This window comes from Deinococcus sp. QL22, from assembly GCF_023370075.1.
GTDB lineage: Bacteria > Deinococcota > Deinococci > Deinococcales > Deinococcaceae > Deinococcus.
Genome location: NZ_CP097149.1, coordinates 1,267,501 through 1,360,000, shown reverse-complemented (window position 1 = coordinate 1,360,000; position 92,500 = coordinate 1,267,501). Strand labels below are relative to the sequence as shown.

The window sequence follows — 92,500 nt, the reverse complement described above, 5'->3', positions numbered from 1 at the left end:
GACCAAGCCCTCAAGGCTTGGGCCTTGGCCAACCTAACTCAGGGCCAGCCTGCCATCCCTTTTATTCCCGGCCTGATCGATTGGGTGTTGACCTTTAATACCGGCGCGGCGTGGAGCCTGTTCAGCGGCTCGGCGCTTCCGCTGGCGATTGGGCGCTTGCTGATCGGCCTGGGCATTCTGGGCTACCTGACTTTCCGGCCCCAAACCCGCTTCGTGACTGTGGTACTGAGCCTGATTTCTGCCGGAGCTATTGGCAACGCCATAGACGGCATTCGTCAGGGCAAAGTGACGGATATGATTCACTCGCCTGCCCTGAGTGCCGTGACCCGCGCCGTGAATGCAGGCGATTTTCCTATTTTTAATATTGCCGATAGCTGCGTGGTCGGCGGTACTCTGCTGCTGCTGATCGCCAGCTTTGTGAATGACCGCAAACCGAAGTTGTAGTAAATAGGCTGTGGCAGATAGGGGATAGAAACAGACCAACAAAAGGCCGCTGCCCCCATCCAGAACGGACAGAGGCAGCGGTTGGTCTTGCTTAGCTTAGATCAGGCTGCGGCGGCACTTGGTGCAAACGCGCACGCGCAGGCTGATACCCGCACGGGTGACGGTGAGGGGTTGCAGGTTAGGCACCTGACGGGTTTTGGAAACACCGGTGACTTTACGGCCTACGCCGCCTGCCGCACGGGCCTTACCACGGCGCACCACAGAGTTGACGACAATCGGCCCTTTGCCGCACATTTCGCATACTTTTGACATGTTGGTCTCTCCCTTCTTGAGTCTGATTCCGCTGCACTGCCCGCAGGCCGCGCCCCATTTTGGAGCGTCTGCCACGCCGGGCGGGAACAGACAAGCCTTACGAATGTAGCACATTCAAAATGGGCAAGATAAGTCCCGCACAGACCCAGTGACGAATCTTAAAGGTGAGGCATTGAGACGCAGGCATGAAAAAACCGGACACCACTGGGATGCCCGGTTAGTAGAGAAGAAAGGTGTTAGCGCAGAACCTTGAGAGCCTTGAGAATGGCGATCAGCACGACGCTACCGACCACGCCCCAGATGATGCTCCAGATGGTAAAGCCACTGCCTGCAACCCCGGCTCCGCCAATGTTCAGCATGTTACCGAAGACGAACTGAGCGATGATGCTGCCCACGATACCGATCAAGATGTTTGCCACTGCGCCCTGCTGGGCATTGGTCTTCATGATGAGACTTGCGAGCCAACCGCAGAGGGCACCTACCAGAATAGTGATGATCCAACCCATGATTCTTACCTCCTGGACGTTGAGTTTCAACGATGCTTGCTTCTGAGGTGAAGCGCGTTGTGGGATGAGCATGAGACGCACGCCCCCCCATCAGTGTAGTGAAGCACACCTTCTCAAGACTGGCCCAACATGGGGTAAGCACCAGCGAAACCGCTGATCAAGCTGGGCTATGCAAAGGGCGACCAGCAAGCTCATCTCTGACTTCAAGCTGATGTTCCGGCGGGATAGAAGGCCGCCAATCAGGGGCAAGGCCCGTCTTGTCTTGCCCCCCCGACCACGCCGGGGCAACTGCACCGCTAGCATAGGCAGACTTGATTCGCCCGCCTACTGTGTTGCCCAACAGGGTTGCTACCAGGGGTGCGGCGGCGCGGAGGACACGATCCCTATGCCCGGACTACTAGAACGCTACCGAGACTTTTTGCCCATCACCGACAAGACGCCTGCCCTGAGCCTGCACGAGGGCAGCACGCCCCTGATTCACGCGCCCGCCCTGAGCAAACTGCTGGATATAGAGCTGTTCCTGAAATACGAGGGACTGAATCCCACCGGCAGCTTTAAAGACCGGGGCATGGTGATGGCGGTTGCCAAGGCGGTAGAGGACGGCGCGGACACTGTGATTTGCGCCAGCACGGGCAATACCAGCGCCGCCGCCGCCGCCTACGCCGCCCGCAGTGGCCTGCGCTGCATCGTGCTGATTCCCGACGGCAACATTGCACTGGGCAAACTGGCGCAGGCGGTAGCTTATGGGGCGCAGATCGTAGCGATCAACGGCAACTTCGACGCCGCCCTGAGTTTGGTGCAGCAGATCAGCCGGGAACACCCGATTGCCCTCGTGAACAGCGTGAACCCCTACCGCCTTCAGGGCCAGAAAACGGCTGCCTTTGAAATCGTGGACGAGCTGGGCGCGGCTCCCGATATTCTGGCCCTGCCTGTGGGCAACGCCGGAAACATCAGCGCGTACTGGATGGGCTTCCGCGAGTACCGCACACGGGGCATCACCGACACCTTGCCCAGAATGTGGGGCTTTCAGGCGGCGGGGGCGGCTCCTCTGGCGCGTGGGCTGGAACGGGTGGACAACCCCGAAACGCTGGCAACGGCCATCCGAATTGGTGCGCCTGCCAGCGCCCACCTTGCCAAAGCAGCAGTCAGCGAAAGCGGCGGCCTGTTCGACATGGCCACCGACGACGAAATCATGGACGCCTACTTTCAGATTGCCCGCGAAGGCGTGTTCTGCGAGCCTGCCAGCGCTACCCCCGTTGCAGGCCTGTTGAAGCTGCACACTGCCGGAAAACTGAAGCCGGGATCGCGTGTGGTAGCGGTGCTGACAGGCAACGGACTGAAAGACCCCAACAACGCGATGCGGAACATGGCCGCGCCTGTGGCGGTGGGAGCCGACATGCAGAGCGTGCTGGCGACTATTCTTTAGGGATGTGGGACGTGGAGTGTGGGATGTGGGAAAGCAGAAAGCTGGATCGTGGATCGTGGCTCATGGGCTGGAATGCTGAATATCTGGTAGTGCTCTTGTTGAGAGCTGGATGACGGCGTTTACCGTTCGTGCGCCGGCCAGCAGCGCCAATCTGGGGCCGGGCTTCGATAGCCTCGGCCTGAGCGTGCCGCTGTACACCACGTTGCGCGTGACGCCGCAGAGCGTGACCAAAGTGGTGCCGATGGGCGCGGGACTGGACGGCACGCCGCACGACGAGAGCAACTACGTGTACAAGGCCATGCTCCTGGCCGCCAAACGTGCGGGCCAGCCCTTGCCACACGCCCGCATAGAAATCGAGTCCGATGTGCCGCTGGCACGGGGCTTGGGCAGCAGCGCCGCCGCCTTGGTGGCCGGAATCGTGGCGGGCAACGAACTGCTGGGCACTCCTCTGACCCCAGAAGTTGTGCTGGATGTGGCCGCGCGGGAAGAAGGCCACCCCGACAACGTGGCTCCGGCGCTGTTTGGCGGCATCGTGGTGGCGACACTGGACAAGTTGGGCACGCATTATGTGCGCCTGGATCCGCCCGCACACTTGGCCGTTACGGTCTTAATTCCTGACTTTGAGCTGTCGACGAGCAAGGCCCGCGCCGTGTTGCCCAAGGAATACAGCCGCGCCGACGCTGTTCACGCGCTGTCTCATGCGGCGTTGCTGGCGGCGGCCCTGAGCGTGGGCCGACTGGATCTGCTGCGCCACGCCATGCAGGACTACATTCACCAGATCTGGCGAGCGCCCCTCGTGCCCGGCCTCAGCGATATTTTGGAAGAAGCGCACAAGCACGGCGCACTGGGAGCCGCCTTGAGTGGTGCGGGGCCAACCGTGCTGTGCTTCCACGACACCCGCGAGGACACGGCGCGGCTGCACACTTACCTGCATACGGTGATGGCTAAAAACGGCCTGACTGGAACGGTGCTTGATTTGCCGATTGACGCGGTGGGCACGGTGATCGAACGGCATTAGGAGCGTGGAGTGTGGGACGTGGATCGTGGGGCAAACGCCAAACCACGATCCACGTTCTACGATTTACCCATTGTTTAATGCTCTATCCGTACCTGCGGCAACAACCGGTCTAACCACGCGGGAAGCCACCAGTTCCACTTTCCGGCAATTTTGAGGAAGGCAGGAACCAACACCAGTCTGACCAACGTGGCGTCCAGCAGCACGGCCACCGCCAGCCCCAGGCCGATACTTTTATTGGCGACCACGCGCCCCACGATGAAAGCGCAGAACACGATAAACATGATGATGGCCGCACTGGTGATGATCCGGGCCGTGCGCCCCACCGCCAGCACCACCGCCTCGTCGTTGGAATGGCCGCGTAGCACTTCTTCCTGCACCCGTGAGAGCAAAAAGATTTCGTAATCCATGCTGAGGCCGAACAGCACGGCAAACAGCAGCAGCGGTAGGCTGGAATCCAGCACGCCCACATCCTGCGGAATGCCCAGATAAGAGGCCAGGAAGCCGTCCTGCACGATCAGCGTGACCACTCCATAGGCGGCGGCCACCGTGAGGGCGTTCATCAGGATGCTTTTGAGGGGAATGAGCAGGCTGCGGAAGGCTACCATCAGCAGCAAAAAGGTGGCGATAAATACCCCCGCGATGACGGTGGGCAGCGCCCCGGTGATGGCCTGACTGAATTCCCGCTCGCCCACAGGAGCGCCGCCCAGTGTGTAGCGGTAACCGCTGGCGTCCAGCGTGCGGCGAATCTGGGTTTCAAAGGCGTCTATGCGGTCTGCCCGCAGCGCCGTATCGGGAATGACCGTGACGCGCAACAGTTGGCGGTCAGTGCTGAACGAACGCCGGGTGAGCGCGGTCACGGCAGCGATAGCGTCTGTACCACCCGACGCGCTATTGGTCAGGTCAGCAGCGGTCAGGAAGGGACTCAGGACAGTTGCCACCCCCGGCAAGCCCCGCAAGTCGGCCACCACTGCCCGGAACTTGCCCCGGTCTTCGGAGTCGTAGCGCCCGCCATTTTCAAGAATGACCTCAAACTGGCTGAGCAGCCCACCCGCACCCAGCGTCCGAACATCCGAGAGCGCGTCGCGGCTTTCGACTCCCGGCGTCAGGCCCCATGCGCCCGCGTAGCCTGTTTTCATGTTCAGGGCAGGCAGCGCCAGCAGGAGCAGGAATGCGGTGCTGAGGATGACGCCGAGGAAGGGGCGGGCGGTGACGCGGCGGGCAAAGGCCGTCCAGGCTTCGGAGGCCGCGCTGCTCTGTGCCCACGGAAATTTGAGGATGCGGGGGCTATTCACCCGCTCGCCCAGTAAGGCCAGCATAGCGGGGAGGGCGGTGAGACTCGCCAGAACCGTGAGCAGCACGGCCAGCACCCCGCCGAGGCCCATGCTGCGAACGAAGGCCAGCGGCGGCAAGATCAGGCCCGCCATCGCAATTGCGACCGTGACGCCGCTGAAGGCCACACTGCGCCCCGCTGTCAGCACGGTGCGGGCCGCCGCCGCCCGCGAATCGCCGTCTAGGGCCAATTCTTCGCGGAAGCGGTTGACCATCAGCAGGGCGTAATCGATGCCCGCGCCCAGGCCGATCAGCGTGATGATGCTCTGGGCAAACGTGCTGACTTCCATGACCCGCGTGAGGCCGAACAGACAGGCCATAGCCACCGTGATACTCAGCACGCCCACCACCAACGGCAGCCCCGTCGCCACCAGCGCCCCGAACACCAGCAGCAGCACTAGAGCGGTCAGGGGCAGGGCGGCGAACTCGCTGCGTTTGGTATCGCTTTCGGCAAAGGCGGTGAAATCGTCGGCAATGGCTTGCCCACCCGTAATGCGGATGCTGAGGCCAGGGCCGGACGCTCCCACCTGAGATGCTTCCACCTTGGCCGCGTACTCGCGCACCCGCCCCAGCGTTTCGGTGGCTCCTTCTTCGAGCGGAATCTGCGCCACCGTGAGGGCCAATACGCCGTCTTCGGCCCGCGTGGGCAGCGTGGTCTGAGCATCCTGGCGCAGCACCCGCGTCACGCCCTGCACGCCCTCTAGCCCCCGCACGAATTGGTCGTAGGCGGCCTTGCCCTGCGGCGTATCCAGTGGCGGCGTGCTGCGCGTGACCAGCAACACCGTATTGGTGTCCAGCTCTCCAAACCGTTCGCGCAGAATGTTGATGACGCGGCGGCCATCGGAGTCTTGCAGGCTGCCGGGATTGGCCGAAAGTGCGCCGGGAGCGCGGGCCGCGAAGGGCACCGACAGCAGCGCCGCCAAACCCCAGAGGGCCAGCACCAGCCAGGGCCGCCGGGTGACAAACAGGGAGAAGGAACGCATGAAACCCGAGTAGAGCATGGGGGGCGAGTTTGGACGTGACGGAAGGGCTACAGGTAGGGCAGTCCAAGGGTCTAGGGTCGAAGGGTCTGAGAAAGGGCAATTGCTCAGCTCCGTTCGACTCCTCTCTAGAACAATTCGTCTAGCAGGCGGTAATAAGCCAGCTTCTCCGGGTCTACCCACTCGCGCCCGTAAGCCTCCAGAAAGGCTTCGGCGTGGGCGGCGTTCAGATTGTATTTGAGGCTGCGGTGGGCCAACGCCAAGTCAGCGTGTCGGTCGGCCAGCCCGGCGCGGCCCACGTCCACAAAACCTTCTACCCATTCGCCGTTCAGGATCAGGTTGGGCAAACACGGGTCGCCGTGCGTCACCACGATGTCTTCGGCGGCGGGGCGGGTGCGGGCTAACTCGTTGAAAATGCTGATGGCGCTGCGGCCTAGGCGTTCCTCGTCGAAGTCGGTTTCATCTACCGCGCCCGCTTCTACCTGTTCGCGGGCCAGCCGTAACGTGACTGGCAGAGTCATGGAAAAGGGGCAATCCCTGACGGGCAGGGCGTGAAGTTCGCGCAGGGCACGGGCCAGCAGATTCACCACGCGCTCGGGGTGCAGCAGGGCGTCGGGGTGGCTCATGGGGATTCCGGGCAGGCGCGACGTGGCCAGGAATTCGTGTGTGGCACTCACTTCAAAGCCGATCAGCGCAGGCACGGGCACACGCCCCGTCAGCCAGCGCAGCCGCTCGCGCTCCTGCTGCAAGGTACTGGCCGGGTGGCCGCCGCGCTCCTGTACCTTCAGCACATATTTTTGGGACTTCCACACGCCCGCGCCACTTTGGCCCTCGGTCACGGCTTCCCAGCGGCCAGCGGGCAGGACACGGCGCAGGGCGTCGGGCAGAGTGGGGAACGGGTCGGACATGGGGAAAGGATAGAGGGTGAGGGCGGGAGAGGGAATCAAGCTCGCGGTTGTGAACACTCCGGCCCTGTACACTGCGGGCGTGAAGGTTGGCTTATTGGAATCGCGTGCGGCGCGTCTGTCGGGGTACTGGGCGGCGTACCTTAAGGAACTCGGGGTCGAGAGAGCCGTCTCTGACCTGACCGACGCCGAAGCTTTGGCATTGGGGCAAGAAAGCTTGCCGGGAGAACCCGTGCAGGTGCAACTGGCATTGGGGCGCATTCTGGCGCTGGGACGGGTAGACGCGGTGCTGGTGCCGCAGAGTGCGCCCGTCGCCAACGACGCCTGGGGCGAGGCACTGACCGAACTGCTCTCGCGGCGCATCAGCAGTTTGCCTCCACTGATGCCCATTCCCGACGGCGGCCCCACGCTGGAAACCGTTGCCACTGAGATTGGCCTGAAACTGGCCCAGAATCCGGGCGGAATGCGGCTGGCCCTGGAGCGGGTCAAGCCCAAATCGCGCGGCGCACGCGAGGATATGCCGCCGCTGGCGATGGCGTCACGGGTCACAGTGGCCGTGATCGGGCCGCGCTCGCTGCTGGCCGAAGACATTCTGGCGGGCGGCTTGGCTCCGGCGCTGGATGACCTTGGCCTGCACGCCGTCTTTTCTTCCGAGTTGCCTGTGGCGCAGGTGCTGGCGCGGGCCGTGCGGATGGAAGACACCGGGCAGATTCCGGCGGGCGAGCGGGAACTGTTTGGCGCGGCGTCGCTGTTGTCGGGCAAAAGTGCCGTGCGGGGCGTGATTTTTGTGGCCCCGGCACGTGACGCTGCCCACCGCGCCGCCCTGACCCGCGCCGCCGCCCGGATGCACGCGCCCACGCTGCTGATCGATCTGGACGCCGGGCAAACCGAGTGGCCCGAACTGGAAGCCTTCAGGGACAGGATTACGCTGGGCGCGGCGGCACGGCCCGCGAATGGCATCTCAGAAATCAACACGGGAGACGAATCCGCATGAACATCTGGCGCTGGCTGACCACCCCTGACCCCGAACCCGGTTTTACTCGCGGCAAAATCGTTAAACTGACGGTGCGTGTGTTTCTGTTTGCCATCTTCGCCACGCTAGTAGGCGGACTGCTGCGGGCCGTGGGGCTGGGGCCGTATCTGGATACGTGGTGGGGAACGCTGATTTTCGTGCTGCTGCTGTATGTCCCGCTGGCCCGTTATCTGATGGTAGATACTTTTGCACCCAGCCGGGTTGGCGGGGGCCGATTGGGCGCGGGCAGCAAAGCGCCTGTAAACAAGGCAGGCCAAACCAGCGCCGAACGCCGCAAGGAACGCAACCGCTATGCCGGAGTACGCAAGAGTGCGCCAAAGGGTGGCCGCCGCTAAAGTCTGACAGTCCTTATTTACACTGACAGTTTCAGCCCCGCCGAGCATGAGCAATCATGCGGCAGGGTTGTCGTTTTGGTGAGGTTTTGATGCGGGCGGGCCGGGTTGGTGCAAACTATTGGACACCATGCCCGCTGCCTCCTCTCCCCCATCCGGCCCCCAGTTGGCTGACTCTGACTTAGCGGCCCCCACGCTAGAGCAGACGCGCAAGGCCCGCCCCGGTATCGAGTGGGCGTCCGAGCGGATATTCCGGCCTGTGGCACAGCGTTTAATCGGCCCGTTTGCCCGCCGGGGTGTGAATCCGGCCCATCTGGTGCTGTTTCATACGGCGTTGGGATTGTATGTGGCCCATTCCATTCGGCGTGGAGGACGGCTGACCCCTGCGCTCCTGCTTCAGGTCAAGACTGTGCTGGACAACTTGGACGGCCAACTGGCCCGCGCCACCGGACAGACCACCGAAACGGGGCGTTATCTGGACACCGAAATGGATCTGGTGGTGAACGTGGCGCTGAATGTGGCGCTGGTGGGCCGCTGGGGAATCCCGCTGACGCTGCTGCAAAGCCTGATTCTGACCGTGGATTACCTGTGGGAACGCGATTACCGCGCCGCACGGGGCGAAGAATTCCGGGCTTCTCCTGCCCAGAGTACAGACAACCCGCAGGTATTGGCCGCCCTGAAGGCCGTGTACGCCGCCTATTTCGTGCCGCAGGAGAAGCTGTTGGGAACGGTATTTGAGCGCCGCCTGACCTCCGTCACTGGCCCCGCTCCAACCCAAACCCAGCGGGTCGCCTACACGCCACAACTGATCACTGGAGTTGCCGCCAATTTGGGCCTGAGTACGCAATTGCTGGCGCTGGGAGCGTGCCTGTTGTTGGGCAAACCACGACTGTATGCCGCCAGTTTACCTGTTCAAGCGGCGGTGTTGTTGGGGGCGCAACTGTGGCGGGAAGGGCAGGTAGAAAGATCGGCAAAACCTAGATCGTAGAACGTGGAACACGCCAAACCACGAGCTCTAATCCTTACCCCTCTTCCAACGGATACGTTTGCGCCGCCCGCACCGCCAGCACGATCAGGTGGGTATAGAAGGCCGTGACTCCGGCAAAGACCAGCCAGCCAGGAAAGTTGCCGATGTCGGCCAGAGACAAGGCGTCGGGAAATTCCAGCGTCCAGCCTTTGGGTTGACTGAGGTCTAATTTGGCAAACCACGCGAACAGCACCGCCGTGTAAATCCACAGGTAATTGCGGTTCAGCCGCCAGCCCAGCGCGTCGGCACGGGTCATGGGACTGCGGGGTTTGCTCAGTTCGGCCAGAAGCAACTGATGCCAGCCCGTATCCACTTTGTCGCCCAACATGGCCGGATAAAAAAACCGTTCCATAATCCGCACCCGGTGGTGGGCAATCTCGAAACTGCGAAAGCGCCTCGCCTCCAAGCGCAGGAAGAAATAGTTCATAAACATGGCAAACAGGAAGGTAGCGTGGCTGTTGTTGGGATCACCCAGGGCAAACGAGGCGAGGCCCGCCGTAGTGACGACTGACCAATTGGTGGTCATATCGAGGCGCTGGCGGTAGGCCGTCATTTTGCCCACTTCGGCGCGGTACAGGTGAATCAGGGCGTTGGCGGTGTTGGTGCTGTAACTCGCTTCGGTCAGGGCGCTGCCCAGCATGGCCCCCGGCCCGCCGCCAGAGCCGGGCATCAGGCCGTGACCATAGGCGAGGAAAGGTTCATATGCTCAGGGTAGCGCAGTGGGATCAACAAATACCTCACCCACAGGCGCAAAACGGCGCGTTTCTGAGTGAGCTATTTGGGGTCACCTGAGTTCAGCGTTCCAGGGATTCTTGGCTGGGTTCACGTTCCATCAGTGGGAGTCTGTGCGGCCAGCATTAGAACTGCTGAACCACGCCCGCACACCCAGGACGACGTGAAACACGTGCAGAAATATCAATCCCAGAACCATCCAAGACAGGCTGACAGGCAAGAGGGGCAGCAACAACGCCGCGCCCGCCGTGACAATTCTCAGGGGCACAATGGTTCGCGCCGGGATTAAAGTTCCGCCTTCCAGCGTGTGTTCCAGGCCCGCGCAGGCCAGATAAAACAGGGCAAAGCCGCCCGCCAGCAACCAGCGCACGCCGATGTCGACGCTCTGGGCATCCGGCCCTTCTCCATGCGGGGCAATGGCGTGCTGAATCATTGCGCCCATCATGGTGATGCCGATCACCAGGGGAAGATGCAGATAAGACCAAGTGATGAACTTCCGGCGGTTGTGCGAATCGGGTTCCAGCCGCCCGATATAGTCGAAATAGACCCACCACAGCCCAAACCCCAGAATGAACCCGAGGACGAACCGCAGCAAAATGACGGCATTGAGCTGCTCGGCATCAGCCAGACCGTTGACGATTCCCACCAGATTTTCACCCAGGACGATAATGACGAACAGACCAAAACGTTCCGGCAACTTGCGGGCCGCCGCAGGAAAAGCCTTGTGCTGATCCTTGAGGGTCAGCATGGGCGTCACCAAGTCGATGAACAATCCGGCACCCTTGAGCGCCAGCGCCAGCGGCCCACCCACAAAGGCGGCGACGACCCATAGCACGATGCTGATGCTGAAATTTCTGACATATACGTCTGTGATGACGCGGGTTTGCGGATTGTGCCGCCCCGCCCGCCACCACATGAAGGTAATGATGGCCCGTGCAAAAGCGTAAGACAGGGCGAAACCGGTGGCCGTTTTGCTGAAGCCGTATTCTGCCGTAGCTGCAATCGCTGCCACCGACAGCATTTGCAGAAAGGTAAAGGCCCGGAAACTGAGGTCGAAGGTTTCAAAGCGTTCATTGTAATAAGCGATAGACAGCCACACCCACCACACCGGAATGAACAGCAATACAAATTCGGTAAATGTTTTCAGGTCGGGATGCTCGGCCAGATGGTGTGCCAGCCGCGCAATAACTACCACAAAAATCAGATCGTAAAACAGTTCGAGCCAGGTGACCCGCTTGGCGTCGCTGCTGGGGTCATGCAGTTGGGGCTTTTGCCACCAGAGTCTAAAATTGCTTTGCATAAATTCTCACATCATCAGAATCTCATCTGAACGTGTGGTTGTCTGGGTGCCAAGTAGGGTTTGGACTTGGGGGACGAATTACGGCTCCAGCACGAACTCCATCAGATCGCTGAGTTTGCAGGTGGCCAACCCCACCATGCGGTCTGCGCCGCCGTAATAGAGCCAGACTTCATCGCCGACCACCGGATTGGCGCACGAGAACACCACGTTGGGCACATCGCCCCGGATTTCCCACGTTTCGGTGGGTTCCATAATGAAGTCGGCAGGGCGGCGCAGCACTTTGGACGGGTCTTCTAGGTCGAGCAACGCGGCAGACAGGCGGTACACATGGCGCTGATCGTAGGCGTGATACAGCACCAACCAGCCGTGCGGGGTTTCTATGGGTACGCCGCCCGCGCCGACGCGCTTTTCGTCCCAGCCAGCCAATTCGGGGCGCGGGGCCATAATTTCGCGGTGGTCTGTCCAGTTCAGCAGGTCGTCGGAATACGCAATCCAGATGCTGGGCGGGCGGCGGTGAAACATCACGTATCGCCCGCCGATCTTGCGCGGAAACAGCACATGGTCTTTGTTGTCCTCGCCGCGAATAACCGGGCCGAGCCGCTCCCACAAAATCAGGTTATGCGAGCGGGCGAGGCAGGGCATGATGCCGAGCGGAGAATAGGCGGTGTAGGCCATATAAAAACACTGGTCGTTCTCGTGCCACGTCACACGCGGGTCTTCTACCCCACGCGATTCGTAGGGCTCCCGCGGGGCCAAGACAGGCCGCTCCAACTTATTCCACGTCAGACCGTCAGAGGACACCGCGTAGCCGATGCTGGACACGAAATCTATCCCCTGTGCCCGGTAATGCATGTGGAACAGGCCCCCGTGCTGCAAGACGGCGGCGTTGAAGACGTTCATGGCTTCCCACGCATTGAGGGGACTGGGGCGCAGTACGGGACTCTGTGGATGACGCTGAAGCAGGAAGCGGTGGCCGTCATCGGCCCGCAGGGTGGCGACGGCATCGAAGACTCCGGCGGGTGGGGGGGTGTGGGTCATGGAGATTCCTTTGGGGAGGACGTCTAATGGTCTAGGGCCTAGGGGTCTAAGCACATCTGAAATATCAGTCATTAAAGCCTACTGGAATGCACAGCGCACAGCTCAGAGCTAGAGCGCCTCAACCACTCCCCTACTTCAGAAATGGATTGGTGCGCCGCTCGAAGCCGATGGTGGTGGCTGGCCCGTGCCCCGGATAAACGGCGGCCTCGTCGGGCAGGGTCAGGAGTTCCTGCGCGATACCCGCCAACAGTTGGGCATGGTTGCCGCCAGGCAAGTCGGTGCGGCCAATGCTGCCGCGAAACAGGGTGTCTCCGGCGACGACAACAGACTTTGCCCCATCCACGAACACCACATGGCCGGGCGCGTGTCCGGGCACTTCGCGGGCCGTGAGGGTCAGGTCGCCCGCCGTAAAGGTCTGCCCCTGCGTTATCCCATGCTCGGGCGCTTCCGGCTGGATAAACGGCAAATTCCAGCGGGCTGCACTCGCCGCGCCCAGCTGGTAAATCGGCAGATCGGCGGGATGCAGATACACGGGCACCTTCAGAACCTCGCGCATGGGCTGCACCGCCCCAATGTGGTCAAAATGCGCGTGGGTGAGCAAAATTCCGCGCACGGTCACGCCGGAAGCCCGCACCCATGCCCATACCTTGTCGGCCTCATCGCCGGGATCGAACAGGAAGCCTTCATTCTGCGTTCCGGCGACTATCACAGCGTTTTCTTGCAGGGGGCCAGTCGCCAGTGTCCACACTTGGGTAGAACCGTGAAGTTGGGGTTGGGTGTGCGGGCGGGTCATGGGGGGAGTGTACTGGGGGAAGGCGGGGTTGGGTTGGAAGGTGAACCCGCTCTATGCCAACCCGAACGCATCCCGCAATCCCAGCACGAACACCTGAAAGCTGAGGCTGGGGCTGGCGTAGGCTTCCAGCGCGGCTTGCAGGGCGTCTAGCGCAGTGTCGGCACGGGCACGCTGGGCGGGGGGGCGGGGCTGCCACACAAAGCGCAACGCCTCAGGATGCCACGCCGGGTCAAAGCGTTTTTCCAGGCGTTCGGCAGCTTCTAGGGCGGTCAGGAGGCCCGTGCCGATGGCTTCTTCCAGTTCGCGGGCATCGGCCAAAGCACTCCGCACCGTGTCCGGGTCGGCCAGCACTCCGGCGCGTCCTGCGGCGAAGGCCACCAGTTCGGGGTCAGGATCGTGGCCTGCTTTGGCTAAGGCAAACGCCACCGCTTGGTCAGGCGCGGGCGAGACGCTCAGGCGGGCGCTGCGGCTGGCAATCGTGGGCAGCACGGCCCGCGCATCTTCGGCCAAGAACACGAACATGGCCCCGTGCGGCGGTTCTTCCACCAGTTTCAGCAGGGCGTTTCCGGCGGTGGTGCCCAGATATTCCGCGCCGCTCACGATGACCACGCGCCGCCTGAAGGTGGGCTGGACTTCCAAGAACTCGTAGACGTGAATGTCGTATTCGTTCTTATCGTCTCGGCTGTCCAGAATCGCCCCAATCGGAATAATTTTGCGCCGCGCCGTTTTGCCCGTGCTGGTGGTGGCTCGGGGCTCTACGGTCAGCACATCGGGGTGCGTGCCTGCCGCCAACGTGCGGCAAGACGGGCATTGCCCACACGCCTCGCCCGACATGCCGCGAATGCCGGAGCAGTTGAACTGTGCGGCTACCGCCCACGCCACCGCCAATTTACCTACCCGCGCTGGCCCGGTCAGCAGCAGGGCATTGCCCCCAAACAGCCCGGTCTGCTCCAGCAAAGGCCCATGCAGCAGCGCCGCCTGCGCCGTCAGCGGGCCAATAGCCAGAACTGTCGGCTCCATTTCAGCCGATTTTTTTGATGTTTTCCCAGTCGCCACTACCCACGTCCTCTGTGTTTCTAACGTACTTGCCTCTAGCCTACTTGCCTATAGCCAGCCGCGCCGCCAACACCTGCGGCAAGCCCGCATTCAGCGCCGCTTCCTGTGCGCGCCCAATGTTGTAGGCCACCCGGAACACCTCGAAATGGCCGCGCACCGAGTCGAAAATGGCGTAGCTGGCTCTGGGGTTGCCGTCGCGGGGCTGGCCCACGCTGCCCGGATTCAGGATCACGCGGGCGCTGGGCGGCACCATATAACTGCCCCCCTCCTGAAACGCCTGATGCTTGATCCACTCGCCCACCGGGGCGTTCAGGGTGGCGTAGACACTGGGCGCGTGCGTGTGGCCCACGAATCCCAGCCGCCCCTGCCACTGCTGAAAAGCGTCACGGGCCGCTGTGACCGAATCGGTGTAATCGTCCAGGCTCACTGGCGTGCCGTGGCGGTAGCGTGCGCCCACATCGGGGTCGTCTATGCCGTCGCGCCACGTCCGCACCCACGCCACGTCTCGCTCAGAGAGGCGCTCCAGTTGCCATAAGAGGGCCTGAGACACGATGCTCTCTTTGATCTCGCGGCGGCCCTCAGCGTAATCCAGCAGCATCTGATCGTGGTTGCCCATGACGCACACGGCGTCCAGATCACGCAGGGTATCCAGCACTTCGCGGGGGTGGGGGCCGTAGCCCAGCGCGTCGCCAAGGTGGATGACCTGCTCGTGCCGCTTGGATTCGGCATCGCTCAAAACCGCTTCCAGAGCTGTCTGGTTGGCGTGAATGTCAGAAAGCAGCAGGAGCCGCACCCGGCCATGATACGCGCCTGAACTGTCAGGGGATGAAGATATTCTGTACAGAGAGTCAGCTTTGGGGACAGCCAGCGAGCAAGAATCCCTGGGGCTGAGCTATCACCCTCTTCTAGGGGAAGACTCCAGGATTTTATTGAACACCCTGACATTTACTTTCATCTTACCGCTATGCTGGCTGAGTGACATCCGGTTCCAATTCCTCTGCGACCTCCCAACAAGCCGAAGAACTGCTGGCCCTGCTGACACTCCGGTTTACGCCGCAGTTGGGATCACGCCGCATAGAAAACCTGTGCCAACGCTTTGGCAGTGCGTGGGCCGCCCTGAACGCGCCCCTGACGGAACTGCGCCACACACCGGGACTGGATGCCAAATCGCTGGCAGGCATAGGAACCGCCAAACCCGCGCAACAGGCCGAAGCCGAACTGGGGAAACTGGAGCGCGAAGGCGTGACCCTGCTGGGCCGGGGCTTGCCGGGCTATCCGGCAGCGTTGGATTCGCTGGGCGACCCGCCCGCCGTACTGTGGGTGCTGGGGCCGCTGCCCGACTTGCCCACCGTGCCGCGTGCGGTTGGTGTGGTGGGAACCCGCGCCGCCAGCCCGCATGCATTGGCCCTGACCCGCAAAATCGCCGCCGATCTGGCCCGCTCCGATGTGACCGTGATTAGTGGCCTGGCACGCGGTATAGACACCGCCGCCCACAGTGCCAGCACCGAGGCGGGTGGCCTGAGCATCGGCATTCTGGGCAGCGCCGTGAACATGATCTATCCACACGAAAACACTGCGCTGGCCCAAAAGCTGACACTGATTTCCGAATATCCGCTGGGCACCGGGCCAGCCACGCACCACTTCCCCATCAGAAACAGGCTGATCGCGGCGCTGAGTGCGGCCACATTAGTGGTAGAAGGCGAGTGGAAATCGGGTTCCCTGATTACGGCCACACACGCGCTGGAATGTGGCCGCACTGTGTTTGCTGTACCCGGACTGGCAGGCGATCCCCGCGCCGCTGGCCCCCACCGCCTGATCCGTGACGGAGCCGTGCTGACCGAAAACGTGCAGGACATCCTGAACGAGATGGGCTGGGGACAGGCCCGCACCGCGCCGCTGCCCGACCTGCCGCCCGATCAAGCACGCGTGCTGGCCGCGCTAAACGCCCCTTCTACCTTAGACAGCTTGCAAGCCAGCACAGGCCTGGGCCTCTCGGAACTGCAAACCGCGCTGGTGATGCTGCAACTGCAGGGGATGGCCGAGGAAGTGGGGGGACGCTGGGTGCGGCGGTAGAAGCAGGCCGCTATTCTATTCGTGTTGAGGCCCATAATCCTTTTCCACGTCCACACGCGGCGGCCCGGGCAAGGCCACGCCTTCCTGGGCAGGATCGAGCAGGGTGGGCAGCACGTCTTTCAGGCCAACGGTCAGGCGACCTGCCTCACCACGCACGCCCACACCCAATGGATCGAGGATCAGGCTCCAGCCCCCCTCCGCCCAAGTCACCCCGGTCTCCAGCTGTTCCCCACGTGCCAGGCTCGCGGTTTCCAGATCGTCCAGGCGCACCCGCACCCGCCCCGCCGTGAACCGAATCTTCATGGCGCAGAGTGTAGCGCCGTGGCATTCTGCGGGCATGACAACAACCCAGAAGGTTCTGGTCTTGGGCGGCACTCGTTTTGTCGGGCGGCACATCGTAGAAGCACTCCTGGCAGCGGGTCATACGGTCACAGTGCTAACACGCGGTCAGTCCCCGGATGAATTGCCCGACCACGTGGAACGTTTGCAAGGCGACCGAGAACAGGGCGCGGCGGGCTTGCACGCTCTGGCGGGCCGCACTTGGGATGCCTGTATAGATGTCAGTGGCTACACGCCCGCCGCAGTTCGGGCCAGTACCGAGGCTTTGGCGGCCAGCGTGAGGCGCTATGTTTTCGTCAGCACAGTCAGTGTGTATGCCGAACAGAACCGTCACCCTGTCCGCGAAACCGATCCCCTGTTGCCCGCCGCCCCGGAAGACCTGACCGAAGTAACGGGCGAAAGTTACGGCCCCCTCAAAGTCACCTGTGAACGGATCGTGCAGGACGTGTTCGCAGACCGTGCCACCATCCTGCGCCCACAAATTGTGGCTGGCCCCTTCGACCATACCGCCCGCTACCCGTACTGGCCGGACCGGGCCGCACAGTCTCGGCAGGACGGCCTGCCCATGCTGGCTCCGGGCAACGGCTCCGACCATATGCAGGCCATAGATGCGCGGGACTTTGGACGCTTTGCCGTGCGGGTGCTAGAAGACGGCACACCCGGCATCTTCAACGTGGCTGGCCCGCGCCTGACCTGGGCCCAATTCATGACTGCCATTGGCGCAGAGTCGGTGCATTGGGTAGACGCCGCCACACTGGAAGCTCAGGGTATCGGCTGGCGCGACCTCCCGCTCTATCTGGCCGATGACAGCGAGCAGGGCGGCCTGATGGATGTAGACGCCACCCGTGCCCTGGCCGCTGGTCTGACCCTGACCGACCCGGCCACAACCGCACAGGACACGCGGGTGTGGAGTGCGGGTCAGCAGACGGTATATGCGCTGACCTCGGAGCGGGAAGCCAAAGCTCTAAAGACGAAAAACGCCATGTAGGACAGAATTTCCTGATGACCACAGCTTGGTTCTGCATCATTCATTTAAAACCTGTATCACTTCTTCGACAGCGCTGCACTAGACCTTAGAACGCCCCGCCTACTCTCTGGGCAACAGGGAAGCCGAGACCGGCCCCTGAACCCCGGAGGAACACCATGAAGAACCTGAAACTGCCTGCCCTGACCGCCGCCCTGCTGCTGACCACTGCCTTTACCGTTGCTCAGGCTCAAACAGGGCAACAGAGCCTCAACGCCAACAACGACGCGGCCACCCTCTACTTTTTGGTTGATACTGGGCGAGCTGGAGCAGTCGATTTATTCGTAGACGGCCAGAAAGTAGTTGCACAAGCTTTGGCTACAGATGCAGCTACCCTCCTCAACCTCACACCCGGCAGCCACAACATTATGGTCAAAACGGCTTATGACGGTCTGGTGGTCACTCAAGGCAGTATCAATTTGGCCGCCAATCAATCGTATGCTCTTGGATTTCAAAACAATGACGGCGCAACAGATTATACCTTAGCATTTTTCAGCGGAAATCATAGTATTCAACAGTTGATCAACGGTGATTGACGCTACAAAATAATATTCAAGACGCCGCCTGCTGTTCAAACTAGCAGGCGGCTTTTGTTGTATTCCGGTCTCAAGGTCAAACTTGTATTTAATCATCAAGTCAAACCCAAAAAACCGCTGCGGCGCCGTGACCACAGAAACGGGAGTGGTATGCTGGCCTGACATGGGTTGGGTCAAGACGACACCAAGCCAACGCAGGACAGAAGGGGGGTGTGCTTTATTTCGCAGGAAATCTGGGCGGACGTGCTGGGGTACGTCCGCAAAAACATCTCCGAAGTCGAGTATCACACCTGGTTCGCCCCGGTCAAAAATTTGGGCGTGCAGGAGGGGTCGCTGGTACTCGGTGTCAGGAATAGTTTCGCGCAGGAGTGGTTTCGCAAACACTATTTAGACCTGCTGGAAGACGCGCTCCGTAGTCTGGGGGCGCAAAATCCAGCCGTGAGTTTTCAGGTGCTGCCCGCCGTGCAGGAAGCCATGTTCATGCCGCAAGACCCGCCGCCACCGCCCGGCCCGCCCATGCGCTCTCCTTCGCCCGCACCCTTTGAGAACCGCAAAAGCCTGAATCCCAAATACACCTTTGAAAATTTCGTGGTGGGGCCGAACAATAATCTGGCCCATGCAGCGGCGTTGGCGGTGGCCGAATCTCCCGGCAAGGCCTACAATCCCCTCTTTATCTACGGAGATGTGGGCTTGGGTAAAACCCACTTGATGCATGCGGTGGGCCACTACATGATGGAACGCTTTCCGGGGAAGCGAATCGAGTATGTTTCGACGGAAAGCTTTACCAATGATCTGATTAATGCTATTCGTGACGACAAAATGACTCTGTTTCGCAACAGATACCGTTCGGTGGATTTGTTGCTGGTCGATGATATTCAATTTCTGGCAGGCAAAGAACGAACGCAAGAAGAGTTTTTTCACACGTTCAATGCTCTGTATGAAAATCATAAGCAAATCATCCTGAGTTCAGATCGGCCACCTAGAGACATTCAAACGCTAGAAGGCCGCCTCAGAAGCCGCTTTGAATGGGGTCTGATCACTGATATTCAATCGCCAGAATTTGAGACTCGTGTGGCGATCTTGAAGATGAATGCGGAACATAATCGCATCGATATCCCGCAAGATGTGCTGGAATTGATTGCCCGACAAGTTACGAGTAACATCCGTGAACTGGAAGGCGCACTGATGCGCGTCGTGGCCTTCAGCAGCCTAAATAATGTGCCATTTTCGCGTGCGGTGGCGGCCAAAGCCCTAAGCAATGTCTTTACACCACAAGAAGTTAAAGTCGAGATGATTGACGTACTCCGGCAAGTGGCCGCGCACTTCAACATGCCGCAGGACGTGGTACGCGGGGCAGGACGTGTGCGGGAGGTCGTGGTACCACGTCAAGTCGCCATGTATCTGATTCGGGAACTCACCAGTCATTCCCTCCCCGAAATCGGCCAATTTTTTGGGCGCGATCACTCCACGGTGATGCACGCCGTGAGCAAAGTCACGGAGCAAATGGGGAAAGATACAGAACTGACCGCCTCGGTTTCGAGTTTGCGAAGGCGAATGCAGGGCTTGGATGAGGAAGAAAATGAGGCATAATAGGGCAATCGTTTTACGCGCAGGTCTGAATAAGTTCCATACAGCGTTCCAAAACCGTGTGCGGAGTTTCACAAGCTGTGGATAACCCTGTGGATAACCTGTGGATAAGTGCCATTTTTCTGTGGATAAAATTGTGGATAACCCTGGGTCAATTGAGGCCTGTGGATAAGTGCCATTTTTGTCCACAGGTTATCCACAGGCAAGTGCCACTTATCCACAATTTTATCCACAGGATGAACTTGCGCCCAGCGCTCGCCTAAACCACTTTTCCACAGTTTCCACAGGCCCTATTACTACTACTACTATCTTTTTATTTATATAAAGACAGATAAAAGATAGAAACATCCATGAGGGAGTAAGCCCAATTCTCTCCCCTCTCCATTCCTGCCCAGAGGTCACCCATCATGAGAGCGCATGTCACCAAAAAAATCTTGAGCGAAGGTCTAGGGCTTCTTGAGCGTGTGATCCCGAGCCGCAGCAGCAACCCCCTCCTCACTTCGTTGAAAGTCGAAGCCACAGAAGCAGGTCTGACGCTCAGCGGCACGAATCTGGAAATTGACCTGTCCTGCTTTGTGCCTGCGGAAGTTCAAAAACCGCAAAACTTTGTCATCCCAGCCCACCTGTTTGCCCAGATCGTCCGCAGCTTGGGCGGCGAACTCGTGGAACTGGAATTGACTGGGAATGAGCTTGCCGTACGTGCTGGCGGCTCGAATTTCAAACTACAAACCGGCGATCTGGAAGCCTACCCGCCCCTGTCGTTCCCCACTCAGGCCGACGTGAGTTTGGACGCCGGGGAACTTTCGCGGGCCTTTGGCAGCGTGCGATACGCCGCCAGCAACGAAGCTTTTCAGGCGGTCTTCCGGGGCATCAAGCTGGAACACCGGGGCGAAACGGCGCGGGTGGTGGCTTCTGACGGCTACCGCGTTGCAATTCGGGACTTTCCGGCCAGCGGCGACGGCAAGAATCTGATCGTGCCCGCCCGCAGCGCCGACGAACTGATTCGCGTGCTGAAGGACGGCGAGGCCCGATTTACCTACGGCGAAGGCATGCTGACCGTGACCACAGACCGCGTCCGAATGAATCTGAAACTCCTCGACGGTGACTTCCCCGACTACGAGCGGGTGATTCCCAAGGACATCCGCTTGCAGGTCACGCTACCTGCGACCGCTCTCAAAGACGCCGTGAATCGTGTGGCCGTGCTGGCCGACAAAAATGCCAATAATCGGGTGGAATTTCAGGTGTCTCAGGGCAAGCTGCTGCTGGCTGCCGAGGGCGACTATGGCCGTGCCCAAGACACCTTGGATGTCGTGCAGGGCGGCACCGAACCCGCTATGAGTCTGGCCTTCAATGCCCGACACGTCCTTGATGCCCTCGGCCCGATTGAGGGCGACGCCGAGCTTTTGTTCAGCGGCTCCACAAGCCCCGCCATCTTCCGCGCAAGTGGTGGAGGCGGCTACATGGCAGTCATGGTCACGCTGCGCGTCTAAGGGGCCAGTGAGGGGCGGCACGGGCATCTGCAGAGACCACTGACCAACTCGATTTCTGTTTTCTGAGATATTCCCCGACAGTTTTCACCGAATGCCAACACGGGTTACCACGTTAGACCGGGTGCATCCACACCTGACACGGGGCGCTTATAGTGTTCGAAGTACACCTAGCGCCCCGCCATTTTGGGATGCGGCGGGATGCGGGTTGAATCCAGATTTGAGACCAAGAAACACCCGGAGGAACGCATGAACATCGAAAAAGTGATGGCCCGTGAAGTGCTGGATTCGCGTGGGAACCCCACCGTAGAGGCCGAAGTTCATCTCGACAGCGGTTATGTGGGCCGCGCCATCGTGCCCAGTGGGGCCAGTACCGGCACGCACGAGGCGCTGGAGCTCCGCGACGGGGGAAGCCGTTACGGGGGCAAGGGCGTGCAGAAGGCCGTCCAGAACGTGAACGAGGCTTTGGGGCCAGCCGTTGTGGGCCTTGACGCCAGCGATCAGGCCGCCATCGACGCCGCTATGCTTGACCTCGACGGGACGCCCAACAAGGGCCGCTTGGGGGGCAACGCGGTGTTGGCCGTCAGCCTCGCCACGGCCCGCGCCGCCGCCGCGGAACTCGATATTCCGCTGTACCGCTACCTCGGTGGCAGTAACGCCAAAACGCTGCCTGTGCCCATGATGAACCTGATCAACGGCGGCGCACATGCCGACAACTCCGTGGATTTTCAGGAGTTCATGGTCATGCCTGTGGGCGCGCCGTCCTTCCGTGAGGCGCTGCGCTACGGCGCCGAGACCTTCCACGCGCTGAAAAAAGTGTTGAGCGCACGCGGTTACAACACCAACGTCGGCGATGAGGGCGGCTTTGCCCCTGACCTGAAGAGCAACGAGGAAGCCCTCAGTGTGCTGCTGGAAGCCATCGAGAAGGCGGGCTACGAACCCGGCAAGGACATCGTGATCGCGCTCGATCCTGCCGTGACCGAGCTGTACAAAGACGGCAATTACCACCTTGAAAGCGAAGGCCGCGTGCTGTCTACCGCCGAGATGGTGGATTTTTGGGCCGACTGGGCCGCCCGTTACCCTATTTTGTCTATCGAAGACGGCCTGGCCGAGGACGATTGGGACGGCTGGCGCTTGCTGACCCAAAAAATCGGCGACAAGGTGCAGCTCGTGGGCGACGACCTGTTCGTGACCAACCCCGAACGCCTTCAGCGCGGCATCAATACGGGCGTGGGCAACGCCATTCTGGTGAAGGTGAACCAGATCGGCAGCCTGACCGAGTCCATGGACGCCATCGAACTCGCCAAGCGCAACCGCTACGGCACCATCATCAGCCACCGCAGCGGCGAATCCGAAGATGCATTCATTGCTGATCTGGCCGTCGCCACCAATGCCGGACAGATCAAGACCGGCAGCGCCAGCCGCTCTGACCGCATCGCCAAATACAACCAACTGCTGCGAATTGAAGATGGCCTGGGCGACCGCGCCGTGTTCCTTGGCCGCAAAGCCCTGCGCTAGGCCCCGCGTTGGCCCGAAGCAGGTGGGCGGTGGGGCCATGACCCTGATCCGCCCATTTGTGCGACAGGACTTGGAATCCCTTCCACAGCAGTTCAAGCCGATCAGACTCTCTCCAAAGCAGGTACACCCATGAAGCATTTTGACCGCGCCACCAAAATTGTTGCCACCATCGGCCCCGCCAGCCGCAGCCCCGAGGTCTTGGGCCGCATGATTGACGCGGGCCTGAACGTGGTTCGTATGAATTTCAGTCACGGCGATCCTGATGACCACCGTCAGACCTTCGAGATGGTTCGCAAATTGGCTGCCGAAAAAGGCGTGAGCATTGGCATCCTGCAAGATCTTCAGGGGCCGAAGATTCGCGTGGCCCGCTTTGCGGAAGGCGCGGTCACGCTGGTCAAGGGCCAGAAGTTCATCATCACAATGGATGACGATGTGGAAGGCAACGCCGAGCGCGTGGGCACGACCTACAAGGGCCTGGCCCAAGACGTGCACCCCGGTATGGCCCTGCTGCTCGACGACGGCAACATGGCCCTGCGCGTTGATGGCGTGCGTGGCAACGACGTGCAGACCACTGTGGTCGTGGGCGGCGTCCTGAAAAACAATAAGGGCATCAACGTGCCCGAAGCCGACCTGTCTGTGCCCGCGCTGTCTGATAAGGACGTGCAGGACATGGAATTTGGCGCACAACTTGGTGTGGATTGGGTGGCTCTCAGCTTCGTTCGCAGCCGCGACGATCTGCTGCTGGCCCGCCACTACCTGTCGCGCTTTGGCAGCCGCGCCAAACTGATGGCCAAGATTGAGAAGCCGCAGGCCGTAGACCGCTTCGAGGACATCCTGAAAGAAGTGGACGGCATCATGGTGGCCCGGGGCGACCTCGGCGTAGAAATGCGTGCAGAACAGGTGCCCACCATCCAGAAGCGCATCATTCGGATGTGCCGTGAAGCAGGCAAGCCCGTGATTACGGCCACGCAAATGCTCGAAAGTATGATCAGCCTGCCTCGCCCTACCCGCGCCGAAGCGTCGGACGTGGCCAACGCCATTTACGACGGCACGGACGCCGTGATGTTGTCTGCCGAGTCGGCAGCAGGCATGTACCCGGTAGAATCGGTGGCGATGATGGACAGAATTGCTCGCGAGGCTGAAGGGAGCGAGCACTACCTGATGTTGCAGCGTCAACTGGTGGTAGACACCGAACTGGCGCAGGATTCTATCGCTTACGCCGCCTGTACCATCGGTGAAAAACTGGATTCGCCCGCCATCGTGACCTTTACCAGCACGGGCGGCGCGGCGGCCCGCATTGCCAAGAACCGGCCCCCACTGGCGATTTTGGCCCTCACTCCCAACATCCAGACGCGTGACCAGTTGGCGTTGTCCTGGGGCGTCGTGCCTATGCTCAGCGAAGACCCCCGCGACACCGACGACATGGTACGCATTGCCAATGACGAGCTTAAAAAGAGCGGTCTGGCCGATGTGGGCGACCGCTACGTGATTACGGCGGGCGTCCCGTTCGGCGTGCGCGGCACCACCAACATGCTGCGCGTAGAGCGGTTGCGCGAAGAGGACATGAGCGACCGAGTCTAACCATAAATTTGTCCTGGCCGACCCCACCGCCAAATGTGATGGGGCGGTCAGCTTTTTATCCACAGGGACGCGGTTTATCCACATGCTCCCTGTGGATAACTCTTGGGTACAACTTGAGGTTTTTGCGCTTTGGCACGTTATCCACAGCCGCCAGGGGTTGTCCACACCTTCCTGTGCATAACTTTGCCCCTACAGCGCCAAATCCAACGATTTGGGAGTCAGACAGGCAAGACGCTGTGCGGCCCATGAAGGCCCGGTGAAGACAATTTTGGTCTAAGCCTCAGCAATCACTCTGGCAAAGCGGTCTTTGCCCTTCTGGATGACCGCGCCGCCCTCAGGGAGTTCGATGCTGGTCTGCGCTTCGGCCACCGTTTCGCCGTTTACCCTGATACCCCGGTTCCCAATCAGTTTGCGGGCCGCGCCGTTGCTGGGTTCCAGTCCGGCCAATACCACCAGACGGGCCAAACTGTAACGCCCTTCCGGGTTGCGCTCGGCGGCAGGAATGCTGACGGTGGGAATGTTTTCGGGAATGCCACCTTTCGCCACCGATTTAAAACGCTCCTCGGCGGCCTCCAGGTCTGCGCCCGGATGCAGCGACGCCACCACTTCGCGGGCCAGTTCGCGGTGCGCGGCCACCGGATGCCCGGCCAACAGTTCGGCTACCCGCTCGGCGCTCAAATCCGTCAGCAGTGTGAAGTAGTTGCCCACCAGCGGATCGGGCACTTTCATCAGCTTGGCGAACATCAGGTGCGGTTCGTCGGTCAGGCCGATGTAGTTGTCCAGACTCTTGGACATTTTCTCGGTGCCGTCCAGCCCTACCAGCAACGGCAGGGTCATCACGACCTGGGGTTCCTGCGCGTAGTCGCGTTGCAAGGCGCGGCCCACGAGGTTATTAAACAACTGATCGGTGCCGCCCAGTTCCACGTCGGCCACCAGCGCCACCGAATCGTAGCCCTGCGTCAGCGGGTACAGCAGTTCGTGCATCTGAATGGGCGTGCCAGATTGGAGGCGCTTGGTAAAATCGTCGCGCTCCAGAATGCGGGCCACGGTGTAACGGCTGGCGAGCCGGATCACGTCGGCGTAACCCATCGGCTCCAGCCACTCACCGTTAAAACGAACCTCCAGCACGTCCGGGTCGTCGCGCAGGATCAGGCGGCACTGCTCCAGGTAGCTGGTCGCATTGGCGCGGGTTTCTTCCAGCGTCAGCGGTGGGCGGGTCTTGGATTTGCCGCTGGGGTCGCCAATCATGGCCGTAAAATCGCCGATCAGCATGATGACCTTGTGGCCCAAGTCCTGAAACTGGCGCATTTTGCGGAGAATCACGGCGTGCCCCAGGTGCAGGTCAGGGCGAGTCGGATCGGCCCCCAGTTTTACGCGCAACGGCCGGCCCTCTGCCTGCGCCTGTGCCAGCTTGCGCCGCAGATCGTCTTCGGATACGAGGTCGACCACGCCGCGCTTCAGCAGCTCAATTTGTTCGTCTATGGGCAAGTTTCGTTGAATGTCAGTCATGGGAACTCCTTCTAGCTCAGAGAGGTCAGAAAAAGGCGGCGTGCCCCTACTCGCACGCCGCCTGCCGGAACCGTTCTGCCTTCGCTTACGCCAGACGCCCCGACTTGCGGCGGGGTGAATAGAGCGGGCGCGGGAACGTCATAGAGGCAGGGTAGCACAGCCCCGTATGGCAGCCCCGCCCCGGTCTACCGCCTGTGTTTTCACACCTATGCCCTCAAGACAGCCTGTACACCCCCAAAACAGCGCAGCCCCCGCCGGAAACAGGCGGGGGGCGCGGGTTAAGACTGAGGTTGGGTCAGGAGTTGCCCCTCAGCATCCAAGGAGAACTGTGATCCTCCGGGTTGGGGAATAAGTGCACCGATGGCACTTCCATTCCGGTAACAGCATAATATGATACAGACAGAATCTTGTCAACAGATATGTGAATATATCCTTAGTCACAAATACACCGGGTAGTCTGAGAGGCTGCTGAGTGCGCAAAGCTTGAGCCCGGGTTACCGTATAGCGCTGCGCTAAGCCAAGTGGCGTATTCTCTAACTTGGCCTTCCAGTCTTCTCTGGTGCAGCATGTGCCTATGTCAGAGTCACTGCAATTGCCCACCCACACGCTATTCACGCTACGTCACTTCCAGAACGCCGATGCTAGGGCGGTGGCTGAACTCGTGACAGACGGCGTGCGCGGGCATTGGACTTATAACGTCGACCAGTTCCGAGAAGACGTGCAACCAGACCGCCTGCGTTGGGTGGCCGAGCGAAGTGGCCGCGTGGTAGCAACTGCCCGCCTCGCGCCGTTCGGCTCCGGTGCACCGGACGCCTTGCGACTGGATATGACAGGCGACGGCGCGGCATTCACGCCGCTGTATCTGGCCTTGCTGGGCCGTCTGCCCGCTGGATTCACGCGCCTGCTGGGCGTGACCCGCGAAGATTGGCCGGAGAAGATGGGCTTTTTTGGGGCGGCAGGATTCCGCAACGCCTGGCAATCGTGGGGCGCACATCTGGACTTGGCGGGCTTCAAGTTTGCCCCCTATCAACCGTTGGAAGAACGCCTGTTTTTAGACGGCTATGAAGTGGAACGCTTGGGGAAAGATGCCCCCGATTCCGACTGGGCCGCCCTGCACGCCCTCTACGAGTAGGGCAGTGCCGACGCTCCACGCAACCCCACCACCACACCGGACGTGCTAAATGCCGCCGAACTGCGCGAGATGTTGCAGCGTGAAGAAGTGGCGTTCGTGGTGCGCTGGCGCGGGGAAATTGTCGCCAGCACCCGCCTCACGCCACACAGTGCAGAAGTGGAGACTGAACACACCGTCACACACGCGGCCCACCGTTCTCGCGGCCTCGCCACCCTGGTCAAGGCCCGTGCTCTGGCTTGGGCCAAAGCGGATGGATTCTCTTCTGCCGGAACGGGGGGCACAGTGCTGAATCTGCCCATGTTGCGGGTGAATGCCCGCCTCGGTTACGTGCCTGAAGCCATGTGGGCAACATGGGAACTTGGATTGTTGGGGCTGGTCTAAAGGTAGAGGGTGTGAGGGTCTAAGAACTGCTTATAACTCTGGTTTACTCGCTCCTGTACAGCATGTGGCCGTATTCTGCGCCGCTGAAGGTCAGGCCGTGTGCGGGCACGTTTGCACCTGCGCGGGCGCGTTGGCCGCCCTGCAAAATGTCGGCAGTCTGGGCAGGCGTCAGGTGGCCTTGTCCGGCCAGCAGCAGTGTCCCCACCAGACCGCGCACCATATGGCGCAGGAAACTCTCGCCCTGCACATGAATCTCCCAAATCTCGCCTACCCTCCTCACTTCCAGCATTCGTAATTCCCGCACGGTATGGCGGTCTTCACGGGTGGCGAAGGCGGCGAAATCGTGGGTGCCGATCAGGGCGGCGGCGGCAGCGTTCATGGCCTCTGCATCCAGTTGCCCCAACACGTGTAGGGCGCGGTCTGCCCACAGCGGGTGCCGTTGCTGGGCCGTCCAGAGGCGGTAAATGTAGGCGCGGCCCGTGCAGCCGAAGCGGGCATGAAACCCGGTGGGGGCGGGTAGGGCATCCAGCACGGCCAAATCTGGAGGTAGGTGGGCATTCAGGGCGCGGGCCAAGCGCTCCGGCGCAAGCTGAAAGCTGTCTGGCACATCTATGTGGGCAGGCATGGCGTCGGCATGAACGCCTGCATCGGTGCGCCCCGCTGCCACTGGACGCGCCGCCCCACCTGCGCCCAGCCGCTCAAAAGCCTCATGCAAGGTGTCCTGCACGGTGCGGGTCTGGGGTTGCGACTGCCAGCCCGCGAACCCTGCGCCGTGATAGGCCACCGTGAGGCGCAGGCGAATAAACCCGGCAGGCGGAGCAAACAGCGGCGGGGCGTCGATAAGGGCAAGATCGGCAGACACGGCATCAACGGACACAGGCGCAGGCTAGCGGATAGAAGGGGACTGGGAAACGGCTCTCAGCTTATTTGGCCGCCAGATCGTTATCCTGTGGCTTGTGAATCTTTTCCACCGGGTTTTGCGGGCCGTCCGCCTGACCGCTTTTGCCACTCTGATCGGTGCCTCTGTGCTGGGGAGCGTGTCGCTGGCGGCCACCTACCGCGTCAAGCCGGGCGATACGCTGTCGGGCATTGCGGTGCGGGCGGGCCTGACGGTAGCGCAGTTGCGGGCGGCCAATCCTGCCCTGCGCGACGCCAATTCGGTTCAGGCGGGCCGGGTGCTGAGCCTGCCAGGGCGCGTGTTGCCTGCCACCCGGTACCGCGTCAAGGCAGGCGAGAATCTGACCTTCATCGCTCAGCGGGTGGGCCTGACCCTGACACAGTTGGTGCGGGCCAATCCCAAATACGCGGGCGGAAAACCCGTGTGGGTAGGCGCAATTATTCAGATTCCGGCCCGCACGGTGGCCGCACGCACAGCCACCGCCGCTACTGTGCGCCCCGCCGCGATCCGGGTCAATCCTGTTTTGCCGGCATCATCCGGCGCTTGGCTGTGGCCGGTGGCTGGGTACCGCAACGTCAGCAGCGATTACGGTTCCCGCGTGCTAGACGGCGTGCGTGAGATGCACTACGGCATAGATATAGTGGCTCCCACTGGAACCTTGGTGCGGGCGGCCCGCAGCGGGCGGGTGCTGGAATCTCGGCCCGATTTTGACCGGGGCTGGGGCTGGACGGTGGTTCTTCAGCATCCTGATGGGTGGATCACCCGCTACGCCCACCTAAGTGCCAACCTGGCCAAACAGGGCGAACTGGTTACGCGTGGGCAACCGATTGGGCGGGTAGGAAACACAGGCCGGTCTACAGGGCCGCATCTGCATTTTGGAACCTACCTGCGCTGGAATCCACGCGATCCGCTGAGTTTGTACTGAGCGCAGGCGGTGATAGCGTGAAAGGCTTCACCGAAGTTTGGCGTCGTTTCTTTGGCCCCCGGACTCTTGACCTCTAGACGCCGCTTTGCCTGCTCTCAGTTCTATCCGCTGAAGTGTCCTTCTTTGGCCTGCTTCTTTGTTTGTTGCTCTACAAAATGCTGATCGGTCAGGCGGTGCAACGTTCGGCGTTCGGCGACCCAACCGGTGTGGGGAAGGTGCGGCAAAAACAGTCCCGGCGCGGCGGCCACTGCGCTAGGGCGCTGAATATCCAATGCCACGGGAATCAGCAGCGTATAGGTGGGGTAGCGTTTGGGGCCCCCCACGCGCACGGCGTCCGCGCCAAAGTGGGTGCGGAGTTCAGCCAGAGCTTGCCGGAAGAGGGCCAGCGTCAGTTTGGGCGGCAAATCGGGAAACAAATCCAGTTCAGCCTGCATGCGGGTCACTTCGCCCTGCAAAGTCAGGTAGGCGATCAGGAGGGGGGTTTCGGGCCAGCGCAGAGGCACGGCCTGACCGCCCCGGCGCAGGGTAGCCTGACCTAGAGTGTCCAGCGTCCAGCCTGACGAGACCTCTGCTGACGCTGATTCACGCCGATTCGCGGCTCCATATGCCTGCTCTGCCCAACTGCTCAGGTCAGGTTCCAAGGCCGCCAATTGCATCAGTGTGGTCAGTTCTGCCAGGTCGGGGGCCAGCAGATACGGTGCGCTCAGACCTATCAGAGCGGGCAACGCTTCCCGCAAGCTGTCGAGTGCTTCTGGCACACGGTGTTGGCGGTACAGCAGGTCGGCGCGGTGCAGACTGATCCTGACCCGAAGCGGTGGCGGCAAGCTGTCGGGCACACTCAGGGCCGCGTCCAGGTCGCGCAGGGCGGCGCAGTCGTGGTGTTGGCGGCGAAGCAGGATTCCCCGGCAGGCCCAGTCACGCGGTCCAGTGGGACGGGGAAACAGAGGATAAGCGTGCATGGCAGCCAAGGCGGCGCGGTGTGCGCCCAGTACGCTCAGGCATTCGGCCAGGGCAAAGGCACAGGTGCGGCGCAAATCTACCCGCTCTACGGCCTCCAGAGCGTCGGCCAGTTCGGCTAGTGTGCCCACGTTGCCGTGATGTTGCAGCGCGGCCAATGCTCTGAGCGCCCGCGCATCCGGGCCGACCGTACCGGGCGTCGGTGTTGGGCGATTCTCTTCGGATGCCTTGTCGGCACAGACCACCTCAGAAGTGACCAGTGCCCATTCGGCGATCCAAACATCAGCCCAAATTTCTACCCAGGCATCCGCTGGAAGTGCGGGGTCTGCCTTGCCCTGTGCTGTGAGGGCCGCCTGAAGTGCCCGCCCTGCCTGCGCCGCCTCGCCTGCCTCACGCAGTCCCCGTGCCAACGCCAGCCAGAGGTGCGGGGCCAACGGAGAGGGCACTCTGGTCGCTAGCTGCACGCACTGAAAGGCCCGCTGCCAGTTGATCTGCTGGGGCCGGGTTCCGGCTTCACGCAGCGCTGCCCAAGCCTGCGCACAGGCCAAGGCCACGCCCGCCAGGTCATCGCCGCCCAGGCTCTGATGGGTCAAGTGGTTCAGGGCCGCTGTCTCAAGTCGCCCGGCAGAGGCTTCTAGCCCCAGGAGCGCGTAAATATGCCCCAGGGTGGCCCGCGCCCAAAGATCGCCGCCCGCGTTGGCCCGCGCCATCGGCCAGAGTGCTTGCTGTATTCGGCCCGCTCCCAGCAATCTGAGGGCCTGTACACGCCAGTTGGACGCCCACTGAATCACCGCAGGCGACACAGGAACATCGTCAAACTCAGTGGCAGAGGGGAAGGAGGACACGGTATGAACCGTAGCCTAGCGCGTCTGAAGGATGAAGAGAGCCGTAATTGACAGGTCAGTCCCCCATTTGGGTGAGGAGAACCTGAGCCGCTAGCATAGGCTGATGCCCGCTGCTGAGCCTGCCGCCCTATTCCCCGTTCAGGTGCAGTATGTCGAAGCCCGCGATAACGGCGACGGCCTGGTGGCTACGGCCCTCAGCGCCCATCTGCACACGTTGCAGTCCCAACCCGGATTCTTGGGCGCAGAATTGCTGGTTAGTCCCGCCCAACCGGGATTGCTGCTGATTGCCAGCCGGTGGGCTTGCCCCGCGCCCCAGCTTGCGCTACCTGCCGGGGCCAAATCGTGGGTGTTCGAGGTGCAGGAATCGCGGGGTGCCGTGAGCAGTGAATAGTCAGTGGTGAGTGAGAACTGCGTGGTGGCCAATTGATGCGTGCTTTTCCAGATCACACACCCATCCTCAGTTGTGCGTCATCTCCAGCGGAATCACCCACGCCGTAAATTCTTCGTCAGTGACGTAACCCAGTGCCACTGCCGCTTCGCGCAGGCTGCTGCCTTCCTTGTGCGCTTTTTTGGCAATGGCAGCGGCCTTGTCGTACCCGATGTGCTTGTTCAGCGCCGTGACCTGCATCAGGTTGATGCTCAGGTTTTCTTCAATCTTGGCGAGGTTCGGCTCTATGCCCACCGCGCAGTTGTCGTTGAAGGCGAGGCTGGCATCGGCAATCAGGCGAATGCTTTCCAGCACGGCGTGAACCATCACGGGCTTGAACACGTTCAGTTGAAAATTGCCCTGACTGCCCGCAAAGGCCACCGTCGCGTCGTTGCCAAACACGCGGGTCGCCACCATCGTCAGCGCCTCGCTCTGGGTCGGGTTCACCTTGCCGGGCATGATGCTGGAGCCGGGTTCGTTTTCGGGAATCACAATTTCGCCGATGCCGTTGCGGGGGCCACTGGCAAGCCAGCGCACGTCGTTCGCCATTTTCATCAGTGCGCCTGCCAGAGTGCGCAACGCCGCCGAGGTCTGCACCAGCGCGTCGTGGGCGCTCAGGGCTGCAAATTTGTTCTCTGCCGAGCGGAAGGGGAAGCCCGTTTCTGCCTCATATTTCTGCGCGGCCAGGTCGCCAAATTTGGGGTGCGCGTTCAGGCCTGTGCCGACTGCCGTACCGCCGATGGCAAGGTCGTATAGGCCCGCTTCGGCGTGTTTCACTTCGGCCAATGCGTAGTCCAGTTGGGCCACCCAGCCGCCGATTTCCTGGCCCAGCGTGATGGGCGTGGCGTCTTGCAGGTGCGTGCGCCCCACCTTCACCAGTCCGGCGTGTTGCCCGGCTTTGGCGTGCAGGGTGCCGCGCAATTTGCCCACGCTGCCGTACAGGCGGTGGTTCAGTTCCAGCACCACGGCGATGTGCATGGCGGTGGGAAAGGTGTCGTTGCTGCTCTGGCCCCGGTTCACGTGGTCGTTAGGATGGACGGGCGCTTTGCTGCCCAGCACGCCGCCCGCCAGTTCTATGGCGCGGTTGGAAATCACCTCGTTGGCGTTCATGTTGCTCTGGGTGCCGCTTCCGGTCTGAAACACCACCAGCGGAAAATGGCTGTCCAGCGTGCCCGCGATCACTTCATCGGCGGCCCGCACGATCAGATCGGCCACATCCTGCGGCAATTCGCCCAGGTCGGCATTGGCCTGCGCTGCGCCCTTTTTCAAAATCCCCAATGCCTGAATAACGGGTCGGCCCCACACGAACGTATCGCGCCCGATCGGGAAATTGTGAATGCTGCGCTCGGTCTGTGCGCCCCAATACCGGTCAGAGGCGACTTCCAGCTTGCCCATCGTGTCGGACTCGGTGCGGGTTGAAGGTTGGCGGGTGTCGGTCATGCGCTCAGTTTAACGGTGAGTGGCAAACAGTGGGCAGAACAGAGCCGCCGTTCCTAAACCCCTCGGCCCTTAGACGCCCTGCCTTACGGTCTGCTCTCCTCTCCCCTGCCAGAATGGGCGGCATGAGTGGTCTGATAGATGTGGCAATCGTGGGCGCTGGCCCGGTGGGACTCGCGGCAGCTATCGCCTGCAAACGGGCTGGCCTGAGTTACGTGGTGCTGGAAAAGGGCTGCGTGGTCAACGCCATTTTTGAGTACCCCACCTACATGACGTTTTTTACCACCGCCCCTGAACTGGAAATCGGCAATCATCCGATGGTGACGGGCCACGACAAGCCGGATCGCCGCGACGCCCTGATGTACTACCGCCTTGTGACGCAGCGCGAGGAATTGAACGTGGAGCAGTACACCACCGTGACCGAGATTCACGCGGCCCCGGCAGGCTTCACGCTGGAAATCGAGGCACGGGACGGCACCCCCGGCGTGGTGGAAGCGCGGCGCGTGATCGTGGCGACGGGCTACTACGACAATCCCCTGCACCTCGGCATTCCCGGCGAGGACGGCGACAACGTGTCGCACTATTACACCGAGGCGCACCCGTTTATGGGCCTCAACGTGACCGTAATCGGTGCGGGCAACAGCGCCGCCGACGCCGCCCTTGATCTGTGGCGCGGCGGGGCGAAGGTGACGATGGTGGTGCGTGCGCCCGAACTCAAATCCACCATCAAATATTGGGTACGCCCTGACCTGGAGAACCGGATCAAGGAAGGCAGCATCGCCGCACATTTCAACTCACGGGTGGTCGAAATCCTGCCTGACATGGCACGAATCGAGCGGGCCGATGGCAGCACGTTTGAACTCCCCACCCATTTCACTTTTGCCCTGACCGGCTACCGTCCCGACCTCAGTTTTCTGGACGGTTTGAATCTGGCGCAGCACCCAGACGCCTGCTTGGTCATGTCAGATGCGTACGAAAGCAGCACGCCGGGCCTGTTCGTGGTAGGTAGCGCGGGCTTTGCAGGCAAGACCAATCAGGTATTTATTGAAAACGGACGGCATCATGCGGTGGCAGCGGTGGCCGAGATTGGCCGGCAACTGGAAAACTCAGCCTTGGTCACTCGCTAAACGGCCTGACAGCACGCCCGTCTTCACGTTCACGCGCTTCACAATTCAGTCTGGAGCGCGTGAAATACTGCCGAGCATGAAGGGTCAATCGAGGCGTGTAGGAACATGGACTGTGCTGATGAGTGCGGTATTGGGTGCGGCACTCTTGGGCGGCGCGGTGGCGCAGACGGCAGCGCAGATAGATACACCGCCCATTGCTGTGCCGCCTGTGGCGCAACCCACGCCGACGCCGCCCGCTGCACCCGCGCCAATCGTGATTCCGGTGTTGCCTCTGCCGCCCACGCCTCCCGGTGTTACGCCGCCTGCTCCTCCACCTATACCCGTTCCACCTGTAGAAGTGCCCCCAGAAGTCGTGCCGCCCGCACCACCCACAGAGCCGATGCCGGAGCCTGTGCCGACTCCGCCCGCCGACCCTGCCCAGCCCGCACCCACGCCCCCGGAACCCAGCGTGAAGGTCACGCCCCCCCGCACCGCGCCGCTGCTGATCACGGTGCGTGCCGAGTGGCCTGCGCTGGTCGACGGCAAAAAAACCACGTTGCCCTTCACCCGTACCCTGACTGTTTCCGCTGCGCGGGTGACCCAGTTGCGGCAGCGTGGGGGCAGCATCAGTGCTTCCCTGGAAGCCGACCTGAAGAAATTTGTGGCCGATCTGCCCTCCAAACCTGAAAATGCCCGCTTTGAAGAGCTGTGGGACGGCTGGTCTATCGTGCAGCGCAACGGCCTGATCATCAATATGGACAAGACCCGCGCCAGCATCGAAACAGTGTTGAAAAACCCGCAGGGCGTGCAGGCCAGCGTGATCGTGTCTGGACAGGTAGCCCCGGAGCGCACGCTGAATTTCTTTGTCTCACGCGGGATTACGCAGCACTTGGGCACCGGCGAAACCAACTACTACGGCAGCAGCCCAGCCCGTGTCACCAATATTCACGTCGGCGCGTCGCGCTTCAAAGACCGCCTGATCGAGGGCAAGGTCTTCTCGTTCAATCAGGCCGTAGGCGCGATCAACACCCAAAACGGCTTCGTGACTGGGTTGGTCATTTCTGGCGAACGCACCGTCGACGGCGTGGGCGGCGGCATCTGTCAGGTCAGTACCACTGTGTTTCGTACCCTCTACGGCGCGGGCTTGACAGCCACCCAGCGCCAGAATCACTCGTACCAGGTGCGCTACTACGATCCTTCGGGCCTCGACGCAGCGGTATACCAGCCCACACTCGACCTGAAATTTGCCAACGATACAGGCGGCGCACTCTGGTTCCAGACCGACTGGAACGATGAAGAAGCCCGCCTGAGCATCGCCGTGTTCGGCAAGGCCCGTGACTACACGGTAGAGGTCGGCACGCCCCGCACTCTCGCCACCCGCGCCTCGCCCGTCGACCGCCTGATTTCCGATTCCACCCTGCCCGCCGGACAGCGCAAACAAGTCGACTGGGCGGCCCCCGGAGCCACGTTAGAAGTCACCCGCAAATTTATCCGCAATGGGCAAACTTTCAAACAGGACACCCTGCGGAGTGTGTATCGCCCTTGGCCCAACATCTTCTTGGTCGGCACGCGCCGATAAACTCTAGAACTCTAGGGGGAGAGGCCATTAATGCCTCTCCCCTCCTGTGTTTAAGCTCTTCCTTAGACCTATTCCTCAGCGGCGAATCCAAGCAGTTCCAGAATCCGGTCAAGCTCCTCGCGTGAGCCGTAGTTCAGTTCCACGCGTCCCTTGTCTTCCCCTGTGATCCGTACACGTGTCCCCGTGCGGCGGCTTAAATCCAATTCCAGTTGGCGGTAAGTGCGCGGGGGATTGACCGGAATAGGCGTATGGGCCGCCGCCTTCCCAGCTTTGGCTTCCCGATTCAGAGCTTCGGCGTCACGCACGTTCAGGCCACGCGACACGATCTGTTCCAGCGCCCAATCGCGGTTTACGGCAGGCTGCGCGAGGATAGCGCGAGCATGACTGGCGGTAATTTCTCCGCTGTCCAGCGCCCGCAGCGCGGCGTCACCCAGCGTCAGCAGGCGCAGTGCGTTAGAAACGGTGCTGCGGCCTTTGCCTACCGCCTGCGCCACCCCTTCCTGATTCAGCCCATGATCCAGCAACGCCTGATAGGCCCGCGCTTCTTCCAGCGGCCCCAGATCTTCGCGCTGTAAGTTCTCTACAATCGCAATTTCCAGCGCCTCGCGGTCTGCCAGATCCCGGATAATCACTGGGAGTTCAGTCAGGCCTGCAAGCTGGCTGGCCCGCCAACGCCGCTCGCCGGCCACAATCTCGAAGGCGTCGCCGCGTGGGCGCACCAGCAGGGGTTGCAGCACGCCCTTTTCACGGATGCTCTGGGCCAGTTCCGCCAACCCTTCGGCGGCAAACACCTGCCGGGGTTGGTACGCCGCCTGCACGATCCGGTCCAGGCGCAGGGTCTGCACTCCGGTCAGGCTGGCAATTTCAGCTTGAGGCTTACCCAGCAGAGCGTCCAGACCGCGCCCAAGGCTAGATTTTTTCGACACGCTGCATCACCTCTTCGGCAAGCCGTTTGTAGGCCGCCGCGCCGCTCGACAGGGGCGCAAAAGCGTTGATGGGCTTGGCAAAGCTGGGCGCTTCCGACAACCTGACATTGCGTGGAATGACCGACCAGAACACCAGTTCCCCAAAATGCTGCCGCACCATCGTCTCCACTTCCTGTGCCAGATTGGTACGCCCGTCGAACATGGTCAGGGCCACGCCCAGCACCTTCAGGCGCGGATTGAGGCCGCCCTGCACGCGATGCACAGTTTCCATCAGGCCTGCCAGTCCTTCCAGCGCGTAATACTCGGCCTGTAAGGGAATCAGCAGAGCGTCGGCAGCGGCCAGTACATTGACGGTCAGCGGGCCAAGGCTGGGCGGCGCGTCTATCAGCACCAGGTCGTAGCCCTTCACACTCGCCAATAGTCGTGTCAGGGCGTCCGGATCTTCGGCCAGTTCCACGCCTGCGCCTGCCAGATCAGGTGTGGCGGGCAACACGTCCAGCCCCGCCTGATCGGTGGTGCGCGTCCATTCGGCCACCCGGCCCGGTTCACCCAGTGCTTCATACAGCCCTTCGGTGGCTCCGCGTAGACCCAGCCCGCTCGTGGCGTTGCCCTGAGGATCCATGTCCAGCAGCAGCACGCGCCGCCCGCCCGCCGCGAGGTAGGCGGCCAGATTGATGGCAGTGGTCGTCTTGCCTACCCCACCTTTTTGATTGACCACGCCGATGGTCTTCACGAGCGTTCCTTAACTGCGAGCATCGCCAGTGAAGATACCGTTATTGGGCGGGCCAGGTGCGTTACGGTAGAGCAGAGCCGTCTCACGTATTGCCGTTCCAGAAGAGCGGTTGATGGTTCGGTACGCCCGGACGCCGGGGATATTTGGCGGGGGTCGGCTTCAGCTTCTCAATCACGATCAGAGTGCGGGCGTCGCCCAGAATCGGCAGCGTGAAGGGGTCAACCACTTGCACTTTGCCGCCCACTTCTCCCGATGCACGGCGGCCCGCGTTCAGTTCCTCATTGCTGATCGGGCCTTTTTGCGCCACCAGCAAGCCGTTTTCGCGGAGCAGAGGCAGGGCCAGTTCTGCCAGGATTGGCAGGGCGGCCACGGCACGCACGACTACGCGGTCATAGCGTTGGCGGTGTTCGGGATCTTGGCCCAGTTCCTCGGCGCGGCCCACCAAAGGATTCACGTTGGTCAGGCCCAGTGCAGCGGCGGTGGCGGCCACAAACTCTATCTTTTTGCGGGTGGAATCCACCGGAACCAGTTGCAGGTCAGGCTGCACGATAGCCAGTGGCAAGGCAGGAAAGCCCGCGCCTGTGCCCAGGTCTATGACCCGGTGAACGCCGTGCAGATAGCCACCTTGCAGACAGGTCAGCGAATCCACGAAGTGCTTGAGGATGATGTCGGGCTCTTCCTTGAGTGCGGTGAGGTTGGTGCGGGCCGAGCCTTCCAGCAACAGCCTCAGCAGTTCGGCAAAAGCGGGCAGATGCGGCGTGAGGTCTAGCCCCAGCGCGTCGCCGCCCCGCAGCAACAGGTCTTGGCCTTCGGGTGTCATGGCGTGCCCTGCGTTTCAGGGGTCAAATCGGGTGTGTTCATCAGGCCGTACCTCGTTTTCATATCTGTGTAGCGTTCAAATACATGGTCATCCAATTCGGCCATTGGCAGCGCGTCCAGCAGCGGCACCAGCTGTTCGCGCAGCACTTTGCCCCGCGCCATCCACTGGTAATACTGGCGTCCCCCGTGGTCGTAGGGGCCGTATAGGCGCGAGCCGGGGCAGATTCGCAGCATGGCTTCAAACAGTTTGCGGTGGCGGGTGTGCATCCTCAGCGTGATGTGGGGCTGCTTGCCGTCGCCGCCGAAGTGCCCTTCACCAATCAGGATGCCCAGCAGGAGTCCCTGATCGAAGGGAGGAGTGGGAACGGAAGGATCAGTGGGCTTATCCATGTTTCACCGTCAAGTTTCCCGTGAAACGCAGCTGAGGTCAAGCGCTCCATCTCCGTTTGCGACCCAGATTTGTTTCACCGTCAGGTTTCCCGTGAAACATTCTCAGATCGTTTGACGTTTCAGGTGCACCAGCAGGGCGCTGATGTCGGCGTGGCGCACACCCGGCACGCGGGCCGCTTGTTCCACGGTCAAGGGACGCACCCGGCCCAGCTTCTCGCGGGCTTCGTTCGACAGAGCGATGATTCCCGCAAAATCTACGCCCGCCAGACTCAGTTCCCGCGCCCGCCCTTCCGACTTCAGCTGGGTTTCAGCGCGTGCGATGTAGCCTGCATATTTCACCCGTATTTCCAGTGCTTCCCGCTCGGTGGCGTCCAGCGCAGGCAAAGTGAAGCCTAACGCCTCCACATCCGGCAGTGTGAATTCCGGGCGGCGCAACCAGGCATCCCCTGTGTGGCCCTGTACGCGCTGGCGATTCAACTCGGCCACAGCGTCGGCCACTCGCCCGTATTTGGCGGCCACACGGTCTCGCTCGCCCTCATCTACCAAGCCCAGTTCATGCCCCAGCGGCGTCAGGCGTTCGTCGGCGTTGTCCTGCCGCATCAGCAGGCGGTGTTCTACGCGGCTGGTCATCATGCGGTAGGGTTCGTCGCTCCCTTTGAACACCAGATCGTCCAGCATCACGCCTAGATACCCTGTCTCGCGGCCAATAAACTGCTCGGGCAAGCCTTCGGCGCGGCGGGCGGCGGCAGTTCCGGCCACCAGGCCCTGGGCGGCGGCTTCCTCATAGCCACTGGTGCCGTTGATCTGCCCCGCCGTGAAGACTCCAGGCAACTGGCGAGATTCGAGATTCAGGGTCAATTCGGTGGAATCCACCACATCGTATTCCACGGCGTAGGCGTAGCGCTGAATTACGGCTTGTTCAAAGCCGGGTAAGGTACGTACCAGACGGTCTTGCAGATGCGGCGGCAGCGAGGAGCTGAAGCCCTGCAAATACACCTCACTCGTTTCTATACCATCGGGTTCCACAAACAGCAGATGGCGGTCATGGTGGGCAAACCGCACCACCTTGTCCTCAATGCTGGGGCAATAGCGCGGCCCTAGGCCCTCGATGTCTCCGGCGTACATCGGCGACTCGTGCAAGTTTTCCTGAATCAGACGGTGGGTTTCGGGGGTGGTGTAGGTCTGCCAAGTGGGGGAGCGGGTAGCGCGTGGGCCGGGCTGCCCCGTAAAGCCGCGTGGGTTGGGGTCAGCGGGAATCTCCAGAAGGTCTTCAAAGCGAACTGCGTCGGCCCGTACACGTGGCGGCGTCCCCGTTTTATAGCGCTTCAGCACATGTCCGGCCCGCGCCAACGGCTCCGACAAGAAACGGGAAGGCGGTTCGCCCTGTCGTCCTTCGGGGCGGGATTGGCGTCCGTACCACGTCACCGCCCGCATAAAGGTGCCTGCCGCGATGACCACGCTGCGGGCCGCCAGCCTGCGCCCGTCCGTCGTGATGACCCACCAGCCGCCCTGCCCGTCGCTCTCCAGATCGGCGGCCTCTCCACGCACCACATCTAGGCCGCTGTGTCCCAGAATCACGTCCTGCGCGTATTCGGCGTAGGCATCGCGCTCATTTTGCACCCGGAGCGACTGCACCGCCGGCCCCTTGCTGGCGTTCAACACGCGGGTATGGATGGCGGTGGCGTCGGCCAGTTGTCCCATCAGGCCGCCCAGCGCCTGAACTTCAAAGACCAGTTGGCTTTTGCCAGGGCCGCCCACTGCCGGGTTGCAGGGCATCCGGCCAATGGTCGAAGGATTGCCGACCAACAGCGCCACCCGCGCATATTTGGCCGCCGCCCACGCCGCTTCCAACCCCGCGTGGCCGCCCCCGATTACGATTACGTTCCATCCCGTCTGCACGCCGCTCATCTCAGAAAAGAGTGTAGTGGGCGGGGGCAGAGATTGCGCGGCGCTGGGTTACGGTCTGGCTGCCAGTCCATCACAGTGGCTAACCGGCTTACAGATTAAGATGACTTCATGGACTTTGCCTCGCTGCGTGCTGACTTGATCGGAACGGACACCCTGATTCGCACCCCGTTCGGGCCTCGCCGCGTGACTTATGCCGACTACGTGGCGTCCGGGCGGGCGCTGCGCAGCATAGAGGAGCGGGTGCAAACGCTGGCGCTGCCGCTGTATGCCAACACCCACACCGAGGACAGCGCGACAGGTGCACAGACCACGCATCTGGCGCATCAGGCCGCCGAATACGTGAAGGGGCAACTGGGCGGCGACGCTACCTGCAAGCTGGTGTACTGCGGATCGGGGAGTACGGCGGCGGTGAGGCGGCTACAAGACATTCTGGGCCTCAGCGTGCCGGAAGCCCACCGCGCCGCCACCCTGAACACCATGCCTGCCCACGAGCGCCCGGTGGTGTTCGTTGGCCCCTACGAGCACCACAGCAACGAGGTCAGTTGGCGGGAAACGTTGGCGGAAGTGGTGGAAGTCCCGCTGTGCGAGCGCGGCAATCTTGATCTGGATGCGCTGGTGACGCTGCTGAAGGCCCCAGAGTTTGTGCGTCGGCCCAAGATCGGTTCCTTCAGCGCGGCCAGCAACGTGACTGGCCTGCTGACCGATACGCGCACGGTGGCCCGAATCTTGCACGCGAATGGGGCGTTTGCCTGCTTCGACTTTGCGGCCAGTGGCCCCTATGTGCAGATCGATATGAAGCCCGGCAAGGCAGACGGTTACGACGCGGTTTTTCTCAGCCCGCATAAGTTCGTCGGTGGCCCCGGCACGCCCGGCTTGCTGTGCTTTCAGGAGCATCTGTATCGCCTGACGGTTCCGAGTACGGCGGGCGGCGGCACAGTGCGCTACGTGAGCCGCACCAAGCACGCTTACATAGACGACATCGAGGCCCGTGAGGACGCCGGAACGCCCGCCATTCTGGGCAAAATTCGCACCGCGCTGGCCTTCAAAGTCAAAGAGGAGTTGGGTGTGAAGGCGCTGACGGCGCGTGAACACGAGTTGTTTTCACGCGCCATGTCGCGCCTGACCCCCAACAAGCGCGTACATCTGCTGGGCAACCCAGAGGCTCCACGGCTGGCCTTCCTATCGTTCCTGATCCGCACCGAGTCGGGCGCGTTCCTGCATCCCCGCTTCGTGGTGCGCCTGCTGAACGACCTGTTCGGCATTCAGGCACGGGGCGGGTGCGCCTGTGCCGGGCCATACGGTCATGTGCTGCTGGGCATAGATGAGGAACGCAGCGAGCGCTACCTGAACTGCGTCTTGGGTGAGATGGACGGCCTGAAACCCGGCTGGACGCGCCTGAACCTCGCACCCTGGGCCACCGACGTGGAAATAGAGTTTTTGCTGGACGCTATAGAGTTCGTGGCGGCATGCGGCGAACGGTTTTTATCGCTGTATCACTTCAATTGGGGTTCCGGCGCGTGGACGCATGAGGCCGACACTGCCCCGCTGGATTTGTTTGGCGACGCCCGCCCAGAGCGCAGTGGGGGAGACGTGCCCTACGAGGCGTATCTGGCCGAAGCTGAGGCGCGGGTGGCGGCCCTCGTGCCCGATCTGGAGCAGAGAAGTATTCCGGCGCATATTCCGGCAGACTTGGTGTTTTTCGCGTATTGAACGTAGGCTGCCAGTCTGGAAGGTGGCTAAGTGTCAAGGGTCTGAGGATCTAAGAAAGGCTTCCAACTCCAATGAAAGCCGTTGCTCTGACCCCTTGTGGGACTGGAACGGATTGAGGAGAGGGGGGCGCTGCCAAAGCAGCGGGGTGAGGGGGCCACCGGTGCGAGGTTCAGCCCCGCCCCTTGTTTCCAACCCCGTCCAGCACTACCAGACACCCCTGATCCTCAGCAGTGCCCCGCGACAGCTTCAGCCAGTGCGTCTCACTACTTGCGATCTCGTCAGTGCCCAGCCCAGCGAACTGGAAGCAATCTGCCCAGTTTGGTCAGACCTGCTCTGTAATCAAACCCGCACCCAGCCGTCTCTTTTTCCCTGGGCGCGGCGAAACGGGCCAAATCCGTATAAGATACCTAACGAGCGTTTGCTAGACAGATTTCTACAGCAGAAGGAGGCCAGAGCTTGAGCTATTGCCCGTGCCTTTTGCCGCCTGCTGCATCCCAATCCCACTCCGCATTTCCCCTATGCATCCGAGGAGGCCCGGTCATGACGACCGCTTCACAACCCACACCCAGCACCGAATTGACCTCTTTATCTTCCAGCCCCATCGAACCCTTTTCCCCCGAGCCGTTGCGCTGGGTAGCCGAAGATGGCCGTCCTGTACGCGAGTTGCCCGTTCGTTACACGCCAGAACTGCTGCGAGAACTGCACCACGAGATGGTGCGTGCCCGCGAGTTTGACCGCAAACTGGTGACGCTGCTGCGGCAAGGGCGCACGACCTTTTATGCCCAGTCCAGCGGCATGGAAGCCACGCAGGTCGGGCTGGCCCGCTCTATCCGCGTGGGCCACGATTGGGTGTGGCCCTATTACCGCGACCACACGCTGGGATTAGCCATGGGTGTGCCCATGATCGACCTGATCAGCCAGTGCCTCGGCACCAATTCCGACCTGTGCAAGGGCCGCCAGATGCCGCATCACTTTGGCAGTGCCAGCAAGAATTTCGTGTCTATCAGTTCCAGCATCGCTTCGCAGGTGCCGCCCGCAGCGGGTAACGCGATGGCCCAAAAGTATCTCGGCACTGATGAAATTACCCTGTGTACCTTTGGCGACGGCGCGACCAGTGAGGGCGACTGGCACGCGGGCCTGAACATGGCGGGCGCGGCCAAAGCTCCGGCGTTGTTCGTGTGCGAGAACAACCAGTGGGCCATCAGCACCAATCTGGCTGCCCAGACCGCCAGCCCAAACATCCATATCAAGGCCAAGGCCTACGGGATGCCGGGATTTTATGTCGATGGCAACGATATTGTGGCCGTCATGGAAGTCTGCGGACACGCCGCCGAATGGGTGCGGGCAGGCAATGGCCCCGCGCTGGTGGAATGTCTGACCTACCGCGTGGGTTCTCACAGCAACGCTGATGCTGACGCCGAAAAGAACTACCGCACCCGCGACGAGGTGAACTCCTGGCTGGCCCGCGACCCGATTGCCCGCATAGAAGGGCTGTTGGCGCACCTGGGCCACCCGGTAGACGCCGAGGAACGCGCCAACCTGATCTCGTCGGTTCACCGGGCCGTCGACGCCGACGTGCTGAAGGCCGAAGCCACCGGGCAGCCCGACTGGCGCATCATGTTCGAGGATGTGTACGCCGATACGCCGCCCCATCTGCGTGAGCAGGCCGCCTTTGTGCGGGCCGAGCAGGAGGGGCAGAAATGACGGCCACCCAAGACCGATCCGCTCAGACCGGGCAAGCACAGACGGGTGAAACACGCACCCTCACACTGATTCAGGCCGTGACGGAAGCCATGCGTGAAGAATTGGCCCGCGATGACCGGGTAGTGGTGTTTGGCGAGGATGTAGGCGCACGCGGCGGGGTTTTTCTTGCTACTGCCGGACTTCAGGCCGAATTTGGCCCGCGCCGAGTGTTTGATACGCCGCTCTCTGAAGCCAGCGTGGTGGGCGCGGCAGTGGGCATGGCCGTGCGTGGTCTGCGTCCCATCGCCGAAATTCAGTTTGCCGATTACATGGGGCCGGGCTTCGATCAGATCATCAGTCAGGCGGCCAAAATCCGGTACCGCAGTGGTGGGCAATTTACCGCGCCCATGATCATTCGCACGCCCAGCGGCGGCGGCGTCAAGGGCGGACACCACCATAGCCAGAGTCCCGAAAGTTACTTCACGCACACGCCGGGCCTGAAAGTGGTGATGCCCAGCACGCCCTACGACGCCAAAGGCCTGCTGAAAGCCGCCATTCGCGGAGAGGACCCGGTGATCTACTTTGAACCCAAGCGGCTGTACCGCGCCGCCAAAGGTGAAGTGCCCAGCCATGATTACATCGTGAAAATTGGCGAGGGCGCGATTCGGCGGGAAGGCACTGACCTGACGCTGGTGGGCTACGGCGGCGTGATGCCCGACGCGGAGCGGGCCGCCGCCGCATTGGCCGCAGAAGGCGTGAGCGTGGAGGTCATCGATCTGCGAAGCCTGGTGCCTTGGGATCGAGAACTCGTCCTCAGCAGTGTGCAAAAAACGGGCCGAGCCGTGCTCGTCAGCGAGGCCCCGCGCATCAGCAACTTTATGGGCGAGGTAGCCTACGTGATTCAGGAGCAGGCCTTCGACTCGCTGCTGGCTCCGGTGGGACAGGTCGCGGGCTTCGATACGCCCTATCCGTATGTGCAGGACAAGGTGTATCTGCCCGGCCCCAACCGCATCACGGCGGCCTGCGTCAAGGCTTTGAACTACTGACCTTCTATGCTAAAAGCCATGAACCCCAACTTCCTACGCCCCTTCCTCGGCACCATCGGCCTGCTGATCGGCTTTGGCTTGTACTCGCAGGCAGGCCGCTTACCCGAACCGTGGCAAAGCCTGTGCATCGGCGCGATGTTCTTACTGTTGGGCTTGGCGGCATGGTTCTACGCGGGCGACGAGCGCTGGATCAAGATTCTGGGCGTGATTTTGATGGTCTACGGCCTGCTGCGGGCCTTCCTCCTGCGCTGAACACAATTCATTCGGAGCTTGATTTATTCCCACGCTCCATATTTCACACCCGAGGTAACTCATGAAAGAAGTGCTGCTGCCCGAACTCGCCGAAAGCGTCGTCGAGGGCGAAATCCTGAAATGGCTGGTAGAGGAAGGCGACATGATCGCGCTGGAGCAACCGCTCTGCGAAGTCATGACCGACAAAGTGACGGTGGAACTGCCCAGTCCGGTGGCCGGACGCCTGAGCAAGCGCTTGGCGCAGGAAGGCGACGTGGTGGCCGTCCATGCTGCCATTGCCCTGATCGACGAGAGCGGCGCGGCGAGTGCTGATGTTGCGTCAGCCCCGGCAGCAGGGGAGAGCGTGGCCCCGATTCAGGCCATTCAGGACAGCGCCCAGAACCCGACCACCACAGCCGAGCATCTGCCCCCGCAGGCGCAGGAGGAACGCTCGATTGTAGAAGCGGGCCATATTCCGGCCAAGGCGGAAGACGACACCAGTCTCTTTAAAGCCTTTGCCAGCGACGAAACGGTGAGGGTGCAGGGTTTGGGCCAGGGCTTAGGCACAGGTGGACGGACTGCTGTTCTGACGCCGCCCGCCCCCGCTCAGCCTGCCGTGCAGACCCGTGAAGATGGCCGCATCCTGGCCGTACCTGCTGCTCGCCAACTGGCCCGCGAATTGGGTGTAGACCTCGCGCAGGTGCAGGGCAGCGGCCCCAACGGGCGGGTGCGCGTGCAGGACGTGACGGCGCATGTGGAGCGGGCTAAAGCGCCAGCTACACATGCTCCAGCCCCACAGCCTCAGCCCGTTCAGCCTGCCGCCGCTGCTCCAACTGCTCCCCAGCCTCAACCCCAAGCGCCCGCCAAGCCTGCCCCAGCCAACACCGGCGGAATGCCCGTTGCGCCTGTTCAGTACCGCACGCCCAAAGGCTACGAACACCTCGAAGACCGCGTGCCACTGCGGGGAATGCGCCGCGCCATCAGCAACCAGATGCAGGCCAGCCACCTCTACACCGTCCGCACCCTCACCGTGGATGAGGTGAACCTGACCAAGCTCGTCGCCTTCCGTGACCGCGTGAAGGCCGAGGCGAAAGAGGCGGGCGTGCGCCTCAGCTATATGCCGTTCTTCTTCAAGGCGGTGGCGGTGGCCCTGCGCAAATACCCCAGCCTCAACACCTCGTTTGATGAGGCCACCGGCGAGATTGTGCAGAAGCGCTACTACCACATGGGCATGGCCGTCGCCACAGATGCCGGCCTGACCGTACCCGTGCTGCGTGACGTGAACCACAAGAGCGTGTTCGACCTGGCCCGCGAAGTGGTAGACCTCGCAGGCCGCGCTCAGAACGGCAAGCTGAGTGCCGACGAACTGACGGGCAGCAGCTTCAGCATCACCAACATCGGCTCTATCGGGGCGCTGTTTTCCTTCCCCATCATCAACGTGCCCGACGCCGCCATTCTGGGCGTGCACTCCATCGTCAAGCGTCCGATTGTGAACGAACACGACGAGATCGTAGTGGCCCACATGATGTACCTGAGCCTCAGCTTCGATCACCGCCTTGTAGACGGCGCGGAAGCGGCCCGCTTTTGCAAAGAAGTGATCCGGTTGCTGGAGAATCCAGACCGGTTGATGCTGGAAGGAATGTAACAGGGAACGTGAAAGGTGGATCGTAGACCGTGGGTTGAGCTTTGACCACGGTCTACGATCCACCTTCTGTTGTCCGATCCTTACCCGTTGACGACTTCGCCCCCGTTCACATGCATCACCTGGCCCGTTACGTAGCTGCTATCCTCACTCGCCAGATACACATAGGCGGGCGCAACTTCGGCGGGTTGGCCGGGGCGTTTCAGGGGTACATCTGCGCCGTGTTCGCCGACCCGTTTGGCGTCAAAGGTAGAGGGAATCAGGGGCGTCCAGATCGGGCCGGGAGCCACCGCATTCACGCGGATGCCCTGTTCGGCCAGCGCCTGGCTGAGGCTGCGGGTAAAGGCCACCTGTGCGCCCTTGGTACTGGAATAATCCAGCAGTTCCGGGCTGCCCTTGTAGGCTGTGATGCTGGTCGTGTTGATGATGCTCGCGCCCTCTTTCAGATGGGGCAGTGCCGCCTGAGTCACGTAAAACATGCCGAAGACGTTAGTGCGGAAGGTGGCCTGCAACTGCTCCGGCGTGATGTCGGTCAGGCTCTCCTGCGGGTGCTGCTCGGCGGCATTGTTCACCACGATATCGAGGCGGCCAAACTTGTCCACCGTTTGCTGCACGGCGTCTTTGGCAATCTGGGGGTCGCCCACGTCGCCCGCGATGGTCAGGCATTGGCGGCCCTCGCCCTCAATCATCTCGGCGGTGGCTTTGGCGTCCTCGTGTTCGTCCAGATACAGCAGCGCCACGTCTGCGCCTTCCCGCGCAAAATGTACCGCCACCGCCCGTCCGATGCCGCTGTCGCCGCCTGTAATGAGGGCGACTTTGCCTTCCAGTTTGCCACTGCCCCGGTAGTTGTCGCGCACCACGACAGGGGCCACGCTCATTTCTGCTTCGCTGCCCGGTTGCTCACTTTGCGTTTCGGCGGGCACCTGTTCGGGCATGTCCTGAATGGCGGCGGTTTCCGGCTGGCCTGTCTGGTCTGAGGTCATGCGCTTATTTCACACGCCCCAGCCTGCTTTGTCCTTTAGAGCATATGTAGCAAATACAGGCAGAAGCCTCAGAAGGTCTTGGACCTGACCAAAGAAAACACCCACCCCCGAGCAGTAAGGGGTGGGTGTTTTGAAGGGCTTGAGGCTTAGAGCAGGGCTTTGACCGTCTTTACCACGTTGGGCACGCTGAAGCCGAATTTCTCGAACAGGATGGGGGCGGGGGCCGATGCACCGAAGGTGTCCATGCCGATCACCGCGCCTTCCAGGCCGACCCACTCGTACCAGGGCTGCTTGGTGGCGGCTTCTATTGCCACGCGCTTCACGCCGGGGGTCAGCACGCTGTCGCGGTAGCTGCGGTCTTGAGCGCGGAACACCTCCATGCAGGGCATAGACACCACGCGGGCACCGATGCCCTCGGCGGCCAATGCGTCGGCACTGCTGAGTGCCAGGGCAACTTCGCTGCCGCTGGCCACCAGAATCACCTGTGCGTTGTCGGCGTCACGCAGCACATACGCACCCTTTTTCACGCCTGCATGGTTGCGGGGCAAGATCGGCAAATCCTGACGGGACAGGATCAGGGCGGTGGGGCCTTTGCCGTATTCCAGCGCCATAAGCCACGCGGCGGCAGTTTCGTTGGCGTCGGCGGGGCGGATCACCTGTGCGCCGGGCACCGAACGCAGCATCGCCAGTTGCTCGATGGGCTGGTGCGTGGGTCCGTCTTCGCCGAGACCGATGGAGTCGTGCGTCAACACATAGGTCACGGGCTGCATCTGCAGGGCCGACAGGCGGAAGGCGGGCTTGAGGTAATCGGCGAACACCAGGAACGTGCCTACCATCGGGCGCAGGCCACCAAACAGGCTCAGGCCGTTGGCGGCGGCAGCCATGCCGAATTCACGCACGCCGAAGTACACGTTGCGGCCCGCGTAATTGCTGCTGTCCAGCGTACCGCCGTCGGTAATAGTGGTTTTGGTGCTGCCACTCAGGTCGGCGCTGCCGCCCATCAGACCGGGCACCACTTTTGCTAGCGCGTTGATGATTTCGCCGCTGCTGACGCGGGTGCCCGAAGCCTTGCCGCCCACTTCATAGTTGGGCAGCGCATCGGCCAGATTGGCAGGCAGTTCGCGGGCCAGCATGGCGTCCAGTTCGGCAGCCAGTTCGGGGTGGGCGGCGTGGTAGCCCGCCATCATCTCGTTCCACTGGCCTTCCTGCTCCGCGCCGCGTGCGGTGGCGTCCATGTGGGCCTTCACTTCGCCCGGCACCGTAAAGGGCGGGAAGTCCCAACCCAGTGCGGCTTTGGTGGCGGCCACGCCTTCTGCGCCCAGGGGTTCGCCATGCGCCTTGCTGGTGCCTGCGCGGGGGCTGCCGAAGCCGATCACGGTACGCACATGAATCAGGGTGGGCTGATCCTTGTTGGCCTTGGCCTGCTCAATGGCGGCGCGAATCTCGTCCAGATTGTTGCCGTCCTGCACGCGCAGCACTTGCCAGCCGTAAGCGCGGTACCGCTCGGAGGTGTCTTCGGACTCGGCCTTGTCGGTGGCGGTGTCCAGTTGTACCTGATTGTCGTCGTGCAGCCAGATCAGTTGGCCCAGCTTCAGATGCCCGGCCAGCGCTGCCGACTCGTGGTTCACGCCTTCCTGCAAGTCGCCGTCGCCCAGGATGGAGTAGATGTAGTTGCCGAACACGGGGAATTCGGGGCGGTTGTAGCGGGCAGCCAGGTGCGCCTCGGCCATCGCCATACCCACCGTCATCGCCGCGCCCTGACCCAGCGGCCCGGTGGTGGCGTCCAGCCCCTTGGTATGAAAAAACTCCGGGTGGCCGGGCGTCTTGCTGCCCCATTGACGGAAGTTTTTGATGTCCTCTAGCGGCATGTCGTAGCCGGTCAGGTGCAGCAGCGAGTAGATGAGCATGCTGGCGTGGCCTGCCGACAGCACAAAGCGGTCACGGCCTGCCCACTCGGGGTTTTTGGGGTTGTGGCGCAGGAAGTCCTGCCACACCACATAGGCCATCGGAGCGGCTCCCAGCGGCGCACCGGGATGGCCGCTGTTGGCCTGCTGCACACCGTCGATGCTGAGGGTGCGGATGGTATTTACGCTCAGTTGCGCCACGCTGGAGGTCTGACCCATGACCTGCTCTGTGCTGGCCTGCTCTGGACTAGTGGACATGCCGCCTATCTTAACCTGTTAGCAGATGGTGTACACCGGACACGAATAGGCTGCCCTTCATTTTCCGCCTACATCCGGCCCACGGATTTCTAGCCCACCTGCTCTGCCCCGAACACCCGGCCCGGCGCAGCGTAATCGTTCCGGGCCGCCACCAACTGAATTTCGCGGGTTCCAGCCTGGTGGGTGCGCTCCAGCAGAGTGTACAGGGCGCTCATAGACAGGCTCAGCGCTGCGGCCACATCGCTCATACGGATGTACTGCCCCAAAAACAGCGCGGCAATGGCGTCTCCAGTGCCGTTGCGAGGCGGATCGAGCGGCAGCAGGGGCGTACGGCACAGCCAGGCTCCTTCACCCGTGACCGCCAGGGTTTCGATGGTGTCCTGCGGCGCGTCACTGCGGGTCAGGCTGGTCACCAGCACGATCTGGGGGCCTCCGGGCTTCAGGCGACTCCTGAGGGCGTGTGCGGCACTCAGGGCGTCTTCCAGCGTATGTATTGTTTGCCCGGTCAGGAGTTCCAGTTCAAACTGATTGGGCGTCACGATGTCAGCGGCGGGGATGGCCTGAGCCGCGATCAGCACCGGCAGTTCGGGCCGCACGAACACGCCGCGCCCCACGTCACCCATCACGGGGTCGCAGCAGTACAGCGTGGCTGGATTGGCTGCCCGTACGCGCTGCACCGCGCCTACAACGGCGGCCACCGTGCCTTCACTGCCCATGTAGCCGCTGAGAACCGCGTGACATTCCGGCAGTGCGCCGCGTGCCTCTATGCCGTCCAGCAACTCGGCCACCAATTCCGGCGGGAATACCGCGCCCGTCCACGCTCCATAGCCGGTGTGGTTGGAAAACTGCACTGTGTTCACCGCCCAGACCTCGAACCCCAGGCATTGCAGCGGAAACACGGCGGCGGCATTCCCTACATGTCCGTAACTGACCCAGGACTGGATGCTGAGAATGTTGAGCGGCACTGGTGCGGAGGCTGGAGCAACGGTCATGCCCTCAGGATACGGCCTGGACAGGCTTTACCGAACAACGCTATTACCGAATGGCGCTGGCCTTGAAGGGTTTGGCTGCTGCCGAAAACAGCACGTCCCATGTGGCGCGGTCGACTTGCCCAGTGACGCCTAGGCCGTTGGCCGCCTGAAACGCCCGCACGGTGGCAGCTGTGACCGGGCCAAAATAGCCGTCGCCGCGCCCGCCGCCGCTGGGCTGGGTCAGGGTGATCAGGCGGTTCTGAGCGGCCAGTACGTCTTGGCCGTTCATACGCTTGGGCAGCAGTTCCAGCAGACGTGTGTAGGGCAGCGGGGCCAGTGACGCCGTATTGGGTATCGGTATGGTGGCGGGCGTGCGGGCCGGGGGCGTTGGTGCAGGAGCAGGCGGCGCAGTCGGAGTCGGGGCGGGCGTGGGCCGGGTCAGCGTCACTCCGCCGATTTGGGTGGAGTTGGCGGACGTGGTGGTGGTCGGGGTGGCGGGCTTGGCCACCGCGCTGGGTGTGGTCGGTGCGGCAGCGGGCGCGGGCGCACTGTTGGGCGGCGTATCCACATACACCAGCGTCTGGGCGCGTCCATCCGGGTCGGGTTGCAGGCGCACGTACACGAAGCCCGCCGGGGTTTTTAGCCAGTTAAACACGCTGCGCTGCTCGTCACGGCTGCGCCACACGCCGTACAGGTCGGCCTCCAGCTCGGCCACCAGTTTCATCCGCACGCTTTCCACGCTGCCGCCTGTGCCCACGCAGGCTTTCAGGTTGGTACCGATTTTGGCGAAACTGGTGGGGCAATTCCTCAATACGCCGTCCAGCACGCCAGCCAGCCGCACCGCCGCCTTCTCTACATCCGCTTTGGCGGGGGCAGCGGCGGCAGGTAAGCCAACAACAGTGGCACATAGGAGGGCAAACGGGAGGGCAACGCGCTTCATCAAAATAGAAGTAGCACGCACAGGTCAGGGGAGTCTGATGGGGCTGTCAGAAAGGCTTGAGCATGTCTTGATGTGGCTTCGGGTGCGGCTTTCAGCGGCGGGGGGCGCGGGCTGAAAACTGCTGTGCCACGCTAAATGCATGACCGCCGCCCAGCAGACGCAACTGCGAATCACTGACTCAGCACAGGCCCGTGCCCTGCGGCAACAGCATCATTTTCTGGCCCGTTTTCTCGCGCCGCATTCTCCCAGTGACATTGCTGCGTCGGTGGGCATGGCCGCGAATCTGGCCCACCACCACGCCCGCAAACTGGCTGCACTAGGATTATTGATTCGGCTGGAGCGTCAGGCAGGCAAAGTGGCCTACCAACTGGCGGCGCGGGAATTCCTGATCGCGTCCAGCCTGCTGCCACCCGAAGACGCACAGGGCAACGGAACCAGGGATATGCAGGAACTCTCGGCGGCCTTCCTGCACGCCTACGAACGGTCATGGAGTGTGATGCAGGGCGATGTGGACGGCACGTTCGGCTTTGGCGACCACCTCACGCCCGCGCCGCCTATCAGCCTGTTGAACAAGCCCGCCGACGAGCCGTATCCCACCTATCTGGACGCTCTGACCCTGCGCCTCACACCTGAACGCTATGGCCGCCTAGCCCACGCCCTCAGCAATTTGATAGCCGATGCTGCCGCCGAACCGATAAGCAATGAAGGCCAACCTTGCACGCTGGCAGTGTTGGCCTTCGAGGGTGTGCCGGGTGAATCGGGCGGGGAAATGAAAGGCCTATCGCGCCGCCTGAACTCGTTTTTGGGTGCGGAAGTGGGAGAGAGAACCACTCGAAGAGATCCCGCCCCAGCACCTTAGACCGCAGACCTTTAGACGTTCCCTCACTTGTACTGCGGCCAAGGCCAAGTTTTAAAATTCACCTCCTGCCATTTGGGGTGCATTCCCTCGTCTTCCTGCAAGTTCACCAGCTTGTTCATGGCGCATTTCTGGTAGTCCAGCAGCAACTGCTTTTTGTCTGCGGTCTTAAAGTCGCGGGTCGCCAGTACGCTTTGCACCGAAATGGTAGACACGCTCTGGGCCGACAGATTTGGATAAAACAGCTTGGCAGGCGCGTAGATGGCCGACAGTTTGGCGTTGCTGGGCACCGGCACCATGTTCAGCCCGCTGAGGCCCTTGACCCAGGTGGCAGGCTGCCCCACGACGGCCAGCACGGCGTCTACCTGTCCGGCATTCAGGGCGGCAATGGCGCTGGGCTGATCCTTCATGGTCACGATCTGGTAGGGCACCCCGGTCATGGCGCTCACCACTTTGGCGGTCACGATACTGCCGCCCCACGCGCCCACCCGTTTGCCCTTCAGGTCGGCAAAGGTCTGGATTCCGGTCACGGTCACGCGCCCAAAAATATTCTTGCTGGAGGTGGGCGGCTTGGCGAGCAGATGAAGTTCCTCGCGGTGCAGCGGCAGCAGGGTGCGAATGCCTTCTACACGCGCGTCTTGGTCAATTTGCTGGCGGGCCTTGAGCACATCGCTTTGCACGAAGGCCAAGGAAACTTCGTTGTTCAGCAGCAGGTCTATGTTTTCCAGGCTGCCGCTGGTGCCGCGCTCGCGCAGATAGGCGCTCTGGGTGCACACGAGGCCCACGTTTTTGAACATGGCGCTGTAGGTTCCGGTGGGACTGCCTGTAGCGACATTCAGGGTGGGCGGGGCGGCGGCCTGAGCCGCAGGCAGGGTCAGCAAGAGTGAGGTCAATAGGGTGCGTTTCATGGGGTCTCCAAGAGGGGCAAAGGGAAGGTCATTTCAGTTCGCCGTAACCGTCCGAGGTAGACGTGTCGGGCAGGGGGGCAGGTGCGTCTGGCGTAATGGGTGAAGGGGTCGTGACCGACTGCGACGTGGTTCCAAACGCCCCGTTCTGATCCAGAAAAATTACTGCGCCGCAGGCCAGCAGAATCAGGGCGAGCAGGCCGCCTATGACCCGGCTGCGGCTCATGCGCTACCGCCGTTGTGTTGGTCGGCACTGGGCCGTGCAGTCCGTTCCCCACTCGCCAACGCCTGATCCAGCAGTTCGGCGTTGCGTCCGGCGCGTCGGGCAATCTCGCTCAGGGCGCTTTCGGTTACGTGCTGGTCTTCGGCACTCAGGTTGGCCTGCTGAAGCGCCGAGGCCACATTGCCCTTGGCCTGCGCCAACTGCGTGTCTATGCGGGCTTTCTTGATCTGACGGTCAAAGGCCACCAAATCGGCCCGGAGGTCGTCCAAATGTGTCTGGGCGCGGCCAAAGGCTTCCCGGCTCATGCTCAGGTCGCCTTCCCAGCGGGCCACATCTGCGGCGTCCATGTCGGCGCGGTTGGCATTGATCAGGCGCTCAAAGTCGGCCAGATGCCCGTTGGCTTCCGAGAGTTGCCTGCCTTTTGCCAGGATCAGATTCTCAAATTGCCCGCGCTGCAAGATCAGGGTTTCCAGGGGCATGGCCCGCGCGACCCCTTCTTTGGCCTTGATCCGGGCGGCGTTGAGGCCCATCAGCAGTGCAGGCATCAGGAAAATCACGGCCAGTACCGCCACCATCAGGGCCGCGATGGTCACGGTGGTCAGGGCCACGCCCGCCACCGCTACCGCCGCGCCCCCCAAGGCGGCCACCGCCAACACGCCGCCGCCCGTGTACAGCGCGATTTGCCCCGCCGTAATGGGGGCACGCGCCCCAATGTTCTGGGTCACGATGACTTTTTCTGGGCGCACAGGCTGACTCATACATTCTTATACGCCGGAAATGCGAGAGGGGTTGCGGGGAAGTGGGGGATACACCCGGAGTTTAGGGGTGAACGGGGATCTGGGGAGCTAGGTCTAAGGTGTTGGGGCGGGTTCGGTTGCTGGGTGGCCTGCGCCTCCTCAAGGGTACAAGTGAACGCCAGCGTTTGCCTTTCCGCCCTTCCTTAGACCATTAGGCCAATTCGCCGCTTCTCCCCAAGCAACCCAAAAAAGCGCTCCCACCTCTCAGCAGGAGCGCCATGAAGAAAAGAGCTAACGCTTAAGCGCCGACCAGTGCCCGTTCCAGCCCGAACATGCGGTCATCCACAGCAAGGCTTTCGTTTCCGGCCTTGATGGTGGCGGCCAGCGCCTTGGTTTCGGGGAACAGCTTGGCAAAGTAGAACTTGGCGGTCTGCACTTTGGCGAGGTAAAAGCCGTCGCGATCTTGCCCAGCGGCAATCTTGGCGTGGGCAATTTTCGCCATGCGCGCCCACAGGTAGCCGTACACCACGTGCCCGAAAAAGCGCAGGTAATCCACTGCCACCGCGTTCACTTCGTCGGCACCTTCCGGGCCGCTCATGGCCTTCTGGCCCACAACCATGGTTAGGCTGCCCAGTTGGTTGGCGGCCTTGCTCAGAGGATCGAGCATGGGGGCAAGGTCGTCGTCGCCCTCGTTTTCGTCGATAAACGTTTGCAGGATGGTCGCCAGCTTTTGCAGCTTCTTGCCGCCGTCCATCAGCACCTTGCGGCCCAGCAGGTCAAGGCTCTGGATGCCGTTGGTGCCCTCGTAAATCTGGCCGATTCGGGCGTCACGGACGTACTGCTCCATACCCCATTCACGGATGTAGCCGTGACCGCCGAACACCTGCTGGCTCTGCACGGCGATATTAAAGCCGTTGTCGGTCATGAAGGCTTTGGCAATCGGCGTCAGCAGGGCCACCAGATCGGCGGCTTCCTTGCGGGCGGCCTCGTCGGGGTGATGATGCTCGGTGTCGATGCTGAGGGCCAGCCACATCGCCATAGCACGGCCCGCTTCGGTGTAGGCCTTGCCCGTCAACAGCATGCGGCGCACGTCGGGGTGCACGATGATCGGATCGGCATTTTCGGCGGGGTTCACGCGGGGTTCGTGGCGCATCTGGGTGCGGTCTTTGGCGTAGGCCAAGGCGTTCTGGTAGGCAGTTTCGCCAATACCGAGGCCCTGCAACCCCGTACCCAGGCGGGCCGCGTTCATCATGATGAACATGTGGTTCATGCCCTTGTTGATCTCGCCCACGAGGTAGCCAGTCGCGCCGTCAAAGTTCAGCAGGGCGGTGGCGTTGCCGTGAATGCCCATCTTGTGCTCGATAGAACCGCACACGACGCCGTTGCGCTCGCCGATGCTGCCGTCGTCGTTCACCAGGAACTTGGGCACCAGGAACAGAGAAATGCCTTTGGTGCCTTCCGGACTGCCTTCCAAACGGGCCAGCACCAGATGCACGATGTTGGGCGTCAGGTCATGCTCGCCCGCGCTGATAAAGATTTTGGTGCCGCTGATGGCGTAACTGCCGTCGGCGTTGGTGGTAGCCTTGGTGCGAATGATCCCCAGATCGGTTCCGGCGTGTGGTTCCGTCAGACACATGGTTCCCGTCCATTCGCCGCTCACGATTTTGGGCAGATAAATGGCCTTCAGTTCTTCGCTGCCTACCGCGTGCAGTGCCGAATATGCGCCGTGACTCAGGCCGGGATACATGCTCCAGGCCACGTTGGTGGAGTTCATCATTTCGACCAGTACGTTGCTGATCAGGTGCGGCATGCCCTGACCGCCAAATGCGGGGTCGGCGTCCAGCGCCGTCCAGCCTGCGGCGCGGTACTTGTTGTAGGCGGCCTTGAATCCGGTGGGGGTAGTCACGCTGCCGTCGTCGTGGCGCACGCAACCTTCCTGGTCGCCCACCGCGTTCAGGGGCAACAATTCGCCTTCCACAAAGCGGGCGGCCTCCTCCAGCACCTGGTTCATCAGGTCGCCGTCGGCGGTGTCGTTCTCGGCATAAAAAGGCATCTTCGCCAGTTGTGCCGGAGCGTCTAGCAGTTCGTGCATCAGGAATTTCACGTCACGCAGGGGGGCTTTGTATACAGGCATAAAACACTCCTCGCAGGGGTTCGCCCGACGAAGGGACGCAACCCGGCATTGTTGATTGAACTCAGTCTAAAACTTTTTGGCGACGTTGTCATGTGATTCAACCCTGCTGACAAACCAGGCTGGGGGTGTCCCGACGTGTCTCTAGGCCGGGAACAGCGCTGCAAGTCCCTCATCAAACCTAGAGCGGAGATTTACCTTCAGGCTAAAAACAGTCGAATCACGCGGAAATTCATCTGTCGGGGGCGGGGGCCATCTGTCCCGGCTAGTCTGTCTGCGTTCCCTGTCTGTATTTCGGGTATGTTGTTAAAGATCATGAACTACCCAAGCCTTGTTTGGCACCTCAAGCGCACCGAGCTGTTTGCTGATCTTGAGCTGACCGAACTGGAGCGCGTGGCTGCCACGACGCCCTACCGTTCTTATCAGCCGGGTGAAGTGATTTACCGCATGGACGACCCTTCCGACGCGCTGTATTTCGTTCGCAGCGGCCTCGTGAAAATCAGCAAGCTGTTTCCGAACGGCAAGGAGGCCATTCTCAGCGTTATTGGGCAACACGACACCTTTGGGGAATTGTTGTTGCAAGCCGATGAACGCCGCCCCACACAGGCCGAAGCCCTAGAGCGCACCACCCTGATCGTGCTGCCGCGCGGTGAACTGCAAAAGCTGCTGAACAGCAAGCCCGAACTTGCCATGAAGCTGATTCGCCTGATGGCTGCCCGCTTGTTTGAAGCCCAAAGCTGGACGGCTGCCGTGAGTGCCTACAGCGCCCCTGAGCGTGTGGCGAGCCTGCTGTACCGCTTGGCCCGCGAATTTGGTCGCCCACACGCACAGGGCGTGGAACTGGCCCTCAAGTTGAACCAGGAAGACATTGCCCGCATGGTCGGGGCCACCCGCGAAACCGTCAGCCATAGCCTCGGTAAACTCAAGCAGGAAGGCGCGATTATGCGGGCTAGAACTCCGATCATCGTCAGGATGGAAGCCCTGAAACGGTACCTCGAACAAAGCAACTGAGTTGTGAGCACGAAAGACGGACGCATCCGGTGGGCAATCCCTGCCGATGCGTCCGCTTCGGCTTGGGTACACGTCAGCAGTTGGCAAGACACCTACGCCGGACTCATGCCCGCAGATTTTTTGGCAGGCATGACCAATATCGCCGCACAGGAACGCCGCCGTACTTTTTGGGAACGGCATGTAGGCAGTCCCGATCACGTCACGTTGGTAGCTGAACTTGGCGGAGAGGTGGTGGCCTTCGTTTCCGGTGGCCCGGCCCGCGAGCATCCCGGCTACGATGCCGAACTCCATACCCTATACGCCCTGCCGCACGCCAAAGGCTTGGGCCTCGGCCGCCGCCTCAGCGCTGCTTTGGCAGAAGAATTGCAGGCACGCGGTTTTCAGTCCCTCTTCCTCTGGGTGCTGGACGTGAACCCCACCCGTGCCTTCTACCTGCATCTGGGTGGACGCGAGGCAGGGGAGAAGATAGAACTTATTCCGGGCGGAGAGTTGCGCGAAATTAAGGTTGTCTGGGACGACTTGGACGCTTTGATTTCGAAAAGTTGATTCCAAGTTGAAGTAATAGAAAGCGGCGGAGACTTGATAGCTCCGCCGCTTTGTTTAGTGTCTAGCTTTTAGATCTGTTTATTCAACCGTCACACTCTTGGCGAGGTTGCGGGGCTTATCCACGTCCTTACCAAGTGCTGTTGCTGTGAAGTAGCTCAGCAATTGCAGCGCGATCACGTTCACAATCGGGCTGACCATCTCGTGTGCGCGGGGCACGTACAGCACGTCGTCGGCGTGTACGGCATTGGCGGTGTCGCCGTCGCTCAGCAGGGCAATGACTTTGCCCGCCCGCGCCCGCACTTCCTGCAAGTTGCTGATGGTTTTCTCCAGCAGGAAGCTCTCGGTGGCGATGACCACCACAGGCAGATTCTCGTCGATCAGGGCAATCGGGCCGTGCTTCATCTCGCCCGCTGCGTAGCCTTCGGCGTGGATGTAGCTGATTTCCTTCAGCTTCAGCGCACCCTCAAGGGCGGTGGGGGCATTCACGCCACGCCCGAGGAACAGGTAATCGCGGGCGTGGGCGTATTTCTCGGCCACTTTCTTGATGGCTTCGACGCGATCCGGGGCCAACGCTTCTTCCACCAGACGCGGCAGTTCGCGAGCGGCATGCAGCAGTTCTTTGGCTTTTTCGTCGGTCAGGGTGTTGCGGGCGCGGGCCAGCCAGAGCGCCAGCATCAGCATGGCCGACACCTGCGCCGTGTACGCCTTGGTACTCGCCACGCCGATTTCGGGGCCGGCATGGATGTACAGCGTGTCGTCCAGTTCACGGGTCATGGAGCTGCCCTTGGCATTGATGACGCCGAGGGTTTTCGCGCCGTGCTTCTTGGCTTCGCGCAGGGCTTCCAGCGTGTCAATCGTCTCGCCCGATTGAGATACCACAATCGCCAGGGTGTTCTCGCTGACCAGCGGCGAGCGGTAACGGTACTCGCTCGCCACGTCCACTTCTACCGGAATCCGGGCCAGTTGCTCGATCAGGTATTCGCCCACCAGTCCGGCGTAATAGGCCGTACCACACGCGATAATACTGATGCGCTTGAAGCTGGCCGGATCAAGGTTGATGTCCAGATTCACCTCGCCCGTTTCGTCGTGCAGGCGGCCAATGAGGGTGTTGGTCAGGGCAGTGGGCTGCTCGTAGATTTCCTTGAGCATGTACGTGTCGTAGCCGCCCTTCTCGGCAGCTTCGGCGTCCCAATCGATATGCTCGATGTCGCGCACAACGGTGTTTCCGGCCAGGTCGGTAATGCGGAAGCCGTCGTCGTGCAGCACCACCATATCGCCGTCGTGCAGGAAGACCATCTTGCGCGTGTAGGACAGCAGCGCGGGCACGTCGGACGCCAGGAACATCTCGCCCTCGCCCACGCCCATGACCAACGGGCTGACCGTGCGGGCCGCCACGATTTCGCGGTGATCCACGTGTGTCACCACGATGCCGTAAGCGCCGCGCACCTGTCCCAGCGCGGCCCGAACCGCTTCGTACAGGTCGCCGGAGTAGGCTTCTTCGATCAGGTGGGCCAGCACTTCGCTGTCGGTTTCGCTCTTAAAGCTGTGGCCGCGCTCCATTAGGCCCGCTTTCAGGGTCAGGTAATTCTCAATGATTCCGTTGTGAATGATCACGATACGCCCGTCTTCGGTGGCGTGCGGGTGCGCGTTGGTGTCGTTGGGCAGGCCGTGCGTGGCCCAGCGCGTGTGGCCGATGCCCAGCGTGCCTTCCAGCGGCTTGCCTTCCAGCAGCGTACTCAGGTTGGCCAGTTTGCCCGCCTTCTTCTTGACCTCAATGTGCGTGCCGTTGCGAATAGCCACGCCCGCGCTGTCATAGCCGCGGTATTCCAACTTGGCGAGGCCCGAAATGAGAACGTCCTGCGCCTGCCGACTGCCGATATACCCTACGATTCCACACATAAGCACTCCGTCCCACACGGCCAGAAAGCTGGTGGGGGTGTCTGTTTTAGTTTGTTTGCATGACGGCTAGACCTTATGCCTACGTTGCCGTGGGGGTTATCGTCCGGCCTTCCCGTACCAAGTGGTACGGCGGGTAGGCGCTCATGCTCGCCTGAGGGCATCCGCAGAATGCTCGCTGACCCTCACCTCGTTTCCCCGTCTGCCAGTCTTGCCCGGCGGCGGGGCCTTGCGCTGCCCTGTTGTTCCTTCGTGTAGACCCGACACCATAAGTCTGCCCCGCAGTGTATCACCCCCGCCTGAGCAAAGTGAGCAAGATACTCACCGGGGGTGTTGGTTGGAGGCGTTCGTTGGGGAGCAAGGCTGGTTTGCCCCTGTTGGCTCACCCTTGTCTAAAGGCGTGTCTAAAGCCGGAGTGGGACAAGTTGCCGTGCCCGTGCGGAGGCCGCCTGATAGGATGGCGGCACGGCAGGCGGCCCGGCGCTGTGAATCCCTAGTTCAGGGAAGCACCACAGCCGGGTAGGTCCGCAGCACGGGCGCTTTTGGCGCAGTTGTTCAGCACCAGTTGTCAGCAGATCGTTTCCGCACCCATACTTCAGCTCCACCACACCCCCTATTTCAGAGGACACCCATGCCGACGTACCTGTACAAAAACACCCTGACCGGAGAGGTCTACGAACTGCGCCAGAGCATGCGCGACGAAGCCTACACCACCCACCCCGAAACTGGCGTAGCAGTCAAGCGCATTCTGGCGCGGCCCAGCATCGCCTTTAAGGGCAGCGGCTTTTATGTCAACGATTCCCGCCCCGCCGCCAACGGTGATTCGGGCGGCGGCTCGTCTTCGGGTTCCAGCTCCAGCAGCAGTTCTTCCAGCGGCAGCAGCAGCGGTTCTTCCGATGGAGGCAGCAAGGGCAAGAGCGGCGGCGAATGACCCCCGGCACGCCCCGGCCCTCTGACGCGGCAGAGCTTCAGGTGCAGGCGGATGTTTCCCGCACTGGAACGCCTGTGAGTGCAGCACGGCCTAAGCGCCCGCTTGCGCCTATGCTGGCCGTTGCCCTGCTGCTGTCAGCGGCGGTGGCGGGCGCGTATGTCACGGGGCGCGTCTCTGCCCAGCGTGCCCTCGTCACGTCCGATGAAATCAATACCGTCGAAGTGGTGCAGAAGTCTATTCAGGCGGTGGTGCGCGTGGATTCGCGGCTCCGCAAGGAATTTTTGCAGCCCGGCGACGATCCCATAGAAGTGGGCACGGGATTCTTTTACAAAAAAGATCTGATCGTGACCAATTACCACGTCATTCAGTATCAGGAATCGGTGAGCGTGACGCTGTCGAACGGGCGGCGCGTGAACGCCAGAATTGAAGGCGTAGACCCCGGCATAGACATTGCCATTTTGCGCGTGACCGGCGTTACGGCCCCCAAAACCCTGAGCTTCGGCCAGAGCGCCCGCCTGATTCCCGGCCAAAAACTGATCAGCATCGGGACGCCGCTCCGCATCCAAAACTTTGTGGGCGCAGGCATTTTTAGCGTGATGGTCAGCCCCCGTGACGTGCCACGCAACGACAATCTGGGATCGGAAATCGGGCAGTACATTTCTACGACCACCAGCATCCAGCCCGGCAATAGCGGCGGCCCAATCCTGGATTCTCGCGGCGCGGTGGTGGGTGTGGCCGACCTGAACGCTGCCCCCAGCGGTCTGATTCCCGGCACCATCGGCATCGCCATTCCCGGCGATCTGGTCAAACAAAGTTTGGATGATCTGGAGAAAATTGGCGTCCCTCAGCGCGGCACTCTGGGTGTCACGCTGGTAGACCTGGACACGCTTGACCCGGCCCTCCGCAGTCTGGCGGGCCTGAACAGCAGCGAAGGCGCACTGGTGGACGAAGTGCCCGCTGGAAGCGCCGCCGCACGGGCCGCCCTGCGCGGTTCGCTCCGCAACAGCAAAGATCAGTTCTTGGCTCCCCTCGGAGACATCATCGTGGCGGTGGACGGCCAACGGGTGCAAAACTCGTTCGATGTGATCCGTATCGTGGCGGCCAAACGGCCCGGCCAGACGGTGACGTTGCGGCTGTGGCGCAACAAGAAGAGTGTAGATGTGAAGGTGACGTTGCTGCGGCGCACGTTGCAGTAAACCAGCAGAGCAAAAACTCTACCCCCATCGCCGCCGCGCCCCCTCTCACTCCACCCGGCGCGGCGGCGCTATCATTTCCCCCGTCATGTACTTGGTCATAGAAGGCCCCATCGGGGTGGGAAAAACCAGCCTCGCGGGGCGACTGGCTGCCCGTTACGGCGCAGACCTGAATCTGGAAATCGTAGAAGAGAATCCGTTCCTGGCGCGGTTTTACGAAGACCCCGCTGCCTACTCCTTTCAGGTGCAGGTGTTCTTTTTGCTTTCGCGCTTCAAGCAACTCAGCACCCTGTCTCAGCCGGGCCTCTGGAGCGGCAACGTGGTTAGCGATTACCTGTTCGCCAAAGATTTTATTTTTGCGGCCATGAATCTCAAAGACGCCGAATTTTCCCTGTACGAAGACCTGTATTCCCACCTGTCGCCGCGCCTGCCTACGCCCGATCTGGTGGTGTACCTGCGGGCCGATACCGACCTGCTGCTGCGGCGTATAGAACAGCGTGGGCGGCCCTTCGAGCGCGATATGCAGGCCGCGTATCTGGCCGACCTGACCGGGCGCTACGACGAATACTTCCGCACCTATCCCCACCCGCTGCTGACCGTGGACGCCAGCGGCTATGACTTTGTGGGCAAAGAGGCCGACGAGCAGGCCATTGTGGAGCAAATAGAGGCGGCGCTGGCAGCGGCGAGCGCGGCGGACTGATGAGGGAAGGAATGTGGTTGGTGGATCGTGAATCGTGGGCTTGGGGGCGTGTTCTTTCTACGATCCACACTCCACGAGCTGGTTTTCAGCGGCAGGCCCGCTAGATGTACGTCGCCGTTTCAGGCAACATCGGCAGCGGCAAAAGCACCCTGACGCGGATGCTGGCCGAGCGCTACGGCCTGCGCCCCGTGTACGAACCGTATACCGACAACCCGTATCTGGAAGACTTCTACCGCGATATGCGGCGCTATTCCTTCCATTCTCAGGTGTATTTCCTCAGCCGCCGCCTGGAGCAACACCTGAATCTGGTCACTGGGGCCCGGTACGTCATTCAAGACCGCACCGTGTTCGAGGACGCCAACATTTTTGCCCGCAACCTGTACGAATCGGGCCAGATGGAAGAGCGTGACTGGGCCACCTACCGGGGGCTGTACGAGGGGATTTTGCCTGCTCTGCGCCTGCCTGACCTGCTGATTCACATCGACGCCAGCCTGACCACCCTGCAAAGCCGCATAGCCCAGCGGGGCCGCAGCTACGAGCAGACCATTCCCGAAGCGTACTTGGGTGGGTTAAACCGCCTGTACGACGGGTGGGTGGCAGGTTTCGACGCCTGCCCGGTGGTGCGCGTGCCCGGCGATCAGTTGGACTTTGTGCAAGACCCCGCCGCGTTTCAATGGGTGTGTGACCGCGTGCAGGCCTTTGGATTTGGTTTGCCGTTGTTGAGGTAGAAAAGTTCTGATGTGGGTGGAGAGAACCTCAGAAGTACAAGATGTACATTGATCAACGTATGACTGGTTTGATATTTAGACCGCACGCATAGATATGGATCGCCTTCCCACCATCCCAACAGAGACAAATTATTGCTACACCATGTACGTCAGGCAATGCGGCCATCTTGAAGCTTGGTTTTGTCCGTACTGGGGCGGCAAGCAGCATGGCGCTCTGTCAAAGCGTTGGGGGGAATGCCTGTATCTGAAGAAACAGGACAATCCATTTTCGCCAGACTCGGCAGGCCAATTGTTGTACGACGCCGTTAAAGATTATGCCTGTCCCGAATATTCACCAGATTGGTAAATTCCCCCAACACTGCTAGCGTTGGCCCATGCTTCTCCGTGACCTTGCCCACAGCCTAGATGTTGTCCCCGAAGAGGGCGTGTGGCCCGACCTCGACCTGACCGGAATTACCCACAACGCCGCATGGGTGCAACCCGGTAACGTGTTCGTCGCCATTCGCGGCGCTCGGTTCGACGGGCACAGCTTTCTGGACGATGTGGCCGCACGCGGGGCAGTGGCAGTCTTGGGTGAAGGCCTGCCAGACGGCGTTTCTTCCCCCTTGCCCTATTTGCAGGTGGCCTCGGCGCGGGCTGCGTTGGCCGATGCAGCGGCGGCATTGGCGGGCCATCCGGGGCGGGCACTGAAGGTGGTGGGCGTGACCGGAACCGACGGTAAAACCACCACCAGTTGGCTGACCCGGCACCTGTTACGGGCCGCCGGACTGCCCACCGGCCTGCTGAGTACGGTGGGCTACGAACTGCCAGACGGCCAGTTGCGCCACTTCCCGGCCCATTTCACCACGCCCGAAGCGCCGCAAGTGCAGGCCACCCTGCGCGATATGGCTAACGCGGGCGGCGCGGCAGTGGTTCTAGAAGCCAGCAGCCACGCCCTCGCTCTAGACCGGGTGCGCGGCGTGCCGTGGGCGGTGGCGGTCTGGACTCACCTCAGCTCCGAGCATCTGGATTTTCATGGCACTCTAGAAAATTACTTTGCCGACAAGCGCAAGCTGATCGAACGTGCCCCGTTTGCCGTCCTAAACGCCGACGACCCCTGGACGGCCCAACTGCGCGGCATCGCTCCCGCCGAAATCACCTATTCGGCAGAGGGCCAGCATGCCGACTGGCAGGCACGCGGGGTGCAGGAAACGGCAGACGGCCTACATTTCGAGGTTATTTCGCCTCTGGGCCAGTTCGCGGTGCACCTGCCCATGATCGGGCGATTCAATGTGGCAAATGCTTTGGCGGGTATGGCGGCGGCGGCGTACTTGGGGGCCACTGCCGAGCAGTTGGTAGCGGGCCTGGCGTCGTTCCGGGGCGTGCCGGGGCGCATGGAATTGGTGGCTGGCGCTGCAACCGCACCCCGCGTGATCGTGGATTTTGCCCATACGCCGCCCAGTTTGGAAAAAGTGCTGACTATGCTGCGGGCCACCACTGCCGGGCAACTGTGGGTGGTGCTGGGGTCGGCGGGCGGGTTGCGCGACCCCAGCAAACGTGCGCCGCTGGGTGAGGTGGCCTCGCGCTTGGCCAACCACGCCGTCTTTACCGAAGAAGACCACCGCGATACCCCGCTGGCCGGCATTCTGGCCGAAATGGAACGCGGAGCGCGGGAGGGCGGTCAGGCCAATTTCGTGTCTATTCCAGACCGCGCCGAAGCCATCGCCCACGCGATTCATGCGGCCCGGCCCGGCGACACCGTACTGCTGGCCGGAAAAGGCCCCGAAGATACACTGGAGCGGAACGGGGAAACGTTGGCCTGGAATGAGGTAGAGGTAGCGCGGGCAGCGTTGGCAGGGCGCAGGGAGTAGCGTCTCTGAATACTGACGGCGAACCCTATGCTGGACGTGTGCTGATCCAACTTCTTGCAGATTCTGGGAGCAAACCCTCTGCTTCCGGCTTCGGTTGTGCACCTGACCGAACGGAGTCCGGCACCAGTATTCAGGGCTAGACGGGAGTTGGCCCGCCCCAACCCCGCTAGCATGGCTCCATGTTGATTAGGCAGGCCCCGTGTTGACCATGCAGGAACTCAGACGCAGTTTGCCCCGGCCCGGACGGGTGGAGTGGATTGGCCTCCGGGAAGGCCGCCGCTTGCCTGTTCACAGCGTGCCGGAAGCCGAAGCTCATCCGTTGGTGGGCTTGCTGGGCGATCATGGCAAAACCGCGCCGGGCCGGTTGCGGGCCATTTCGGGCGAGGCCATTCCATTTGAAGCTGAGGAGGAAGTACCGCCGCACCCTCCAATCGCTGCTCAAGCTGGCTGGCCCCAGACTGGTTGGAGCGGCCCCGGCAAGCGCCATATCACGCTTATTCAGGCCGAGCATCTGCCCGTTATTGCGGCTCTGGCGGGTGTGGAATCCGTGACGCCCGAAGAGATGCGGCGCAATATCGTCGTCCGTGGCATCTCGGTGCTGGCCCTCAAGGACGCCCGCTTTCAGCTTGGGGAAATGATTTTGGAAGGCACCGGCGAATGCCACCCCTGCTCACGCATGGAAGAAACCTTTGGGCCGGGCGGCTACAACGCGGTGCGCGGGCACGGCGGCATCACGGCGCGGGTGGTGCGGGGCGGTCTGATCCGGGTAGGCGACGTACTGACCGTGTTGCCCGATTGACCCTCTGGCGGCAGCCGACGCCGTATGCTGGAACCCGTGAGTCAGTCCCGTCCTTCAGCCCGCCGCGTCCGGGCGTTCACTATTCAGCGGGCCTTCGGGTTCTCGCGCCTCATCGTCGAACTCGGCGTGTTCAGTTCGCTGGCCTTCAGTTTGGCCCTGTTCGTGGCCGCCATCGTGCAGGCGTATGTCAGCATCACCAAGGCGTTTGGACATTTGGGCGATGAAAATACCACCAAGCATCTGATGATTGCCGCCGTGGAGCAGACCGATACGTTACTGGTGGCGATGGCCCTACTGATCATCAGCCTCGGTATGCAGTCGTTGTTCATCGGCGGCGTCAAAAACGTGCCCGAATGGTTGCATATCCGCACCTTCGAAGACCTGAAACAAAAGTTATTGGGCGTCGTAGTCACGGCCATCGCCGTAGACTTTTTTTCGGTGGCGCTGGAATGGACGGGCGGCTACGACGTGCTGATCTACGGCGCAGCGGTGGCCGCCATGATCTTGTCTATTGGCGTGTATTCGGTCATTTTATCGCGCCAGAGCGAGCGGCATCAGGCGGGCGGGTCTCATCAGGCTGGGCCGGACACATCCAAGCATATGGAACTGGAGCAGGAGAATACCGCCAAGTGACGCCCCCTTCCTTGCCTTCCTCGCGGGTGCGACTGGACGAGCGATTAGAAGCAGTATTGGCCCTCTTGCACACGGGCGTCCACGCCGACATCGGCTCCGATCATGCCAAATTGCCCCTGCGCCTGATCCAAACTGGGCGGGCGCAGCGCTGCCTGGTCGTGGAACTGAATCCCGGCCCGCTGGCACTGGCACGGCGCAATGTGACCCGCGCCGGACTGACAGACCACATTGAGATTCGCGCAGGCAACGGCTTTGCGCCCCTTCGCTCCGCCGAGGCCGACAGCGCCAGTATTACGGGCATGGGTGCGGGCACTATTGCGGGCATCTTGCGGCGGGCAGAGGCAGGCGTGTTGCCGCCGACGCTGGTCTTGCAGCCCAACGACAACCCGGCCCCCATTCGCGTGTGGGCGCAGGAGTCGGGTTACCAGCTGACCCATGAGCGCCTGATAGACGGCTACTGGCCTTACCCGGTGCTGCGCCTGCTGAGGCACTCCGGCCCCGATCCGGCTTATCGGGACTTGCCGCACGCCGCCGCCCTGCGCTACGGCCCCCACCTGCTGCGTGAGGCTGGGCCGCTGCTGGCCGCCCGAATCCGCGCCGACGTGCTGCGCCTGACGCCGTTGGCTGCACCGGGCCGTACCGCGCAACTGGAACTGAACGCCGCACAGGACGCACTCCGGGTGATCGAAAGCCTTGCCGGAACATAAAACAAAAAATCCGCCTATGGGCGGCTGTTGATTTAACTTGATTAACGATAATATAGCGCGGTATGCAGGGCCAGTCAAGCTATGCAGGCGTATCTGAGAAAGTGCGTGCTGAACGGTGTTTGATTGGGAATCAATAGAGCCGGAACACTTCACACCAACCCGGCTACAAATTCAGGCATTTCTCTGGACAGCCCAAAACAAAAAATCCGCCTTGTAGTGGCGGTGGATTAACTTGATTGAAGAAATTATAGCGCGGTATGCAGGGCCAGTCAACCTATACAGGCCGATGGTCGTGGTTTCTTAGGAATGACTGCAGTTTAATAAAGCATGAACGACCTGACGTGTCCAGCGTGCGAGGGCGTCTATATCGTCAAAAACGGTCACGCCCAAACCGGCAAACAGCGGTATCTGTGCCGTGTATGCCGACATCAGTTCACCCTGAACCATACCCGAACGCCGGTTTCGCCCCAAACCGTGACCCTGGTTGACCATTTGCTGTCCGAACGCCTGTCTCACCGGGGCATTTGCCGCGTCGTCGGGGTCAGTCGAAGCTGGTTCCGCCGCCACCTCCACTCCCTGATCAAGACCGTGCCACACACCATCGAGCTCGAATCACCTGTCGCAAAAAAAGGGTAAGCACTCCAGCACCAGCGCAGCTGGTGCTGGAGTGCGATGAGTTATGCACCTTTGTGGCGCAGCAGACAAAGAACATCTGGATCTGGCTCGCCATGAACCGCGCCACCCGCCAGATCGTCGGCTGTTTCGTCGGAAACCGAGATGCCGCTGGAGCCTTCGGGTTGTGGCAGAGCCTCCCTCCCCCTTATCTCGATGCCGTGTGTCATACCGACGGCCTGAGTGCCTATAAAGGCGTGGTGTTCGGTGCGCTGCACGTCATCGGCGGGACACAACACATCGAACGCTTCAATGCCACCCTGCGGCTCCGTATCGCTCATTTGGTACGCAAGAGCCTGTCCTTTAGCCGCAAACAAGAGCATCTCGAGCTCCTGATCTGGATGTTCATTCACCGCTACAACGCGTCATTACGTTGAAGCCACGACCAGGCCGATTACTTAAGCTGGGGCCATGCCGTACGCTTTGACGCCCGCTACGCCCGAAGAATGCGTCTTGATGGGCTGTTCCCCAACCTTGCCGCGAGCGCCTTCCAAGCGTGGGTGTTGCTGGGAAGGTAGGGCGGAATGTCGGAGGAGGGGAGAGCAGTGTCAGGCTCCGAGCTTTAGACCTGTGTCAATTCTTGTTCCGGGGGACGCTGCGATCTGTAGCGCCTCAACACCTCGGATTCGGCGCTGGCGAGGTCAGCGTGCTTTCCCACCGTCTGCCCGGTGCTGCGGAGCTTTAACGTCACCGCCTCGAGAATGAGGCCCTCGCGTTCGGCTTCGGCCTGTGTCACCTCGCTGTAATGATCGTCGCCGCGATCCGAATAGCCGTACTCTGAACCGCACACGAAGATCCGTTCCTGCTGGCCCGCGTATTGCAACCGGTACTCCAAATCCACCTGAAGGCACTTCACCCACAGTTGATAGGGGCTGTGCAGGAACACCTCAAAATCAGCGAGTGGTTTTGAACCGGCCCACGCGGCGCTGCCGTATAGCTCGATGGGTTGTGCTTCTTCCCGCACAACGTCACGGGGCGGCCTGACCTCGGCGGAGATGGGAAGTCGCCGGAGGGTACGGTACGCCCGGTAGCGGGCCAGCACCCAATTTTCCAGCTCTGAGAGCAGTTTGTCTGTGGCAACGGGTTCGCCCTGATAGCGGCACTCCAGGCGGTCCAGTTCGCGCTCGGCCTTCTGAACCATGCCGCCCTCTACATGCTCCGTCACCCTGAAAACTTCGTGCAAAGTAAATGGCCCCGACGCGAGCACCTCTGCCCGGTTCTGCGCTTGGGGGCCACTCCAGCCCGGTGGACGCGCACGCAGGAGCGCCAGAGTCCAGACCAGTTGGTTGAACCGGTACGGAAGCACCAGAAAGACGAAGGCGGAGGCCACGATGGTGGTGGCTGAAACCCAAAACGGCTTCACGCCCCCTCCCACGCCCACGAGGATTCCAAGGCTGAATCCGATGTACGCCCAAGTCATTACCGTTCGCCAGCGGCGAAAGCGGCTGCGGTAGAAGCCCCAATTCAGGGCAGCCAGAAGAATAAGTGTCAGGGGCAGCAGCAAAAAAGCATGCGCTGAGACAAGTAAAAACCCCCACAGGCCAGTGATGAGGAACGCCAGAAGCGCCGAGAGGTTCCACAGATAGGCGGTCACCTGATGATGCTACGCGTTGCAGCGAACAGTAAGCTTGGGCCATGCAGCACGCCCTGACCCTCAGTGACAGCAAGTTTAACGGCGGCCCGCTCACCTTGCGGCCCCTGATGCCCGCCGACTTTCCTGCGCTGATGGCCCTGACCCGTGCCACACCCGATCAGTGGGCCTTGATGGGGAGCCAACCCACCGAGGAAGCCTATTTTCAGGCCGCGCTGGACGCCCCCGACGCCCTGCCATTCGTGCTGGAAGTAAACGGTGAGGTGATGGGCGGAACCCGTCTGGGCGCACTCAGTCAGGCCAACCGCGCCGCCGAAATTGGCTGGACATTCCTCAGCCCCGCCCTGCACGGCACGGGGGCCAACCGCCGCATGAAGCTGACGCTGCTCACTTACGCCTTTGAAGGTCTCTGGGACGGCCTCGGCTGCGTGCGCTTGCAAATCAGAACCGACGCCCGCAATGTTCGCAGTCAGCGGGCCATAGAAAAACTGGGAGCAGTGCGCGAAGGGGTGTTGCGCTCGGACATGATCACGGCCAGTGGCTATGTCCGCGATACGGTGATGTATTCCATCACGCGGGAGGAGTGGCCGGGGGTGAAGGCGGAACTGGGTGGCGGTGACGTGAGCAGTGTCGAAAGTGCTGGGGTCTAAGGGTCGAGGGTCTAAGCGACTAGGGAAGAGCAAGCTCAAGCTCTTGCCCTTTGCGCGAGAGGGGCTCTGCCAAACAGCGGGGTGAGGGGGCCACCGGGAGGCGCAACCGCCCCAACGACTTCTCTCCCGTCGCTCATTTGGCCTATGCCCAGCCCGCGCCTGCCCGCTACACTGGGGGCCATGACCGCACAACTAGAGGCTGTGGAACGCATTCTGGCCGTTCCCGAAGACCAAACCCGCTGGGACACGTTTGCGCCGCGCTATCAGGTGTTGCAAAACGCTGAACTGACTGCAGCGGACGTTCCCGCCTGGCTGGCCCAGTGGAGCGCCGTGGACGCCGATCTGACGCAGGCCCGCTCCAAACTCTCGACCCGTGCCGACCTGCACACCGATGACGAGGCAATACAGGCCCGCTTTCAGGCGTTTGTGCAGGACGTGATTCCCGGCGTCCAGCGGGCCGAGCAAGCCCTGACCGAAAAGTTGCTGGCCGTGCCCGATTACGTGCCCGCCCCCGATTTTGCCCTGAATTACCGCCGATTCCGCGACGCTGCCGCCCTGTTCCGTGAGGCGAACGTAGAACTAGGCACCACCCACGAGCAGCAGATGTCGCGGCATGGCGTCATCACGGGCAACCAGAACGTGACACTGGACGGCGAAAGTGTAACCGTGCCGCAGGCCAAAGCCAAGCTGGACGACCCTGACCGCGCTGCCCGCGAAACCGCATGGCGAGCATTGGCGGCCAGCAATCTGGAGGTGGCCCCCGATCTGGACGCGCTGATGCTGGAACTGATCACTACGCGCCAGCAATTGGCCCGCAACGCCGATCTGGGCAATTTCCGTGATTACACCTGGAAGCGCCTGGACCGCGTGGACTACACGCCCGCCGACTGCACCGCCTTCCATGAGGCCGTGCGCGAGGAAGTGGTGCCGCTGACGACCCGCATGATGGCCGACATTGCCGCCAAACTGGGCCTCGATACTGTGCGCCCCTGGGATTACAACCGCAACAATCTGCTTGACCCGGAAGGCCGCGCACCGCTGAAGCCCTTTCATACAGGCGCAGAACTCGAAGACCTCGCCCAGACCGCCTTTGACGCGTTGGACGCCGATCTGGGTAAACGTTTCCGCTCTATGCGCGGCGGCCTGCTGGATCTGGAATCGCGCCCCGGCAAAATGGCCCACGCCTACTGCGAGTATTACCCCGTCGAAAATCAACCCTTTGTGCTGATGAACGTGGTGGGTACGGGCGAAGACGTGCGGGTGCTGTTTCACGAGGTCGGTCACGCCTTCCACGGCTTTTACAGTGGCGATGCCCAACCGTTGCTCTGGAACCGCTGGAGTCCGATTGAGTTCGTAGAGATTCCCAGCATGGCCATGGAATTCCTGACGCTCGATCATCTGGGCCACGCCCTGACGCCCGAAGAACTGAACCGCTACCGCCAGAAGCAACTGGAAGGCGTGGTGGCCTTCTTGCCGTGGGCCGCGCAGATGGACGCTTTTCAACACTGGCTCTACGCCGAAGCGCCCGCCGATTTGACCATCGCCGATTTGGATTCCAAGTGGTTGGAGCTTGACCGTACCTTCCATCCATTCATCAACTGGGACGGGCTGGATCAGAACATCCGGGCCAAAGGCTGGCAGTATTACCACATCTTCCGAGCGCCCTGTTATTACATCGAGTACGCCATGTGCTACCTCGCGGCGGTGGGAATCTGGCAGCAGGCGCGGCTTGACCCAGCAGCGGCCCTCACCAAATACAAAGCCGCCCTGCGCCTTGGCAGCACCGCCCCCAACCCAGAGTTGTACCGTGCAGCGGGCGTCGAATTCCGCTTTGACCGCGAGTACATCAAGGGGCTGATGGGCTTTTTGGGCGAGCAGTTGGCGTAGAACCGCAAAGCTTGAGCGGGTTTGGCGGGGACAGGTCGTCTGGCTTGTCCCTGCTCTGTATTGCTGTTCAGGTCACCTTTTTGTGCTATCCGCCACTTTGCCGATGCATTCCCACCCTGTTTGGCACAAACTGGAGTATGACGGCAACAAGCGTACAGGTGGAAGCATTCGACAAGGGCGCGGCGTCCCCCCAAGAGCGGCTGGCAGCGGCAGAACTGATTATGGCCTGCTACGCGGCGGCCTATCCCGAAGACCCCCCACTGGTGCAGGGGCAGGTGGCGGCAACTTTAGGAGATCATCTGCCCGATGAACGGGTGTTGCCCTTTATGGTGCGGCGCGGCCAGCAAGTGATCGGCTGGGCCAAACTGGAATTCAGCCTCACCCAGAATTTGCATGCCGCACACGCCAATATCATGGTTCATCCCGAACACCGCCGCGCAGGAGTGGGCCGCGCTCTGGCCGCTACAGTCGAGCAGCAAGCCCGCCAATACGGGCGGCGGCTCGTGACCTTCATGACCTCTGACCGGGTGCCTGCTGCCCAAGCTTTTGCCGACAATCTGGGCGGAGAAGCCGCGCTGCCCATGCGCCAGAGTCAATTGGTGGTGGGGGATGTGAGTGCCGAACTTTTAGACCACTGGTGTACCCGTCCCGAAGCCGATCCCTACCAGCTGCACGTCTGGACGACCCTTCCCGAAGAGTACCTCAGCCGCGCCGCCGACCTGATGGGCGTCATGAACAGTGCGCCAAGGGGTGACTTGGACGTGGAGGACTGGACGATCACACCCGATATGATCCGGGGCTGGGAAGCGATGATGGCCAAAGAGGGCGAGGTCTGCCTGACGTTGGCCGCCGAAGACCCGGCCACAGGCACGCTGGCCGGATATACACAACTGTTCTGGCATCCTCAGCGGGCCAGCATTGCCTATCAGGGCGCAACCGGCGTGCGGCCAGAATACCGGGGCACGGGCCTCGGCAAATGGCTCAAGGCCGCCGCCCTGCGCGAGTTGCCCACCTGTTGCCCCGGCACACACTTTATTCGTACCAACAACGCCAACGTCAACGCGGCCATGCTCGCCATCAATGTGCAGATGGGCTTTTTGCCCTACGCAGCCTTAACCGAATGGCAGATCAAGCTGGACTGATTTCCGGCTTCAGCCCCCCAATTTCGTGTGTTCAAATCGCAGCCGTGCGCCGCATTGGACAAATCTGGCGCGGCGGATATTCCGTTCGCTGCCGGAGCCGGGGGTCACGTTCACGCTGGCGAGATCTGCCCCTTGCTGTGCCGCCAGATGCAGGCGGGCTGTCAGCAACGCCGATTGCACGCCCCGCCTGCGCTGCTCTGACAAAGTAGCTCCGCTGAAGAACATAGCCACGCCCAGGTCTGTTCCCATCAGTCCCACTCCGGCAGGCTGATCGTCCAGCCACGCCATCACCCGTGTGATGTTGGGCAACTCCGCATTCACCCCCATAATGGCCTCGCTGCCCGGCCCGAAGGCTCGGCAGGCCACCGCTGTCCAGAGTTCGGGGGGCGCGTCCTGCACAGCAATGGCAGACAAATCGGGCAGTGTGGTCAGCGGGTGCAAATACACGTGCAAGATTTGAGTGAGCGCGAAGTCTGCCTCGGCCAATGCCGCCAGCGTTTCTGTGTCCACGTTACTGAAAGCCTGCACACTTGCCTGTACCCCCCGCGACTCGAAAAAGTCGGCAGTGGCCCGAAACTCCTCGGCAGTCGGAGTGCTGTCTGGTGCAAGGGTAGCAATATTCACGGGCAACTCTGCCCCCGAAAAAATGGCGGTGATAGGGCCGAAAGTGGCCTGAGCCTGTGCGTAAGCGAGCAGTCCCTGAGCTTCTGCCTGTGCTATTCGGGCCAGTCCATTCTCCAACACGGTCAATTGCCCAGTAGTCATGGCCTCAGCTTACTGGCAAGGGTTCCCTGTCCCGCTCGGCAAATGATCAGACGTCCGGGTCGGCGTCCCATTCCGTCAGGCTGTAAGCGGTGAGCACCGTCGCCACCAGCCCTGCAAAATAGGCTTTTTCTTTGGTGCCACTCAGACCGCCCAGCAGGGCAGGGAGCGCGAGGAGCGCCGGGGCGCTTGCCAGCTCGATCTTGCCGTGAACCGGAAAAGGGATGGTGCGCTTGAGTCCCAGCGGAAAATCGGTCAGCGCCGTGACCACCAGATACGTCCCAGCAAACAGGGCTGAGGTGCGGCGGGCGGCAGGACTCAGGCCCAGGAGGGGAGGCGCGGCCAGCATCAGGGCGCAGGCAGCATAGTCAACGATTCCGTGGCGGCGCGGCGTGAGGGGTTTCATGCATCTCAGCATCCCGGCCTCAGCTCAAGGCCAGATAGCGGTTGGTTAAAAGGGTCTTCAGGGCAACTTCCGGCCACCATCATCCAGCAGGTGATCAACACAAAACCCCTGACCTGGAGCCGGGGTTTTGTGGTTTTAACTGTGGCGCACTCGACTGGAGTCGAACCAGTGGCCTGCCCCTTAGGAGGGGGCCGCTCTATCCATCTGAGCTACGAGTGCAGGGGGGATGCGGCACACCTGTGCAGCGCCGCAGAGTATAGCAAGCCGGTGCAGATGGGCAAAAGCGTCAGATGCACTCTGATGACAGATTGTGGTGAGTCGAAGGCGAACCTGAGCGGAGCGAATAGCAAAGACTGTGGGCTGGCGGAGATGGACGTGTATCCGGTACTTTTCCAGATAGACGGTAGTCGAAGCCAGCCCACATAACGCTTTTACCGGATTGAGCCGGTGCTCAGCGGTTCATGATGTGAATGGCCTGCTTGTGTACCGCTTCCGCCGCCTCCAGCACACTTTCGCCCAACGTGGGGTGCGCGTGGATGGTCAGGGCGATGTCGGTGGCGGTGGCGGCCATTTCCAGCGCCAGACCGGCCTCACCCAGCAAATCGGAGGCGTGCGGCCCCACGATATGCACACCCAAGAGCAGATCGGAGTCGGCCTCGACGACCATTTTCACGAAGCCGTCGGTTTGCTGGAGGGTCATGGCACGGCCCGACGCACTGAGCGGGAAGGTGCCCGTTTTGACCTTATAGCCCTTGTCTTTGGCTTCCTGCTCGGTCAGGCCCACCCAGGCCAGTTCAGGGCTGGTGTACACCACGCCGGGTATCGCCACAGCGTCCTGCGCGGCGGGTTTTCCGGCGATCACTTCGGCGGCCACCAGACCTTCTTTCATGGCCTTGTGCGCCAGCATGGGGTTTCCGGCCACGTCGCCCACCGAAAAGATGTGGGGAATGTTGGTGCGCTGCTGCAAGTCGGCGGGGATAAAGCCCCGGTCGGTCACGTTCACGCCGGCGGCGGCCATATTCAGGCCATCGGTGCGGGGGCGGCGGCCCACAGCTACCAGCACACGGTCAAAGACCTCAGTGCGCTTCTCGCCGGTCTTCACGCTTTCCAGTTCCACGTGAATGCCGTCGGCCTTTTTCTCGGCCTTGTTCGCCTTCGTCTGCGTCTCGATTTTGATGCCCTGCTTGGTCATGGACTTGGCGAATTCCTTCACCGCGTCGGCGTCGGCCCCCGGAATCACGTTGGGCAGAAACTCGATGACTTTCACGGTGCTGCCCATGTTGTTGTACACATGCGAGAACTCGAAGCCGATGACGCCGCCGCCCACACACAGCATTCGCGCTGGCACGGGGTCAGGCATCACCAGTGCGCCCGTGGAATCCACGATATCCACCTGATTCACGTCCAGGCCTGGCAGTTTGGCGGGTTCGCTGCCGGTAGCAATGATGAAGCTGCCCGCCGTGTAGGTCTTGTCGCCCACTTTCACGGTATGCGCGTCTACAAAGCTGGCCTCGCCGATCAGGTGCGTAATTTTGTTTGCCTTGAACAAGGCTCCCACGCCGCCCGTCAGCTTCTTAACGATTCCGTCTTTCCAGCCGTTCAGCTTGGCAATGTCCATCTTCTGCTCGCCAAAAGTCAGGCCAAAGTCGGCGGCGTGGCGGGCCGCTGCAATTTGCTCGCCCGCGTGCAGCAGGGCTTTGGTAGGAATGCAGCCCACGTTCAGACACACGCCGCCCACCGCCTCGCGCTCGGCGCACGCCACCCGCAATCCAAGCTGCGCGGCGCGAATGGCCGCGTGATACCCGCCGGGGCCAGCACCGATCACCAACACGTCAAAATCCATGCCGGAAGAACCCTGATTCGTCATGGCCGTAGTCTAGCGTTCCCCTGCCCGCCTGCTGTCCCTCCTGACCCGCCCAGCCGGACGCAGACTATTTACACTTGCAAGTGGTGAATGACAGGCAGAGGATACCCGGAAGCCCAGCGTTGGCCGTATCCCCTAAAATAGCCGCGTGAATCCCGACGTTTCTACCGCTGCCGCTCCCACCGTGTTGGTCATCGTGGGGGGCAGCATGGCGGCGGTCAAGGCTCCATCGGTGCTGCGGCGTTTGCGAGAGCGCGGGGCGCGGGTGCAGGTCATCGCCACCCGTGCGGCGCTGGAATTTATTACGCCCCTGAGCTTGGCAACGGCTGCCGACACCGCCGTCGCCACCGATCAAACGTGGTTCGAGCCTCGCCCTGACGCCCAACACCTCACGCTGGCACGGGCGGATGCCGTGGTCATTGTGGGTGCTTCAGCCGATTTGTTGGCGCGGGCGGCGGGCGGGCACGGGGCCGATCTGGCCGCCGCGACGTTGCTCAGCGTGCGCGGCCCGGTGCTGTGGGTTCCGGCCATGAACGAGCAGATGTGGCGGCATCCGGCGGTGCAGGCCAACGCCGCCACCCTACGCGGCTGGGGCCATCAGTTTTTGGGGCCAGAAGTGGGCGCGTTCGGCTCGCGGGGAGAGGGAGCCGGGCTGGGGCGCATGGCCGAACCGGAAGACATCGCGGCGGCAACGCTGGCGTTACTCGCGCCTGCCGTGCCGCAAGACCTCGCGGGCGTGCGGGTGGTGGTGTCGGCTGGCCCCACCCGCGAATACCTTGATCCGGTGCGCTTTATCTCCAATCCCAGCAGCGGCAAGATGGGCTTTGCGGTGGCGCAGGAGGCCCAGTCACGCGGCGCAGAAGTGACGCTGATTACTGGGCCAGTGACCCTGCCCGATCCGGCAGGGGTGCAGGTGGTGCGAATAGAAACGGCGCTGGAAATGAAGGCCGCTGTAGACGAAGCCGCTCAGAATGCTGGAATCGTGGTGATGACTGCCGCCATTGCCGACTACCGCGCCGCCCACCAATCGGGGGAAAAGCAGGCCAAAGTCGCGGGCGACGTGTCCATTCACCTCACGCCCAATCCCGATATTCTGGCCGGGCTGGGAACCGAACAGCCCCACCACCCAGAGCGCGTGTTGGTGGGCTTTGCCATGGAAACGCACGCGGGCGTGGAGCGGGCGGCCCTGAAGGCCCAGCGCAAGAATGCAGACTTTATTCTGCTGAATTACCCCACCCGCGAAGGCACCAGCTTCGGCGGTGACGACAATCAGGTGACCCTCGTGCGTCCCGACGCCACCTTTGAGGACTGGCCCCGCATCAGCAAGCGAGAAGTGGCCCGGAAATTGTTAGACGAAGCGGTGAACATCAGGCAGTCAAAATCTTTTCTCACTGACCACTAACCACTTTCCGCTTGGTTGCATTATTCACCGCATATGCATACTATTGCAGGGTGCTCAGCAAGGATCAGCGCCAAAAGCGCATTCAGGACATCATCGCCCGCGAGAGTGTTTCCACGCAGGCCGACCTCGTCGCGCGGCTGCGGGCCGACGGCGTGCATGTCACCCAGGCCACCGTCAGCCGCGATATCAACGAACTCCGGCTGGTGCGCCTGCCCATCGGCAAGGGCCGCCACCGCTACGCCCTCGCGCAGGTGGCGGGGCACGGCAACGTAGAGGAAGAATTGGCCCGCCTGTTTCAAAACTTCGTGCATGACGTCGACCGGGGAGAAAACGTGTTGGTTATACGCACCGCGGACGGCCACGCCACCGGGGTCGCCCTGCTGCTCGACCGCCTGCGCCGGGACGACATCGTGGGCACGATTGCCGGAGAAGACACCATTTTCGTGGTGGCCCGCACGATTGCCGAGGGCGAGGAATTAATGGAAGAGTTGAATGCGCTGATGATCGGCTAGAGCGTGGAATGTGGCTACGCGTTGATCACGTTCCGATTTTCCGCTTTTACGGCACATCTTCTTCACTTAAATCCGGCACATTCCCGACCGGCACCTGTACATGCGCCACCGTGCCCACGCCCACCTCACTTTCTATCCAGATTCGCCCGCCGTGCGCGTCCACGATGCCCTTGGCAATGCTGAGGCCAAGGCCCGCGCCGCCCTGATCCCGGCTGCGGCTGTCTTCCACGCGGTAAAAGCGGTCAAACAGGCGTTGCAGATGCTCAGGCGCGATGCCGGGGCCATCGTCGCGCACGCTCAGTCGCACTTCTTTGGTTTTGCCCCCAACCACTTCCTGCGGCGTACTTTCCAGCGTAATCGTGGTGGCTCCGGCCTTCAGCGCGTTGCCCACCAGATTGATGATGACCTGCTTCATCCGGTCTGGGTCGCCCTCGAAGGGAACGTCCTCGCCTGTGGCGGTCAGCACCGTGTTCTGTGCCTGTGCCAGAGGAGCCAATTCGCGGGCCACATCGGCCAAAAACAGGCTGGATAAAATTGGCTGATGCGTCAGCGTGAGTGCGCCGCTGTCGGAGCGGGCCAGTTGCAGCAGGCTGGCAATCAGGTTGGTCAGACGTTCGGATTCGCTGCGGATGATGTTCAGGCTTTCCTGCTGTTGCCCGTTGGGACTCGTGCGCCGCAGCAGGTAGCTGGCGTGCCCGCTGATGGCCGTGACCGGGGTTCTGAGTTCGTGGCTGGCATCGGAAGTAAAGCGGCGCTGGGCCTCGAAGGAGCTTTCCAAGCGCCCCAGCATGGCGTTCAGGGCCTGTGCTAAAGCCTGCACTTCATCGCCTGTGGTGGGTTCGGGCACGCGCTCGGTCAGGTTTTGGCCGCCAATGCGCTCGGCAGCCCGCTGAACCAGGCGCAGGGGCCGCATGGCCTGACCCGCCAGCAAATAAGACCCCGCCCCCACCGTCACCAGCCCGGCCAAAAACAGCAGCAGAATCACGCTCTGAAGCTGCGCCAGCGTAAAGGTCAGTGTGGACAAATTGCGGCCCACGTAGGTAATCGCGAAGGTTTCGCGGGCCGTACCAAAGGCGTTGTTTTCTAACAACACTGGAGCCAGCGTGACCAAGACCCGCATAGACACCGGATCGCGGAACTGTTCTTTCACCTGCCGGGTCAGGATCATTTGGCGTCCGGGAGCCGCGATCAGGCGCACCAATTCGGCGTCCGACAAGCGAATGGGAGAGCTGGGGTCAACGCCTACGCTTTGGCGGGTGCCGTCTGCCAACGTGCGAAGGATAGCCAGCAGTTGGGCGCGGTTCTGTTCGGACTTGGCCCGCGCAAACTCTTCGGTCAAGCTGTCCTGGTCATAAAACGCCAGCTGCTCGATTTGAATGGCGGAGTTGGGGAAAAAGTAGCGGGCGGGGCGCAGAAGCACACCCGCGCTGCCACTGTCTCCGTTTCCACTGGCTGCCGATTCCAGCTCGATCTGGCTGTAGATTTTGGTGAATTGGCGGTAGGTGTCTTGCAGTTCCCGGTCCATCCCGCTGATGAGGTTGGTTCTCATCATCAGCAGGGTGGCGAAGGCCACACCTGTCAGCAGCACAGCCAATAGCGCCGTATAGAACAGCGTCAAGCGCCAGCGCAGAGTCACGCCGTCCACCAATGGGCAGCGCGGCAGCGAGAAGGGAAACACATCACGCCCTCCACTCTACCGCGCCCGTAAGTGAGGCTTATTCTTCGCGCAGCACGTAGCCTACGCCGCGTACCGTATGAATCAGGCGGCGCTCTCCGCCCTCTTCCAGTTTGCGGCGTAAGTAGCCTATATACACGTCCACCACGTTGCTGCCGCCCGTATATTCCGGCCAGACTTTCTCTTCAATTTCAAAGCGGCTGAACACTTTGCCGGGATTGCGGGCCAGCAGTTCCAGCAGCTCGAATTCTTTGGCGCTCAGTTCCACGCGGCGCCCCCCACGGAAAATCTCGCGGCCATCCAAATTCATGACCAGATCGGCCACACGGACTTCTCCGGTGACGGCGGGGTTCACGCGGCGAAGGTGGGCACGCACGCGGGCCAGCAGTTCTTCAATAGAAAAGGGCTTGATCAGGTAGTCGTCTGCGCCGCTGTCCAGTCCCTCTACCTTGTCCTGAATCCCGTCCTTGGCGGTCAGAATAATGATGGGGGTGTTGCTGGTCTTGCGAATGCGGCGGGCCACTTCAAGGCCGTCCAGTACGGGCAGCATCAGGTCTAGAATAACAAGGTCGGGGTTAACTTCACGAAATTTAGACAGACCCGTCACGCCGTCGAAGGCCACCTCTGTCGCGTAGCCTTCTGCAGCGAGCTCGAGTTCGATAAAGCGGGCGATGTCTTTCTCATCTTCAATCACGAGGACTAACGGCTTGCGTTCCATAGGGTCAGTCTAGGGAGCGTTCTCATGAGAAGCCGCGCCGTGTGCTTAACCAGCTTTCATGTGGCCGTGTGAATGCTGCTCTGTAGGGGGCCTTAATTGGGCTGTAAAGGCAACGCATTCCGTGTTGAATCCGTGCAAGGACGGCAAGATCCGGGGCGTGTAGTTCACCTGCTGTAAACGGTTCATCTCGGACGCCGTGCCGCACACCAGCGTTTCGCCGGGATCGGCAGCGCTACACAGACGGCAGGCGTAATTGACGGGCAGGCCGTAGGCACTAGGCTGGCCGCCCACCATCCCCGTGATGACCTGGCCCACCGCAACGCCGCTCCGGACTTGAAGGCTTACGCCCAACATGGCCGCCAACGACAGCCGCGCCGATCTCTCATGGGCTTCGAGGGCCGCCGTGATGCCTGCACTCACATTCTGCTCATTCCACAGTGCCAAAACCGCGTCGCCCTGATGTTGCAACACTTGGCCGCCCCGCGCTTCAAAACTCAGGATCAGGACTTGCACAAATTCCGCCATGAGGGAGGTGTAGTAGTCCAGCGGCAATTGGTGCGCCAGGCGCGTGCTGCCCACCAAATCCACCATGACCAGGCAGGCCAATTGAGAGGGCGTGGTCTGCGCCGGAAGGGGGAGCAGCAGGTCAGTAGGCATAGGGATAGCTTGATGATGCCTCAGCCTTCTCCTCACGTAAAGCCCATATCGTCTTCATCTCACCACCATTCAGAACACTGTCAGAAAACTCTCATTTAAGCTTTACCTCTCCAGGCCTCTCAGGCAATGCAGGCGTACTAAGTACATCCTTGTTAAGTTTTAGATCAGGGTGGCTCCGAGGGCTTGGAGGGCGATCAACAAGGCCGCTTGGAGTTCGCTGACGGTGTCGTAACACCGCCGAGGCATCAAGAATCCTTTGAGTCTGCGCCAAGTCGTTTCAATGCGATTGAGCATGGGGCAGTACGCTGGGAGATATCGAAGGAGCATCCCCTTGGCAGCCCAGATCGGCTCTCGTGCTCGAATCGCCTGACCGCGATGAAATGAGGCGTTGTCCAACATCACCACCGTCAACCGAGCGGTTCCTGAACGACGCTGCGCGTCGTCAGACTGTTCAGCGAGGGTGTCCAGATAAGCGATGACATCATCCTGCGTGCAAGACGCGGTCAACTGCCGCACCGCCAAATGCTCACCTTGGGCGTCCACGGCCAGCGTACCAATGAGGTTGATCCGTCCTGAGATCCCCAGCGCGTGGGCACTTTGAACTGCCGTCCGGAACCCCGTGGGAACCAGGAATTGGTGACCGACAGCATCAGTGACAAGCCGGTCTGATCTAAAAACTTGAGGGTGAGTTTGCCATCCAATGCCCCTTTTTTAGCGTCTCGATCGACGCTTGATGCTCATGAATGACATCTGGGTCAGGCACCTGACCCGGGGCGTAGCGTCCCCGCTTCCACGAATAGCCCAGCGCCAGGAGTCGGACGCGGATCGCGTCTCGACTGACCGTGATGCCGAAGCGCTCCTGGAGCGCTTCGGCTAAGAGGTCGCTGTTCCAGAGCCGTTGCTCAGCCAGTCGCTCCTGAAGGTACTGGTCCATCTCTGGGGTGACCCGGCGCGGCGGCCCCGAAGACCGGCCATCCATCAATCCGGGGATGCCACGCTGTTCATAGCGGTCCAGATCATTGTGAACGCTTTGTGGGTTGCGCCCGAAATGCTGTGCGAGGCGCGGTACGGTCATCCCACTGGCGTTCAGACGGACAATGCTCGCTCGCAGACGAACTTTGACGTTGATCCCCGCCCCCAGTTCGAGCTTGCGCAGGGCCGCATCTTCTTCGGAACTCAGCGACAGGTGTCGGGCTGGAGGAGTCATTCCTCAAAGCTTAGCAAGGATATACTTAGAAACCGAGTGCTACGCGTGAAGACAGTAAGTTTAGATGCTTTACTGACTATCTAACTTGCCCCAGAAGGTAAAGAAACTCTTTAATTGTGCGAAAGTTAACGTTGAGAAGGCTGACCTTCTGGGTTTAGGCGCGAAGCTTCAACGCACTGAGTCTTGCTCTATAGCAAACCCATGTAGCAGGGGCAGCGTCTGGAAGGCCACCCAGTCTCCGGGTCGGGCATCGGGCAGCGGCGTAAAACTGGACAGCACCAGTGGCAGCCGCGCCCGAACCACCCAGGAGCGGCGCGACACGTCCAGCACTTCGCCTATGCCTTCCAGCCCCGATATACCGACCACGGTCAATTCTTCGCGGCCCGATTCTGGTATGGGGCGCAGTTCAGTGGCTCCCAGATCAAGAATGCCGTGAACCACCAGTTTGGCGGGGCCGGGGCGCACCGTATACGGGCCGCTGCGGTCAAACAGATAGAGCACCCGCCCGCCTGCCGAAAATTCCAGCAGAGGGCTGCCTTCTCGCTGCGGATAGACCTGACCCACTGCCGCCCAAGCCGCATAGCGCGAGGCGAATTCGGTTTCGGAGCTTTCCAGCGTCACGCGGTTTCCGGAGTCGGGCGGGCGAGCAGCGGGGCGGGGAAGACGGACATTCCCCGGAGTCTAGCGGGCGCTGGGCGTTTCCGTCAGTCTGCTTCTCCAGATTCCAGCCATGCCAGTGTCGGGCGGTCTTCACGGCGCACCGGGGGCGTGCCGTCAGGGAGGGCGTCCAGCAATGTATCGGCCCGCTCCAGCGCAAAGGTGCCCTCCACTTCACGCAGCATATGAATCATGACCAGCCCGCTCAGGCGCTCCAGTTCGGCCCAGGCCCGCGAGTTGGCAGGATACAGATCACGCTCGCGCAGCAGCAGGGTCAGGGCGTGGCGTTCCTCGCCGCTGGCAAAGGCCAGACGAATCTCGTCCGGGACGTTGACCCGGTTCAACCGTTGAGCGTGCGCCACACCACATCCACGATCACGCCCGCCAGCATGGTCAGGGCCAGCCACATGTTCGCGTCGAAAAAGGCGACGTTGGCGCGGGTCAGGTCATTCGGGTTCACGATGCGGTGTTCGTAGAGCAAAATGCCGCCCATTGCCGCTGCCGCGAGGTAATACCACCCGCTGGCCCCCACCGCCGCACCCACCGCCAGCAGCAGCACAAAGGTGAGGGCGTGGCTGCCCGCCGCGATCTTGAGCGCCTGCGGAATGCCGAAGCGCACCGGAATGCTCTTGACGTTGTTGCGCCGATCGAAATCGTAGTCCATGGTGGCGTAAATCACGTCCAGGCCGATCATCCAAAAAATAACGACGGCCCACAGCAGCCAGGCGGGGGGCGCAAATTCCCCCGTGACCGCGATCCAGCCGCCCGCTGCCGCCGCGCCGTCGGTGATGCCCAGCCACGCATGACACAGCCACGTGTACCGCTTGGTGTACGGATAACCGATCAGAAAGACGACGGCCAGCGGCATCAGCCACAGGCACAGCGGGTTCAGTTGGGCCGCCGCAAAGGCCATGACCACCAGGCTAACCACCACCAGCGTCCAGGCCTGCGCGGGCGTGATTTTGCCGCTGGGCACTTCGCGGCCCGCCGTGCGTGGATTTCCTGCATCGATAAAGCGGTCTATGACCCGGTTGGCCCCCATCGCCGCCGTACGGGCCGACGCCATTGCCACCGTGACCCAGATCAGCACGCTCCAGCCCGGCCACCCCGTCCCGTTTGCGGCGAGACTCGCCAGCAGCATCCCCGCGTAAGCAAACGGCAGTGCAAATACCGTGTGCTCAAATTTCACGAGGTCGAGGTAGGTCTTGACTTGGGCGGCGGCATTCATACGCCAAACAGAATACGCCTCTGCTCTCATCTGACCTGAGAGGGGCGTTACAGGCCCGCTTGGGGTGGTTTAAAGAAGCGTGGCTCGCAGGACTGTTGCCTCAGCCAGCTTCTTTTCCGGGCAACTGGCCTACCTGTCTGCCCGTGTCCAGATCAGGGTGTCGCTGGGCAATTGCCACCACACCAGAAGGGCCGGATAGAGCAGGGCATACAGCTGGAGCCTGCGCCGGGCCTGTCAGACGAAGGTCAATGACGCTTCAGCGCGTTTTTGGCTGTAACACCAATGCCTGAGTTTCTTTCACCACGCTCAGGCTTCTCAACATATTTTTGTCCAGATCCCCGGCCTGGGCCAGCGCCTCGGCCTTTTTGCGGTCAATGGTCGCCACCTCCAGCGCCGCGGCGTCCCCAAAGACTTCCCGGAAGCGTTCTACGGGATATTCGACCCGACGCGAAACTTTCAGGGTGGCGCGGTACAGGTCGGTCTCGGCCTGCTCACCCGTCTGAAGTGCCGCCTTGATCTGTACGCCCAGTGCCTCTTTTTCGGCTTCCAGACCCAGCATGGTGTCGCGCAACATGGCGTAGCGCTCGAGCAGTTCGGCCAGTGTGGGTTCCTGGGTGGGGTCGAGTGTGTCCATTATGTTCCTAGCATAGTGGCTGGCGGCAACAGGGAGCTGTCTAAACCCGGTGCAGCCCCGTTCTCCTAAGATGGAAAGCGTGACTGATCCGATTCCTACCGACTCCCAAGCCGACCTGGAGCGCCGCATTGTGGACGCTGTGCGCCGGGGGGCCAGCATGGAAGACATCGCGGCCCTCAAAAATGCCGATGTGCAGACGCCAGATGCCGCGATTCAGGCCCTCAAGGACGGCAACGCCCGGTTCTTTTCGGGGCAGGGGGGCAACCCGGATGTGGGGGCCAACCAACGCCGCGCCCAGATCATGCGCCAGACGCCCTACGCCGCCATTCTGGCGTGCAGCGACAGCCGTGTGCCTGTAGAACTGGTCTTCGATCAGGGCCTCGGTCAACTGTTCGTGGTGCGCGTGGCGGGCAACGTGGTGGGCGAGTCGGGCCTCGGCACGCTGGAATACGCCATCAAGCATCTGGATATTCAACTGATCATGGTGCTGGGGCATGAGGGTTGCGGCGCAGTGGCAGCGGCTTTGCTTCCGCCAGAACAGGTGGCGCAGGAGCCAGAGCATCTGCGGAAACTGATCGAGAAAATCCAGCCGTGTGTGAGCCAGATGCCCCCAATCAGAGACAAAAAAGCCCGGATGCGTGAGGCGGTGCTCAACAACGTGCGTTATCAGGCCGATGTGCTGCGGCATACGCCCTACATTTCTGCCTCAGAGAAATCCGGCCAAATCCGCGTCATCGGCGCGTTCTACGAAATCGGCTCCGGCGCAGTGGACTTTTTGACCGAGGAAGAAGACTTACGGGTGTGAACCAGGCTGAGCTGCCATTGGCCTTGCGACTTGAACGCTTGAACCGTTTCATTGATCGTCTTGACGCGGTTATTTCAGACGACATCAAAGTGTATGTAGAGATCAATTCGGTGATCGTTCAGCACCAATCGTCATCTACCCAGATGTTTTTTATAGAGACTGAGGTTGAAGAAGACAGAGCGTTCAGGATTTTGGATCAGATTCAGGTGCTTTACGCGGATCTCAAGTCTGAGTATTGGCCGCAGCTTGGGCAAGCGCGGCTGGAATACCGTGTCATCAGCACCGGCGATGGTTTAGAGCTTGAATTCAGATTGCCCTGACTTATGTGCGTTGCACCAAACAGCAAAAACCCCCCGAACTGGGGGGCGTTGACTTGAAGTCTGACCTTAGACAGCCAGAACTTGACGGCCATCGTAATATCCGCAGCTGGGGCAGATGTGATGGCTCAGTTTCTTGGCGTGGCAGTGGGGGCAGGCGTTCAGGTTGGGGGCCACAAGGGCGTGGTGGCTGCGGCGCATATCGCGCTTGCTCTTGCTGGTTTTCTTCTTGGGAACGGGATGCTTGGCCATGTTGGATTCTCCTTGTGCCGCTCGGCGTTTCTCGCCGGGGCGCGCTCTGCCCGCCGGGGTGTTTTCGTGCTGGTGTGCCGGAGGGCGCGGCCAACATCGGGCGGAAGAGACAACAGGCGGGAGTATAGCACGCCGCGCAGAGTAAGGGTTTGGAGTGCAGGACAGCATTGGCTTTTCCCCTGTGGTGAGGGGCTGTTCCGGGGTGTGGCCCGCTCCAGTGCAGGAGATACAGTGCGGAGCGTGCATGAACTGATTCCGCCCGTCACGCTGGCACTGGGCCTGAGATTGCTGGATTTGCTGGGCATCCTGGCCTTCAGCATGTCGGGGGCACTCTTGGGCGTCCGCAAACGCTTCGATTTGTTCGGAGTGGTGGTGCTGGGCTGCGTCACAGCGGTCGGCGGCGGAGCCATCCGGGACACTCTCACCGGCCAGACGCCCCCCCTTTTTCTACGTGATGAAACCTACCTGTGGGTGGCCCTGGCCGGGGCAGGCTTGGCCTTCGCCTTCGGAGAACGGCTGGCCCGTTTTGAGCGCACCCTCAATATCTTCGACACGGTAGGACTGGCCTTGTTCGCCGCTTCAGGCGCAATCGGGGCCATTAATTTTGGGCTGGGGCCATTGGGCGTCATTTTTGTGGGCATGCTCAGCGGCGTGGGCGGCGGCATTATCCGCGACCTGATCGCCAACGAAGTGCCAGAAGTCATGTACCGCCGCGACCAGCTCTATGCCACCGCTGCGGCTTTGGGAGCGTTGGCGGTGTTACTGCTGTATCCGCATGTCACGCCGTTTCAGGCGCAGTTGGCGGGGGCGTTGGTCGTTATCGGGGTGCGCTGGGTGTCTCGGCGGGGGTGGGTGCAGCTTCCGGTTCGGCGGCTGCCGGGGGGCTAGGGTCTGGGCCTGCTGCGGCGATTCTTCGTCCAGCACGCGGTTTTTGGGCTTGTCCCGCGTTGGCTTCCCCTACCTCCCAGCCTCCGCCCCCACAGAGATCAGGGGAGTTTGTCGCTGCGCTCGGCAGCATTGATCTTGTCGCGTCCACACTCGGCTCAATCGTTCACCTGAAGCGGAATCGCCAATCGTCTTTAAACTGGAAGTGGCCCGCGCGTTGCACGCACCTTGGGGCCTCACACGGATGGGGGTGGTGCTTTTGTGTTTATCACAAAGAAGACCAAGCTCTCGACACAGCCACTCAAGTTATTCACTCCACGATCCATCCCACACCCGCACTATTCCCCACCATCCGCTCCCACCCCTTCGCGGCACAATCGGCGCATGATTCACGAGTCGCGGGTGCAGCAACTTCGGGCGGGCGGGCCGGATAGTCGGGGCGGATTTGTGCTGCTGTGGGTGCAGGCCAGCGTGCGCGTCACCGACAATCACGCGCTGGAATACGCGGTTCGGGAGGCCAACCGACTTGGGCTGCCACTCGCCGCCGTGTTCGGCCTCACACCCAGTTTTCCGGAGGCCAATAGCCGCCATTATCAATTCCTGTTGGAAGGCTTGCGCGACCTCTCGGCGGGCTTGGCGGCACGCGGGATTCCCTTCAGCGTGCGCCTCGGCTCTCCGCCCGATGTGGTGCTGGCGGCCTCGGCGGGCGCGGCGTTGGTGGTCACAGACCGGGGATATCTGCGAATTCAGCGCGAATGGCGCACGACCCTCGCAGAGCGCCTGACCGTGCCGCTGGTGCAGGTGGAAGCCGAGGCCCTGATTCCCGTACAGACCGTCAGCCCCAAGCAGGAATACGCTGCCCGCACCATTCGGCCCAAGATTCACCGCCTCTGGCACGACTATTTTGTGCCTCTGGAAACGCATGAGCTGAAGCGGCAGATGCAGGGCTGGCCCACCGACCTCGTGCTGCCCCTCTTGGATGTCTCTGATCCCTCGGCCACTGTGAAGACCCTGCCGCTGGATTTCAGTGTGGGCCTCAGCCGTGAGACGGGCGGAGAGGTGGCTGCCTTGGCCCGCCTGAGCGCCTTCGTGGGCCAGCAACTCGCCGGGTACGCCGACACCCGCAGCGATCCCACGCAGGACGGCAGCAGCCGCCTCAGCGCCTTCCTACATTACGGGCAACTCTCGCCCCTGACGGCGGCGCTGGCCGCCCGCGAACACGGTGGGCCGGGGGCCGACACCTTTCTGGAAGAACTGATCGTGCGGCGCGAACTGAGTTTCAACCTTTGCCAGTACAACCCGCACTACGACACCTACGACGGCCTGCCTGACTGGGCCAAGAAAACGCTGGAAGACCACGCCGGAGACAGGCGCGAAGTCCTGTACACCCGCGAGCAGCTTGACCGCGCCGAAACGCATGACCCGTACTGGAACGCCTCGCAAAACGAGATGGTCAGAACCGGGCGGATGCACAACTACATGCGGATGTACTGGGGCAAAAAGGTTCTGGAATGGACGGCCACGCCCCGTGAGGCGCACGCCCACCTGATCGCCCTGAACAACCGCTACGAGCAAGATGGCCGCAACGCCAACAGTTTCGCGGGCATCAGCTGGGTGTTTGGGCTGCATGACCGTCCGTGGACACGCCGCCCAATTTTTGGCACGGTGCGTTACATGAATGCGGGCGGCCTGAAGCGCAAATTTGATGCAGATGCCTATGCGCGGCGGTGGGCGTAAATTGAAGTTATCAATAAAGCGCATGGAGGCAAAATGACAAGGATCAAAGAAGGCTTGGATTTGCTTTTGAGCGATCTGGAAGAGGTCGAGCAGCTTGAGCTAGACGCCGTCACGCTCAATGGGTATTTCGGAGAGCGGCCTGTCACTGAGAAGCAGATGGAAGCTGTTGTACAACGGCTTGGTGAGGCCGGATATAGCATACAGACTGTACATCTTGTCTTCAAAGATGTCGAGGGTTATCGAGCGTTCCCCACATTGCCCTCGCCAATGCCAATAGAGGCTTCTGCCAGGAGTTTGCGGGCGCTGAGCATTCGCCAGCCACATATCGAACGGATTTTTCAGGGTGCAAAAAATATTGAATATCGATCTTGGCAGGTCAAAGAATCGGGGCCACTGCTACTACACGCCTCAAATACCCGCGAAGCGCCCGAAGTGTTTGCCGAAGCAGACATCGCCTCTCCGGAAGAATTGCCGTACGGCTCACTGGTGGGAATAGTAGATGTCGTAGAGTGCCTCTACAACGCAGAAAATGAGGATTACGAATGGTTGTTGGCCCATCCACGGCGTTTTCGGGTTCCCATCCCGTACAAAGGGGCAGCCGGAATTTTTCGTGTTCCTGTGACCACCGTTGAGCAGGCTCTTGCACAACTGGTGTGATTTCTCTACTGGTGGGTTACCCTGACCCCTTATGACGCCCGAGCGCTTTCAAAAAATCATGCGGGTGCTGGGCAAGCGCCAGCCGACCCTGAGTGTCCTGATGGACGAGGTCAACAAGCCCCACAATTTCAGCGCCATCCTGCGAACCTGCGACGCGGTGGGCGTGTTGACCGCCCACGCCGTGCCGCCCAAAAGTGGCGAGATGCCCAGCTTCGGCTCCAGCGCCTACGAGGCCACGTCGGGCAGCGCCCACAAGTGGGTGAAGGTGCAGCCACACGCCGACGCCGTGAGTGCCGTGCGCGAGTTGCAGGCGCAGGGCGTACAGGTCTTGGCGACCCACCTCAGCCAGCGCAGCGTGGACTACCGCACCCCCGATTACACCCGGCCCACCTGCGTGCTGCTAGGTGCAGAAAAATGGGGTGTGTCCGATGCGGCGGCGGAAGCGGCAGATGGCAACATCATCATCCCGATGTTTGGCATGGTGCAGAGCCTGAACGTGTCGGTTGCGGCGGCCACGATCCTGTTTGAAGCCCAACGCCAACGCCTCGCCGCCGGAATGTACGACACGCCCCAACTTGCACCGGATGATCTGACCCGGATTGCCTTCGAGTGGGGCTATCCCGATCTGGCCGCCGGCTACCGCGAGCGCGGCGAGGCTTACCCCGCGCTGGATGAAGAAGGCCAGTTTGCGCGGCCTGAATAATTGAAAGCCCTCTATCTTGAGGGGGAAGGGTTGGGACTCGTAAAGCTACGGATGTAGAGGAGTGAGCGAGCGAAGCGAGTGCCCTGCTTAGACCGCTAGACGCCCTTCCCCTAGACCCCTGACCGCTCCTGAGGGTGTAACAGTTACACTTTCTGGCATGAGCGATCTTCTGGATACCGTGCGCGGACTGGCCAAGAAAACCGACAGCAAAATCCTGATGGTGGTGCTGGACGGCGTGGGCGGCTTGCCCCTGACACTCGGCGGCGACACCGAACTGGCCACCGCCAAAACGCCGAATCTGGATGCGTTGGCCGCAGCTTCACAGCTTGGGCTGGCGGAACTGGTGGGTGCAGGCATCACCCCCGGCAGCGGCCCCGGCCACCTCAGCCTGTTCGGCTACGACCCGCTGCATTACGTGGTGGGGCGCGGCGCTCTGAGTGCTGTGGGCATCGGCGTGAAGCTGGGGGCCGGAGACGTGGCCGTGCGCGGCAACTTCGCCACCCTGAGCGCAGGCCGAATCGTGAATGACCGCCGCGCCGGACGCCCCAGCGATGAAAAGAACGCGGAAATTGTGGCCAAGCTGCGTGGAGCCATTGCCCAAATTGACGGTACGCCCGTGGAGATCTACACCGAATCCGAGCACCGTTTCGTGGTGGTGTTCCGGGCGGTGGGGGGCGTGCCACTTGGCGCGAATATCAGCGACGTAGACCCGCAGGATACGGGCGTGCAGCCTATGACCGCAGTGGCCCAAGATCCGGCCAGCGACAAGACAGCCCACTTGGTCAATACGTTCGTGGCCCGCGCCGAAGCCGCCCTCAGCGCCGAAACTCAGGTCAACGGCGTGCTGTTCCGGGGCTACAGCGATGTGCCCCACTTCCCCTCCTTCGATGCCGCCTACCAGTTGCGTGCGGCCTGTATCGCCAGCTATCCCATGTACAAGGGACTCGCCAGTTTGGTCGGGATGGATGTGCTGCCCGTAGAGGGCCACGAAGACGCTCTGGAAGGCAAAGTTGCCGCCCTGACCGAAAACTGGGCCAAGTACGACTTCTTCTACTTCCACGTCAAAAAGACCGATTCCACGGGCGAAGACGGCGATTTTGCGGCCAAGGTCAAAAAGATCGAACTGTTTGACGCACTGCTGCCCCAACTGCTGGCCCTCAAGCCCGACGTGCTGTGCATCGTGGGAGATCATTCGACGCCCAGCAAGCTCGCCAGCCACTCCTGGCACCCCGTCCCATTCCTGATTCACAGCGAGCATGGCCGTAAAGACGTGGCGACCCGCTACACCGAAGAAGAAGCTGGACGGGGCAGCCTGGGCCTCCGCAAAGGCACGGACATCATGCCTCTATTGATGGCGAACGCGCTGAAACTGAACAAATACGGAGCGTAAACAATCGGTAACAAGGTCAGTAGGAAGTGGGTGAAGGGCTTAGAGCTTGGATGTTCTTGCCCTTCACCCACTGTTCTTATCCAAATTGCAGTTCCTGTTGCTCTACTCCTCCAAAAAGTCCGTAATCACCCGGTTCAGCGCCCACCAGCCCTGGGGCGTAGCCCGCAACGTGTCGCCTTCCAAGGCCAACAAGCCCCGCTTTATGTTGGCCTTGATCGGCTTGGCATAGCGTCCGGCCACGTCCAGTCCACTGCGCTGCATCAGGTCACTCAGGCTGATGCCCTGCTGTACCCGCAGGCCCATGAACAGGGCGTCGGTCACGTACTCCTCGGCATCTATAGGAAGTGTCTCGCCTTGCGCCCCGGTCAGCCACTCATGCAGATGGAGATTGGTGCGGCGCTGGCCTAACAATTCCGCCTCGCCTTCTGCCCCCTGTTTTTCCACCGGCTGTTTTGCCAACGGATAGTGGCCCGCTGCCCCCGGCCCCAGGCCCAGGTAAAAGCGGTTGCCCCAGTACGCCAGATTGTG

General features: G+C 61.7%; 93 protein-coding genes and 1 tRNA gene (2 of these 94 running past the window's edge). 49 read left to right on the top strand and 45 right to left on the bottom strand.

The window, feature by feature from the left end; translation table 11 throughout:
• Positions 1-444 carry the 3' portion of a signal peptidase II gene (lspA, locus tag M1R55_RS06620; protein WP_249393895.1) on the top strand. Its footprint begins 99 nt before the window's first position, so only the last 444 of its 543 coding nucleotides appear in the window; the start codon falls outside the window, past its left edge; its stop codon occupies positions 442-444.
• Positions 445-540: 96 nt separating this feature from the next.
• Here the strand turns inward: lspA and M1R55_RS06615 are convergent, their stop codons facing one another.
• Both M1R55_RS06615 and M1R55_RS06610 read right to left on the bottom strand, forming a co-directional pair.
• The gene (locus tag M1R55_RS06615) at positions 541-756 is read right to left on the bottom strand and encodes a L28 family ribosomal protein (RefSeq protein ID WP_249393894.1); all 216 of its coding nucleotides are present in this window, start codon (positions 754-756) and stop codon (positions 541-543) included.
• Between the two features lie 236 nt (positions 757-992).
• The gene (locus tag M1R55_RS06610; protein ID WP_249393893.1) at positions 993-1,262 is read right to left on the bottom strand and encodes a GlsB/YeaQ/YmgE family stress response membrane protein; all 270 of its coding nucleotides are present in this window, start codon (positions 1,260-1,262) and stop codon (positions 993-995) included.
• A 385-nt stretch (positions 1,263-1,647) separates the two neighbouring features.
• Between M1R55_RS06610 and thrC the strand changes: the two genes are divergently transcribed.
• A complete protein-coding gene (gene thrC / locus M1R55_RS06605) occupies positions 1,648-2,688 on the top strand; it encodes a threonine synthase (protein WP_249393892.1) in 1,041 nt (346 codons plus the stop codon).
• A gap of 109 nt (positions 2,689-2,797) precedes the next feature.
• Complete coding sequence (gene thrB / locus M1R55_RS06600; protein ID WP_249393891.1) at positions 2,798-3,706, top strand: homoserine kinase; 909 nt, start codon at positions 2,798-2,800, stop codon at positions 3,704-3,706.
• 74 nt (positions 3,707-3,780) lie between these two features.
• Here thrB and M1R55_RS06595 read toward each other — a convergent pair whose 3' ends face one another.
• The gene (locus M1R55_RS06595; RefSeq protein ID WP_249393890.1) at positions 3,781-6,018 is read right to left on the bottom strand and encodes an MMPL family transporter; all 2,238 of its coding nucleotides are present in this window, start codon (positions 6,016-6,018) and stop codon (positions 3,781-3,783) included.
• A 125-nt stretch (positions 6,019-6,143) separates the two neighbouring features.
• Entirely contained in the window at positions 6,144-6,923 is a 780-nt protein-coding gene (locus M1R55_RS06590; RefSeq protein WP_249393889.1) for an APH(3') family aminoglycoside O-phosphotransferase, read from the bottom strand.
• A gap of 79 nt (positions 6,924-7,002) precedes the next feature.
• Between M1R55_RS06590 and M1R55_RS06585 the strand changes: the two genes are divergently transcribed.
• The 3 genes from M1R55_RS06585 to M1R55_RS06575 all read left to right on the top strand — a co-directional run bounded on the left by M1R55_RS06585 (position 7,003) and on the right by M1R55_RS06575 (position 9,273).
• Entirely contained in the window at positions 7,003-7,914 is a 912-nt protein-coding gene (locus M1R55_RS06585; protein ID WP_249393888.1) for a hypothetical protein, read from the top strand.
• Positions 7,911-8,288, top strand: a complete 378-nt coding sequence (locus M1R55_RS06580) for a hypothetical protein (RefSeq protein ID WP_249393887.1) — start codon at positions 7,911-7,913, stop codon at positions 8,286-8,288. The genes M1R55_RS06585 and M1R55_RS06580 overlap by 4 nt, the downstream gene beginning before the upstream one ends.
• Positions 8,289-8,415: 127 nt before the next feature.
• Positions 8,416-9,273, top strand: coding sequence for a CDP-alcohol phosphatidyltransferase family protein (locus M1R55_RS06575; RefSeq protein ID WP_249393886.1), 858 nt, complete (start codon positions 8,416-8,418; stop codon positions 9,271-9,273).
• Between the two features lie 34 nt (positions 9,274-9,307).
• Here the strand turns inward: M1R55_RS06575 and M1R55_RS06570 are convergent, their stop codons facing one another.
• From M1R55_RS06570 to M1R55_RS06545, 6 genes are all read right to left on the bottom strand, one after another.
• Positions 9,308-9,982, bottom strand: coding sequence for a DUF2270 domain-containing protein (locus M1R55_RS06570; protein WP_249393885.1), 675 nt, complete (start codon positions 9,980-9,982; stop codon positions 9,308-9,310).
• A 162-nt stretch (positions 9,983-10,144) separates the two neighbouring features.
• On the bottom strand, positions 10,145-11,344 hold the full coding sequence (locus M1R55_RS06565; protein WP_249393884.1) for a low temperature requirement protein A: 1,200 nt from the start codon (positions 11,342-11,344) through the stop codon (positions 10,145-10,147).
• Positions 11,345-11,422: 78 nt separating this feature from the next.
• Positions 11,423-12,382: a glycosidase gene (locus tag M1R55_RS06560; RefSeq protein ID WP_249393883.1), complete on the bottom strand. Its 960-nt coding sequence runs from the start codon at positions 12,380-12,382 to the stop codon at positions 11,423-11,425.
• A gap of 130 nt (positions 12,383-12,512) precedes the next feature.
• Positions 12,513-13,175 carry an MBL fold metallo-hydrolase gene (locus M1R55_RS06555; protein WP_249393882.1) on the bottom strand — a complete coding sequence of 221 codons (663 nt, stop codon included), beginning with the start codon at positions 13,173-13,175 and terminating at the stop codon, positions 12,513-12,515.
• Between the two features lie 51 nt (positions 13,176-13,226).
• A complete protein-coding gene (locus M1R55_RS06550) occupies positions 13,227-14,195 on the bottom strand; it encodes a DNA polymerase III (RefSeq protein ID WP_249393881.1) in 969 nt (322 codons plus the stop codon).
• A 76-nt stretch (positions 14,196-14,271) separates the two neighbouring features.
• Positions 14,272-15,024, bottom strand: a complete 753-nt coding sequence (locus M1R55_RS06545; protein WP_249393880.1) for a metallophosphoesterase — start codon at positions 15,022-15,024, stop codon at positions 14,272-14,274.
• A 182-nt stretch (positions 15,025-15,206) separates the two neighbouring features.
• Between M1R55_RS06545 and dprA the strand changes: the two genes are divergently transcribed.
• On the top strand, positions 15,207-16,304 hold the full coding sequence (dprA, locus tag M1R55_RS06540) for a DNA-processing protein DprA (RefSeq protein ID WP_249393879.1): 1,098 nt from the start codon (positions 15,207-15,209) through the stop codon (positions 16,302-16,304).
• Between the two features lie 15 nt (positions 16,305-16,319).
• Here dprA and M1R55_RS06535 read toward each other — a convergent pair whose 3' ends face one another.
• On the bottom strand, positions 16,320-16,607 hold the full coding sequence (locus M1R55_RS06535; protein ID WP_249393878.1) for a hypothetical protein: 288 nt from the start codon (positions 16,605-16,607) through the stop codon (positions 16,320-16,322).
• A gap of 34 nt (positions 16,608-16,641) precedes the next feature.
• Between M1R55_RS06535 and M1R55_RS06530 the strand changes: the two genes are divergently transcribed.
• The 6 genes from M1R55_RS06530 (at position 16,642) to pyk (ending at position 24,376) form a co-directional block, all read left to right on the top strand.
• Positions 16,642-17,631 (top strand): NAD-dependent epimerase/dehydratase family protein, encoded by a 990-nt coding sequence (locus M1R55_RS06530; protein ID WP_249393877.1) that lies wholly within the window; start codon positions 16,642-16,644, stop codon positions 17,629-17,631.
• A gap of 155 nt (positions 17,632-17,786) precedes the next feature.
• Positions 17,787-18,203: a DUF4397 domain-containing protein gene (locus M1R55_RS06525; protein WP_249393876.1), complete on the top strand. Its 417-nt coding sequence runs from the start codon at positions 17,787-17,789 to the stop codon at positions 18,201-18,203.
• 219 nt (positions 18,204-18,422) lie between these two features.
• Positions 18,423-19,793: a chromosomal replication initiator protein DnaA gene (gene dnaA, locus M1R55_RS06520; protein ID WP_249394154.1), complete on the top strand. Its 1,371-nt coding sequence runs from the start codon at positions 18,423-18,425 to the stop codon at positions 19,791-19,793.
• Between the two features lie 404 nt (positions 19,794-20,197).
• Entirely contained in the window at positions 20,198-21,280 is a 1,083-nt protein-coding gene (gene dnaN / locus M1R55_RS06515) for a DNA polymerase III subunit beta (RefSeq protein WP_249393875.1), read from the top strand.
• 246 nt (positions 21,281-21,526) lie between these two features.
• Entirely contained in the window at positions 21,527-22,795 is a 1,269-nt protein-coding gene (eno, locus tag M1R55_RS06510) for a phosphopyruvate hydratase (protein ID WP_249393874.1), read from the top strand.
• A gap of 129 nt (positions 22,796-22,924) precedes the next feature.
• Positions 22,925-24,376, top strand: coding sequence for a pyruvate kinase (gene pyk, locus M1R55_RS06505; protein ID WP_249393873.1), 1,452 nt, complete (start codon positions 22,925-22,927; stop codon positions 24,374-24,376).
• Between the two features lie 273 nt (positions 24,377-24,649).
• Here the strand turns inward: pyk and tyrS are convergent, their stop codons facing one another.
• Positions 24,650-25,885 (bottom strand): tyrosine--tRNA ligase, encoded by a 1,236-nt coding sequence (gene tyrS, locus M1R55_RS06500; RefSeq protein ID WP_249393872.1) that lies wholly within the window; start codon positions 25,883-25,885, stop codon positions 24,650-24,652.
• 574 nt (positions 25,886-26,459) lie between these two features.
• Between tyrS and M1R55_RS06495 the strand changes: the two genes are divergently transcribed.
• The gene (locus M1R55_RS06495; RefSeq protein ID WP_249393871.1) at positions 26,460-27,017 is read left to right on the top strand and encodes a GNAT family N-acetyltransferase; all 558 of its coding nucleotides are present in this window, start codon (positions 26,460-26,462) and stop codon (positions 27,015-27,017) included.
• Positions 27,018-27,059: 42 nt separating this feature from the next.
• Positions 27,060-27,398 (top strand): GNAT family N-acetyltransferase, encoded by a 339-nt coding sequence (locus tag M1R55_RS06490; protein ID WP_249393870.1) that lies wholly within the window; start codon positions 27,060-27,062, stop codon positions 27,396-27,398.
• 43 nt (positions 27,399-27,441) lie between these two features.
• Here the strand turns inward: M1R55_RS06490 and truA are convergent, their stop codons facing one another.
• Positions 27,442-28,275, bottom strand: a complete 834-nt coding sequence (gene truA, locus M1R55_RS06485; protein WP_371827166.1) for a tRNA pseudouridine(38-40) synthase TruA — start codon at positions 28,273-28,275, stop codon at positions 27,442-27,444.
• Positions 28,276-28,354: 79 nt separating this feature from the next.
• Between truA and M1R55_RS06480 the strand changes: the two genes are divergently transcribed.
• Complete coding sequence (locus M1R55_RS06480) at positions 28,355-29,221, top strand: M23 family metallopeptidase (protein ID WP_249393869.1); 867 nt, start codon at positions 28,355-28,357, stop codon at positions 29,219-29,221.
• 101 nt (positions 29,222-29,322) lie between these two features.
• Here M1R55_RS06480 and M1R55_RS06475 read toward each other — a convergent pair whose 3' ends face one another.
• Positions 29,323-31,023: a hypothetical protein gene (locus tag M1R55_RS06475; RefSeq protein WP_249393868.1), complete on the bottom strand. Its 1,701-nt coding sequence runs from the start codon at positions 31,021-31,023 to the stop codon at positions 29,323-29,325.
• Positions 31,024-31,126: 103 nt separating this feature from the next.
• Between M1R55_RS06475 and M1R55_RS06470 the strand changes: the two genes are divergently transcribed.
• The gene (locus M1R55_RS06470; RefSeq protein WP_249393867.1) at positions 31,127-31,414 is read left to right on the top strand and encodes an antibiotic biosynthesis monooxygenase; all 288 of its coding nucleotides are present in this window, start codon (positions 31,127-31,129) and stop codon (positions 31,412-31,414) included.
• A 66-nt stretch (positions 31,415-31,480) separates the two neighbouring features.
• Here the strand turns inward: M1R55_RS06470 and fumC are convergent, their stop codons facing one another.
• The gene (gene fumC / locus M1R55_RS06465) at positions 31,481-32,890 is read right to left on the bottom strand and encodes a class II fumarate hydratase (protein WP_249393866.1); all 1,410 of its coding nucleotides are present in this window, start codon (positions 32,888-32,890) and stop codon (positions 31,481-31,483) included.
• A gap of 122 nt (positions 32,891-33,012) precedes the next feature.
• Between fumC and M1R55_RS06460 the strand changes: the two genes are divergently transcribed.
• Together M1R55_RS06460 and M1R55_RS06455 are read left to right on the top strand one after the other, a co-directional pair.
• Entirely contained in the window at positions 33,013-34,014 is a 1,002-nt protein-coding gene (locus M1R55_RS06460; protein WP_249393865.1) for a YpdA family putative bacillithiol disulfide reductase, read from the top strand.
• A 118-nt stretch (positions 34,015-34,132) separates the two neighbouring features.
• Positions 34,133-35,572 carry a VanW family protein gene (locus tag M1R55_RS06455; RefSeq protein WP_249393864.1) on the top strand — a complete coding sequence of 480 codons (1,440 nt, stop codon included), beginning with the start codon at positions 34,133-34,135 and terminating at the stop codon, positions 35,570-35,572.
• A 68-nt stretch (positions 35,573-35,640) separates the two neighbouring features.
• On the opposite strand, the gene parB is transcribed toward M1R55_RS06455, so the two are convergent.
• The 5 genes from parB to mnmG form a co-directional block, all read right to left on the bottom strand.
• Positions 35,641-36,498 carry a ParB/RepB/Spo0J family partition protein ParB gene (gene parB / locus M1R55_RS06450; RefSeq protein WP_249393863.1) on the bottom strand — a complete coding sequence of 286 codons (858 nt, stop codon included), beginning with the start codon at positions 36,496-36,498 and terminating at the stop codon, positions 35,641-35,643.
• A complete protein-coding gene (locus tag M1R55_RS06445; RefSeq protein WP_249393862.1) occupies positions 36,482-37,231 on the bottom strand; it encodes a ParA family protein in 750 nt (249 codons plus the stop codon). Before M1R55_RS06445 ends, parB begins: the two co-directional genes overlap by 17 nt.
• 82 nt (positions 37,232-37,313) lie before the next feature.
• On the bottom strand, positions 37,314-38,051 hold the full coding sequence (gene rsmG, locus M1R55_RS06440; protein ID WP_249393861.1) for a 16S rRNA (guanine(527)-N(7))-methyltransferase RsmG: 738 nt from the start codon (positions 38,049-38,051) through the stop codon (positions 37,314-37,316).
• On the bottom strand, positions 38,048-38,440 hold the full coding sequence (locus tag M1R55_RS06435) for a hypothetical protein (protein ID WP_249393860.1): 393 nt from the start codon (positions 38,438-38,440) through the stop codon (positions 38,048-38,050). Before M1R55_RS06435 ends, rsmG begins: the two co-directional genes overlap by 4 nt.
• A gap of 102 nt (positions 38,441-38,542) precedes the next feature.
• Complete coding sequence (mnmG, locus tag M1R55_RS06430; protein WP_249393859.1) at positions 38,543-40,348, bottom strand: tRNA uridine-5-carboxymethylaminomethyl(34) synthesis enzyme MnmG; 1,806 nt, start codon at positions 40,346-40,348, stop codon at positions 38,543-38,545.
• A gap of 108 nt (positions 40,349-40,456) precedes the next feature.
• Here mnmG and M1R55_RS06425 point away from each other — a divergent pair, with 108 nt between their 5' ends.
• The 5 genes from M1R55_RS06425 to M1R55_RS06405 all read left to right on the top strand — a co-directional run bounded on the left by M1R55_RS06425 (position 40,457) and on the right by M1R55_RS06405 (position 46,663).
• Positions 40,457-42,058: an aminotransferase class V-fold PLP-dependent enzyme gene (locus M1R55_RS06425; RefSeq protein ID WP_249393858.1), complete on the top strand. Its 1,602-nt coding sequence runs from the start codon at positions 40,457-40,459 to the stop codon at positions 42,056-42,058.
• Positions 42,059-42,598: 540 nt separating this feature from the next.
• Entirely contained in the window at positions 42,599-43,762 is a 1,164-nt protein-coding gene (locus M1R55_RS06420) for a thiamine pyrophosphate-dependent dehydrogenase E1 component subunit alpha (RefSeq protein WP_249393857.1), read from the top strand.
• Positions 43,759-44,787: an alpha-ketoacid dehydrogenase subunit beta gene (locus tag M1R55_RS06415; RefSeq protein ID WP_305880275.1), complete on the top strand. Its 1,029-nt coding sequence runs from the start codon at positions 43,759-43,761 to the stop codon at positions 44,785-44,787. Before M1R55_RS06420 ends, M1R55_RS06415 begins: the two co-directional genes overlap by 4 nt.
• Positions 44,788-44,805: 18 nt before the next feature.
• Positions 44,806-45,039: a hypothetical protein gene (locus M1R55_RS06410; protein WP_249393856.1), complete on the top strand. Its 234-nt coding sequence runs from the start codon at positions 44,806-44,808 to the stop codon at positions 45,037-45,039.
• A 61-nt stretch (positions 45,040-45,100) separates the two neighbouring features.
• On the top strand, positions 45,101-46,663 hold the full coding sequence (locus M1R55_RS06405; protein WP_249393855.1) for a dihydrolipoamide acetyltransferase family protein: 1,563 nt from the start codon (positions 45,101-45,103) through the stop codon (positions 46,661-46,663).
• Positions 46,664-46,743: 80 nt separating this feature from the next.
• Here the strand turns inward: M1R55_RS06405 and M1R55_RS06400 are convergent, their stop codons facing one another.
• The 4 genes from M1R55_RS06400 to M1R55_RS06385 all read right to left on the bottom strand — a co-directional run bounded on the left by M1R55_RS06400 (position 46,744) and on the right by M1R55_RS06385 (position 51,737).
• Positions 46,744-47,643, bottom strand: coding sequence for an SDR family oxidoreductase (locus tag M1R55_RS06400; protein WP_249393854.1), 900 nt, complete (start codon positions 47,641-47,643; stop codon positions 46,744-46,746).
• Between the two features lie 146 nt (positions 47,644-47,789).
• Positions 47,790-49,805, bottom strand: a complete 2,016-nt coding sequence (gene tkt, locus M1R55_RS06395) for a transketolase (protein ID WP_371827165.1) — start codon at positions 49,803-49,805, stop codon at positions 47,790-47,792.
• 89 nt (positions 49,806-49,894) lie between these two features.
• Complete coding sequence (pdxY, locus tag M1R55_RS06390) at positions 49,895-50,797, bottom strand: pyridoxal kinase (RefSeq protein WP_249393853.1); 903 nt, start codon at positions 50,795-50,797, stop codon at positions 49,895-49,897.
• Between the two features lie 43 nt (positions 50,798-50,840).
• The gene (locus M1R55_RS06385) at positions 50,841-51,737 is read right to left on the bottom strand and encodes a peptidoglycan-binding domain-containing protein (protein ID WP_249393852.1); all 897 of its coding nucleotides are present in this window, start codon (positions 51,735-51,737) and stop codon (positions 50,841-50,843) included.
• Positions 51,738-51,855: 118 nt separating this feature from the next.
• Between M1R55_RS06385 and M1R55_RS06380 the strand changes: the two genes are divergently transcribed.
• Positions 51,856-52,575 (top strand): winged helix-turn-helix domain-containing protein, encoded by a 720-nt coding sequence (locus tag M1R55_RS06380; RefSeq protein ID WP_249393851.1) that lies wholly within the window; start codon positions 51,856-51,858, stop codon positions 52,573-52,575.
• 23 nt (positions 52,576-52,598) lie between these two features.
• Here M1R55_RS06380 and M1R55_RS06375 read toward each other — a convergent pair whose 3' ends face one another.
• The 4 genes from M1R55_RS06375 to M1R55_RS06360 form a co-directional block, all read right to left on the bottom strand.
• The gene (locus M1R55_RS06375; RefSeq protein ID WP_249393850.1) at positions 52,599-53,480 is read right to left on the bottom strand and encodes a TAXI family TRAP transporter solute-binding subunit; all 882 of its coding nucleotides are present in this window, start codon (positions 53,478-53,480) and stop codon (positions 52,599-52,601) included.
• A 28-nt stretch (positions 53,481-53,508) separates the two neighbouring features.
• Positions 53,509-53,703 carry a hypothetical protein gene (locus tag M1R55_RS06370; protein WP_249393849.1) on the bottom strand — a complete coding sequence of 65 codons (195 nt, stop codon included), beginning with the start codon at positions 53,701-53,703 and terminating at the stop codon, positions 53,509-53,511.
• Positions 53,700-54,458, bottom strand: a complete 759-nt coding sequence (locus M1R55_RS06365) for a hypothetical protein (RefSeq protein ID WP_249393848.1) — start codon at positions 54,456-54,458, stop codon at positions 53,700-53,702. Before M1R55_RS06365 ends, M1R55_RS06370 begins: the two co-directional genes overlap by 4 nt.
• Positions 54,459-54,735: 277 nt before the next feature.
• Entirely contained in the window at positions 54,736-56,571 is a 1,836-nt protein-coding gene (locus M1R55_RS06360) for an acyl-CoA dehydrogenase C-terminal domain-containing protein (protein ID WP_249393847.1), read from the bottom strand.
• Between the two features lie 312 nt (positions 56,572-56,883).
• Here M1R55_RS06360 and M1R55_RS06355 point away from each other — a divergent pair, with 312 nt between their 5' ends.
• Together M1R55_RS06355 and M1R55_RS06350 are read left to right on the top strand one after the other, a co-directional pair.
• On the top strand, positions 56,884-57,579 hold the full coding sequence (locus M1R55_RS06355) for a Crp/Fnr family transcriptional regulator (RefSeq protein ID WP_249393846.1): 696 nt from the start codon (positions 56,884-56,886) through the stop codon (positions 57,577-57,579).
• Between the two features lie 3 nt (positions 57,580-57,582).
• Complete coding sequence (locus M1R55_RS06350) at positions 57,583-58,125, top strand: GNAT family N-acetyltransferase (RefSeq protein ID WP_249393845.1); 543 nt, start codon at positions 57,583-57,585, stop codon at positions 58,123-58,125.
• A gap of 78 nt (positions 58,126-58,203) precedes the next feature.
• Here the strand turns inward: M1R55_RS06350 and glmS are convergent, their stop codons facing one another.
• Positions 58,204-60,024 (bottom strand): glutamine--fructose-6-phosphate transaminase (isomerizing), encoded by a 1,821-nt coding sequence (glmS, locus tag M1R55_RS06345; RefSeq protein WP_249393844.1) that lies wholly within the window; start codon positions 60,022-60,024, stop codon positions 58,204-58,206.
• 628 nt (positions 60,025-60,652) lie between these two features.
• Between glmS and M1R55_RS06340 the strand changes: the two genes are divergently transcribed.
• The 10 genes from M1R55_RS06340 (at position 60,653) to M1R55_RS06295 (ending at position 68,611) form a co-directional block, all read left to right on the top strand.
• A complete protein-coding gene (locus tag M1R55_RS06340) occupies positions 60,653-60,952 on the top strand; it encodes an FmdB family transcriptional regulator (protein WP_371827164.1) in 300 nt (99 codons plus the stop codon).
• Positions 60,949-62,148, top strand: a complete 1,200-nt coding sequence (locus tag M1R55_RS06335; protein WP_249393843.1) for a S1C family serine protease — start codon at positions 60,949-60,951, stop codon at positions 62,146-62,148. The genes M1R55_RS06340 and M1R55_RS06335 overlap by 4 nt, the downstream gene beginning before the upstream one ends.
• An 85-nt stretch (positions 62,149-62,233) precedes the next feature.
• Positions 62,234-62,845: a deoxynucleoside kinase gene (locus M1R55_RS06330; RefSeq protein ID WP_249393842.1), complete on the top strand. Its 612-nt coding sequence runs from the start codon at positions 62,234-62,236 to the stop codon at positions 62,843-62,845.
• Positions 62,846-62,949: 104 nt separating this feature from the next.
• Positions 62,950-63,573: a deoxynucleoside kinase gene (locus tag M1R55_RS06325; protein WP_249393841.1), complete on the top strand. Its 624-nt coding sequence runs from the start codon at positions 62,950-62,952 to the stop codon at positions 63,571-63,573.
• Positions 63,574-63,947: 374 nt separating this feature from the next.
• Positions 63,948-65,423, top strand: coding sequence for a UDP-N-acetylmuramoyl-L-alanyl-D-glutamate--2,6-diaminopimelate ligase (locus M1R55_RS06320; RefSeq protein ID WP_249393840.1), 1,476 nt, complete (start codon positions 63,948-63,950; stop codon positions 65,421-65,423).
• A gap of 208 nt (positions 65,424-65,631) precedes the next feature.
• The gene (locus M1R55_RS06315; protein WP_371827182.1) at positions 65,632-66,222 is read left to right on the top strand and encodes an MOSC domain-containing protein; all 591 of its coding nucleotides are present in this window, start codon (positions 65,632-65,634) and stop codon (positions 66,220-66,222) included.
• A 36-nt stretch (positions 66,223-66,258) separates the two neighbouring features.
• Positions 66,259-66,855, top strand: coding sequence for a YqhA family protein (locus tag M1R55_RS06310; protein ID WP_371827163.1), 597 nt, complete (start codon positions 66,259-66,261; stop codon positions 66,853-66,855).
• The gene (locus tag M1R55_RS06305) at positions 66,852-67,562 is read left to right on the top strand and encodes a tRNA (adenine(22)-N(1))-methyltransferase TrmK (protein WP_249393837.1); all 711 of its coding nucleotides are present in this window, start codon (positions 66,852-66,854) and stop codon (positions 67,560-67,562) included. The genes M1R55_RS06310 and M1R55_RS06305 overlap by 4 nt, the downstream gene beginning before the upstream one ends.
• A 327-nt stretch (positions 67,563-67,889) precedes the next feature.
• On the top strand, positions 67,890-68,198 hold the full coding sequence (locus M1R55_RS06300; RefSeq protein WP_249393836.1) for an IS1 family transposase: 309 nt from the start codon (positions 67,890-67,892) through the stop codon (positions 68,196-68,198).
• Positions 68,199-68,251: 53 nt separating this feature from the next.
• A complete protein-coding gene (locus tag M1R55_RS06295) occupies positions 68,252-68,611 on the top strand; it encodes an IS1 family transposase (protein WP_249393835.1) in 360 nt (119 codons plus the stop codon).
• A gap of 185 nt (positions 68,612-68,796) precedes the next feature.
• Here M1R55_RS06295 and M1R55_RS06290 read toward each other — a convergent pair whose 3' ends face one another.
• Positions 68,797-69,828, bottom strand: a complete 1,032-nt coding sequence (locus M1R55_RS06290; RefSeq protein ID WP_249393834.1) for a hypothetical protein — start codon at positions 69,826-69,828, stop codon at positions 68,797-68,799.
• Between the two features lie 41 nt (positions 69,829-69,869).
• Between M1R55_RS06290 and M1R55_RS06285 the strand changes: the two genes are divergently transcribed.
• From M1R55_RS06285 to M1R55_RS06275, 3 genes are all read left to right on the top strand, one after another.
• Positions 69,870-70,475, top strand: a complete 606-nt coding sequence (locus tag M1R55_RS06285; RefSeq protein WP_249393833.1) for a GNAT family N-acetyltransferase — start codon at positions 69,870-69,872, stop codon at positions 70,473-70,475.
• A 180-nt stretch (positions 70,476-70,655) separates the two neighbouring features.
• Positions 70,656-72,362 carry a M3 family oligoendopeptidase gene (locus M1R55_RS06280; RefSeq protein WP_249393832.1) on the top strand — a complete coding sequence of 569 codons (1,707 nt, stop codon included), beginning with the start codon at positions 70,656-70,658 and terminating at the stop codon, positions 72,360-72,362.
• A 137-nt stretch (positions 72,363-72,499) separates the two neighbouring features.
• Complete coding sequence (locus M1R55_RS06275; RefSeq protein WP_249393831.1) at positions 72,500-73,504, top strand: GNAT family N-acetyltransferase; 1,005 nt, start codon at positions 72,500-72,502, stop codon at positions 73,502-73,504.
• A gap of 9 nt (positions 73,505-73,513) precedes the next feature.
• Here M1R55_RS06275 and M1R55_RS06270 read toward each other — a convergent pair whose 3' ends face one another.
• The 4 genes from M1R55_RS06270 to lpdA form a co-directional block, all read right to left on the bottom strand.
• Positions 73,514-74,269 (bottom strand): GNAT family N-acetyltransferase, encoded by a 756-nt coding sequence (locus M1R55_RS06270; RefSeq protein WP_249393830.1) that lies wholly within the window; start codon positions 74,267-74,269, stop codon positions 73,514-73,516.
• Between the two features lie 46 nt (positions 74,270-74,315).
• Positions 74,316-74,672 carry a hypothetical protein gene (locus M1R55_RS06265; protein ID WP_249393829.1) on the bottom strand — a complete coding sequence of 119 codons (357 nt, stop codon included), beginning with the start codon at positions 74,670-74,672 and terminating at the stop codon, positions 74,316-74,318.
• A gap of 142 nt (positions 74,673-74,814) precedes the next feature.
• Positions 74,815-74,891, bottom strand: a tRNA-Arg gene (locus M1R55_RS06260).
• 232 nt (positions 74,892-75,123) lie between these two features.
• Positions 75,124-76,515: a dihydrolipoyl dehydrogenase gene (gene lpdA, locus M1R55_RS06255; protein WP_249394150.1), complete on the bottom strand. Its 1,392-nt coding sequence runs from the start codon at positions 76,513-76,515 to the stop codon at positions 75,124-75,126.
• Positions 76,516-76,744: 229 nt separating this feature from the next.
• Between lpdA and coaBC the strand changes: the two genes are divergently transcribed.
• Together coaBC and argR are read left to right on the top strand one after the other, a co-directional pair.
• Entirely contained in the window at positions 76,745-77,938 is a 1,194-nt protein-coding gene (coaBC, locus tag M1R55_RS06250) for a bifunctional phosphopantothenoylcysteine decarboxylase/phosphopantothenate--cysteine ligase CoaBC (RefSeq protein WP_249394149.1), read from the top strand.
• 50 nt (positions 77,939-77,988) lie between these two features.
• Positions 77,989-78,450, top strand: a complete 462-nt coding sequence (gene argR / locus M1R55_RS06245) for an arginine repressor (RefSeq protein WP_064013570.1) — start codon at positions 77,989-77,991, stop codon at positions 78,448-78,450.
• Between the two features lie 46 nt (positions 78,451-78,496).
• Here argR and M1R55_RS06240 read toward each other — a convergent pair whose 3' ends face one another.
• The 9 genes from M1R55_RS06240 to M1R55_RS06200 form a co-directional block, all read right to left on the bottom strand.
• Complete coding sequence (locus M1R55_RS06240) at positions 78,497-80,098, bottom strand: sensor histidine kinase (protein ID WP_371827181.1); 1,602 nt, start codon at positions 80,096-80,098, stop codon at positions 78,497-78,499.
• 67 nt (positions 80,099-80,165) lie between these two features.
• Positions 80,166-80,843, bottom strand: a complete 678-nt coding sequence (locus tag M1R55_RS06235) for a response regulator transcription factor (RefSeq protein ID WP_010887388.1) — start codon at positions 80,841-80,843, stop codon at positions 80,166-80,168.
• A 45-nt stretch (positions 80,844-80,888) separates the two neighbouring features.
• Complete coding sequence (locus tag M1R55_RS06230) at positions 80,889-81,500, bottom strand: adenylate/guanylate cyclase domain-containing protein (protein ID WP_249393828.1); 612 nt, start codon at positions 81,498-81,500, stop codon at positions 80,889-80,891.
• Positions 81,501-81,659: 159 nt separating this feature from the next.
• Positions 81,660-82,043: a transposase gene (locus M1R55_RS06225; protein ID WP_249393827.1), complete on the bottom strand. Its 384-nt coding sequence runs from the start codon at positions 82,041-82,043 to the stop codon at positions 81,660-81,662.
• A 127-nt stretch (positions 82,044-82,170) separates the two neighbouring features.
• Entirely contained in the window at positions 82,171-82,707 is a 537-nt protein-coding gene (locus M1R55_RS06220; protein ID WP_249393826.1) for a helix-turn-helix domain-containing protein, read from the bottom strand.
• A 168-nt stretch (positions 82,708-82,875) separates the two neighbouring features.
• Entirely contained in the window at positions 82,876-83,328 is a 453-nt protein-coding gene (locus M1R55_RS06215; RefSeq protein ID WP_249393825.1) for a hypothetical protein, read from the bottom strand.
• 83 nt (positions 83,329-83,411) lie between these two features.
• Positions 83,412-83,726 carry a hypothetical protein gene (locus tag M1R55_RS06210; RefSeq protein ID WP_249393824.1) on the bottom strand — a complete coding sequence of 105 codons (315 nt, stop codon included), beginning with the start codon at positions 83,724-83,726 and terminating at the stop codon, positions 83,412-83,414.
• The gene (gene mqnP / locus M1R55_RS06205; RefSeq protein ID WP_249393823.1) at positions 83,705-84,592 is read right to left on the bottom strand and encodes a menaquinone biosynthesis prenyltransferase MqnP; all 888 of its coding nucleotides are present in this window, start codon (positions 84,590-84,592) and stop codon (positions 83,705-83,707) included. Before mqnP ends, M1R55_RS06210 begins: the two co-directional genes overlap by 22 nt.
• 256 nt (positions 84,593-84,848) lie before the next feature.
• On the bottom strand, positions 84,849-85,226 hold the full coding sequence (locus M1R55_RS06200; protein WP_249393822.1) for a hypothetical protein: 378 nt from the start codon (positions 85,224-85,226) through the stop codon (positions 84,849-84,851).
• 70 nt (positions 85,227-85,296) lie between these two features.
• Between M1R55_RS06200 and M1R55_RS06195 the strand changes: the two genes are divergently transcribed.
• A complete protein-coding gene (locus tag M1R55_RS06195) occupies positions 85,297-86,031 on the top strand; it encodes a carbonic anhydrase (RefSeq protein WP_249393821.1) in 735 nt (244 codons plus the stop codon).
• Entirely contained in the window at positions 86,028-86,351 is a 324-nt protein-coding gene (locus M1R55_RS06190; RefSeq protein WP_249393820.1) for a hypothetical protein, read from the top strand. The genes M1R55_RS06195 and M1R55_RS06190 overlap by 4 nt, the downstream gene beginning before the upstream one ends.
• A gap of 66 nt (positions 86,352-86,417) precedes the next feature.
• On the opposite strand, the gene rpmF is transcribed toward M1R55_RS06190, so the two are convergent.
• Positions 86,418-86,600 carry a 50S ribosomal protein L32 gene (gene rpmF / locus M1R55_RS06185; protein WP_019012263.1) on the bottom strand — a complete coding sequence of 61 codons (183 nt, stop codon included), beginning with the start codon at positions 86,598-86,600 and terminating at the stop codon, positions 86,418-86,420.
• A 240-nt stretch (positions 86,601-86,840) separates the two neighbouring features.
• On the opposite strand from rpmF, the gene M1R55_RS06180 reads away from it, so the two are divergent.
• The 5 genes from M1R55_RS06180 (at position 86,841) to M1R55_RS06160 (ending at position 91,972) form a co-directional block, all read left to right on the top strand.
• Entirely contained in the window at positions 86,841-87,488 is a 648-nt protein-coding gene (locus M1R55_RS06180; RefSeq protein WP_249393819.1) for a trimeric intracellular cation channel family protein, read from the top strand.
• Positions 87,489-87,869: 381 nt separating this feature from the next.
• Entirely contained in the window at positions 87,870-89,222 is a 1,353-nt protein-coding gene (locus M1R55_RS06175) for a deoxyribodipyrimidine photo-lyase (RefSeq protein ID WP_249393818.1), read from the top strand.
• A 33-nt stretch (positions 89,223-89,255) separates the two neighbouring features.
• Positions 89,256-89,879, top strand: a complete 624-nt coding sequence (locus M1R55_RS06170) for an ASCH domain-containing protein (protein ID WP_249393817.1) — start codon at positions 89,256-89,258, stop codon at positions 89,877-89,879.
• 31 nt (positions 89,880-89,910) lie between these two features.
• On the top strand, positions 89,911-90,582 hold the full coding sequence (gene trmH / locus M1R55_RS06165) for a tRNA (guanosine(18)-2'-O)-methyltransferase TrmH (RefSeq protein WP_249393816.1): 672 nt from the start codon (positions 89,911-89,913) through the stop codon (positions 90,580-90,582).
• Between the two features lie 157 nt (positions 90,583-90,739).
• Positions 90,740-91,972 carry a 2,3-bisphosphoglycerate-independent phosphoglycerate mutase gene (locus M1R55_RS06160; protein ID WP_249393815.1) on the top strand — a complete coding sequence of 411 codons (1,233 nt, stop codon included), beginning with the start codon at positions 90,740-90,742 and terminating at the stop codon, positions 91,970-91,972.
• A 102-nt stretch (positions 91,973-92,074) separates the two neighbouring features.
• Here the strand turns inward: M1R55_RS06160 and hemW are convergent, their stop codons facing one another.
• A protein-coding gene (hemW, locus tag M1R55_RS06155; protein WP_249394147.1) for a radical SAM family heme chaperone HemW crosses the window boundary here: on the bottom strand, positions 92,075-92,500 show its 3' end. 747 nt of this gene lie beyond the right edge of the window; the window shows 426 of its 1,173 coding nt (coding positions 748-1,173); its start codon lies beyond the right edge, outside the window; it ends in the stop codon at positions 92,075-92,077.

Coding starts and splice junctions, on each gene's coding strand:
- M1R55_RS06615 (WP_249393894.1), bottom strand. CDS start 756: ATGTCAAAAGTATGCGAAATGTGCGGCAAAGGGCCGATTGTCGTCAAC.
- M1R55_RS06610 (WP_249393893.1), bottom strand. CDS start 1,262: ATGGGTTGGATCATCACTATTCTGGTAGGTGCCCTCTGCGGTTGGCTC.
- thrC (WP_249393892.1), top strand. CDS start 1,648: ATGCCCGGACTACTAGAACGCTACCGAGACTTTTTGCCCATCACCGAC.
- thrB (WP_249393891.1), top strand. CDS start 2,798: ATGACGGCGTTTACCGTTCGTGCGCCGGCCAGCAGCGCCAATCTGGGG.
- M1R55_RS06595 (WP_249393890.1), bottom strand. CDS start 6,018: ATGCGTTCCTTCTCCCTGTTTGTCACCCGGCGGCCCTGGCTGGTGCTG.
- M1R55_RS06590 (WP_249393889.1), bottom strand. CDS start 6,923: ATGTCCGACCCGTTCCCCACTCTGCCCGACGCCCTGCGCCGTGTCCTG.
- M1R55_RS06580 (WP_249393887.1), top strand. CDS start 7,911: ATGAACATCTGGCGCTGGCTGACCACCCCTGACCCCGAACCCGGTTTT.
- M1R55_RS06575 (WP_249393886.1), top strand. CDS start 8,416: ATGCCCGCTGCCTCCTCTCCCCCATCCGGCCCCCAGTTGGCTGACTCT.
- M1R55_RS06570 (WP_249393885.1), bottom strand. CDS start 9,982: ATGCCCGGCTCTGGCGGCGGGCCGGGGGCCATGCTGGGCAGCGCCCTG.
- M1R55_RS06565 (WP_249393884.1), bottom strand. CDS start 11,344: ATGCAAAGCAATTTTAGACTCTGGTGGCAAAAGCCCCAACTGCATGAC.
- M1R55_RS06560 (WP_249393883.1), bottom strand. CDS start 12,382: ATGACCCACACCCCCCCACCCGCCGGAGTCTTCGATGCCGTCGCCACC.
- M1R55_RS06555 (WP_249393882.1), bottom strand. CDS start 13,175: ATGACCCGCCCGCACACCCAACCCCAACTTCACGGTTCTACCCAAGTG.
- M1R55_RS06550 (WP_249393881.1), bottom strand. CDS start 14,195: ATGGAGCCGACAGTTCTGGCTATTGGCCCGCTGACGGCGCAGGCGGCG.
- M1R55_RS06535 (WP_249393878.1), bottom strand. CDS start 16,607: ATGAAGATTCGGTTCACGGCGGGGCGGGTGCGGGTGCGCCTGGACGAT.
- M1R55_RS06530 (WP_249393877.1), top strand. CDS start 16,642: ATGACAACAACCCAGAAGGTTCTGGTCTTGGGCGGCACTCGTTTTGTC.
- M1R55_RS06525 (WP_249393876.1), top strand. CDS start 17,787: ATGAAGAACCTGAAACTGCCTGCCCTGACCGCCGCCCTGCTGCTGACC.
- dnaN (WP_249393875.1), top strand. CDS start 20,198: ATGAGAGCGCATGTCACCAAAAAAATCTTGAGCGAAGGTCTAGGGCTT.
- eno (WP_249393874.1), top strand. CDS start 21,527: ATGAACATCGAAAAAGTGATGGCCCGTGAAGTGCTGGATTCGCGTGGG.
- pyk (WP_249393873.1), top strand. CDS start 22,925: ATGAAGCATTTTGACCGCGCCACCAAAATTGTTGCCACCATCGGCCCC.
- tyrS (WP_249393872.1), bottom strand. CDS start 25,885: ATGACTGACATTCAACGAAACTTGCCCATAGACGAACAAATTGAGCTG.
- M1R55_RS06495 (WP_249393871.1), top strand. CDS start 26,460: ATGTCAGAGTCACTGCAATTGCCCACCCACACGCTATTCACGCTACGT.
- M1R55_RS06470 (WP_249393867.1), top strand. CDS start 31,127: ATGCCCGCTGCTGAGCCTGCCGCCCTATTCCCCGTTCAGGTGCAGTAT.
- fumC (WP_249393866.1), bottom strand. CDS start 32,890: ATGACCGACACCCGCCAACCTTCAACCCGCACCGAGTCCGACACGATG.
- M1R55_RS06460 (WP_249393865.1), top strand. CDS start 33,013: ATGAGTGGTCTGATAGATGTGGCAATCGTGGGCGCTGGCCCGGTGGGA.
- M1R55_RS06455 (WP_249393864.1), top strand. CDS start 34,133: ATGAGTGCGGTATTGGGTGCGGCACTCTTGGGCGGCGCGGTGGCGCAG.
- rsmG (WP_249393861.1), bottom strand. CDS start 38,051: ATGACACCCGAAGGCCAAGACCTGTTGCTGCGGGGCGGCGACGCGCTG.
- M1R55_RS06435 (WP_249393860.1), bottom strand. CDS start 38,440: ATGGATAAGCCCACTGATCCTTCCGTTCCCACTCCTCCCTTCGATCAG.
- mnmG (WP_249393859.1), bottom strand. CDS start 40,348: ATGAGCGGCGTGCAGACGGGATGGAACGTAATCGTAATCGGGGGCGGC.
- M1R55_RS06425 (WP_249393858.1), top strand. CDS start 40,457: ATGGACTTTGCCTCGCTGCGTGCTGACTTGATCGGAACGGACACCCTG.
- M1R55_RS06420 (WP_249393857.1), top strand. CDS start 42,599: ATGACGACCGCTTCACAACCCACACCCAGCACCGAATTGACCTCTTTA.
- M1R55_RS06415 (WP_305880275.1), top strand. CDS start 43,759: ATGACGGCCACCCAAGACCGATCCGCTCAGACCGGGCAAGCACAGACG.
- M1R55_RS06410 (WP_249393856.1), top strand. CDS start 44,806: ATGAACCCCAACTTCCTACGCCCCTTCCTCGGCACCATCGGCCTGCTG.
- M1R55_RS06405 (WP_249393855.1), top strand. CDS start 45,101: ATGAAAGAAGTGCTGCTGCCCGAACTCGCCGAAAGCGTCGTCGAGGGC.
- M1R55_RS06400 (WP_249393854.1), bottom strand. CDS start 47,643: ATGACCTCAGACCAGACAGGCCAGCCGGAAACCGCCGCCATTCAGGAC.
- tkt (WP_371827165.1), bottom strand. CDS start 49,805: ATGTCCACTAGTCCAGAGCAGGCCAGCACAGAGCAGGTCATGGGTCAG.
- pdxY (WP_249393853.1), bottom strand. CDS start 50,797: ATGACCGTTGCTCCAGCCTCCGCACCAGTGCCGCTCAACATTCTCAGC.
- M1R55_RS06380 (WP_249393851.1), top strand. CDS start 51,856: ATGACCGCCGCCCAGCAGACGCAACTGCGAATCACTGACTCAGCACAG.
- M1R55_RS06375 (WP_249393850.1), bottom strand. CDS start 53,480: ATGAAACGCACCCTATTGACCTCACTCTTGCTGACCCTGCCTGCGGCT.
- M1R55_RS06370 (WP_249393849.1), bottom strand. CDS start 53,703: ATGAGCCGCAGCCGGGTCATAGGCGGCCTGCTCGCCCTGATTCTGCTG.
- M1R55_RS06365 (WP_249393848.1), bottom strand. CDS start 54,458: ATGAGTCAGCCTGTGCGCCCAGAAAAAGTCATCGTGACCCAGAACATT.
- M1R55_RS06360 (WP_249393847.1), bottom strand. CDS start 56,571: ATGCCTGTATACAAAGCCCCCCTGCGTGACGTGAAATTCCTGATGCAC.
- M1R55_RS06355 (WP_249393846.1), top strand. CDS start 56,884: ATGAACTACCCAAGCCTTGTTTGGCACCTCAAGCGCACCGAGCTGTTT.
- glmS (WP_249393844.1), bottom strand. CDS start 60,024: ATGTGTGGAATCGTAGGGTATATCGGCAGTCGGCAGGCGCAGGACGTT.
- M1R55_RS06340 (WP_371827164.1), top strand. CDS start 60,653: ATGCCGACGTACCTGTACAAAAACACCCTGACCGGAGAGGTCTACGAA.
- M1R55_RS06335 (WP_249393843.1), top strand. CDS start 60,949: ATGACCCCCGGCACGCCCCGGCCCTCTGACGCGGCAGAGCTTCAGGTG.
- M1R55_RS06330 (WP_249393842.1), top strand. CDS start 62,234: ATGTACTTGGTCATAGAAGGCCCCATCGGGGTGGGAAAAACCAGCCTC.
- M1R55_RS06325 (WP_249393841.1), top strand. CDS start 62,950: ATGTACGTCGCCGTTTCAGGCAACATCGGCAGCGGCAAAAGCACCCTG.
- M1R55_RS06320 (WP_249393840.1), top strand. CDS start 63,948: ATGCTTCTCCGTGACCTTGCCCACAGCCTAGATGTTGTCCCCGAAGAG.
- M1R55_RS06315 (WP_371827182.1), top strand. CDS start 65,632: ATGCAGGAACTCAGACGCAGTTTGCCCCGGCCCGGACGGGTGGAGTGG.
- M1R55_RS06300 (WP_249393836.1), top strand. CDS start 67,890: ATGAACGACCTGACGTGTCCAGCGTGCGAGGGCGTCTATATCGTCAAA.
- M1R55_RS06285 (WP_249393833.1), top strand. CDS start 69,870: ATGCAGCACGCCCTGACCCTCAGTGACAGCAAGTTTAACGGCGGCCCG.
- M1R55_RS06280 (WP_249393832.1), top strand. CDS start 70,656: ATGACCGCACAACTAGAGGCTGTGGAACGCATTCTGGCCGTTCCCGAA.
- M1R55_RS06275 (WP_249393831.1), top strand. CDS start 72,500: ATGACGGCAACAAGCGTACAGGTGGAAGCATTCGACAAGGGCGCGGCG.
- M1R55_RS06270 (WP_249393830.1), bottom strand. CDS start 74,269: ATGACTACTGGGCAATTGACCGTGTTGGAGAATGGACTGGCCCGAATA.
- M1R55_RS06265 (WP_249393829.1), bottom strand. CDS start 74,672: ATGAAACCCCTCACGCCGCGCCGCCACGGAATCGTTGACTATGCTGCC.
- lpdA (WP_249394150.1), bottom strand. CDS start 76,515: ATGGATTTTGACGTGTTGGTGATCGGTGCTGGCCCCGGCGGGTATCAC.
- coaBC (WP_249394149.1), top strand. CDS start 76,745: ATGGCGGCGGTCAAGGCTCCATCGGTGCTGCGGCGTTTGCGAGAGCGC.
- M1R55_RS06235 (WP_010887388.1), bottom strand. CDS start 80,843: ATGGAACGCAAGCCGTTAGTCCTCGTGATTGAAGATGAGAAAGACATC.
- M1R55_RS06230 (WP_249393828.1), bottom strand. CDS start 81,500: ATGCCTACTGACCTGCTGCTCCCCCTTCCGGCGCAGACCACGCCCTCT.
- M1R55_RS06220 (WP_249393826.1), bottom strand. CDS start 82,707: ATGACTCCTCCAGCCCGACACCTGTCGCTGAGTTCCGAAGAAGATGCG.
- mqnP (WP_249393823.1), bottom strand. CDS start 84,592: ATGAATGCCGCCGCCCAAGTCAAGACCTACCTCGACCTCGTGAAATTT.
- M1R55_RS06200 (WP_249393822.1), bottom strand. CDS start 85,226: ATGGACACACTCGACCCCACCCAGGAACCCACACTGGCCGAACTGCTC.
- M1R55_RS06195 (WP_249393821.1), top strand. CDS start 85,297: ATGGAAAGCGTGACTGATCCGATTCCTACCGACTCCCAAGCCGACCTG.
- rpmF (WP_019012263.1), bottom strand. CDS start 86,600: ATGGCCAAGCATCCCGTTCCCAAGAAGAAAACCAGCAAGAGCAAGCGC.
- M1R55_RS06175 (WP_249393818.1), top strand. CDS start 87,870: ATGATTCACGAGTCGCGGGTGCAGCAACTTCGGGCGGGCGGGCCGGAT.
- M1R55_RS06170 (WP_249393817.1), top strand. CDS start 89,256: ATGACAAGGATCAAAGAAGGCTTGGATTTGCTTTTGAGCGATCTGGAA.
- trmH (WP_249393816.1), top strand. CDS start 89,911: ATGACGCCCGAGCGCTTTCAAAAAATCATGCGGGTGCTGGGCAAGCGC.
- M1R55_RS06160 (WP_249393815.1), top strand. CDS start 90,740: ATGAGCGATCTTCTGGATACCGTGCGCGGACTGGCCAAGAAAACCGAC.